Raw genomic sequence first — 87,009 nt, 5'->3', positions numbered from 1 at the left:
TTTGCTCGTTCCTCGCAAAACTTTTTGGCCCAACCCCGGGAAAGTGTGGTAGCCCTGCGGGCAGGCCATACGGAGATGACACAAGCAAGAAGCCCGGATTGGGGTGTGACCTCACCAGGCCCTGTGCTCCGCGCTGCGCGCGTCGAAGCGGCGCTGCGTGTCGAGCGGCGTTGCGTGTCGAGCGGCGCTGGTGTCGTGGAGGGGTCGTGTGGGGGTTAGGCGAGGCCCTCGAAGGTGGCGTTCGGCTCTTGGTTCGCGCCGTTTGGCTCGATTCGGAGTTGGAGGCGTACCGGGCCTTCCGGTACGGCGAAGGCCAAGGTCAGCTTCGTGTCCGCGCCGGGGGCCAGTTCGGTGATCGCTGCCGACAGGCCGTTGAGGCCCTGCACCGTGTCCAGCACCTCGGGAACCGGTTCGCCGCCGACCGTCGCCCGGACGGCCAACTGGCCCGTGCGGTAGGTGGTGGCGGTGCCGTTGACCAGGGTGACCACGAAGACCGCCGTGCGCGGACTCTTCGGGAACGACGTGTCGCTGGGCTTGAGCGACTTCGGCGGGGAGACCGTGATCGACAGGCCGTTGCCCCAGACCCGTTGTGCGCCGAAGGCGGTGAAGGTCGAGGCGGGGGGTGCCGGTGCTGTGCTCGCGGAGGTCGGCTTCGGGACGGCGTCGGCCAGACCGGAAGGGTCCGCGCATCCCGCCAAGGCCCCCGCCAGGCACAGGCCGGCGGCCAGTCTGGCGAATCTCACGAACCTCCCCTTCCCGCCCCGGCGGTGGGCTTCCAACGACTCCCACCACCATGACGGGGTGCGGCGGCGCTCGGGGGTGAAAAAGGGGCTTGAAGCGGACCTGGTGCCTGCCTGTGGCCAAGCCGTGATGACGCCCGGCCGCCCGCGTGGGCAGCGCCACAGTGGTGCGGCGCTGCCCACGCGGACCGCGGCGGCGGTCCTGCTCCGGGCGCGGGGCCCGGGAGTTGATGAGCGCGTCGGGGGGCGTGCGCGCTCACTGGAATGATCGCCGCCGTTCGCCCGTCCGCTACACCTCTACTTCAGTCTTCACTCGTTCGGATGAACGTGAGAGTCCTGCGAGTTCGGCCAACAGCTCGTAGGAGCGCACCCGGTCGGACTGCTCGGCGACCATCGTCGTGACCATCAGCTCGTCGGCCGCGGTGTCGGCGAGCAGCTGCCCCAACTGCGCCGCGACCTGCGTCGGATCGCCGATGACCTGCGTGGACAGCCGGTCCTCCACGATCAGCCGGTCCAGGTCGGTGTACGGGTAGGCGGCGGCCTCGGCGTTGGTGGCCAGCGGTTGCGGGCGGCCCGAGCGCAGGCGCAGGAACGCCAGCGCGCCGGGACCCGAGATGTACCGCGCGTGCTCCGCCGACTCGGCGACGACGACCGACGCGCACACCATCGCGTACGGCTCCGAGAGCACCTGCGACGGCCGGAACCGCTCCCGGTAGAGCGCCAGCGCGGGCAGCGTGTTCTCGGCGCTGAAGTGGTGGGCGAACGCGAACGGCAGCCCGAGCACGCCCGCGACCTGCGCGCTGTAGCCGCTGGACCCGAGCAGCCACACGTGCGGCTTGTTGCCCTCCGCGGGCACCGCCCTGAGGTCCTCGGTGCCGTCGAAGTAGCCGATCAGCTCGCTGAGCTGCTGCGGGAAGTCGTCCACCGACAGCGGCCCGCTGGTGCGCCGCAACGCCCGCGCGGTCTTCTGGTCGGTGCCCGGCGCGCGGCCGATGCCGAGGTCGATCCGGTCGGGGTGCAGCGCGCCCAGCGTGCCGAACTGCTCGGCCACCACCAGCGGCGGGTGGTTGGGCAGCATCACGCCGCCGGAGCCGACGCGCAGCGTGGTGGTGGCGTCGGCGACGTGGCCGATGAGGATCGTGGGCGAGGAGCTGGCGATGCCGGGCATGTTGTGGTGCTCGGCCAGCCAGAACCGGTGGTAGCCGAGGGCTTCGACGCGCTGGGCCAGCTCACGGGTGTGGCGCAGCGCCGTGCGCGCGTCCGTCGCCGTCGTGACCGGGGCGAGGTCGAGCACGGACAGCGGGATGTCGCGAAGTCGGCTCATACCGGCACCAACGCCGGTTCCGCCGGATGCCTTCCGGCTGTGACCCGACTGACTCGTCCGTCACACCGGGGAAGCGCGCCTCCCCCGCCGGGCGTTGCCCGGGACATGGACGTGGTCGTCATCGGGGCTGGTCAGGCCGGGTTGTCGGCGGCCTACTTCCTCAAGCGCGCCGGGCTGGAGCACGTCGTGCTGGACGCCGGCGAAGGACCCGGCGGCGCCTGGCGGCACCGGTGGGACTCCCTGCGGATGGCGACCGTGCACGGCATCCACGACCTGCCCGGCATGCCGTTCGCCGAACCGGACCCGACCGCGCCCGCCAACGAAGTCCTGCCCGCCTACTTCGCCGACTTCGAGCGCCGCAACGGCATCGACGTCCGCCGACCGGTGCACGTCCACGCCGTCCGCGACGACAACGGCCTCCTCAAGGTCGAGACCGATCAAGGTGCTTGGCTGACCAAAGCGCTGGTCAACGCCACCGGCACCTGGACGCGCCCGTTCTGGCCGCGCTACCCGGGCCAGGAGACCTTCCAGGGCCGCCAACTGCACTCCGCCCGGTACCGGGGGCCGGAGGAGTTCGCGGGCAAGCACGTCATCGTCGTCGGTGGCGGCACCAGCGCGGTCCAGCAACTCCTGGAGATCGCCACCACAGCCACCACCACGTGGGTCACCCGCCGCGAACCGGTCTTCCGCGACGAACCCTTCACCCCCGAGGTCGGTCGGGCCGCCGTCGCGCTGGTCGAGGAGCGGGTCCGGGCGGGGTTGCCGCCGCGCAGCGTGGTCAGCGTCACCGGGCTGAGCCTCACCCCGCGGGTCCGCGCCGCCCTCGCCGACGGCACCCTCGACCGGCGGCCGATGTTCGCCCGCGTCACCGAGCACGGCGTGGTCTGGCCCGACGGCACCGAACAGCGCGCGGACGTCATCCTCTGGGCCACCGGCTTCCGCGCCGCCCTCGACCACCTCGCCCCGCTCGGCCTGCGCGGACCCGGCGGCGGCATCCGGCTCGACGGCACCCGGGTCGTGGCCGACCCGCGCGTCCACCTCGTCGGTTACGGCCCGTCGGCCAGCACGGTCGGCGCCACGCGGGCCGGACGGGCCGCCGCGAAGGAGCTCAAGGACCTGCTCACGCGGGAGCTGGTCGCCTGAACACCTTGCGCGCCAGCACCTTGCGCGCCACCGCCGCCTTCAACCGCAGCACGTCCCACCGCCCGACCCCGCGCGTGCCCAGGTAGTCCCACGCGGCGGTGGCGTCGAAGAACCACGGGAACAGCGAGGCCGGGTCGTTGAACCCCTCCCACACCCGCTCGCCGATCACCGGGTCCCGGGACGCCGCCAGCAACACGGCCCGCTGGTACGACGTCAGCGGCGCGAGCATCCCGTCGCTGAACGCGTTGGTGTACCGCCCGGTCTCCCACCACTCGTCGAAGCGCGCCCGCAGCCACTGGGCCGTGCCGTCGTAGGCGTCCAGCCGTTCGGCGAAGAACCGGGCCATCCGGGTCGCGTTGTTCGCGCCCTGCCCGGCCAGCGGGTCGTTGAGCACCACGGCGTCGCCCATCCCGAGGACGTGCCGACCCGACGGCAGCACGGCGACCGGGTCCCGCACCACCGGCACCACGGCCCCCTTGAGCCACGCCGAAGTCGGCGCGACCCCGGCCAGGAACCCCGACCGCACCGGGAAGAACTCGCCCACCAGCGACCGGAGCAGCTCCAGCCCTTCGGCCGCCGACGCCACCTCGCGGAACCGGTCCGCGCGCCCGCCCGGCACCGCCTCCACGACGATCGACCGCGACTGGCCGGCGTCCTTGTCCCAGAACGGGACCCAGAACACCTCCACGGTCCCCGGCACGAACGAGAACACGATGTCCCGGTGCTCGGGGTACGCGTCCAGGTCGTAACCGTGCACGTTCACCATGAACAGCTGACGCTGCGCCGACGTGTGCGTGCTGCGCGCGTCGTCGCGCGCGAACAAGCCGTGGAAGGCCTTGTGCCCGACCGTCACCACGACCAGGTCGTGCGAGGCCGCCAACGAGTCCAGGTCGCCCACCGAGACCGCCCCGGTCACCACGCGCACCCCGCGCCGCGCCAGCTCGCGCAACCCGAAGGCGAACTTCAACCGCTGGTCCACGGCCAGCGCCGGCCCGCGCAGCGGCGCGTCGACCGAGAACAGCACCGACCCGCCGTCCTCGTGCAGGTCCAGGTGGATGCGGTGGGCGCGCGGCGCCTCCGGCCAGAAGTCGAGGCCCAGTTCGGCCTCGTAGGCCACCTGGTCGCCGAACAGGCACGCGGTGGGCCGTCCGGGCGTCTCCAGGTAGTCGTCGGCGGACAGGTCCGAGCACAGGGTCACCCGCCACCCGGCGCGCACCAGCGCCGCCGACAGCACGACCCCGGCTTGCCCGGCCCCGACGACCGCGATTGACCGCATCGGGTGATCCTTTCGAGGGCCGCCGCGCGCTGCCAATCCGACGAACGGGTCGTCTAACCTCGATGACGTGCTCCGGGGGTCGCGCGTCGTGGTCGGGCTGCTGCTCGGGTTCGCGACCGGCGTCGGCGGTCTGCTGGTGGCGGTGTTCGCGCGCCCGGTGGCGACCCGGTACGCCGACCTGGAGCGGTGGCGCGTCCGGCGGTTCCTCGACGTGGACAGCGCCGCGCCCACCCGGCCGCAGGCGGTGAGGTACCTGGCCGTGCGCGCCCCGGTCGGGCTGTTCGGCGGGTTCGTGCTGGCGTGGCTGTTCTACGGGATCTCCCTCGGGGTGATCGCCGTAGTGCGGATCGTCCGCAACGGGCTCGACGGCATCGCGTGGCAGGACGAGGCGGTCGCCACGCTGTGGACGGCGCTGATCGGCGGTGTCCTGCTCTACATCGAGGTGCAGGGCATCCGCGGGGTCGTGGCGCTGGAGCGCGGCGTGGCGCGGCGCTACCTGGGACCCAGCGAGGCCGAGCTGCTGCGCCGGCGCGTCGAGGAGCTGTCGCTGAGCCGGGCGGGCATCGTCGCGGCGGTGGACGCCGAACGGCGGCGGATCGAGCGCGACCTGCACGACGGCGTCCAGCAACGGCTCGTGGCGCTGGGCATGCTGCTGGGCCGCGCCCGCCGCAACCCCGACCACGCCGACGACCTGCTGCACCAGGCCCACGAGGAGTCCCAGCGCGTCCTGGAAGACCTGCGGGAGGTCGCGTGGCGGGTGTACCCGGCCGCGCTGGACGCGTTGGGGCTGGCCGAGGCGCTGGAGGCGGTGGCCGACCGGTCGTCCGTCCCGGTCCGGATCCACTGTGGACGGTTCCGGGTCGGGCCGGAGGTGGAGACGGCCGTGTACTTCGTGGTGTCCGAGGCGGTGACGAACGCGGTCAAGCACTCGGATGCGACGATGATCCGCGTGGACATCCACGTGGACGACACCGACGACGAGCGCGCCGTGCGGGTGCGGGTCGAGGACGACGGCGGCGGGGGAGCGGACCCGGCGGGCGGCGGCCTCGCGGGCCTGTCCCGGCGGGTGCTCGCGCTGGACGGGACGTTCGCCGTGCACAGCCCGGCCGGCGGCCCGACCGTGATCACCGCGGAGGTCCCGTGCGGGTGATCCTGGCCGAGGACTCGACGCTGCTGCGCGAGGGCCTGGCCCGGCTGCTGGCGGAGGAGGGCCACGAGGTCGTGGCCTCGGTGGGGGACGCGGAAGCGCTGCTCAAGGCCGTCGCCGCGTTCCGGCCGGACGTGGTGGTGACCGACGTGCGGATGCCGCCGACGCACACCGACGAGGGCCTGAAGGCCGCGCTGGAGATCCGGCGGTCGCTGCCGGACGTGGCCGTGCTGGTGCTCTCGCAGTACGTCGAGCAGCGCTACGCCGCCGACCTGCTCGGGGAGCACGCCGGCGGCGTCGGCTACCTGCTCAAGGACCGGGTCATGCAGGTGGAGGAGTTCCTCGACGCGCTGCGCCGGGTGGGCGCGGGCGGCGCCGCGTTCGACCCGGAGGTGGTGCGCCGCCTGCTCGCGCGCACCGAGCACCCGTTGGACGTGCTCACCGAGCGGGAGCGGGAGGTGCTGGCGCGGATGGCCGAGGGGCACACGAACAACGCGATCGCGGCGAAGCTGCACGTCTCGCGCAGCGCCGTGGAGAAGCACGCGAACTCGATCTTCGACAAGCTGGGGCTGTCCGATGTAGACGGCTACAGCCGGCGGGTCCTGGCGATCCTGCGCTACCTGCGGTCCTGAACCTTCTTGCGGTTGGTCAACCGCGACACCACGAACCACGCGATCGCCAGCACCACCAAGCCGATCACGACCTTGGACGCGATGCCCAGGTACCGCTCCACCAGGTGCCAGTTCTCGCCCAGCGCGTAACCGGCGAGGATCAGGGCGGTGTTCCAGATCGCGCTGCCCGCGGCGGTGAAGGCGAGGAAGCTGGGCAGCGGCATGCGTTCCACCCCGGCGGGGATGGAGATCAGGCTGCGGAAGATGGGGACCATCCGCCCGAAGAACACCGTGGCGCGGCCGTGCCGCTGGAACCAGTCCTCGGTCTTGTCCACGTCGGAGACCTTGACCAGCGGCATCTTCTCGGCGATCCGGCGGACCCGGTCCCGCCCGAGCAGCGCGCCGACGTAGTAGAGCACCAGCGCGCCCGCGACCGAGCCGGCCGTCGTCCACAGGATCGCGGCGATCAGGCTCATGCCGCCCTGCGCGGCGGTGAACCCGGCCAGCGGCAGGAACACCTCGCTGGGCAGCGGCGGGAACAGGTTCTCCAGCGCGATCGCGATCCCCGCGCCGGGCGCGCCGAAGGCTTCCATCAGGTCGATGACCCACTTGACGACATCCATGATCCTCACGCTAGGGACGCGCGGGGGCCCGGACCATGAAGCGGACCGCACACCGGGGTGTGGAAAACCTCAGTCCTCGGGGGCTCGGACCCGGTCCGCCGTGGTGACTCGGGTCCGGGTCGCCGTGGTGGACGCGGGCCCGGTTCGCCGTGGTGGACTGGAGCCCGGTCCGCCGTGGTGGACTTGGGCGGGGTCTGCTGTGGCGGACCTCAGTGCTCAGTGCTCCGCGTGCGCGGCCAACCCCTTGGCGTACTGGGAGATCACCAGTTGCAGCACCCGGCGGTAGAACCACCCGGTGCCGGGCACCTTGGGGTGGAACGACGAGTGCCAGCGGATGCGGGTGCCTTCCCCCTCGGACTCCAGGTCGATGAACGCCCGGTAGTCCCGGATGGCCAGGCCGGACAGCAAGACGTAGCTGACCCTGCGGTTCGGCGTGAGTTCGACCACCTCCTCCCGGGTGGGGTTCCTCCTGCCGCGGTTGTGAAACACCCGCACCTCGCCGACGCCGTGCGCGTCACCCGGCCGTTCGCGCTCGTAGCGCAGGACGGGGGACCAGTCCGGCCAGGTGGAGCTGTCCGCGGCGAACCGGTACACGCGGGCCGGCGGGGCGGCGCTGTGCACGGTGACGTCCACTCGTTGTACCATGTGGTACATGTACCATCTGGTACATGGGTGAACAAGAGGCCAAGACCCGGCTGCTCGACCAGGTCGTCGACCACCTGGCCCGACACGGCCTGGGCGACCTCAGTCTGCGCCAGATCGCCGCCGCTGTGAACACCAGCCACCGGATGCTCATCTACCACTTCGGGTCCAAGGAGGGGCTGCTGGTCGAGGTGGTGCGGGCGGTGGAGGCCAACCAGCGGGCCCTGTTGTCCACCCTGGAGGCGTCCGACCACGTGGACCTGGCCAGGCAGTTCTGGCGGGCGTTGACCGATCCGGCGTTGCGGGCGCACGAGCGGTTGTTCTTCGAGCTGTACGGGCAGGCGGCCCAGGGACGGCGCGGGACCACGGCGTTGATGGACGGGATCGTGGAGTCGTGGGTCGAGCCGATCGCCCGGATGGAGGAGGCAAGGGGTCACTCAGCGGCGCAGGCGCACGCTCGGGCGCGGCTCGGGTTGGCGGTGGTGCGTGGGTTGCTGCTGGATTTGGTGGCGACTGATGACGTGGAGGCGGTGACTGCCGCAATGGACATGTTCATCGACCTCATGGCTGATTGAGGTTTCGGGAGACGCCCTTCCTGTGGCTGATAGCCCGTTAAGCGCGCCTGCGGCGCGAGGTGGGGGCGTGGTTAGGATTGGTCGGGTGAAGCGGATCCCGGTGATTGTCGTGGCTGGGTTTCTCGGGGCCGGCAAGACCACGCTTCTCAACCACCTGCTCGCCGGTGCCCGTGGTACCCGGATCGGCGTCATCGTCAACGACTTCGGGGCCATCGGCATCGACGCCATGAGCGTCGCCGGGCAGGTCGACTCCACCGTCTCGCTCAGCAACGGCTGCCTGTGCTGCGCGATCGACGTCTCCGAGCTGGACTCGATGCTCGCCAAGCTCGACTCCCAGGTCGACGTGATCGTCATCGAGGCCAGCGGGCTGGCCGAGCCGCAAGCCATGGCGCGCATGGTGTTGGCCAGTGAGAACCCCAACCTCGCCTACGGCGGTCTGGTGCTCCTGGTCGACGCGGCCGAGTTTCCCGACGACCTCGAACGCCATCTGCGCGTCGCCGATCTGGTCGTGCTGAACAAGGTCGACCGCATCGGGGACCCCGCCGCGCTGCTCGACCGCATCGACCGGCTCAAGCCCGGCGTCCCGGTCACCGCCGTGTCGCACGGGCGCATCGATCCCGCCCTGCTGTTCGACCCGAAACCCCGCGAGACCTTCGGGCAGTTGTCGTTCGAGGACCTCCTGGACGAGGAGCACGTCCACGTCCACTACGACAGCGTCGAGTTCACCGCCGACGCCCTCGACCCGACCCGGCTGATGGCCTTCCTGGACGACCGCCCGCCCGGCCTCTACCGCATCAAGGGGTTCGTGCGCTTCGACGTCCCCGGCCACCGGCAGCGGTTCACCCTCCACACCGTCGGCGCGTTCCTGCGCTTCACCCGGGACCAGTGGGGCGACGTCCCCCGCCGCACCCAACTGGTCCTGATCGGCACCGGCCTCGACCGTGAGTCCGTCCTGAAGCGGCTGGCCGACTGCGTCGAGGACGACCCGGCCGCCGTGGACCCGCAGTCGATGCTGGAAGTGCTGCGCTACCTGGCCCAGTGAGGGTCGCGGCCGGTCAGGGCGAGCACCCGGTGCAGGGCCGGCGCGGTGTCGGGCACCTCGACCTCCGGGCCGTAGATGCCCATGTCACGGCCCTGCTGCGCGGACTTCGCCACCTCGACCACCAAGTAGTCCAGCAACTCCGCGTCCCACTCCGGGGTCTGGCCGGTCGCGCGGGCCAGGTCCCAGCCGTGGACCACGAACTCGCCGACCACCATGCCCCCGACCAGGTCCGCCGGCAGCTCCACCGGGCCGCCCATGTGCGTGACGCCGGTCCACGCGTCCGGCTCGCTCCACGCCTCGACCGTCCGCGCCACGTGCTCCTTCAGCGCCGTCGGCCAGTCCGCCACCGGTTCGACGTCCGACTCCGCCGCCGCGGGCGGTGGCACGGCCTCCTTCCGGCCCGCGCCGACCAGCGACGGCCCCCAGAACAGCAAGTGGTGCGCGAGCCCCTTCACGTCGTACTCCGAACACGGGGTCGCGGCACCCCACTGGTCCGGCCCCACCCCGTCCACGATCTCCAGCAACGTCCCCGCCGCGCGGGCCACCATCCGTGCGTCCGACATGGACGGCAGCCAACCCCAAGCGGCTCCGCGCTGTCTTGAAAGAACGCGACATAGACTCGGGCCCGTGCCCAGGGACGTGCGTGAGCTCAACGGCGCCTGGCAGACCCACCAGCGCCACGCCTTCCCCGTGCCGTCCCCGGACCTGGCCCGGCACGTGGCCCGCCACTGGCTCGTCTCCTGGGACTACGCCGAGCCCTACCGGCAGTTGATCGTCCCCTCCCCGAACGTCCACCTGACCTTCCAGGACGGCCGCGCGGCCGTGCACGGCGTCTCCACCGGCCACCAGGTGAGGGTCCTGGCCGGGCAGGGGCACGTGGTGGGCGTGGCGTTCCACCCGGGCGCGTTCCGGCCGTTCCTGCGGGCGTCGGTCTCGACCATCACCGACCGGTCGATCGACGCCGCCGAGGTGTTCGGCCCGGACCTCCCGACCGATCCGGGGGTCGAGGACGTCGAACGCCTCCTGCGCGCCCACCTGCCGCCGCCGGACCCCGGGGCGGAGGAGGCGGTGGCCGTGGTCGCCCGGATCGCCGCCGAACCCGGCGTCACGCGGGTGGACGCCCTGGCCGCCGACCTGGGCACCGGCGTCCGGCGGCTCCAGCGCCTGTTCGCCGAGCACGTCGGCGTGCCGCCGAAGTGGGTGATCCGCCGCTACCGCCTGCACGAGGTGACCGAGCGGCTGGCCGCCGGCGTCGCCGTCGACTGGGCCGCGCTCGCCGCCGAGCTGGGCTACGCCGACCAGGCGCACTTCGTCCGCGACTTCCGCGAGATGTTCGGCGAGCCCCCGACCCGCTACGCCGCCCGCTACTGACCCCCGGAGCGCGTCCGCACCCGCACCGCGCGCCGCCCGAACAGGCTGAGCACCTCGACGCTCCCGCGCCCGGCCGCGCCGAACCAGTGCGGGGTCCGGCAGTCGAACTCGGCGGCCTCGCCCGGCCCCAGTTCGACGTCCAGCGAGCCCAGCACGAGCCGGAGCCTGCCGTGCAGCACGTAGAGCCACTCGTGGCCGGGGTGGGTGCGCGGCCTCGGTTCGTCGTCCCGCGCCGGGATCGTCATCTTGTGGGCGCGCGACTCGCCCTGGTGGCGGGTGAGCGGGACGAGCACCCGGCCGTCCCCCGGCGGGGCCGGCGGCAGCGGGTCCGCGATCCGGGGCGCGGGCACGATGTCGTCCAGGCGCACGCCGAGGGCGGCGGTGATCGGCAGCAGCAGTTCGAGGCTCGGCCTGCGCTGCCCGGACTCCAGGCGGGACAGGGTGCTGGTGGAGATGCCGGTGGCGCGGGCGAGCCCGGCCAGCGTCACGCCCTTGCGGGTGCGGGCGCGGCGCAGCCGGGGCGCGATCCGGTCGAGGGCGGCGGCGACGGTCGGTTGGTCCTGCACGTCGTCCAGCCCACCACCGCTTTCCCGGTTTCGGCAAAGAAGTTTGCCGAAAGCGCATGAACCTCCCGATCGTGGGACCCGTGCAGACCCTCGAACCGACCCGGCTCCCGACCGGGGTGTACCTGCTTTCGGCCGGCCTGTTCGCGATGGGCAGCGCCGAGTTCCTGATGGCCGGCGTCCTGCCTCGGGTCGCCGCCGACCTCGACGTCCCGCTGGCCACCGCCGGCGGCCTGATCACCGCGTTCGCCCTCGGGGTGGTCCTCGGTGGACCGCCGTTCGCCGTGCTCTCCCTGCGCTGGCCGCGCCGCGCGACCCTGGTGGCCACCCAGGCCGTGTTCGCCGCCGCCGTGGCGGTCGGTCTCGTCGGCGACTACCGGGTCCTGCTGGTCACCCGGTTCGTCTCCGGCCTGGCCTACGCCGGGTACTTCGCGGTCGCCGCCGTGACCGCGATCAGCCTGGTCACCCCGGACCGCACCGCCCGCGCGTCCGGCGTGGTGGTCAGCGGGCTGAGCCTCGCGATGGTCGTCGGCGGGCCCGCCGGCACGCTGCTCGGCCACTTCACGTCGTGGACCGGCGGCTTCTGGGGTGTCGTCGCCCTGACCGCGGTCGGCGCGGTGGCGTGCGCGCTGGGCCTGCCCGAGACCGGTCCGGCGGAGCGGCCGAGCGTGGCGCGCGAACTGGTGACCATGCGCGAGCCCCGGCTGTGGAACGTCTACGCCGTCACGATCCTGAGCACCGCCGCGTACATGATCACGTTCAACTACCTGTCGGCGATCCTCGCCGACGTCACCCGCGTGCCCGGGGCCTGGGTGCCGGCGGTGCTCGCGTTGTTCGGCGTCGGCGCGTTCGCGGGCCTGTCCATCGGCGGGCGCGTCGCGGACCGGCGGCCCCACCGCGCGCTGGCCGCGGGAGGGGTCGGGATCGCGGCCCTGTCGGTGGTGCTGGCCGTGGTCCCGGACCGGGTGTGGGTCGTCGTGCCGGTCGTGTTCCTGCTGGGCGTCGCGGCCTTCGTGCTCAACCCGGCCCTCTACGGCCGCGTCTTCACCATCGCCGCCGACGCCCCGACCCTGGCGGGCGCCACCACGGTGTCGGCGTTCCAGCTGGGCATCAGCCTGACCCCGGTGTTCGCCGCCCCGGTCCTCGCCGGCGGCGCCCCGGCGCCGGCGGTGTCCTGGATCGGCGCGGCCCTGGCCCTGCTCACCCTGCCGCTGGTCGCCCTGGACCGGTGAAGCGGACAGCGGCAACCGGAGCACCGGTCGCCGCTGGTGGTGGGGCCGGAGAGACTCGAACTCTCACTGGCACGGACCTAAACCGTGTGCCTCTGCCAATTGGGCTACGACCCCGTGGGCGCAAGCCTATCCGCCGGGCGAAGCAGGCCGATGCCGAGGGACACCACGCCGGCCGCCAGGCTCAGCCCGCCGAGGTAGAGCAGCACGATGAGGCCGTTGGCCTTGGTCGCGCCCTCACCCATCGCGGAGAAGAAGAACCCCGCCGGCATGAGGATCGCCGCCGCCGGGACGCCCAGCCGGGTCACCCAGCCCAGCGCGCCGCGCAGGTTCGCCACGTCCGCGTAGAGCAGGCACACCAGGCCCAGCACGAGCAGGACGCCGGCGTGGGCGTGCCCGGCGCGGAAGAACGACTGCTGGAACCCGGTCAGCGCCACCTCGCCCTGCACGACGGTGGTCAGGAACCGGCCGCCGAACTCGACGCCGACCAGGCTCAGCAGCAGCACGCCCGCCAGGCGGCGGGACGCGGGGGACAGGCGGATGGTCGACACGGTGCTCCTCCAACTGAACGGAAACACCGTTATAAAACCACCCGCGACGACACCGGTCAACGGCGTTCCCGCGCCTGAACTACGGTTACGGGCGCAGACCGCTGCTAGGAGGAGATGTGGCTCGCGACCCCGACACCATCCAGCGCGAGATCGAGCAGGCTCGCGACGCGCTGGCCGCGACCCTGGACGAGCTGGGCACGAGGGCCCACCCGCAGCGCTTCGTCGAGGCGGGCAAGGACAGCGTGCGCGCGAAGCTCGACGAACCCAAGGTCCGGTACTCGCTGATCGCGGTGGCCGTGCTGCTCGGGTTCGCCTTGCTGCGCAAGCTGTTCCGCTGACGGGCTACTGCCCCTTGGCGACGAGGGGCAGTAGCACCTGCGCGGTCATCCGGTCGACGAACGCCGTGTCCAGCGGGTCGCCGGTCAGCATCAGGCGGTAGATCAGCGCCGCGCCGGCCAGCTCCACGGCCATCCCGCGCGGGGCGTCGGCGCGCAGTTCGCCGCGCTCGTCGGCGCGGTCGAGGATGCGGCGCAGCACGTCGCGCTGCGCGATCAGGAACGTCTCGCGGAACGCCGCCGCCAGCTCCGGCTCGTGCGGCAGCTCGCCCACCAGCGCCTGCGCCGCCTTGCCCACCGGCCCGGACAGGAACGCCGCGAACGAGGCCAGGAACTCCCGCAGGTCGCCCTGCAACGACCCGGTGTCCGGCTCGGCGAGGTTCTGCGCCGCCAGGTGCGTGCACGTGTCGATGACCAGGTCGAGCTTGGACTCCCACCGCCGGTAGATGGTCGCCTTGCCCGCCCGGGCGCGGGCGGCGACGGCGTCCATCGTCAGCGCCCGGTAGCCGACCTCCGCCATCACCTCCAGCGCGGCCTGCCGCAACGCGTCGTCGCGGCTCGCGTCCCGGGGTCTGCCCCGCTGCGGAGATCTTGGCGCCCCGCTGTACACCGGTGTGGCCATGTCTGCTCCCGTTCGCCTTTGGCCGGACATCCTAGGCGGGAGCGGCCCTCCTCAGGCCTCGATTGCCTGGTCGTGAGGGGTGCTCGCGTCGTGGTGCAGGGGCAGGCCGTGCCGTGTGTGCAGGTACACCACGGAGAACGCGTACGCGTCGCCGTCGAGCATGTGCACCACGGTCCGGTCCTCGTTGCCCCCGGAGATCTCGTCGACGAGTTGGTCGGCTTGGACGCGGGCGGCGATCAGGCCCGGCGCGACGGCGTCGAGCGCGCGTTCGGCGGTGCGCACGGTCACCGCCCAATCGTCGCCGTGGCGCCGGTAGTTGGCGGTGATGGGGAGCGTGGGCATGGGCTCGACCTCCGTCCTTCCCGCCCAGTTGACCCGCAATCCGGCGCGATCACGCGGTCTGTCCCTCCAACGAGTGACTTCCGGTGTCGTCCCGGTCCGGTCCGGTCCACCCCTTGCGCCGCACCCCGCTCACCTCCTACCTTTCGGGCTTACCGCCGCGCACACCGATCGCCGTTGTCGGCGTCCGCGGAGGGGTTCTGATGGGCCTGAACAGGCGCGTTTTTCTGGGTGCGACGGGTGCGGCGGTCACCGCCGGTCTACTGCCGGTCGCGGGGGCGCGGGCCGGGACATCCGATGTGTCGATGACCGACGAGCAGTGGGCCGACTTCCTCGCGGACCAGGACCTGGTGTGGCGGCGGATGCCCACGAGGTGGTCGCAGGGCCCGTTCCTGGGCGACGGCCGGCTGGGCAGCGTGGTCTACGCGGTCGGCGACCGGATCAAGTTCACCGTCCAGCACGCCGAGGTGCAGGACCACCGCACGACCGGCGGCAGCGCGTGGGGCGTGCCCCGCCTGCCCGTCGGGCACGTCCTGCTCACCCCGGTCGGCGCGGTCCGCGCGGTGGACTGGCGGCTCGACCTGTGGCACGCCGAGCTGGTCGGCACCGTCACCACCGACCGCGGGGCGCTGCGCCTGCACGCGATCGTCACCGAGGGCGTGCTGGGCCTGTCGGTCACCCCGTCCGGCGACGAGCGCGCCGACCTGGTGTTCGTGCCCGAGAGGGCGGTCCCGCCGCGCGCCGCCACCGAGACCCCGCCGGCGGGCTACGAGGTCAACCCCGATCCGGTGACCAGGACGTCCGGCGGCGAGCGGGTGGTGGTGCAGGCGCTGAACGCCGGCGGCCAGACCGCCACCGCGTACCGCGTGATCGGGACGACCGGCAAGCGCAGAATGCTGCTGTCGGTCGCGCACAGCTTCCCCGCCGCCACGGCCGAGGCGTCGGCGCTCGCCCGCGTCCGCGCCGCCGCCGCCCTGCCCGGCGCGGACTTCCAACAGCGCCACCGCGACTGGTGGCACGCCTTCTACCGGCGCAGCTTCCTGTCCATCCCGGACCAGCGGCTCCAGTCGTTCTACTGGATCCAGCTCTACAAGCTCGCCGCCGGCACCCGCGCGGGCGGACCGGTCATGGCGACCTGCGGGCCGTGGCTGGAGCCGACGCCGTGGGCCGCGGCGTGGTGGAACCTCAACGTGCAACTGGAGTACTGGCCCATCCACGGCTCGAACCACCTGGAGCTGGACGCCGTCGCGACCACGCTGAAGGACAACGCCGCCCAGCTCGTCCGCAACGTCAAGACCCAGTACCGCGACGACTGCGCGGGAGTCGGCCGCAGCACCGACCGGCACGCGTCCAACACCGGCACGCTCGGCGAACCCGGCGGCGCCGGCACCGTCGAGCTGGGCAACCTGACCTGGGCGCTGCACAACGTGTGGCTGAGCTACCGGCACTCGATGGACCGCGCACTGCTCGCCGACGTCGTCTTCCCGTTGCTGCGCCGGGCGGTCAACTACTACCTGCGCTTCCTGACCAAAGGCAACGACGGCCGCCTGCACCTGCCGCGACCACGTCACCCGAGTACGGCAACGCGCCCGACTGCAACTACGACCTCCAACTGCTGCGGTGGGCGTGCCGGACCCTGCTCGACTCGGCGCGCGTGCTGCGCATCGACGACCCGCTGGCCGAGCGGTGGCAGGAAATCCTGGACACGCTCGTGCCGTACCCGGTGGACGCCAACGGTTTCATGGTCGGCACGGGTGTCCCGTTCGCCAAGTCGCACCGGCACTACTCGCACATGCTCGCCGTGTTCCCGCTCGCCACCGTGAACTGGGAGCAGCCGGAGAACCGCGCGTTGATCGAGAAGTCCTTGCGGCACTGGATGTCCCTCGAAGGCGCGCACCGCGGCTACAGCTACTCGGGCTCCGGGTCGATCGCCGCGCGCATGTTCCGCGGTGACGAGGCGTTGGCGTACCTGGTGAAGATGTTCGACACCACCTCGCGCTACCCGGTGCTGGAGAACACGATGTACGGCGAGGCCGGGCCGGTCGTCGAGACGCCGCTGTCGGCCGCGCAGACCCTGCACGACCTGGTGTTGCAGAGCTGGGGCGGGATCGTGCGGGTGTTCCCGGCGGTGCCGAGCGCGTGGGCGGACGTCGTGCTGGACCGCCACCTCGCCGAGGGCGCGTTCGAGGTGACGGCGGCCCGGCGCGGCGGGCGGACCCGGTTCGTGCTGGTCCGGAGCCTCGCGGGGGAGCCGTTGGCGTTGCGGCACGGCATCGCGGGCGCGGTCACCGTGCGCACGCCGGCCGGCGCTCCCGTCCCGTACCGCGACCGGGGCGACGGCACGCTCGACGTGGACCTGCCGCGCGGCGGTGAGGTCCTGGTGCACCCCGCGGGCGGCACGCCCGACCTGACGATCGCGCCCGTCCCGATCTCGACTCCCGGACCTCGGTGGGGCCTGCCGGCGTGAACCGACCGTGTCCGCCCGGTGTCCCTCGGTGAGGTGAAGCATGCCCTCGCGGAGTGACGGGTAACACAGTCAGAGGCAAGGCGATACCCCGTATGGATTAACCATCCTGGTCCAGGAGGACGCTATGTCCCGAAGATTGCTGATAGCCGCCACGGCCGCCGTCGGGCTGTTCTTCGCTCCCGTCGCGGCCACCGCCGACCCGGGCAACGGCAACGGCACCGATCCCGGCTTCGTCCCACCCGGACAGTCGCAGGAGCACGGCCAGGGGCAGGGTCAGGGGCAGGGCCACGGCCAGGCCGCCGCGCAGGGCCAACCCCCGGCGGAGGACACCAACGCGCCGCAACCGCCCTCCAACGCGGACTTCACCGACCACGGCGCGAACACGCACGGCCCGTACGACTCGACCCGCGACGGCTCGCCGTCCCAGAACGGCAACGGCGACGGTCAGCAGGTCGGCCAGCCGTGCGCCGGCTGCGTGGGCAACGCCGACAACAAGAACCCGCCCGGACAGCTGCCCGGCGGTTCCGACGGCAACGCCGGCTACGAGTGCGACCGCAACGCGGGCGTGGGCCGCAGCAACCCCGCGCACACGGGCTGCACCGAGACCAACCCGCCGACCACCACCACGACGGCGCCGACGACGACGACCTCCACCTCGACCTCCACCTCGACGTCCACCTCAACCTCCACGTCGACATCGACCTCCACGGGCACCCACACCAGCACCTCGACGTCCACCCAGACGCCGGCCGCCGGTGCGCTGGGCAGCCCGAAGAACCCGGTGGCCGCGGTGCTCGACCAGGCCCTGGCCCACACGGGCGCGAACGCGTCCTGGATGGTCCTGCTCGGCCTGCTCAGCGTCGGCGCCGGCGCCCTGACCCTGCTCGTGACCCGCCGCCGTCGCGCCTGACGCGGCCCGACCAGCCACACCCCCACGACCCGGTGGGGCCGGTCCCACCCCCGGCCGGTCCCGCCGGGTCACCGCACGCGCTCGCGCGGGGGGTGAAACCCGTACTGACGAAACACCGCCCACCTTGCGAGGATGGCCGCACCCGACCCCTGCTACGCCGCGAGGAGGCCCCGTGCGGGCGACGACCATCCACGGACCCAAGGACATCCGCGTCGAGCAGGTGCCGGACGCCGCCGTGCGCGACCCGCACGACGCCGTGGTCAAGGTCGAACTGGCGTGCATCTGCGGCAGCGACCTGTGGGCCTACCGCGGGGTCGCCAAGCGCGCGCCGGGCCAGCGGATCGGGCACGAGTTCGTCGGCGAGGTCGTCGAGGTCGGCCCGGAGGTCACCTCCGTCAAGCCCGGCGACCGCGTCATCGCGCCTTTCGTGTGGAGCGACGGGACCTGCGCGTACTGCGTGCAGGGCCTGCCGACGTCGTGCCGCGACGGCGGCTTCTGGGGGTCCGGCACGTCCGACGGCGGGCAGGGCGAGGCGGTGCGCGTCCCGTTCGCCGACGGCACGTTGGTGCGGGTCCCCGAAGACGTCGACACCGCCCTGCTGCCCGCGTTGCTCGCGCTGTCCGACGTCATGGGCACCGGGCACCACGCGGCGGTCTCGGCCGGCGCCGCGCCCGGCGCGACGGTCGCGGTCGTCGGCGACGGCGCGGTGGGGCTGTGCGGCGTCCTCGCGGCCAAGCGGCTGGGCGCCGAGCGGATCATCTCGCTGGGCCGGCACGAGGACCGCGCCGAGGTGGCCCGGCTGTTCGGCGCGACCGACCAGGTGCCCGAGCGCGGCGAGGAGGCGGTGGCCCGGGTCCGCGAGCTGACCGGCGGGCTGGGCGCGCCCGTCGTCCTGGAGTGCGTGGGCACCGAGGAGTCCTGGACGACCGCCATCGGCCTGGTCCGCGACGGCGGCCGGATCGGCTACGTCGGCGTCCCGCACCAGGCCCCGAACCTGCCCACCGGCAAGCTGTTCCCGCGCAACATCGGCATCGCGGGCGGCCTCGCGCCGGTCCGCAACTACCTGCCCGAGCTGATGGCCGACGTGCTGGCCGGTCGGCTCGACCCGTCGCCGGTGTTCGACCGGACGCTCCCGCTGGACGAGGTCGCCGACGGCTACCGGTCGATGGACGACCGCAGCGCGTTGAAGGTCGTGCTCACCCCGTGATCCGGTTGGCCACGCCCCGCCAGACGACCTCCATGACGTAGGTGGTGGCGAGCGCGGGTCCCACCTCGGGCCGGCGCTCGCACCACAGCGCGAGGCGCTCGGTCGAGCCGACCACGATCTCCGCGAACGCCTCCGCCTCGACCACGTCGATGTCGGTGTCGAAGCTGCCGATCACGGCCGCGATGAGGTCCGTCTGCTGCCGCCGGATGCCCTCGATCTCCTCCACGGCCGACGGCACGGTCACCGCCGCCTCCTGCCGCAGCAACGCCCACGCCTGCTTGTGCTCGCCGATGAACTCGAAGAACGCGAGCAGGCCCAGCCGCAGGATCTCCTCCGGTGTCGTCGCCCCGGAGATCGCCTGCTGGGTGCGGTCGAGCAGCTCGGTGCGCGCCCGGTGGATGCACCCGATGAGCAGGCCCTCCTTGGAGCCGAAGTACTCGTAGAGCATCGGCTTGGACACGCCCACGCGTTCGGCGATCTCGTCCATGGACGCCGCGAGGTAGCCGCGTTCGGCGAAGACCTGCTCGGCGATGTCGAGCATCTGCGCCTTGCGCTGCGCCTTGGGCATCCGCTTGCGGCGCGGCTCCTCCGTGGTGGTCACGAACTGGAGACTACCGGAGGTAACTTACTTCGAGTAACCTACTGGGGAGTATGTAGCCGGACGAGGAGGTCGGGATGCACCGAGAGGTCAAGGTCCTGGTCGTGGGCACGGGCTTTTCCGGCCTGGGCATGGCGATCGAGCTGAAGCGGACCGGCGAGCACGATTTCGTCGTGCTCGAAAAGGCGAGCGACCTGGGCGGCACCTGGCGGGACAACTCCTACCCCGGCTGCGCGTGCGACGTCCCGTCGCACATGTACTCGTACTCGTTCGAGCTGAACCCGAAGTGGTCGCGGATGTTCGCGCGCCAGCCGGAGATCTGGGCGTACCTCAAGCAGGTGGCCGACAAGTACCGGCTGCGCGAGCACATCCGCTTCAACACCAAGGTCTCCGGCGCGCGGTGGGACGAGGACGCCAAGGTCTGGCACGTCGCGACCGAGCAGGGCGACACCTACACCGCCAAGGCGGTCGTCGCCGGCGTCGGCGCGCTGCACATCCCGAACGTCCCGGCGCTGCCGGGCATCGAGAACTTCCAGGGCAAGGCCTTCCACTCCGCCGAGTGGGACCACGACCACGACCTGCGCGGCAAGCGGGTCGCCGTGGTGGGCACGGGCGCGTCGGCCATCCAGTTCGTGCCCCGCATCGCCGACGACGTCGAGCACCTGACGATCTTCCAGCGCACGCCGCCGTGGATCATGCCCAAGATGGACCGCTCGATCCGGTCGTGGGAGCAGCGGGTCTTCCGGGCCGTGCCCGGCGCGCAGCGGCTGTACCGGAACTTCGTGTACTGGACGCGCGAGTCCAGCGCCCTGGGGTTCGCGGTGAACCCGAAGATCATGGAGTTCGCGCAGAACATCGCCAAGCGCCACATGCGCTCCCAGGTGCCCGACCGCGAGCTGCGGGCGAAGCTCACGCCGGACTACACGATGGGCTGCAAGCGGGTGCTGATCTCCAACGACTACTACCCGGCGCTGTCCAAGCCGAACGTGGACCTGACCACCGACGGCATCGCGGAGGTGCGGGCGCACAGCATCGTGGACCGGGCGGGCGTGGAGCACGAGGTCGACACGATCATCTACGGCACCGGGTTCCACGTGGTGGACAGCTTCGACTACCTGGACATCCAGGGCAAGGGCGGGGTGGACCTGGCCAAGCAGTGGCGGGAGAAGGGGATCGAGACCTACTACGGCATCACCGTCTCGGGCTTCCCGAACCTGTTCTTCCTGCTCGGCCCGAACACCGGCCTGGGCCACAACTCGGTCGTCTTCATGATCGAGTCCCAGATCCGCTACGTCCGCCAGTGCCTGGAGCTGCTGGACCGCCACCACGCGGACGAGCTGGACGTGCGGCCGGACGTGCAGGCGAGGTTCAACCGGCGGTTGCAGCGGAAGCTGACGAAGGGCGTGTGGACCGAGGGCGGCTGCAAGAGCTGGTACCTGGACGCGCAGGGCATCAACCGGACCGTGTGGCCGGGCTTCACGTGGCGCTACTGGATGCGCACGAAGACCGTGCGAGCCGAGGACTACACCCTGACCCGCGCCCGACGGGACCGAGTGCCCGCCTGAGCCCGCCCGGCTGCGGCTGCCGGGCGGCGGCTGCCGGCGCGCGGCTGTCGGCGCGCGGCTGTCGGACGATCGCGCTGTCCCGCAGCGCGATCGTCCCGGCCGGGTCAGTGGCTCAGACGCCGGCGGCCTTCGCGCGTTCCGCGCGGAGCTGGGTCACGGCCGGCAGGTCGAGCGGCGCGGGCTTGGCGCCGGTCGCCCACTCGATCAGCAAGTCGGCCAGCGCCGGGTTGCGCGGCAGGACCGGGCCGTGCAGGTAGGTGCACAGGATCCGCCCCTGCACCGCGCCCTCCACCGAGCCGTCGTTGCCCGTCCCCACCTTCACGTGCGCCAACGGCCGCGCCGACGGGCCCAGCACCGTGCGGCCCTGGTGGTTCTCGAAGCCGGTCAGCAGGCCCTCGAACAGGCCGTCCGCCGGGGTCGCGATGACCTCGCCGATCGCCCGGCTGCCCCCGGCGTGCGACGTCGAGTCGATCAGGCCCAGACCCGGGTGGGTCACCTGGTCGGCCCGCGTGAACGACTCGCCGAAGATCTGGATGCCCGCGCACACACCCAGGATCACGGCGCCGCGCGCCGCCGCCCGCTGCATGCCCGGGTGCTCGCGCAGGTGCCGCACGGCCAGGGTCTGCGCCGTGTCCTCGCCGCCGCCCACCACGTAGATGTCGCACGAGTCCGGCACCGGCTCGCCGAACCGGATCGTCACGATCTCCGCCGGGATGCCGCGCCACGCCATGCGCTTCTCCAGCACCACGGCGTTGCCGAAGTCGCCGTACGTGCCGAGCAGGTCCGGCAGCACCAGGGCGATGGAAACCTTGGACGCACTCACTGGGCGGCCCTCGCGTTCAGGTCGCGGAAAGCGGTGTAGTTGGCGATGACCTCCACCGCGCCCGGCGGCATCGCGTCGATCGCCTTCAGCGGGTCGGGCACGATCGTGTGCTCGACCTCCGCGTAGGTCAGGCGCACGGCCAGGTCGGTCGCCCGCTCGCCGGACGCGATGACCTGCCGGCCGCGCAACCGCTCGAACGGCACGTCCCACAGCCACGACAGGTCGCGCCCGTCGGCCTCCTGCGCGTTGATCACCAGCACGGCCGGGTGGTCGGCCTCGCGCACGACGTTGAGCGTCTCGCTCCAGCCCGCCGGGTTCTTCGACAGCAGCAGCCGCGCCCGGTGGCCGCTGCGCTGGATCGTCCGGTACCGGCCCGCGACGTTGGACACCGCGCGCAGCCGCTCGACGGCCTCGGCCACCGGCACGCCCAGCGCGAACGCCGCCGCCGTCGCCATCACCGCGTTGGCCGCGTTGAACTTGCCCGGCAGCCGCAGCGTCAGGTCGAGCTTCTCGCCGGTCGGCGTCACCAGGTGGCCGTCACCGGTCACCCAGTCCGGCTTGGGCCGGGCCAGGTCGCAGCCGGTGCAGTGCCAGTGCTCGCCCTCCCAGCGGATCGGGTCGCCGCAGCGCGGGCAGGACGCCGCGTCGTTGTGCCAGCCCGTGCCGGTCGCCACCCAGACGACCTCGCGCGCGTCGCGGGCCGCGGAGGTCACCATGATGTCGTCGCAGTTGGCCACGACCACGCCGGGCACGCCGGCCAGCGCCGTGCGCAGCGACTTCTCGATGGTGCGGACCTCGCCGACCCGGTCGAGCTGGTCGCGCGAGAGGTTCAGCAGCACGGCGACCGCGGGCGTGCTGGCGCGGCAGACCTCGGGGAAGTACCCCTCGTCCACCTCCAGCACGGCGAACGGCGCGTCCGGCTGCTTGGACAGCGCCGTGACGTGCCCGTCGGGCATGTTCGCGCCCCCGTGGTTGGTGGCGACCCGGCCCAGGGCGGAGACGGCGCGCGCGAGCATCATCGTGCTCGTCGTCTTGCCGTTGGTGCCGGTGACCAGCGCGACCCGGCGGCCGGCGGTCAGGTGCGCCAGCGCCTGCGGGTCGAGCTTGAGCGCCACGCGGCCACCGATCATGCCGCCCGCGCCCAGGCCCATCTTCTGCGACAGCTTCGAGCTCATGTTGCCCAGTCGCACGGCCGCCGCGGTGCGCAGCGGCAGGCGGGCTGGGTCTGCACCAGGAGTGTTCGGCAAGCGACTTCCCGCGTCGGTGGGGTGGGGAGGGTTGCCGCCGATGCTACCGGGGCCGCCCGCCGTCCAGCTCCCGCAGGGTCCTGATCAGGTCCACCGTGCTGAGCTGGCACAACTGGGCCATGTACTCCAGCGCCGGCAGGTCGAGGTGGACCTCCGGGGACTGGCCGGGGGTCAACTGGTGCAGCCGGCCCTGGGCCCAGCGGCGCAGCGGCAGCAGCTGGGGGCGGTGGTCGGTGACCACGGCGGCCAGGTTGACCGCCAGGTGCCCGGCGGGGGCGTCGCCGAACACGCGGTCGTGCACGCGGGCCAGGACGTGGTGCGCGGGCACGCCGAGCGCGACGCAGATCTCCACCAGCCGCACCACCGAGCACTGCCGGGTGCCCAGCTCGTAGGTGGCGAGGGTCTGCAGCGAGATGTCGCTCTGGAGCCTGCGGTTGAGCTCCTTGCGGGTCCAGCCGCGCTGCTTGCGAAGACTGCGGAGCTCATCACCGAGCACGCGCTGGTACGCCGCTGTGTCGATCTGCACCGTCAAGTCCTCCATGTCCGCGGGGGCCCCGACCGACCCCACGCGAATGGAAAGCACGACTGCGCGTCCGCTTACGCGACTTGCCCGGATTATCCCCCGATCGGGCGAACCGAGTAGTACTCTCAGTAGTCCTTCAGCGCTCAAGTGCGCTGGTCACGCCGGTTTCCAGGGGTCCGAGGAACCGCGGGTCAGGCTTGGCCACGAGCCCGTCCCACATCGCCTTGCCGCTCGCGAACGCCTCGCGGAAGTGCCCGTACGCCGTCGTGGACGCCCACTGGCGGGACGTGTCGTGGCCCACGCCGAACGCCTCCAGCCCGGCCGACCGGCACAGCGCGACCGCGCGCGGCAGGTGGAACTCCTGCGTCACCACGGTCAGCCTGGTGACGCCGAAGATGCGCTTGGCCCGCGTGCACGAGTCCCACGTGTCCAGGCCCGCGTAGTCCGCCACGACCAGGTCCGCCGGGACGCCCTTGGCCACCAGGTAGTCGCGCATCGCGGTGGGCTCGTCGTAGTCCGCGCGGCTGTTGTCGCCGCTGACCAGCAGCACCTTGACCTTGCCCGCCCGGTGCAGGTCCGCGGCGACGTCCAGCCGGCCGGCCAGGAACGGCGTCGGCCGCCCGCCGCGCAGCCCCGCGCCGAGCACGAGGGCGACGGGCGTCTCCGGCACGTCCGCCGCGGCGTGCCGGTAGGGCGCGCTGGACACCCGCACCCACACCAGCGGCACCGCCGCCAGCACCGCCGCCAACGCCGCCGCCACCAGCACCCGCCGCCAGCGGATCCGCCGGATGAACGCCCCCATGCCTACCCCCAGGTCGTGACTCAGTTGACGCAGCGCACCCCGTCGGCCGTGATCGGCGGCTCCTCGGTGGTGCTGGTGCCGGGCTGGGCCCGCCGCGCCCCGTCGAGGCCGACCAGCGGCGCGCCCGCGAGGTTCTGCGTGCCCGGACCGGAGTAGTCGCTGCCGACGAACACCCGCGCCCGGCCCGCCGGGATGTCGTCGTCCTGCTCGATGTCGAGCCCGCCCAGCGCGTCGGCGACGGCCTGCGCGCCCGCCTCGCCGCCCTGGCCGTAGCGCACCACGGACTTCGCCATCGGGGTGTCGGCGTTGGCCGCACCGCCGGAGACGAACTTCTTCGCCACCAGCGCGTCCAGCACCCGACCGGCCAGGCCGCCCGAGCCCGAGGCGTTGCGCACCTCGACGGTGACGGTCGACGGGTCCACGCTCGGCGCGGTGGACGTGCCGGTGGGCTCCTTGCCCAGGTTCTTGAAGAACCGCTTGACCTCGGACTCGTTGATCTCGATGGCCGTGCCGTCCTCGGGCGTGACCAGTTCCGGGTTGCCGGTCGGGATCGTCTCGAACTTGATGTTGCCGCCGGACAGGTCCTTCATCTGGGTGGCGAACTTCAGCACGTCCCAGCCCTTGTCCAGCACGATCGACTTGGTCAGCGCGTCGATGAGGGCGCGCAGCTTGGTCGGGTCGGACAGCGTGCCCGCCGACAGCATCTTCTTCGCCAGGCCCGCCATGAACACCTGCTGGCGGACGATCCGGTCGAGGTCGCCGCGCAGGAGGCCGTAGCGCTGGCGGACGAACGCGAGCGCGTCGCGGCCCTGGATGGTCTGCGGGCCCTTGGCGAAGTCCGCGCCGGAGTACTCGTCCTCGGTGGCCTGGTTGAGGCAGACGTCCACGCCGCCGACGGCCTTGGTGATGTCGTAGAAGCCGACCAGGTTGATCTCGGCGTAGTGGTCGATGGTGACGCCGGTGAGGTCCTGGACGGTCTGGATGAGGTTCTTCGCGCCCGCCTTCTTCGACTCCTGCTCCACCTGGGCCGGGTCGGTGACGCCCTTCTTCTGCAGGTCCGCGACGGCGTCGTTCTTGCCGTAGCCGTACGCGGAGTTGATCTTGTGCCGCCCGTAGCCGCCCGCGATCTTGACGTAGGAGTCGCGGGGGAACGACACGGCGACGGCCTTGCCGGTGTCGTTCGGGATGTGCATGAGGATGATCGTGTCGGTGTTCAGGCCGCCCGCGCTCTCGTCGCCGGCCTGGAGCTCGTCGAGGATGTGCTGGGGGAGCGGGTTGCCCTTGGCGTCGGTGCGGGCGTCCATGCCGACCATGAGGATGTCGATGGACCCGTCCGCGGGCCGCTCGCCGCCACCGTCCGCGCCGATGACGTCGGTGGTGGTGAGGTTGTTGGCGAGGGACTGGAAGTTCGCCCACGCGTAGCCGGTGCCGAGGAGCACGGCGACGGAGAAGAAGGCGACCACCGTGCGGCCGACCAGGTTCCCGCTCTTGACCGGCCCGCGGCGGGGGGCGGTGCGCCGGGCCGGCGGGCGCTGGGTGGGACGGGGGCGCGCTCCGGCCTGGGCGGTCTCGGCCCGCGCCGGGCCGCTGCCGGGCCGCCTGCCGACACCTTCGGCACCCGCGCGGGCGGTGGTGCGGGCAGCGTCACCGGCACGCGCGGGGCGGCTCTCGGCACCGGCCCGAGCAGACCGGCCTTCGCCACGGGCGGCGGCACCGCGCTGGTCGGCGCGGCGTTGGTCGGCGCGGCGTTGGTCGGCACTGCGTTGGTCGGCACTGCGGCCGGGGGTGCTGCGCGGGTCGCCGCTGCGGCCGGCCGCACTGCGCCCGCCTGCCTCACGTCCGGCTGCCTCGCGCCCGGTTGCGCCGCGCCCGCCTGCCTCACCGCCGGCTGCGCTGCGGCCGGCCACGCCACGCCCGCCTGCCTCACGTCCGGCCGCACTGCGCCCGCCGGCGTCGCGCCCGGTTGCGCCGCGCGGGTCCTCGCCGCGAGCGGCGCTGCGGGAGTCGTTGCCGCGTGTCGTGCCGCGGGCGTCGGCGCTGCGGGAAGTGCCGCCGCGCTGGTCGCTGCCGCGCGGGGTGCCGCCGCGCGGGTCGCCCGGCTGGGGGCGGCGTGGCGGGACGTCCTGGCCGGCGCGTGGGTCGCGGCGGGGTGCGTCACCCCGAGCGGCGTCGTGGTTCGCGCGCGGTGGCTCCGGGGTGCGGTTGTGGGGTTCGCCACGGTTCTCGGAGCGGGGCGGGCGGGGCGGGTCCGCGGGGGCGCGGCGCGGGTCGCCCGCCGCGCGCGGGGGGTGCGGTGCGCGAGGGGGCGCGGGTCGCCGGCGGAACCCTTCGGGTTCGCCCGGCCTCGGCGGCCGGTTGTCCACTCGCGCTCCTCCCTTTTCCCCGGACTTGCCCTGGTGGACGCGCCGGTGCCCTCTGGGGTTGCCCACAGGGTGGCACAGCCCCACATCCCGACGAGGTGATACCGGGTCTTGACAGTCGGTGACCAGTGAAGTAACCCGACCGTGAGGGTCCCGGTGCCCCGTTCGTAGACTTCACCCCGTGCTCACGATGCAGGACGCGCTGCTGGCGCTGACCAGGTACTGGACCGAACGGGGCTGCATCGTCGTGCAGCCGTACAACACCGAGGTCGGTGCGGGCACCCTCAACCCGGCGACCGTGCTGCGCGTCCTCGGCCCCGAGCCGTGGCGGGTGGCCTACGTCGAGCCCAGCGTGCGGCCCGACGACGCCCGGTACGGGGAGAACCCCAACCGCCTCCAGACCCACACCCAGTTCCAGGTCATCCTCAAGCCCGACCCGGGCGACCCGCAGGAGCTGTACCTGGGCAGCCTCGAAGCGCTCGGCATCGACGTGCGCGCCCACGACGTGCGGTTCGTCGAGGACAACTGGGCCTCGCCCGCGCTGGGCGCGTGGGGCCTGGGCTGGGAGGTGTGGCTGGACGGGCTGGAGATCACCCAGTTCACCTACTTCCAGCAGGCCGGCGGCATGTCGCTGGACCCGGTGTCGGTGGAGATCACCTACGGCATCGAGCGCATCATGATGGCGTTGCAGGGCGTGGACCACTTCAAGGACATCGCCTACGCGCCCGGCATCTCCTACGGCGAGGCGTTCGGCCAGGCCGAGTACGAGATGTCCCGCTACTACCTGGACGACGCCGACGTCGAGGCCAACAAGCGGCTGTTCGAGGAGTACGCGTCCGAGGCGCGGCGCATGCTCGACGCCCGCCTGCCCGTGCCGGCGCACAACTACGTGCTGAAGTGCTCGCACACCTTCAACGTCCTCGACGCGCGCGGCGCGATCAGCACCACCGAGCGGGCCCGCGCGTTCGCCCGCATGCGGGGGCTGGCGCGCGAGGTCGCGCAGCTGTGGGCCGCGCGCCGGGAGGAGCTGGGCCACCCGCTGGGCCTGGTGGAGCCGCCGGCCGCGCCCGAACTGCCCGCCGCCGGCGCCACCGACGGGCCCGAGACGCTGCTGTTCGAGATCGGCACCGAGGAACTGCCGCCCGCCGAGGTCACCCGGACCGTCGAGGCGGTGCGCGCGGCCGTGACCGAGAAGCTCGCCGCGACCCGCCTCACCCACGGCGAGGTGCAGGTGCACGGCACGCCGCGCCGGATCGTCGTGCTGGTGCCCGAGGTGTCGCCGCGCGAGCCCGACGCCGAGAAGACCATGCGCGGACCGCGCGTGTCCGCCGCGTTCGACGCCGACGGCGCGCCCACCAAGGCCGCGCAGGGCTTCGCGCGCGGGCAGGGCGTGGCCGTGGCCGACCTGTCCCGGGTGGTGGAGAACGGCGTCGAGCACGTCGCCGTGGTCAAGACCGTCCCGGGCGGCGGCGCGGTCGAGGTGCTCGGGACGCTGCTCGCGTCGGTCGTGGCGGAGCTGCGCGCCGAGAAGAACATGAAGTGGAACGACCCGAAGCTGTCGTTCACCCGCCCGATCCGCTGGCTGCTCGCGCTGCTGGGCGCCACGCCGGTGCCGGTGGGCGTGTCGGCGCTGGTCTCCGGCACCACGACCGGCGTGCACCGCACCGCCGAGTCGCCGGTGGTGGCAGTGTCCACCGCGGACGGTTACCTGGAGTTCCTGGCACAGCACGGGATCACGGCGTCCGCCGCGGTGCGCCGGGACGTGGTCGTGGAGCGCGCGGCCGAACTGGCCAAGTCCGTCGGCGGTGTCGTGGACTTCGAGGGCGTGCTGGACGAGGTGACCAACCTGGTCGAGCAGCCGACCCCGTTGCTGGGGTCGTTCGACGCCAAGTACCTCGAACTGCCGCAGCAGATCCTGACCACGGTCATGCGCAAGCACCAGCGCTACCTGCCGGTGCGCGCGGAGGACGGCTCGCTGCTGCCGCACTTCGTCGCGGTGGCCAACGGGTCCGTCGACGCGGACCTGGTGCGCCGCGGCAACGAGGCCGTGCTGCGCGCCCGGTACGAGGACGCGGCGTTCTTCTGGCGGGCCGACCTGCGCACGCCGTTGGCGGACCTGAAGGCGGGCCTGGAGAAGCTGACGTTCGCCGACAAGCTCGGGTCGATGGCCGACCGGGCCGGGCGGATCGCGGTGCTGGCGGGCCGGTTGGCCGACGTCGTCGGCGGCGCGGACGACACGCTGACCCGCGCGGGCGAGCTGGCCAAGTTCGACCTGGGCTCGCAGATGGTGATCGAGCTGTCCAGCCTGGCCGGCGTGATGGCCCGCGAGTACGCGGCGCGCGCGGGCGAGCCGGCCGAGGTCGCGCAGGCCCTGTACGAGATGGAGCTGCCCCGCTCGGCGGGCGACGCGCTGCCCGCGTCCCGGGCCGGCGCGCTGCTGTCGCTGGCGGACCGGTTCGACCTGCTCGCGGGCCTGTTCGGCATCGGGGCCAACCCGACCGGCAGCTCCGACCCGTTCGGGTTGCGGCGGGCGGCGCTGGGCGCGGTGAGCGTGCTGCGGGCGTTCCCGGAGCTGCGCGACATCACGCTGACCAAGGCGCTTTCCCTCGCCGCGCAGGACTTGGACGTCTCGGCGGAGGCGTTGGAGAACGCGCGCGAGTTCGCCGTGCGGCGGTACGAGCAGCAACTGCTGGACGCCGGCCACGACCACCGCTTCGTCAACGCGGTCCTGCCGCTGGCCGACGCCCCGGCCCAGGCCGACGAGACGTTGGCGGAGCTGACGTCGCTGGCCGGGTCGGAGGACTTCGCCGCGCTGGTCGCCGCTCTCCAGCGGGTGCGGCGGATCGTGCCCGCCGAGACCGCGCCGGACTACGACGCCGGTGTGCTGGGCGAGCCGGCCGAGGTGGCGCTGCACAAGGCGCTGGCGGAGGTGTCGTTCGAGGGTGCCGGGCTGGCGGCGTTCGTGGCGGCGGCGAGCGGGTTGACCGGGCCGGTGAACACCTTCTTCGACGAGGTGCTGGTGATGGCCGAGGACCCGGAGGTCCGCAAGGCCCGCCTGGGCCTGCTGGCGTCGATCCGCGACCTGGCCGCGCCGGTGCTGGACTGGCAGGCCCTGGGCACCGCACTGGGCTGAGCACGTGAAGAGAGCCCCCGCCCGACACCGGGCGGGGGCTCTCGCTCATCGGTCAGATGTGGCTGCCGCCCCGGGTCACCGCTCCGTACGCGTCCACGATGCCGTGGCCGTAGAAGCCGTTGAACCGGGCGTCACCCTCGCAGGTCGCCGTGAACTCCGCCGAGCGGCCTTCCCGCTCGTAGGAGACCGTGCGCGGGAACGGGCAGGCGCGCTGGGTCGCGGTCTTGAGGAGGACCTTCTCGACCTTGTCCGGGGACAGGGTCAGGGTGCCCGGGTGGGCGCGGTCCTTCTTGCCGTACTCGCTGACCACCAGGGCCGCGACGCCGGCCGCGTGCGGCGCGGCCATCGAGGTGCCCTGGAGGTACTGGTAGTAGCCGCAGGACGTGCCCGCGCAGTACTTCGCGACGCCGGCCGACTGGCCCTTCGCGGTCACGTTGCCGGCCTCGTCGATGTTGCCCTCGGCCAGCGCCACGTTGCGCGGGTAGGTCGACCGGATCAGGTTCTCGTTGGTCCGGTACCACGGGGTGCCGAAGCCGTCGCGGAACCAGCCGCCGGGGGCGGACAGGTCGGTCTGCTCCGTGCCCCAGTTCGAGTAGTCGGCCTTGGCCAGCGACGGGCCGAGCGAGGACACCGAGATGACGTGCTCGCCCTCGGTCGGCAGGTGCAGGCACTTGCTGTTGTCGATGGCGCGCGGGTAGTTCGTGCCCGCCGGGTAGTTCGGGCTGGCCGCGTCGGTGCGCGGGTTGCCCAGGTCCTCGTGGTTGTTGCCGCCGGCCGCGATCAGCGTCACGCCCTTGCGGTGGGCGTAGTTCAGCGCCCGCTGCACGGCCGTGATGGTGGCCCGTTGCTCCAGCCGCGCCTGCGGGCTGTCGGCCGGGTGGTCCAGGCAGTTCATGTACCAGGGGTCGATGTAGAACGACATGTTGATCACGTCGAGGCCGATGTCGGCGCCGTAGGTGATCGCGTCCACGACCGGCTGGAGGAAGAAGTAGCCGGAGTCCTGGGCGCCGCGGATGTTGACCAGGGACACGTTCGGCGCGACACCGGAGATGCCGAAGCCGTTGGCCGCCGCGCCGATCGTGCCCGCGACGTGGGTGCCGTGGCCGTTGTCGTCGTGGTCGTCGGGGTCGACGCAGCCGCGGAACTCGCAGGGGCCGTCGACCTCGTTGCCGTTGGGGTCGGAGGGGATGTCGATGGTGAAGTTGCGGGACAGCTCGCGGTTGAAGTTCGGCGCGATGTCCGGGTGGGTGCCGTCGACGCCGGTGTCGAGGATGCCGACGTAGACGCGCTTGTCGCCGGCCTGCCGGGCGCGGGCCTTGTCGGAGCGGACCAGCTTGAGGCCCCACAGGGCGTCGTCGAGCGGGTCCATGCCGGCCGTGGCGTCGGGGGACTTCGCGGGCGACGGGGACTGGGCCGCCGCGCCGAGGTGCTCGCGTTCCACGACGCGCCACTCCCGGTTGCCCGGGGTGTCGGTGGGGGCCGCGCCGAGCGGCTTGAGGCCGGTCGCGCCGAGCACCGCGTCGGAGGCGGAGACGCGCTGCACGAAACCGGCGGCGGGCGCCTTGACGGTCAGGGTGCCGACGGCGGCGTTCTCGGCGAGGACCCGACCACCGGCGGCGGCCACGGCGGCCTTGGCCGCGTCGGTGCTCGCGCCGTCCTCGACGACCACGGTGAAGTCGGCGGTGCCCGGCTGACCGGCCGCGGGCTGTGTCCCGGTCGTCAGCAGCGCGGCGGTGGTCGCCACCACCAACGCCGAGGGAACGATTCTGCGTGTTCTCACGCGTGTCTCCTCACAGACCCGGAGGGGGTATGGGTCGGGCGACACCCTGGCAAACAAATCCGAACGCCGGTAGCCGTCATTCGTAGTCAGTGAGCACCGTAATCGTTTGTGCGCGAGCAGTTACATCCTGTGTTTTGGTAACGATCCGACCTGCGCGTTCGATCTTCCCCGAAGGCCGACCAACGATTGGTGCGGACCATTTGGCACCAAGGCGTTGCTACGTCTTGACGAAGCGGCGTCGCGGGAGATGGAATCGGCCATTCTGTTTCGATCCACCGATCGGCGGTCGGTCCGCGCAAGGGGTTGGCGAATGCGAAGACTACGCGGAGTGGTGTGCTGCGCCGTGCTCGTCCTGACCGCGGCGGCGTGCGGGGTGGACCGCAAGCCCGCCGGCGGGCCGGAGCCGGTCGCGCCGCTCCAGCCGGGCGACAAGCCGGTGGTCGGCGTGATCCTGCCCGACCGCGACTCGTCGGACCGCTGGGAGGAGCAGGACCGCCCGCTGCTGGAGTCCGCGTTCAACTTCGCCGGCATCACGCCGCTGATCGAGAACGCCGAGGGCGACGAGAAGAAGTTCCAGAGCATCGCCGACGACATGATCCAGCGCGGCGTGAAGGTCCTGATGACCACGCCGTTGAGCACCGAGGGCGGCGCGACCGTCGAGCGCAAGGCCAAGCAGGCGAACATCCCGGTCATCAACTACGACCGGATCAGCCTGGGCGGCCAGGCCGACTACTACGTCTCCTTCGACAACCTCAACGTCGGCGAACTCCAGGCCGAGGGCCTGCTGAGGTGCCTGGGGAACAAGCCGGGCGCGCAGATCATCGAGATCCAGGGCGCGCCGACGGACAACAACGCGACCCTGTTCGCCGACGGCCAGCGCCGCAAGCTGGGGCCCAAGTACGACGCCGGCGCGCTCAGGCTGGTCAAGAGCCAGGCGATCGACCAGTGGGACCCGGTGCGGGGCAAGGCAGTCTTCGAGCAGATCCTGGACGACAACGGCGGCAAGGTGGACGGCGTGGTCGCCGCCAACGACGGCCTCGCGGGCGCGGTGATCGAGGTGCTCAAGGCGCGCGGGCTCGCGGGCAAGGTGCCGGTGACCGGTCAGGACGCCACGCTGGAGGGGCTGCGCGCGGTGCTGCGCGGCGACCAGTGCATGACCGTCTACAAGCCGATCCGGGACGAGGCGGAGGCGGCGGCGCGGCTGGCGATCGCGGTGGCGCGCGGGGACATCAGCGGCGCGGACGACCTGGCCACCGGCAACACCCGCGACCTGGTGTCGCGCCGGGACGTGAAGTCGGTGCTGCTCGGCGCGGACCTGATCACCAAGGCCGACGTGCGGCGGCTGGTGGCCGAGAGCGTGGTGAAGTCCGTGGACCTGTGCGCGGGCGACGTCCGGCCGGTGTGCGACGAGCTGGGCATCCTGGTCAACTAGACCCGGGACCGGCCAGCAGGTCGATGTCCTTCGCGGTCATCGGGCCGCCGCAGTGCGGGCAGGTCAGCTCGACGTGGCTGACCTGCCCGCACGCGTGGTGCCGGTAGAGCACGGGCGGGCCGTCGGGGGAGACCCACCGGTCGCCCCACCGCACCATCACCATCAGCACGTCGACCAGCTCGGTGCCGCGTTCGGTGAGCGCGTACTCGTAGCGGTTGGTCGCGTACTCGCGCCGTTCCAGCACTTCGCGCTCCACCAGCCACTTGAGGCGTTCGGTGAGCACCTTGCGGGAGATCCCGAGGTCCTCCTGGATCCGGTCGAACCGGTTGATGCCCGCGTAGACGTCCCGCAGGATCAGCGGCGACCAGGGCTCGCCGATCACGTCGAGCGTGCGCGCGATGGAGCACGCCATGGTCCCGAAGTCAGTCCGCTGCACCCACCCGAGTCTACGCGTACGGGTTCCCTCAGGGAACCGACTCCTGATACGGTTCCCTCAAGGAACTCGAATCGGAGGAACCATGAACCGCCCGGACGTCGTGTCGAGGGACCAGTGGCAGGCGGCGTTGGACGACCTGCTGGTGCGCGAGAAGGAGTTGACCCGGGAGCTGGACGCCCTGGCCGCCACCCGCCGCCGGCTGCCGGCGGTCCGCGTGTCCGCCGACCACCGCTTCACCGCGCCGGACAGCTCGCCGGTCGGCCTCGCCGACGTGTTCGCCGGCCGCCGCCAGCTGGTCGTCTACCACCACATGCTCGAACCCGGCCAGGACTGGGTGTGCGGCGGCTGCACGTCGTTCACCGACAACATCGCCGACCAATCGCACCTCAACGCCCGCGACACCACGCTGGTGCTGATGTCCCGCGCGCCCCGCGCCGAGATCGACGCCGTGCGCGACCGGTTCGGCTGGACCGTGCCGTGGTACTCCGCCGACCCCGCCTTCTACACCGAGATCGGCCTGACGGGCGGGTTCCGGCTGAGCGTGTTCCTGCGCGACGGCGACGAGGTCTTCTACACCTACTACACGACCGCGCGCGGCGTGGACCGCCTGCGGCTGGACTTCAACCTCCTCGACCTCACCCCGTACGGGCGCCAGGAGACCTGGGAGGACTCGCCCGAGGGGTGGCCGCAGACCCCGACCATGGCGTGGCTGCGCCCGCGCGACGAGTACGGGAGCTGACCCGTGGAACTCACCGCCGCCGAGCGCGACGCGTTCCTCGCCGAACCCCACGTGGCCGTGCTGACCATCGCCGCGCCGGACCGCCCGCCGCTGACCGTCCCCGTCTTCTACGCCCACCGCGACGGGCTGATCAGCTTCTTCACCGGCACCCAGGGCCGCAGGGCGCGCAAGACCCGCCTGTTGGCCGAGACGGGCGCGTTCAGCCTGTGCGTGCAACGCCCCGAGCCGCCGTACACGTACGTCACGGCGGAGTGCACGGTCGTCCGCACCGAGCGCAAGCCGGAGGTGGAGGACGTGGTCGCCGTCGCCGCCCGGTACATGCCCGAGGACGCGGCGCGCGAGTTCGCCGAGGCCGAGATCGCGCACCCGGCGGGCACGTTCGTCCTGTTCACCGGCCGCCCGGACCGCTGGATCAGCAGGCGGTTCGGCTAGGCCGTGTCCCGTGGGCGCCGTGGCCGTCCGGCGCCGGTCAGCTCACCGCTGGGGGTTGGCGGCGTTCCCAGCGCTCGATGATCCGCTCGGCCGTGGCGCGGTCGATCGGCTCGAACGTGCCGTCGTAGCGCCCGCGCTGCCAGTCCTCGCGGATGTAGCTGTCCCGCCAGCCCGTGCCCGGGTGGTACCGCTCCTCCCGTTCGCCTCCGTGCTCGGTCGTCCACGTGCGGAGCACGCCACTGGGATCGTCCACGGTGGATCCGTCCAGCCAGGCGAGGTAGGAGTACGGCCTGCCGTCGAAGGTCACACCCCTGCTGACCTGGTCGCGCACCGCGTTCTCGAACCGCACCGCTGCCTGCTCGTCCACCCGGTGCACGTCGGAGCTGCTGACCGCCGAGCTGGTCAACACCGAGCTGGGCACCCAGGCCAGCTGGGTCATGAACGACTCCTCGCGCACCTGCCCGTTCTCGTCCACCCACCGGCGGAGCATCACCCCGGGGTCCTCCGGCCGTGGACGGGCCGGCGTGACGACGGCGAAGTACTCGTACTGCGGCACCAACTGGAATCCGTTCCATCCGGGCAGTGGACTCGGCCGCTGCCGCCCGAAGCGTTTCTCGCGCGTTCGTACGTCGTGGACTGCGGTGTGAGCAGGTCGGGGGCGGTGCTGGTGTCGAGTGTAGTGGCGTTGGGGCGCCGGCCGGCGGGATCATCGACCTGGGTCCAGCCGCCCCCGCGACCGCCCGGCGGCTCAGTCGCCGTCGTGCCGGCCCGAGATGAACTCCTGGAACCGGATCTTCGCCCGGATCAGCGGCTGCCGCACGCGCGCCTCGCGCCGGTAAGCGCGGCGCAGCTTGCGCGAGCCTTCGGTGTACCGCCAGCGCGCCCACGGTGACCCGGGTCGTGCCAGCCGCAGCGCGCCGATCTCGGGCAGGACCGGCACCAGGAGGCCCAGCAGCCCGGTCCACACCTTGCCCTTGAGCAGCGCGACGATGGCGAAGCCCAGGTTGACCAGGATGATCACGACCCGGACCCACACGCCCTCGCCGTAGAACTCGTCGTACCCCAGCGGCCGGGCGCCCAGCAGCAGCAGGCCCGTCATGCCGATGGCGAGGAACACCGCGTCCACCGACAGCCGGCCGTCCTTCTCCCAGTACACGTCCCGCAGGTGCAGGATCAGCGCGAACTCGTCCAGCACCAGCGCCGCGCCCACGCCCAGCAACGCCGACGCGGCCACCCGCCAGCCGTGCTCCTCGTCCGGCACGGCGAGCCCCGTCACGCCGCCGACCAGCATGAAGACCGTGCCGGGGACGACGTGGTGGATGTGCGTGCCGCCCGGGGTGATGTTGCCCGGCCACCACCGGACCTTGGCCCGGATCATCCGCACGCTGATCCTGATCAGGACGAACGTGACGACCAGGCCGAGGAAGAAGAACAGCAACCGGGTCTGCGGGAGGTGGAGGGTCGAGAACACCCCTCCATCTTCACTCGACCGGCCTACTTGAAGGTGATGCCCCCGTTGATCTCGCCCGCTTGCACCACCGGTCCGGTGGGGTTCCCGGTCACGTGGTTGTTGACCCGACCGGTCTGGCGGACGGTCACCCGTTCGTGTTCCCGGCGGAGCCGGTCACCGAACGCGGCGTCCTCGGCTTCGGCCCTCCGCAGCACCTCGCTCAGCGCCGCGACCTGCGGCGAGTCGGGGGCGGCGCCCTCGGCGGCGGTGAGCGCGGCGGTGGCCTCGGGGTCGTCGGCGAACTTGGCCCGGACCAGCGCGTACAGGCCGGCGAAGGCGCGGGAGGCGAGCGAAGCGGCGATGGTCACCAGAACGGGTTCGGACATGGCGGAAACCCCCTGTGATCGCGTCTTCGCCCACGGTAGCAGTCCGACTCGCCGCACTCTGCTGCTCGACTGCCGCGGGGTTGGCGTGGTTGACTGTGTTCGGTCGTACCTATCTGTGTTCGTGTTCCACCACGCTCGCGGATCGGAGTTGCGGGCGTAGATCTTCCTCGACGGGAGGGGCTCCACGCCCCAACGGACCCGGTGGTCGCAAGCGCGATCCGGCACCTGTTAGAGGAGAAGTAGCAAGATGGCAGTTCAAGGCACCGTAAAGTGGTTCAACGCGGAGAAGGGCTTCGGCTTCATCTCCCCGGACAACGGTGGCGCCGACGTGTTCGTGCACTACTCGGAGATCCAGTCCACGGGCTACCGCACGCTGGAGGAGAACCAGCGGGTGGAGTTCGAGATCGGCCAGGGCCAGAAGGGCCCGCAGGCGCAGGCGGTTCGACCGGTCTGACCTAGGTCCGATTTCCATCGGATAGCAGCGGAGCCGCCATCCCGGCAACGGGGTGGCGGCTCTTCTCTTCCCACCCGCCGTACACCCGCTTGCCGACCAGTCGGGCCCCGTCGAACAGGAAGAACACCCCGCTGCGCCCGCCGACGCCGTCCCCGTCGAGCCGCAGTTCGACGATCACGGCCCCTTCGGCGTGGTGCAACGAGACGACCCGACTCGACAGCCGAGGCCCCGCGGCGACGACCCGCTCGTAGTACCCCACCACCGCGGCCCGCCCCTCGATCACCTCGCCGGTGGCCATCACCTCCCACCGAGCGTGGTCGAACACCCCGACGGCGCCCTCGAACTCCCCCTCGTTCTCGGCCTCCAGGTGCTCCAACACGATCGCCTCGCGCAAGGCGCGCAGCGACTTGGACGCGGTCACCGCATCCCTCCCCTCACCCAGGTGCCCGACCAAACACCCCCGCGCCACCACCAGTCAAGACGGCACCCGACTGACGCCAGAGCCACCGAACCGCCTTCCGCGCCGCAGGCGCGCTCCGAAGGGCTCTATAGCCCGAGGAAGGGCCTCGGTCTGTCCCCGTACGGCCTGGGCGCAGCCCAACCGCGCTTTGGTCTTGTCCGCAACCAGCTTTTCCGGTTGCGGACAAGACCAAAGGGTGGTTGCCTCCGGCAGGCCGTACGGGGACAGACCGACGCCCTTCCACCCCCGGGGGCCTGCCCGCCGGCGAGGCGCTTTTGATCTTGAGAGCGCTTCGCGCGTTCTCTTGGGAGCGCTGCGCGCGTTGTTCAAAGAGCTTGAAGATCGTGAACGCGCTGACGCGCTCAAAAGCGAAAAGCGGCGCTCGCCGCGCGGCAGGCCCCCGGGGGGGGGTGGAAGGGCGTCGGTTCGTCCCCCGCACGGCCTGCCGGAGGCAACCACAGATCGCCGGGGTCGTCCAAAAAACTCTCGCTCGTTCCTCGCGAAACTTTTTCAGGCCGACCCCGGCGATCTGTGGTTGGGCTGCGCCCAGGCCGTACGGGGGACGAACCGAGGCCCTTCCTGTGGCTTGGCAGCCAAGAGGAGCGCCTGCGGCGCATAAGCGCGCCGCAGGCGCAACAACGGCTGTGGCGGGCGGGGAGGCCCGGCACGCAGGAGTCCTAAGGGCGCATCTCGTAAGCGCCGGACAAGCCGGCAACTTGTTCCCACACCCGCTCGAACCGCGCCCGATCCACCACGGGCTTCCGCACCGCCCCCAACGCCCACTCCTGCTGCGCCCCGGTCGAAGAAGCCTTCCCGTGCAGCGCCACGGCCCACGCGGAGAAGTCCCGCACGAGCACGTCGAACACCTGGTCCACCACGTCCGCGTCCACCGCGGCCGGCCCGGCCTGCTCCAGCACCAACTGCCCGTAGACCACCAGCGTGAACAGTTGCCCCAGCGTCAGCAAGAAGTCCAGGTCCTTCTGCTGCTCCGCGTCCGGCGCGGCCGTCGTCAACAGTGTCCGCAAGCCCTGTGCCTGTTGGTGGAACCGCGCCACGTTCGGCACGTGCGCGAACGCCCGGTAGGCGGCTTCCCAGTCGTGGAACCGGATCGAGCCCAGGCCGCGTGCCGGGCCCTGGTGCCAGAAGAAGTCGTCGTCCTTCGGCTCGTGCACCGTGGGCACGTCGGCGTACTCGACCGGCTGGAACAGGTACGCGGGCATGAACTTCAGCACCAGGGCCAGGTTCACGTGCACCGTGCCCTCCAGCTTGGGCAGCGCGCCGATGTCCCGGCCGGCCATCGAGAAGTACGTGTCCTTCTCGAAACCCTTGGCCGCGATGACGTCCCAGAGCAGGTCGATCACCTGCTCGCCCTCGCTGGTCACCTTCATCTTGGTGACCGGGTTGAACAACAGGTACCGACGATCTTCCGGTGACGCCGTGCGGAAGTAGTCCACTGAACGGTCCGCGAACAACTTCATGGCGATCAAGCGCGCGTACGCGTCCACGAAGTTCTGCCGCACGTGCGGGAACTCGGTCACCTTCTTGCCGTACAGAACCCGGTTGTGGGCGTGCGTGATCGCTTCGTAGAACGCGTGCTCCGAGATGCCGATGGACGCCGTGCACAGGTTGAACTTGCCGACGTTCACGGTGTTCAACGCGGCGCTGAACGCGTCCGCCCCGGTGTGCAGCACGTCCTCCGCCGCGACCGGGTAGTCCTCCAACCGGAACTCGCTGACGAACATCTGCGAGTCCACGACGTTCTTGACCAGCTTGTAGTTCGGGTGCGCGCTGTCCACGGCGAAGAACACATACCCGTCCGGCCCGTCGACGTCCGCCCGCCGCCCGAACACCGACACCATGCCGGCGACGTTGCCGTTGCCGATGTAGTACTTGCCGCCGTTGGCGACGAACCCGCCGTCACCGGTCGGCGTCAGGACCATGTCGGTGGAGTAGACGTCCGCGCCGTGCTCCCGCTCCGACAGCCCGAACGCGAACACCGCGCCGCGGTCCAGCAGTTCGGCGGCCCGCTTCTTGGCGGCGGCGTTGTCGCTCATCCAGATCGGGCCGAGGCCCAGGACGGTGACCTGCCACGTGTACCAGTACTGCAGGCCGTAGAAGCCGAGGATCTCGCTGAGCGCCGCGTTGCGCGTCGCGTCCCAGCGCTTGTCCGGGTGCCCGTCCGCTTCGGCGGCCGGCGTGAGGAAGGTGGCGAACAGCTTCTCCCGGGCGGCGAACTCCAGGAACTCGGCGTACCAGACCCGGGACTGGTCGTCGGCGATGAGGCGCCGCTTGCCGCGCTCCTCGAACCAGTCGATGGTGGCCCGCAGCAACCGCCTGCTCTCGGGGTCGAGGTGCGCGCCCTCGAAGCTGTTGGGATCGAACAACACCGGCCTGCTCCCTTCGTCTGCGCACGCACGTTACCAGCGAGTAACTTGTTTCGCCCGACCCCCTCTCGGCGCGAAATTGTCAGACGCCGCGCGTACCGTGCTCCACGTCACACCCGCCCGTCGGAGGACGCCATGCACCTGCTCGCGATCGGCACGCGAAAAGGCCTGTGGCTCGCGACCAGCCCCGACCGCGCGTCGTGGGAGGTCCGGGGGCCGCTGCTGCCCATGACCGAGGTCTACGCGGTCGCCATCGACCCGCGCGGTCCCCGCCTGCTCGCCGGGACCACCAGCCCGCACTTCGGCCCCACCGTCATGACCAGCGTCGACCTGGGCGAGACGTGGCGGGAGCCGGACCACGCGCCCATCGCGTTCCCCGAGGACGGCGCGCTGGAACGGGTGTGGCAACTGGCCCTCACCCCGGACCCGGACGTCGTCTACGCGGGCACCCAACCCTCCGCCCTGTTCCGCTCCGAGGACGGCGGGCGCACCTACTCCCTCGTCCAGGGCCTCTGGGACCACCCGCACCGCAAGGAGTGGGGAGCCGGGTTCGGCGGGCAGGCCATCCACACCGTCCTGCCGCACCCCACTGACCCCGATCAGCTCACCGTGGCCATGTCCACCGGCGGCGTCTACCGCACGTCCGACGGCGGCAGCACGTGGACGGCGAGCAACAAGGGCGTGCAGGCCTACTTCCTGCCCGACCCGTACCCGGAGTTCGGCCAGTGCGTCCACAAGATCGCCCGCCACCCGTCCACACCGGACCGCCTGTACCTCCAGAACCACCACGGCGTCTACCGCTCGACGGACGGCGGCGCGACGTGGGACTCCATCGCCGACGGCCTGCCCTCGGACTTCGGCTTCCCCATCGTCGTCCACCCGCACCGGCCCGAGGTGGTCTACAACTTCCCGCTCGTCGCCGACGCCGAGCGCTTCCCGCCCAACGGGGAGTGCGCGGTCCACCGCTCCGAGGACGGCGGCGACACGTGGACACCCCTGCGCACCGGCCTGCCCGACGGCTTCTGGACAGCCGTGATGCGCGACGCGATGTGCACGGACACCGCGACCCCGGCCGGCGTCTACTTCGGTTCCCGCTCGGGCTCGGTGTACGCCAGCGCCGACGAGGGCGAGTCCTGGCGCCGGGTCGCCGAACACCTGCCCGACGTCGTCTGCGTGCGCGCGGCGGAGGTGTAGGTGAAGGTCACCGTCCTCCTGCCCGGCGTCCTGCGCCCGGCCGCCGCGAACCGGTCCAGCCTCGAACTGGACCTCCCGGAACCGGCCACCCTGGGCGCGGTCCTGGACGAGCTGTCCACCCGCTACCCGCTCCTGGACCGCCGCCTGCGCGACGAGCGCTCAACCCTGCGCCGCTACGTGAACTTCTACGTGGACGGCGAGGAATGCCGCCGCCTCGACGGCCCGGGCACGGTCCTGCGCCCGAACGCGGAGATCCGCATCCTCCCGTCCGTGGCGGGCGGCTGACCTCACCCGCCCAGCCTCCGGTACAGCGGCCGGAGTCCGTCGGTGATCGACCGCCCCCGGACCGCCAGCGGTCCCAAGCGGTCCAGGATCGCGTCGGGGTGGTGGGCGACCGGCTCGTCCGGGTCCGGCACCGGCTCCGCCGCGGGCCGCTGCCAGAACACGTCCAGCGAGTCCTCCAACGCCGGCAACCCGTCGTCCGCGGCCACCGTGGCGGGCATCGGCGCGCGCAGTTCGCGCAACCGCTCCAGCAGGTCCTCCCGCCCCCGGCCCCGCCACGCCAGGATCTCGAACGGGTCCGCGTCGAACGACTCCGCCAGCAGGTAGCAGGCCGCCGCCAGGTGCTTGCACGGCACCTCCCAGTCCGGGCAGGTGCAGTCCATCGACATCTCGCGCATCGACGCCGGGAACAGCGTCAACCCCAGCCCCGCGAACAGCTCCTCGATCTCGGCGGGCATCTCCCCGGCCAGCAGCTTCGCCGCGAACACCGCCCGGTCGGCCAACGCCCGCTCGATGCGAACCCAGTCCTCGTCGGAGAACTTCCGCACCCCGATCCGCGCCCGGTACGGCTCGGGCCGCGACCCCATCACCAGCGCCACCACCACGCTGGTCGACAGCGACAGCGACATCACCTGCCCGGTCCGCGCGTAGGTCCGCCCGCGCGCGAGCCGCCCGCCCATCCCGAACGACTCCAGCACCTCGACGAACCGCCGCGACCACCAGGTCCGCGCGATGTCGCCGCGCTTGCTGCGCAGCGTCAACCCGCCCTCGACCCGGATCGGGCGCGCGGCGGGTGGCCGTTCCCCGTGCCAGTCACTCACCGACGGCCTCCCCGGACAACGCGAACAGCTCCCGCAGGTCCGCCGTGGACAGCTCGGTCAACCAGTCCTCCCCGGCGCCCACGACCAGCTGCGCCAGCCCGCGCTTCTCCTCGATCATCCGGTCGATCCGGTCCTCGACGGTCCCCACGCACACGAACTTGCGCACCTGCACGTGCGACCGCTGCCCGATCCGGAACGCCCGGTCGGTCGCCTGGTCCTCCACGGCCGGGTTCCACCACCGGTCCAGGTGGATCACGTGGTTGGCCGCGGTCAGGTTCAGGCCCGTCCCGCCGGCCTTGAGCGACAGCACGAAGATCGACGGCCCGTCGGCCTCCTGGAACCGCCGCACCATCTCGTCGCGCGCCTTCGCGGGCGTCCCGCCGTGCAGGAACAGCACCTCGGTGTCGAACCGCGCCGCCAGGTGCGGCACGACCAACGCGCCGAACCGCGTGAACTGGGTGAAGCACAACGCCTTGTCGCCGTCGGCCAGCGCTTCCTCCAGCACCTCCTCCAGCCGCGCGAGCTTCCCCGACCGCCCCGCCACCCGCGACCCGTCGCCGAGCAGCTGCGCCGGGTGGTTGCAGACCTGCTTGAGCCGCGACATCGTCGCCAGCACCAGGCCCTTGCGCTTGATGCCCTCCGCCTCGGCGATGCGGGCGAACATGTCGTCCAGCACCGCCTGGTAGAGCGTCGCCTGCTCGGCGGTCAGCGTGCACAGCTGCTTGACCTCGATCTTGTCCGGCAGGTCGCTGATGATCCGCGGGTCGGTCTTGAGCCGGCGCAGCACGAACGGCCTGGTCACGCGCCTGAGCCGGACGGCCGCGCCCTCGTCGTGGTGCCGCTCGACGGGCACGGCGTAGCGGGCGCGGAAGGTGTTGACCGTCCCCAGGACGCCGGGGTTGACGAAGTCCATGATCGACCACAGCTCGGCGAGCCGGTTCTCCACCGGCGTGCCGGTCAACGCCACCCGGTGCCGCGCGGGCAGCGCCCGGACCGCCCGGGACTGCCGGGTGGCGCTGTTCTTGACGTTCTGCGCCTCGTCGAGCACCACGCGGTCCCACTGCACGCCGGCCAACGCCTCGGCGTCGCGCGTGGCCACCGCGTACGTCGTGATCACCAGGTCGTGGCCCGCGGTCAGCGCCGCCGCGACCCGGTCGCCGCCGTGGTGGACGTGGACCTTCAGGCCGGGCGTGAACCGCTCGGCCTCGCGCTGCCAGTTGCCGACCACGGACATCGGGCAGATCAGCAGCGTCGGCGGGCGGCGGCCGTGCTGTCGGGAGTGAGCCTCCAGCGCCAGCAACTGCACGGTCTTGCCCAACCCCATGTCGTCGGCCAGGCAGGCCCCGAGCCCCAACCGGTCCAGGAAGACCAGCCACGACAGCCCGCGCAGCTGGTACGGCCGCAGCACCGCGGTCAGCCCTTCCGGCGGGTCCACCGGGTCCAGGTGCTGTTCCGCCTCGCCGGACAGCAGGTCGCCCAGCCACCCGTCCGCGTGCACGGCCGTGACCGGCAGCGGCAGGTCGGGGTCGTCCTGCGCCGAGATCCGCAGCACCTGCCCGGCGGTCATCCGCCCGCTGCCCAGCACCGCCAATCCTTCGGCCAGCCGCTTGCGGTCCAGGTGCACCCACTGGCCGCGCACCCGCACCAGCGGCGCTTTCGCCTTGGCCAGCGCGGACAGCTCGGCCTCGGTGAGCTTCTCGTCGCCCAGCGCGAGGTCCCAGCGGTAGTCCAGCACCGCCTTCATGCCCAGCTCGCTCTCCTTGGCCACGACCCCGGCCGCGCCGCGCGTGGTGGCGGTCAGCGAGAGGCCGATCTGGCGCGGGTGCCGCCACCACGACGGCAGCATGACCCCGAACCCGGCCTCGGCCAGCAGCGACGCGCGGGTCAGGAAGTCGTAAGCGCCCTCCAGGTCCAGGTCCAGCGCGACCGGGTCGCGTTCGGCCAACGCGCGGTCCAGCGGCGAGAACACCTTGGACGCCCGCCCCAGGTCGCCCAGCAGCACTTCCTCGGGCCGCGCCACCCAGCGCCGCAGCACGGCGTCGTGGCGCCACACGTCCTTCGCGGGCACCAGGACGCTCGGCTCGTCCACGACCTGGAGCAGGAACTCCAGCCGCCAGCCCTCCTGGTCCGGGCCGCCCTGGTCGGGGGAGGCGAGCCGGAAGCACGTCCGCACCACCTGCGACTGCTCCGCCCGCCACGCCTCGACGGCGTTGACCAGCGCGGCGTCGTGGGGCCGGACACCGCGGCCGGTCAGCGCGGCAAACCACCGCCCGACGACACCGGTCCCGTCCACCTCGACGCCCCGCAAGCGCTCGCGGACTTCCTTGTCCACCAACGAGTCCAGCACGGCGTCCAGGGGGTCTCCGACATCCCGCACCGCCCGGAACGCGGGCGGCATGGCGTCCCGCAGCCGCGCCAGCCGCAGCCGTTCGGGGGCGGCCCGCCAGCGCGCGTCGCCGCCGGGCAGCACGCGCCCCCGCGCGACCAGGTCCCGGGCGAACTCCACGACCTCGGCCAGGTAGCGGGCGGACGCGCCCAGCCGGCACCCGGGCGGCGCGTCGGGCACCTCGTCCAGCCACACCACGGGCACCCGCCAGGCGCGCAGCCGCACCGCGCCGCGCCGGACCGGGGGCTTGGCCAGCGGGTCGCGCACCAGCTCCGGCGACTCGGCCGGCCCCGAGGCGTAGGAGGGCAGGCGGACCACCAGTTCGCCGTGCTTGCCGTCGAGCAGCGTCGCGAGGTCCGCTCCGGCCACCGCGAACGGGTGCGGCACGGGCGACTTCGGCAGCCGCGAGCCCACCTTCACCGGGAGCCGGGCGTCCTCGGCCCACACGGCCGTCCGCCCGTCGGGCGCGCACAGCCCGTGGAGCACCAACATTGGCTCGACTCTAGGCGGTCCGCGACCTGCGCGTTCCCCGGGACTGTCGGTGGTCGTCCGTACCCTCGCTGTCATGACGATCACCGCGATGGACGTGCGCAGGACCTTCAACGTCACCCAGGAGACCCGGTTCCGGTTCAACGGCTGGTTCCGCGACCGGACACCGCTGGTGGAGCGGGTGATGTCGCACGACACCTCGGCCGTCCTGCGGGTCACCCCCGAGGACGTGCTGGCCGTGTGCCCCGGCGTGCCCAGAACCGGTCCGCCGCCCGACGTCGCCGGGATCCGGGCGTGGCGGCCGGAGTTCCCGTTCACCCACGTGGCGCACCACGTGGTCGAGCGGCTGGGCCGATTACCCGGCTGGGACGAGTTCCGCGAGTTCTGCGAGACCGACGAGGCGACCCGGGCGATGCTGTGGACGCCCGCCAGCGAGGCCATCGCCTCGACCACCGACCGCGCGGGGGCGCGCGGGGCCATGCGGCACAAGGTGGTCACGGAGTTCGCGGGGTTCCTGCGGTACCTGTCCGTGATCGCGCACCTGCGCCACGCGGGGTTGGACGTGCGCGTGCACCCGTTGGCGGACCTGGTGTTCGAGGTGGACGCCTGGGTGGAGCGGCTGATCCTCAACCCGCGCGGGGGCGGGCAGCGCTCGTCCCGCCTGCTGGTGCACGCGATGCCGCCGTTCTTCTTCCACGACCTGGGGCTCAAGCAGTTCGAGCAGGTGGGCGCGGTGCCGCTGCCCGCGCGCCGCGACCTCGACCGCGCGGTGCGGAGCCTGCGCGGGGTGCTCTACCCCGATGCACCATGATGGCCGCGTGCCGAACCTCCCGACCACGTCGGACGTCAGCGCGCGGATGAGCAGGCAGCGGTCCCGCGACACCGGGATCGAGGTGGCGCTGCGCCGGGAACTGCACCGCCTGGGCCTGCGCTACCGCGTCCACCGCCGCCCGGTGCGGGCCGTGCGGCGGGAGGCGGACGTGGTGTTCGGCCCGGCGAAGGTCGCGGTGTTCGTGGACGGCTGCTTCTGGCACGGCTGCCCGGACCACGGCACGTGGCCCAAGCGCAACAGCGACTTCTGGCGCACGAAGATCGAGTCCAACCAGGCCCGCGACCTGAACACGGACAAGGTGCTGGCGGAAGCCGGCTGGCTCGCCATCCGCGTCTGGGAACACGAAGACCCGGCGACCGCGGCAGCGAAGATCCACGCCACCGTCCAGTCCCGCCGCTCGCCCCGCACTTGATCCACGCCGCCGCGCCCCACGTCCGATCTCGCGCCGGAGCGAACCCCCGTCGTCCCGCCGGCGTGGTCCGCCCGGTCTCCGGCGGCGCGAGCCGCCCGCTTCCCCCGGCGGCGTGAGTGGCCCCCGCTTCCCCGCCGGCGTGAGTCGCCCGCTTCCCCCCGCCGGCGTGTCGATGTCGGGCGCGCGCAACAGGCCGGCTAGCCTGGCCCCCGTGCTCACCATGATCGACCTGTTCGCCGGCTGCGGTGGCATGACCTCCGGCTTCACCGCCGCGGGCGGCTACCGCCCGGTGATGGCGGTCGAGTGGGACCTGCACGCCGCCGCCACCTACGCCGCGAACTTCGGCGAGGACCACATGACCTGGTCCGACATCGCCGCCATCCCCAACCGCGCGATCCCCCGCGTCGACGTGATCGTGGGCGGTCCGCCGTGCCAGGGCTTCTCCAACCTGGGCAGCCGCGACGTCAACGACCCCCGCAACTCGCTGTGGCGCGAGTACCTGCGGTTCGTGCGCAAGGCCAAGCCCAAGGTCTTCGTCATCGAGAACGTCGACCGCTTCCTCACCTCCACCGAGTTCGCCCTGCTGCAAGCCGAGACCCGGGGCTACGAACTCAGCGCCGGCCTGCTGCTCGCCGCCGACTTCGGCGTGCCCCAACGCAGACGCCGCGCCATCGTCATCGGGTCCCGCGTCGGCCGCATCCCGCTGCCGACCCCGACCCACCCGAAGACCCGCTGGCACACCGTCCGCGACGTCCTCACCGGCCTCCCGGACCGCCCCCGCACCACCGCGCTGCCCGGCTCCCGGGTCGAGTTCTTCGGCGTCGAACTCCCCGGCCGGCACAAGAGCCCGGACCTGCACATCGGCCGCAACCCCACCCCGCTGTCGGTGGAGCGCTACCGCAACATCCCGCCCGGCGGCGGTCGCTTCGACCTCCCGGACCACCTCCTGCCCCGGTGCTGGCGGGAGAAGAAGACCGGCACCACCGACGTGATGGGCCGGATGCGCTGGGACGAACCGTCCCTGACCATCCGCACCGAGTTCTACAAGCCCGAGAAGGGCCGCTACCTGCACCCCGAGCACGACCGGCCGATCACCCACCTGGAAGCCGCGCGGCTGCAGTCCTTCCCCGACGACTTCGAGTGGTGCGGCACCAAGATCGAGGTGGCCCGCCAGATCGGCAACGCGGTCCCACCCACCCTCGCGCGCGCCATCGCCAACCACCTCAAAACCCATCTGACCAGCGACTACACCCCGACTTCGAACTGCCCGCTCTGCTGACACGCGTGGACTGTCGTACTCCCGTCCTAGCGTGATCAGCATGACGACGACCACGTACGAAACCCAGACCCGCATCGGCACCACGAGCTACCGCCTGCGCGCGGCGGCCGACCCGGACCTGGTCATGGAACTGACCGGCACGGACACCTCGGGCGCCATGGTGGCCCAAGGCACGCTGAGACTGCCGTTGGACGCCGGCGCCACGGTGGGCAAGCTCCTGGCCCAGGTCCTCGACGCCCTGGGCAGGCTGGGCGCACCCCCACCCCGCCCACCCCGCTCCCGCCCAGTCAACGCCAACCAGCCCTGGACCGACGCCCTGGACGCAGACCTGCGCGCCACCTGGCTGAACGCCACCCCGGCCACCCCGACCACCGACCTGATCCGCACCCTGGCCCGAGACCACCAACGCTCGGCCACGTCCATCCGGGCGCGCCTGGCCAGGATCGGCTGCGACCCGGACGTCCCCGGCCGGCCGCTGTCCCCGGAGGCGGCGGCGGTCCTGGGAGTTCAGGGTCGGGGTCAGGGCGGTCTCAGGGGAGAACCCGATTCGCCGGGGGGAGGTGTCGAGTGATGCTGGAGGTGACGGCGCACCATCGAGGAGGGGACCTCACGTGGAGATCACCGGCATCATCTCGGCCCTGTTCATCGGCATCGCGATCGGCGGCCTGGGCCGCCTGGTCGTCCCGGGCAGGCAACACATCTCCCTGCTGATGACGATGCTGGTCGGCATGGCGGCAGCCCTGGTCGGCACCTTCGCGGCGTCGCTCATCGGCGTGGCCGACACGGCCGGCATCGACTGGATCGAACTGGCGCTCCAGGTAGGCCTGGCCGGCGCAGGCGTAACAGCCCTGTCCCGCCGCCCGAAGGTCCGCCACTGACCCGCTGACCACCGAGACCCCGAACCGCGCTGGGCCGGCCACCCCGGCCCAGCGCCCTCCTCGCCGGCCGCCACCCGGCCGGCGCACGGCTCGCCGGCCACCCCCGGCCCAGCGCACGGCTCGCCGACCGCCACCCGGCCGGCGCACGGTTCGGCGACCTCGGCGACCTCGGCGACCTTGGTGACCCCACCGGCCTCAGGGGCCTCAGGGGCGGTTGATGTCCAGGTCGGCTCGGTTGGCCGCCGCACGGCCCGCGTTCCAGCCCGCTTCGCTGCGGATCGGGGTGGACTTCGCGACCGTCCTCGTGAACAAGGTGGTGAAGAGCTGGTCCACCGCCCGCTTGCGTTCCGCCAGCACGGGCAGCAGCCGGTCGTCGTCGGCCGGGGGTTCGTTCGCCGCCTTCAAGCGCTCGCCCACCCGGTGCGCGTACGACAGCAGGAACGACTTCCGGTAAGCCAACGACCTCGCCTCGTCGCCCTTGCGCGCCCCGTCCCCGGCGGCGACCATCGCGCGGGTCGCCTGGACGAGCAGGGAGGCCGACAGCAGTTCCACGATCTCCAGGTCCAGCTCCTCGCCCACCAGCGCCACGAAACCCAGGTCGTACACGACGGCGCGGCACCGGTTCGCCTCCGCCACCACGTGCACGATCTGCGCCTTGCCGTCGAAGTACCGCTTGTCCAACCACACCCGGCGGGACGCGGTGGTCGCCGACTCGGTCGGCATCCGCTCCAACGCGTGCCGCGTCACCAGTTCCTGCGCCTTCGCGGACAGCGCCTCCGCCTCCTCGGGGAACGCCGTCGACTCCGCCTTCGCCAGCAACCCCCGCACCCGCTTGAGCACCTTGGGGTCCACGTGGTGGTGGGTGACGTCGGACAGCGGCGTTCCCGGCGCGGGCACGATCTGCGGCAGCACGGGCAGCGACGTCAACGCCGAGAGCGCCGCCACGACCACCGCCACGGCCTCGTCCAGCAGTTCGATGTGCCGGGTAGCCCACTGCGACAGGTACGGCTCCGCCGGGTCCCACCACACGGCGGCACCGATCGACGCCGCCTGCTCCACCCACTCCGGGTGCAGGGACCGGTACCCGGCCAGCGTCCGCGCCACCGCGTCGACCACCACCGACTCGGCCCGCGGCTCCGCACCGCGCCGCACGACCTCGACCACGTCGACCGGCAGCCACCCGTGCTCCCACAACCCGGTCAGCACGCGGTCCAGGACGTCGCGCGCCGCGGCGTCCACATCGGCCGCCGGCCGCCCGCCGGTGCGCGGCAGCGGGGCACGCCGGTTCGTCGCCGCCCGGAGGATCGCGTCGCGCAGGTCGTCCACGATCGGTGATTCTCCTCCCGCCGCGCGGTGTCGCTGCGCCCGGTGCGGCGGTGGACGTGCCAGCCTCGCTCGGTGAGCCGGAAGATGCGCACCCGGCGGCCCCTGGTGGTCGTCCACCGTCCACAGGGGACGCCGCTGACCCCGGCCCAACGCCGCTTCCTGGACCGCTGCCGCGCCCTGCCGCAACTCGCCGACCCGCTCGACGCCGAGCTGACGGTCAGCACGGCCGTGTCCGACCTCACCGCCGACGAGCACTTCTGGGCCGGCGTCATCGACCACGCCACGACCCGCCCGACCCGCCGCAACGACCGCCTGCTCCGCATCCTGGCCGCCATGCTCACCGGCCGCCCCCGGGAGTGGGCCGCCAACGCCGTCCCCGCCGCGGGCCCACCCCTGTCGGCAGGCGACTCCTGGATCTGCGACCGCTCACTGGACGCGGGCTACCTGGCCCTGCTGTGCACGTACCGGTTCACCGACGAACACGCGATGGTCTTCCTGATCGACGAACTGTCCGGCGGCGTGGTCCGCAAGGCCTTCGTCACCCGCAACGTCACCACGGCCCGCGACCGGCTCGCCGAACAAGGCCACCTCCACGCCATCGGCCCGGAAGCCGCGCACTGGCTGCTGGCCAAGTCCTTCCACCGCCTGGACCGCAACCCGACCCTGGCGGTGGACGAGGAAGTCCGCCGAACCCGCCTGCTCTCCGGCCGCCGCATAGCCCTGGCCTTCGGCTGAGCCCGGGGCCGAGGCGCCGGAATCGACCTCCGGCGACGGCGCGAATGACCCCCGGAAAAGTGACGACACTCACGAAGAAAGCGGCCCGCGCGGGTTGGGGAGTCAGACCCGATAACCGTGGGAAAAGCATGGGACTGACCCGGAAACGCAAAAGCCCCAAGTCTGTGACTTGGGGCTTTGGTGCGCCGCCAGGGACTCGAACCCCGAACCCGCTGATTAAGAGTCAGCTGCTCTGCCAGTTGAGCTAGCGGCGCTGGAGGGGCTTGGCCCTTCCGACGGGAGAAACATTAGCACAGCGTCCTACGCGGTTCCCAATCGCCTGGTCAGGGGCGGTGTGCGGGTCCTCAACCAAGGGGAACTTCGCGGGCGTAACGATCCGGCATCTCGGGCAACGACGTCAACCCTCCAGGCGTCACCTTGTACGGGGACACCCGATGGGGTGTCGTGAGGGGAAGAGAGGCAACGGGGATGTCGGTGCGCCGGGGGACGCTGAGAGCGTTGGCGGTGGGGTTGGTCGCTGTGGTCGCGGCCGGGTGTACGGCCAGTGGCGCTACCGAGAGCGGTTCGACCGTGGCCGGCACGAGCACGTCCTCGACACCTCCGCCCAAGCCCGTGACGTTGAGCACCGGGCCCGCCGACCAGGCCGTCGACGTGGCGCCGGGGCTGCCGGTCGTCGCCACCGCCACCGACGGCAAGATCACCCAGGTCACCCTGACCAACCCCGAGGGCAAGGCCGTCGCCGGACAGGTCTCGCCGGACGGTCTCCAGTGGACCAACTCCGAGCCCCTGGGCTACGGCAAGAGCTACACGCTCTCCGTGACCGGCCAGGGCGCGGACGGCCAGACCGCCACCAAGACCTCGACCTTCACCACCGTCAAGCCGCGCACGCTGACCTTCCTGTCGATCTACCCGCTCGACGGCTGGACCGTCGGCGTCGGCCAGCCGCTGTCGTTCTCCTTCGACGAACCCGTCGCGGACAAGGCCGCCGCCGAGGCGATGATCTCCATCACCACCGAGCCCAAGGTGGACGGCGCGTTCTACTGGTTCGACGAGAAGGTCGTCCACTGGCGCCCGCAGGCCTACTGGGCCCCCGGCACCAAGATCACCGTCAACGCCAAGGTCTACGGCAAGCACCTCGGCAACGGCGTCTACGGCGAAGAGGACCGCACGGCCGCCGTCACCGTCGGCGACGCCGTCATCCACGAGGCCGACGGCGGCACGCACCAGGTCGTCACCAAGATCAACGGCCAGGTCGCGCGCACCATGCCCACCTCCATGGGCAACGCCGAGAACGCCACCCCCACGGGCACCTACGTGCTCATGGAGAAGCACGCCGACATCGTCATGGACTCCCGCACCTACGGCCTCTCGCTGGAGGCCGGCGGCTACGTCACGCCGGTGAAGTGGGCGACCCGCATGTCCCACAGCGGCATCTTCTTCCACAGCGCGCCGTGGTCCATCGGCGACCAGGGGCAGCGCAACGTCAGCCACGGCTGCCTGAACCTGTCGCCGGAGAACGCCAAGTGGGTCTACGACATCTCCAAGCCCGGTGACGTCGTGGTCGTCACCAACTCGGGCGGCCCCGCGCTGGAGCCCTCCGACGGCTACGGCGACTGGCAGATCCCGTGGGAAGAGTGGGTCAAGGGCGGGAACCGCTAGTCACAGGTCCTTCACGCGACCCGCCGCCACCTCCAGGCGGCGGGTCGTGCGCACCGCCTCCAGCATCCGCCGGTCGTGCGTGACCAGCAGCAACGTGCCCTGGTAGGACTCCAGCGCCTGTTCCAGCTGCTCGATCGCGGGCAGGTCGAGGTGGTTGGTCGGCTCGTCGAGCACCAGCAGGTTCACGCCCCGGCCCTGGAGCAGCGCCAGCGCCGCGCGGGTGCGCTCGCCGGGTGACAGCGACGCGGCCGGGCGCAGCACGTGCGCCGCCTTGAGCCCGAACTTGGCCAGCAGCGTGCGGACGTCCGCCGGGGTCAGGTCGGGCACGGCCGCGCCGAACGCGTCCACCAGCGCCTCGTCGCCCAGGAACAGGCCGCGGGCCTGGTCGATCTCGCCCACCACCACACCCGGCCCGAGCGCGGACGAGCCCGTGTCCAGCGGGATCCGGCCGAGCAGGGCCGAGAGCAGCGTCGACTTGCCCGCGCCGTTCGCGCCGGTGATGGCCACCCGGTCCGCCCAGTCGACCTGGAGGTCCACCGGCCCGAGGGTGAACGGGCCGCGGGTCACCGAGGCGCCGCGCAGCACGGCGACGACCGCGCCCGCCCGCGGGGCCGCGGCGATCTCCATCCGCAGCTCCCACTCCTTGCGCGGCTCCTCGACCACGTCCAGGCGTTCGATGAGCCGTTCGGTCTGGCGGGCCTTGGACGCCTGCTTCTCGGTGGCCTCGGTGCGGAACTTGCGGCCGATCTTGTCGTTGTCGCCGGCCTTGCGCCGGGCGTTCTTGACGCCCTTCTCCATCCACGCCCGCTGCGCCCGCGCGCGTTCCTCCAGCGACTGGCGGGTGGCGGCGTACTCCTCGTAGTCCTCGCGGGCGTGCCGGCGGGCGATCTCGCGTTCTTCCAGGTAGGACTCGTACCCGCCGCCGTAGGAGCGGACCTGCTGCTGCGCCAGGTCCAGCTCGACCACCCGGGTCACCGTGCGGGCGAGGAACTCGCGGTCGTGCGACACCAGCACGGTGCCCGCGCGCAGGCCCGTGACGAACGCCTCCAGCCGGGCCAGGCCGTCGAGGTCCAGGTCGTTGGTGGGTTCGTCGAGCAGGAAGACGTCGTAGCGGCTGAGCAGCAGCGACGCCATGCCGGCGCGGGCCGCCTGGCCGCCGGACAGCGACGTCATGGGCTGGTCGAGGCTCATCGTGAACCCGAGGTCCGCGGCGACCTCCTCGGCCCGTTCGGGCAGGTCCGCGCCGCCCAGCGCGAGCCACCGCTCCAACGCCTCGGAGTACCCGTCGTCCACACCCTTGGCCAGCGCCTCGGTCGCCCGGTCCAGCTCGGCCTGGGCGGCGGCCACGCCGGTGCGGCGGGCCAGGAAGTCGCCGACGGTCTCGCCGGGGCGGCGCTCCGGCTCCTGCGGCAGGTGGCCGACGGTCGCGGTCGTGGGGGAGAGGCGGATCACACCCTCCTCGGCGGGGATGAGGCCCGCGAGCGTGCGCAGGAGGGTGGACTTGCCCGCGCCGTTGGCGCCGACCAGGCCGATGACGTCGCCGGGCGCGACGACCAGGTCCAGGCCGGAGAACAGCACGCGGTCACCGTGTCCCGCGGCGAGGCCTTTCGCGACGAGTGTGGCGCTCACTGCGACTGAACTCCTCGAATGAGAAAAACGCCCCCGGGCCGGGTGGCCGAGGGGCGTTTCGCTTGGGGTGAGTGACGGGACTTGAACCCGCGACACCTGGGATCACAACCCAGTGCTCTGCCAGCTGAGCTACACCCACCAAGACCGGTTGACCCGGCGGCATGAGCATACAGTGCCCTACCGCCGGGACAGAAATCGACCCCTTTTCCGCCGCCGGCCGGGCCGGCGGGAGGCGGGTCAGCTCTGGTCGGTCGCCCGGTCGGCGGCCAGCAGTTCCGCGGCCACCGCCTGGGCCTGTTCGGTCGACGGGCCCGGCTGCGGCACGAACGCCGTGCGCCGGTAGTAGGCCAGCTCCCGGATGGACTCGCGGATGTCGGCCAGCGCCCGGTGCGCCAGGCCCTTCTCCGGCTGCGCGTAGTAGATCCGCGGGTACCAGCGCCGGGCCAGCTCCTTGATCGACGACACGTCGACCATCCGGTAGTGCAGGTGGGCGTCCAGCTCGGGCATGTCCCGGGCGATGAAGCCGCGGTCGGTGGCGATCGAGTTGCCCGCCAGCGGCGCGGTGCGCGGGTCCGGGACCCACTGCTTGATGTAGGCCAGCACCTGGGCCTCGGCGTCGGCCAGGGTCACCGTGGAGCGGCGGACCTCCTCGGTGAGGCCCGACTTGGCGTGCATCGCCATCACGACTTCCGGCATCGAGTCCAGCGCCGTGTCGTCGGCGTGGATCACCACGTCGACCCCCTCGCCGAGCACGTTCAGCTCCGCGTCGGTCACCAGCGCCGCGATCTCGATGAGGGCGTCCTTGCCCAGGTCGAGCCCGGTCATCTCGCAGTCGATCCACACCAAGCGATCCATCACCCGCGCGAGCCTAGTCGTCGGATCGTCGGACACCGCGGTCGCTTCGAGTGGCGGGACCTACCAATCTCATTACGCTCGCTGCAATGACGGCTCAGACCGACATCGCCGCGGGCTACGCGTCGGAGGGCGCGGCCCTCGAACTGGGGGCCGTGCTGGTCGACGGCACGGTCGATCCCGCCGCCCGCGTCCGCGTCCCGCTGGCCACGCTGAACCGGCACGGCCTCGTCGCGGGCGCCACCGGCACCGGCAAGACCAAGACGCTGCAACTGGTCGCGGAGCAGCTGTCGGCGGCGGGCGTGCCGGTGGTCATGGCGGACGTGAAGGGCGACCTGTCGGGGCTGTCGCAGCCGGGCGCGGCGAACGACCGGGTCACCGCACGGGCCGCCGACACCGGGGACGACTGGCGGCCGGCCGCGTTCCCCGTGCAGTTCCTGTCGCTGGGCACGGGCGGGTCGGGCGTGCCGGTGCGGGCGACGATCACGAGCTTCGGGCCGATCCTGCTGGCCAAGGTGCTGGGCCTGAACGACACCCAGGAGTCCACGCTGGGCCTGATCTTCCACTGGGCCGACCAGCGCGGCCTGCCCCTGCTGGACACCAAGGACCTCCGGTCGGTCATCACGCACCTGACCTCCGAGGAGGGCAAGGCGGACCTCAAGGGCCTGGGCGGGGTGTCGTCGGCGACGGCGGGCGTGATCCTGCGGTCGCTGGTGAACCTGGAGGCGCAGGGCGGGGACACGTTCTTCGGCGAGCCGGAGCTGGACCCGCGCGACCTGATGCGGGTGTCCGACGGCCGCGGCGTGGTGTCGTTGCTGGAGCTGGCGGAGTTGCAGTCGAAACCCGCGCTGTTCTCCACGTTCCTGATGTGGTTGCTGGCGGAGCTGTTCCAGGAGCTGCCCGAGGAGGGCGACCTGGACCAGCCGAAGCTCGTGTTCTTCTTCGACGAGGCGCACTTGCTGTTCGCGGACGCGTCGAAGGCGTTCCTGGAGCAGATCACGCAGACGGTGAAGCTGATCCGGTCCAAGGGCGTCGGCGTGTTCTTCTGCACGCAGCTGCCCACGGACGTGCCGAACTCCGTGCTGTCCCAACTGGGTGCGCGGGTGCAGCACGCCTTGCGCGCGTTCACGCCGGAGGACCAGGCGGCGCTGGCGAAGACGGTCAAGACGTACCCGACGTCGCCGCACTACGACCTGGAGAAGGCGTTGACGTCGCTGGGGATCGGCGAGGCGGTGGTGACCGTGCTCAGCGAGAAGGGCGCGCCGACCCCGGTCGCGTGGACCCGCCTGCGCGCGCCCCGGTCCTTGATGGACACCATCGGCGCGGACGCGATCAAGCAGGCGGCGGACGCGTCGGAGCTGAACGGGAAGTACGCCGAGACGATCGACCGCGAGTCGGCCTACGAGAAGCTCGCGGCCAAGGTCGCGCCGCCCGCCGAAGCCCCACCACCACAGCAGGGGTCGGAACGCGCCGAGGAGCCCGGCGTGGTGGAGAAGGTGCTGGGCAACTCGGCGGTCAAGTCGTTCCTGCGGTCCGCGGCGAGCGCGTTGGGCCGCGAGATCACGCGGGGCATCTTCGGCACGGCCCGCAAGCGCCGCTGACGCTCAGACCGGCTGCGGCGTGAGGGCCACCGGGGCCTTGCGGCGGACCTTCATGGACAGCAGCGCCGCGCCGACGCTCAGCGCGCCGGCGGCGTACCAGGCGAGGTTGTAGTCGCCGAAGTGGTCCCGGGTGAGGCCCGCCGCCGTGGCCGCGATGGCCGCGCCCAGTTGGTGCGAAGCGAAGATCCAGCCGAACACCACGGGGGCGGACTGGCCGAACACCTCCCGGCACAGCGCCACCGTGGGCGGCACGGTCGCCACCCAGTCCAGGCCGTAGAAGATGATGAACACCAGCATGCTCGGGTGCACGGAGTCGTGGAACAGTTGCGGCAGCACGAGCAGCGACAGGCCGCGCAGCACGTAGTACGCCGCCAGCAGGATGCGGGAGTCGACGCGGTCGGTGAGCCAGCCGGACAGGATGGTGCCGACGATGTCGAAGATGCCGACCAGCGCGAGCAGCCCGGCCGCCGTGGTGGTGGGCATGCCGTGGTCGTGCGCGGCGGGGATGAAGTGGGTGCCGACCAGGCCGTTGGTGGTCGCGCCGCAGATCGCGAAACCGCCCGCCAGGAACCAGAACGGGCCGGTGCGGGCCGCCGAGGTCAACGCGCCGATGGCCCGGCGCGCCGCGCCGGGGGTCTGCTCCGGCCGGGGCACGACCTCGGTGCCGCCGTACAGCGGAACGCCCAGGTCGGCCGGGTACTCGCGGAGCAGGAACCACACCAGCGGCACCACGGCCAGCGCCGCCACCGACACCATGATCGACGCCGACCGCCAGCCCGACGACGCCGACAGGTGCGCCACCGCGGGCAGGAACACCAGTTGACCGGTCGCGCCGCCGGCGGTGAGCACGCCGGTCACCAGGCCGCGGTGCTTGATGAACCACCGGCCGGTGATGGTCGCGACGAACGCCAGCGCCATCGAGCCCGTGCCCAGGCCGACCAGGACGCCCCAGAACAGCACCAACTGCCACGCGCTGGTCATGAACACGGTCAGCCCGCTGCCGATGGCCACCATGACCAGCGCGAACGCCACCACGCGCCGCACGCCGAAGCGCTCCATCAACGCGGCGGCGAACGGCGCGGTCACGCCGAACAGCACGAGGTTCACCGACACGGCGAACCCGATCAGCCCCGTGGACCAGCCGAACTCCCGCTGGAGCGGTTCGATCAGCGCGCCCGGGGTCGCGCGGAACGCAGCCGCCCCCACGAGTGCCACGAACGACACCCCGGCGACCACCCAAGCCCAGTTTTGCTTCCTCCCAGTCACGCCGACAGCTTCCATGATCGGCGAGGTCGGCGGAAGTGGCCGGACAGCCATTGTGTGAAAGAATCCGGCCATGGACCGCCACGAGGTCGCCGTGCTCGCGCTGGACGAGGTCGTGGGCTTCGACCTCGGCACACCACCGCAGGTCTTCAACGCGGCCAGAGACGACGAAGACCGGCACTTCTACCGCGTGCGCGTCTGCACGCCGGGCGGTCGGCCCGTGCACAGCTCGGCCGGGTTCACCGTGACCCCGGACCACGGTCTGGAGCTGTTGGCCGAAGCGGACACGGTGGTCGTCTCGGGCGTCCACTCCGGTTCGGAGGTCCTGGACGGCGTGGTGGACCCGGAGGTCCGCGAGGCGCTCCGGGCCGCCGCGGCCCGCGGGACCAGGGTGATGTCGACGTGCACCGGCGCGTTCGTGCTCGCCGCCGCCGGCCTGCTGGACGGCCGCCGGGCGACCACCCACTGGATGCACGCCGAGCGCTTCCGGTCCCTGTTCCCGCGGGTGGACCTGGACCCGGAAGTGCTGTTCGTGGACGAGGGCGACGTGCTGACCTCCGCCGGCGTCGGCTCGGCGGTGGACCTGTGCCTGCACGTGGTGCGCAACGACCACGGCAGCGAGATCGCCAACCTGGCCGCGCGGCGGTGCGTGGTGCCGCCGTGGCGGCCGGGCGGTCAGTCGCAGTTCATCGTGCGGCCGGTGCCGGACGTGGCCGACACGTCCACCGCCCCGGCGCGGGCGTGGGCGCTGGAGCACCTGGCGGACCCGCTGGAGCTGCGGGTGCTGGCCGAGCGCGCGCGGATGAGCGTGCGCACGTTCACCCGCCGGTTCCGCGAGGAGACCGGGGTGTCGCCGGGGAAGTGGATCACCGAGCGGCGGGTGGAACTGGCCCGCCACCTCCTGGAGACCACGGACCTGAGCGTCGACCAGGTGGCCCGGCACTCGGGGTTCGGCACCGGCGCGGCCCTGCGCCAGCAGATGAGCGCCCAGCTCGGGGTGTCCCCGAGCGCCTACCGCACGACCTTCCGCTCCGCCTGAGCGGTCCCGTCGAGGAACGGGCGCAGGAGTTCGGGCACCGCTTCGTCCGCGAGCGCCAGGCCGTCCGCCTCCGCCACGTCCACCACGTGGTACGCGCCGTCGCCGGCCGCCGTGGTCGCGGAGATCGTCACCAGGCCCGAGCGGCGCTGGAAGAACGAGCGGGAGACGCGCCAGCCGATGATGCCGGTGCGTTGCAGGGCCACGGTCTCCCGGATCAGCGAGCCCTGCCGGGCCACCAGGTGGCGGTCGGTGAGGGTGTGGCCCAGGGAGCGGTAGCGGTCCCAGCCCAGGAGGGCGGCGACCGGCAGCAGGGCCACGGGCAGCCACGCCCACGGCGGCGCGAAGTACGCCAGCACCGCGGCGATGACGAGCAGCGGCGCCAACGCCCGGACCAGGCGGCGGCGCAGGGCGGCTTTCGGGTGGCGGCGCAGGGCGGCCCGGGTCGGCGAGGTCGGTTGGTCGAGCACCAGCGCCGAGACGCGGTGGGCTTCGGCGACGGGGGCCGGCGGGAGGAGGAGGTTGCTCTCGCCCTTGCGGCCAAGGCCGGTGGTCACGGTCTTCGCGTGCGCGCCCTTGCCGGCGCGCAGCAGCAGCGGTTCCTCGATCTCGACGCCGCGAAGTCGTTGCTCGGCAACGGAGACCGACCTCGTGGTGAGCAGACCCCGTTGCACGCGAACGGTGTCGTCGGGTTCGCGGGTCAGCCGGTAGCCCCAGAACTGGACCACGTAGACCAGCACCGAACCCAGGCCGGCGATCACCAGGACCGCGCCGGTGAACACGGACACCGTCAGCCAGACCGGCTGTTCGACCACCCGGTGCGCCAGGTCGGTCATCGGGCCGAGCACCTCGACGTCCAGTTCGCGGGCGTAGTTCATGACCAGGCCGAACAACGCGCCCACCGCGACCAGGCCGGAGAGCGTGAGCGGGGCGTAGCGCAGCCAGCGGGTGTCCCAAGTGGACAGGACCGTGCCTTCGGCGGTTCCGGCGGTCTCTGCGGGTTCCGGGGTCCGCGGGGTGGCGGTGCGGGTGAGCAGGAGGACGCGCAGGCGTTCGGCCTCGGCAGAGGACACGGCGTCCAGGGTCAGGCCGTCCTCGCCGGGCTGGTCCCGCTGGCCGGTGCCGACGCGGATCGCGGACAGGCCGAACAGGCGGTGGCCCAGCTTCGCGGTCAGGTCGACGGTGCGGATGCGGTCGCGGGGGACGGCCAGGCGCTTGCGCACGAACAGACCGGTGTGCAGCTCGACCTGGTCGGTGGTGATGCGGTAGCGGGTGGTGACCCACCGGAGCAGGCCGAACAGCACGATGGCGACGATCACGCCGACGCTGGCCAGCACGCGCCACGTCTCGCCGCGGCCGAGCAGGAGCAGGCCGAGGAAGACGGGGACCAGGTTGACGATCTCGTTGAGCGGGCGGACGACGAGCATCCGCACGTCCAGCCGGTGCCAGTCCACGACGGGGGCGGTGTGCTCGGGCGCGGCGGGGAGGTCGGCGAACGCGGGTGCGGCTGCGGCCGGCGGGGTGGTCGCGGGTGGGGTGGTGGATGAGCTGTCGGCTGGGGTGGTGGCGGGTGGGCTGTCGGCCGGGGTGGGGTCGTCGGGGGTCATGTCGCGTCGCCCGGGGTGGCCTGGGTGGTGGTGGTCAGCTCGTCGGCCAGGCGGACCGCCTCGGCGTGGTCCAGGCCCTCGATGTGCACCGGGCCGGCGGCCGACGCCGTGGTCACCGTCACCGTCGACAGGCCCAGGAGCTGCTGCAACGGCCCGCGCTTGGTGTCCACGGTCTGGATGCGCGACACCGGCGCGATGCGCCACTCCTGGTTGAGCCAGCCCGCCAGCGTGTAGACCGCGTCCGGCGTGGCCTCCCAGCGGTGCACCCGGTACCGCCAGCGCGGCATGACCAGGGTGTGCGCGGTGCCCACGACCAGCGTGGCGACCAGCGCCGCGACCTGCCACGGCGTGCCGCCGAAGAACAGCGCCACGACCTGGGGCACCAGCAGCACGGTCCAGCCGATCACGGCGTGCAACGTCCAGAGGGTGATCGACTTGCGGCTCACCCGGTGCCGCGGCGCGCGCAGGCGCAGCTGATCGGTGCTCACAGGAGTCCACTGTGCCCGAAGGCCGGGCCCGCGTGGTCGCGGACCCGGCCCTCGGGAGTCGTGCGTCGCGCCTTACGGCTGGACGTACGGCGGCGTGAAGATCTCCGTGGCCGTGCTCTCGCCCTGCACTTCCGCGCTCGCGGGAGCGGCCAGGACCGCTCCGAGGCCCGCGCACAGGGCGGCCACGGCGAGGATTCTGCGGATCGTGTTCACAACCATCGTCTAGCTCCGTTCGATCGGTAGCGGCCTGGACTGGAGGGGGTTGGCCGTACGGCCGGCGCGGCGGGGCCGGTTCCGCCTGATCGACCGGCCGCACCCGCACGGCCGGTGGGCACCCGGTGTCGCGGCGCGCGGGTGCGGTCCGCGGGGCCCCACTGCCCACCGACCACCCGCATCGCACTACCGCCGCTTCGCCAGGGGACGCAGGGAGAAGCGTCCAAGCGGAGCATGGCACACAGGTGTCGTGCGGCTCATCACCCAGTTCTGTCGCAGCGGCATAGGCAAATCCCCCAAGCGCGGTGGTGCTCTCGTCGTGAACATCCCACCATTGGCCGCACGGATCGGCCATCCCGGTCACGGCGGACCCGGGATGTGTTCTCAGCCACGGGACCCGTCGCCGAGGTCCACCCACCACACCGCGGCCCCGGCGCGGTCCCGCACGCCGATCGTCCGGTAGATCCGTTGCAGGTGGTTCTGCACGGTCTTGGGGGAGAGCCCCAGGTCGGCGGCGATGGCGGCGGTGCTCTCCCCGGACGCGACCCGGCGGAGCACCTCGATGCCCCGTTTGGTCAGGCCGGCGGCCAACGCCCGGGCGATGCGCCGGCTGACCTGTTCGGCGGTGGACGTGGCGCGCAGCGGCTCCCGCCGGTCCGGCGGGCGGGCGACGGTGGCCTCGCGGCGCGGTTCGAACCGCTGGTGCGCCAACTGCTCCACCAGCCGCGCGGACAGGTCGTGCTCGCGCATCCGCAACAGGTCGCGGCCCTCCTGGAGTTCCCACAGCCGGTACTGCTCCAGCTGGGCGCGGGCGTGCCGCAGGGCCGCGTCGAGGCGTCCGGTGCGCTCGTGGGCGGCGCTGAGCGCCCCGTGCGCCCGCACCGCCACCTCCCGGGCCAGGCACCCCATCGCCAGCTCGGCGGCGTGGGCGAGCAGCCGCACCTCGTCGGCGGGCCGGCCCCGCGCCCCGTTGACCCGGGCGCGGGCCATGAGCAGCTCGGCCTTGAGGACGGGCCGGTCGTGGCCCGCGAGGAGCTGGTCGGCGCGGCGGCACGAGCGCAGCGCCCGGTCGACGTCGCCGAGGTCGAGGCGGACGTGGGCGAGCAGCAGGTTGACCCGGGCCATCCGGATCGGGTCGTCCAGCTGCTTCCACTTCTCGCGGACCTGCGCGCACAGGGCTTCGGCGCGGCGCAGCTTGCGCAGGCACGGTTCCCCGTCCGAGCTGCACCGGGCGGCGGCGGAGCGGGTCATGCAGTGCTCGTGGTACTGCGTGCGCATCAGGTTGGCCTGCTCGAACAGGATCGAGCCGACCAGCTCGTGGTCGCCGGTCATCTCGGCCAGGCCCAGGGCGCGCGACAGCGAGTGCAGCGACCGCTCGCGGGAGTCCAGCCGCAGCTCGACCACGGCCTGGGCGTAGCTGCACCAGGCCTGGAGCTGGGTGTGGCGGTTGGCGGAGGCGATCTGGCGGACGCGGTCGATGGTGTCCAGCGCGCCGGGCAGCAGGCCGCGCTTGCCCAGCGCGACGGACTGGGTGAGCACGGCGAACGCGACGCCTTCCGCGTCGTCGAGCCAGGAGAAGGCGGCGACGGCCTTCTCGGCGGCTTCGAGGGCGTCGCCCGGACGGCCTTCGTCCAGCGCCCGGCGCGCTTCCCGCAGGTTGGCCAGCGCACCGGCGCGCGGGTCCGCCGGACGTGGCCGCTTGGGCGCCACCGCGTGGCCGGGTGCGGGTTCGGGGCCGGGTGGGGCCTCGCGTTCGGGTGTGGCCTCGTGGTCGGGTGATGTGACCGCGTGGTCGGGTGTGGCCTCGTGCGTCGGGTCGGTGCGTGGCACGGGAATCATCGGGTTCGCCCCCCGACGCGGAAGGATACTCACCGCAGTTCGCGCTTGAGCACCTTCCCGGTGGCGTTGCGCGGCAAGGCGTCGAGGAAGACCACCTCGCGCGGCACGGAGAACTTCGCGAGGTTCTCGCGCACGTGCTCGCGCACGGCCTCCGCGTCCAGCGCGCCGGGCTCGTCGCACACCACGTACGCGGCCAGCCGCTGGCCGAACTGGTCGTCCGGCACGCCCACCACGGCCACCTCGCGCACGCCCTTGAGGTCGGCGAGCAGGTCTTCCACCTCGCGCGGGTACACGTTCTCGCCGCCGGAGACGATCATCTCGTCGTCCCGGCCCGCCACGAACAGCAGGCCTTCGGCGTTGCGGTAGCCGACGTCACCGGTGGACATCAGGCCGTCGCGGACCTCCTTGTTGCCGCCGTTGGTGTAGCCGTCGAACAGCATGTCGTTGGTGACGAAGATCCGGCCGGTCGCGCCGGGCGGCACGGGCCGGCCGGCGTCGTCGAGGACCTCGACGCGGGTGCCGTGCGGCGGCAGGCCGGCGGTGTCGGGGTGGCGGATCAGCTCGTCCGGCTTGGCGATGCTGACCCACGACACCTCGGTCGAGCCGTACAGGTTGTAGAGGACGGGCCCGAGTTCTTCCAGGCACCGCTTGGCGACCGGCGGCGGCAGCGCCGAGCCGCTGGACGCGACCACGCGCAGGTGCGGCAGGTGCGCGCGGTGGTCGAGTTCGAGGATGCGTTGCAGCATCACGGGGACCACGAACAGCGCGTCGGCGCGGTGGGTGCGGGCGTCGTCCAGGGCGGTGGCCGGGTCGAACTTGCGGCGCAGCACGAAGGTCACGCCCAGGACCAGGCCGATCTGGAACGCGGCCAGGCCCCAGGTGTGGAACAGCGGCGCGGGCACGGCGAACCGGTCGCCCGCCTTGAGCGGGATGCGGGAGAGCAGGGCGGCGGCGGGCGTGAGGCTCGCCGGTTCGGGTCGCCTGGCGCCCTTCGGCGCGCCGGTGGTGCCCGAGGTCAGCACGATCATCCGGCCGCGCGGTGGCCGCTTGGGCAGCGTGGTGGCGGGGGAGCCGGCGATGAGTTCTTCCAGCGTGCGGCTCTTGGTGGGGCTGTCCACCCACGCGATGACGCGGCGGACCTTGCGCGGCGCGTTGGCCAGCAGGTCGCGGAACTCGGTGTCGGCCACGACCACGGACACGTCCTGCTCGCGCAGCACGGTCGCGATCTGGCCGGCGCTGAGCCCGGTGTTGAGCAGCACGGTGTCCGCGCCGAGCTTCACGCACGCGGTGGTCGTCTCGACGAACCCCCGGTGGTTGCGGCACAGCACGGCGACCTTGCTGCCGGCGGTGACGCCGAGGTCGCGCAGGCCGTGCGCCAGGCGGGTGGTCCGCTCGTCGACTTCCTTGTAGGACAGCGAACCGAGGTCGTCGATGATGGCGGGCCGGTCGGGGTGGCGGGCCGCGCCGATGGCGAACCCGGACGCGATGGTGATGTCCCACTGGAGGTAGGCGTCGAGGACCTTCAGCAGTTTCAGCGGGTTCATCGGGCGCACGACCCCGGCCTTGACCAGGACGAGCAGCGCGCGCGCCGCGGACGCGACCCGGTTCACCGCAGGGCCCGCAGGGTCAGGCGCGTCACGCCGGCGGCCACGGCGGCCAGCGGTGACGTGCGTTCGCTTCGTTCCGGCATCGCGCGGTATCCCAGGTGCACCAAGGACCTCATCGTCTTCGGGGCGAACTTCCGGGCCAGCTCGACCAGGACGCCCAGGGGCAGGTTCACTTCTTCAGGGCGGCGTTCGAGCGCGTGCACCACCCACTGCGCGGCGCGTTCCGGGCTGGCGGCGGGGAACGCGTCGTAGACCTTGGAGGGGCCGATCATCGGCGTGCGGACCAGCGGCATGCGCACCGACGTGAAGGTGACGCCGTCCGCGACGGTCTCGCTCGCCGCGACCCGGCTGAACGCGTCGAGCGCGGACTTCGAGGCGAGGTAGGCGGAGAAGCGCGGGGTGCCGATCTGCACGCCCATGCTGGAGATGTTCACGACGTGCCCGAACCGGCGTTCCCGCATGTGCGGGAGCAGGCCGAGGATCAGGCGCAGCGGGGCGAAGTAGTTCAACGCCATCGTGCGCTCGTAGTCGTGCAGGCGGTCCACGCTGAGGTGCACCGACCGGCGGATCGAGCGGCCCGCGTTGTTGACCAGCATGTCGATGCCGTCGTGGTCGGCGAGCACTTGTTTGAGCAGGGCTTCGACGGCTTCGGCGTCGGTGAGGTCGCACGGGTGGGGGTGCGCCCGGCCGCCGTCGCGGCGGATCTCGTCGGCGACCTGGTCGAGTTCTTCGGCCCGCCGGGCGACGAGCAGGACGGTCGCGCCCTTCTTGGCGACGGCCAGCGCCGTGGCCCGGCCGATGCCCGAGGACGCGCCGGTGATCAGGACGGTGCGGCCGGCGAGACCGTGCCGGCGGGCCGCGCGCAGCGGGTCCAGGTGCTCGCGCCAGTAGCGCCAGAGGGTGTCGGCGTAGGTGTGCAACGGCGGCGGTTCGAGGCCCGTGGTGGTGCGGGTGATCGTGGAGTCGAAGGTGGCGTTGAGGGCCAGGTTCGGCAGGACCTGCGGCGGGATGCCCAATTCGGTGAGGGTGCCGGTGAGGATCGCGCTGGTCGGGGTGGCCGGGAGGGGGAGCGTCGGCCAGGCGGCGCGGACGACGGGGGCGCCGGCGGGTTTCGCGAGGGCGTTGTAGACGTCGGTGAGGGCGGTGTTGTCGGCGGTGAGGTGGAACGTGCTGCGGTCGGGGACGTCGGCGTGGATGAGGCGGTCGAGCGCCTCGACGACGTAGTCGACCGGGACGATGTTCGTCGCGCCGAGGTGCGGGGCCAGGAGGGGCAGCCGGGCCGGGAGGTGGGCCAGGGCGGCGATCAGCGGGAAGAAGTAGTAGGGCCCGTCGACCTTGTCGATCTCGCCGGTGGACGAGTCGCCGACGACGGCGGCGGGCCGGTAGACGCGCCAGCGGGTGTCGGTGGCGGCGCGGACGAGCTTCTCGGCCTCGAACTTGGTCCGGTGGTAGGGGGAGGGGTGCTGCTGGCCGAGGTCGAAGTCGTCCTCGTGGAACGTGCCCCGGTAGTCGCCGGCGACGGCGATGGAGGAGACGTGGTGCAGGACGCTCCCGTGGGCGCGGGCGTGGTCGAGGACGTTGCGCGTGCCGACGACGTTGGTGAGGTGCTGCTCGTCGTCGGGGGCGGTGAGGTCGTAGATCGCGCCGAGGTGGACCACGTGGTCGGCGGCGGGCGTGTCGGGGCCGAGCGGGTCGCGCAGGTCGCCCGGGACGACGGTGAGCTTGTCGTGCTTCGCGACCCGGTCCGCCGAGCGCGGCCGGACCAGCACGAACACGTGCTCGCAGTCGGGCCGAGCCAGAAGCCTCCCGACCAGGCGGCGGCCGATGAAGCCCGTCGCGCCGGTGACGAAGTAGGTGCTCACGGCTCGATAGTGGCACTACCTACCCGCGAGTAGGAAGAGTGTTCGCCGAAATTGTCGGTGGCGGGTGGGACACTGGTCAACGGGGGGCGCGGGCCGGCCCTGGGGTCGACTCGGGCGCGCTGACCTGGGGTTTCGCGGGTTGCGGGTGGGATGGTCGGCTCGGTGGGGAGCGGTGCCGGATGCCGTGTGGTGAGCACGCCGGGACAACTCCGCGCGCGGGCTGCCGGCCGGTGGGTGCCGGTCGGTGGGTGCCGGTCGGTGGGTGCCGGTCGGTGGTGCCAGCCGGTGGGTGCTGGCCGGTGGCTGCCGGTCGGTGGTGCTGCCGGTGGGTGCCAGCCGGTGGGTGCCGGTCGGTGGTGCCGGCCGGTGGGTGCCGGCTGGGACCCGAGTGCTCGTGATCGACCGAGTGCCGGTCGAGGTCAGTCCGCCGGGCCGGACGCGTTGACCACCGCGTCGCGCAGTGCCGCGCGCAAGCGGCCGACCTCCAGCGGGGTCAGCACGGCGGCCTCGCCCGGCGGCACGGTCACCACCACGTGCCCCTGGCTGACGAAGACGGTCATGTCACGGCGACGGGATGCGATGTCGCGACAAGAGATCTGCCACTCCTTGCCTGTACCCACGGCCCCCATACCTCCCACTTCTCGACACGGGTGCTCGGACCAATCCGGGTGCGCCCGGGGAAGGGACGCACGGGGGTTGGTGCCATGACGGGAAAAATCCCGACGGGCGACCGTGCCGAGCTGTCGATAGCGTCGCATGTGGTCATCGCTCCAGTCACCTGGGAGGGTGAATAATGGCTGAACCGCAACGGATCGTGATAATCGGGTCGGGCCTGGCCGGCGCCTCGACGGCCGGTGCGTTGCGGGAACGGGGGTACGACGGCGCGGTCGTGGTGTTCGGCCGGGAGCGGCACCAGCCCTACGAGCTGCCGGCCCTGTCCAAAGATGTGCTGGTCGGGAACGCCGAGTGGCCCAATCGGGTGCACGAGCCCGGCTTCTACGAGACGCACGGCGTGGAACTCCGGTTGGGGGTCGAGGTCACCGAGGTCCGCGTTGGCGAACGGGTGATCGTGGACTCCGGAGGAGCAACCCATTCGTACGATCGGCTGGTGCTGGCCACCGGCTCGGTGCCGCGCCGGCTGCCCGTCCCGGGCGGAGACCTCCCAGGTTTGCGGGTGCTGAGGACGGTCGAGGACTCGCTGGCGCTGCGGGAGCGGTTGGCGCCTGGGGTGCGGGTCGTGGTGGTGGGCGCCGGCTGGATCGGGTGCGAGGTCGCGGCGGCTGCCCGCGTGCGCGGGGCCGAGGTGACGGTCGTGGACCCCGTCGACCTGCCCCTGCGGCGGGTGTTGGGGCCGGTGGTGGGAGAGGTGTTCCGGAACCTGCACGCCGAGCGCGGGGTCGCGTGGCGGCTGGGCGTCGGGGTGGACGGGTTCCTGCCGAACGGCGTGCGCCTCGCGGACGGGTCCGTGGTCGAGGGTGACGTGGTGGTCGTGGGCGTCGGCGCGCGGCCGTCGCTGGAGTTGGCGGAGAAGGCCGGACTGGCGCTGGCCGAGGGCGGCGTGGCGGTGGACCCGGCCCTGCGGACCTCGGTGCCGGAGGTGTGCGCGGTGGGCGACATCGCGGCGCACGACCACCCCCGGTACGGCCGGCGCGTGCGGGTCGAGCACTGGGCGAACGCGAAGGACCAGGGCGCGCACGTCGCGGGGACGCTGCTCGGGCGCGGCGACCCGTACGTCGCGGCGCCGTACTTCTTCTCCGACCAGTACGACCTGGGGATGGAGTACCGGGGGTTGGCGGATGCCGAGAAGGACCAGTTGGTGGTGCGGGGGTCGTTGGCGGCGCGGGACTTCACCGCGTTCTGGGTGCGGGACGGGCGGTTGCGGGCGGCCATGAACGTCAACCAGTGGGACGACGGGGTCGCTTTGCAGGCGCTGGTGGATTCTCAGGCTGCCGTTTCTCCTGATCAGCTCCGGTCTTCCAGTCTTTCGGACTTGGTTTGAGCCTTGGGTGCTTCGCGCTCTCAAGATCAAAAGCTTAAAAGATCAAAAGCGGCTGGGGAGGCCAGTGGGGGGAAGGGCCTGCGTGTTCCCCACCGCATGACCTGGCGGAGCCGACCACAGATTTCCCCGGGTGCCGCTAAAACTTTTGCTCGTTCCTCGCAAAACTTTCGGCGTCACCCGGGGAAATCTGTGGTAGCCCTTCGGGCAGGTCATACGGTGGGGAACACGAAGGCCCCTTGTGGCTGGTAGCTCAGCCGCCGCTGCGCGGCGGGGAGTGCCGTTTGGGTGTTTTTAGAGGCAGGAGCCGGTGTTGGGGCTGGTGTTTGCGGCGATCACGCGGTTGAGGAGGGTGCGCAGGGTTTGGCGTTCTTGTGGGGTCAGGGCGGCGGTGAAGGTGTTTTCCGCTTTGCTGTGTAGGGCTTGTACTTCGGACTGGACTTCGCGGCCCTTTTCGGTGATCGCCGGGAAGCGGACTCGGCGGTCGGCTGGGTCTGGTTCGCGGATGACCAGGCCCGCGCGTTCCAGGCGGTCCAGTTCGGCGGTGAGGGTGGTTTTGTCCAGGCCCAGGGCCGCGCCCAGGGCTAGTTGGGTCCGGCGTGGGGCTTCGGCGGTCAGGGCCGTCAGGACCAGTTGGCCGCGGGTGGTGATGCCGTGGACCGAGGAGGCCTCCTGGGCTGCCGCTCCCAGCTTCTGCGCCGCTCGGTGCAGGAGGAAGTTCAGGTCTGCCTGGCTGACGCAGCCCGGGTCCAGGGGCTCCATGCAACCGATGATACGTCTACGGTGGTTACTTTCCAAGAAAGACGTCTCGTCCCGGACGGTCGCGGTCGCCCGATGGTGTACCGGCGGCTCGCTGTCACACTGTCCGCGGAGTGCGGGAGGTGGGGATGGGCGAGTCGATCGCCGCGGTGGTGGTGCGGGCCGCAGAGCTCACCGCACGTGGGTTGCCGCGCAAGGCCATCGACCTGTTGCGGCCCGCGCTGGTCGCTCATCCGCTGCACGCCGAGGCCTGGTGCCGGTTGGCCGCGGCGCACCTCGACGTGGGTGAGCCCGACCCGGCGCTGGACGCGGCGAAGCGCGCACTCGTGCTGGACGGCGACCACGCCTGGGCCCAGCGGTTGGCGGCCCTGGCGTTGAGCGAGTTGGGGCGGCACGCCGAGGCGGCGGTGGCGGCTCGGGAGTGCGTTCGGCGCAAACCCGGGGACTGGCGGTGTCGGGTCGTGCTCGCCGAGGTGTTGGCGGCGGCCCCGGAGACGCGGGTCGAAGCGGTCGAGGTGGCTCGGGAGGCCGCTCACCTCGCGCCCACCGAGGCGCGGGCGTTCCAGGTGCTCGGGGACGCGGCGTTGCGGGTGCGGGACTGGGGGACGGCCGAGTGGGCTTACCGGTCCGCCCTGGCGTTGGACCCGGCGGACGAGGACGTGCACGCGAACCTGGCCACCGTGCGGCGCAAGCGGGGTGCGTCGGGGCGGCCGTCGGGGGACGCGTTGAGCCGGGCACACGAACTGGTGTGGCCGCTCTTCTCGCGGGTGGCCGCGATGCTGGTGGCGGGTGGGTTGTTGTTGCTGCTCGCCGGGATGCCGAAGCCGACGCCGTGGATCGGGTGGTTCTCCGGGGCGCTGGTGCTGGCGGTGTGCGTGGTGGTGGGGCGGGTGGCGCTGCGGCGGGCGGTGTGGGCGTTGCCGCGGTACCGGCCGAAGGTCGCCGTGGTGGCGGTGCTGTTCGGGCTGTCGACGCTGGTGCTCGTGGGGTGGACGGTCGCGTTGTTCCTGGGTGCCACGACGATGCAGCCGCTGGTCATCGCGTGGCTGTGCGCGCTGGCCGGCGGATCCGTCGTCGTGCTCGGCGGCGGTCGGTAGCCTGGGGGTCGTGACGAGGTTGCTGACGGTCCTGGCGTTGATCGCCGGGTTCGTCGTCGCCGCGCCCGTCGCGCTCGACCGCGGTGATGGCGCGGCCTTCGCCGCCGCGGTGGACGCTGTGCACCTTCCGGGCACGGCCACCACGCGGGCGACGATCCACCCCGTCCAGCAAGGGCACCACGGCCAGCCGCTCGACGGCGTCCAGCCGCCCGTTCACGTCGCACCCCAGCCCCGGCGGTTCGCCGATGTCGTCGAGCCGACCCGTGGTGATCCCGAAAGGGCGGGCAGCGGTCCGCTCGGTGATCGTGCGCCGCCGTTGACCTCCGGTTCCTGAGTCTTCGTAGTCCTTCCTGACCGCCGGAGGTCATCCCGTCATGCCGCGCTCCAGCGCGCGGCGAGAGCTGCTCGTCCGAGGGTTGTTGTCCCTCGGCGTCCTCGCCGCGTCCACGTTCGTCCTGCTCACCAGCCAGCCGCGCCTTGGTCTCGACCTGCGCGGTGGCACACAGATCGTTCTGGAAACACCGTCCGAGGCCACGTCCGACAACACCGACCGCGCGATGGAGGTGTTGCGCCGGCGCGTGGACGAGTTGGGGGTGGCCGAGCCCGTGTTGGCGCGGTCGGGTGATCACCGCATCGTCGTGGAACTGCCCGGGGTGCAGGACCCGGCGGAAGCCATCGAGGTGCTTGGTCGCACCGCGCAACTGGCTGTGCAGCCGGTCACTGGACCGGGTGAAGTTGTGACGCCCGATGGTGATTCGGTGGGGCTGGGTCCGGTCGTGCTGACCGGCGAGGGGATCAAGGGTGCCCAAGCCGCGCCGAACCCGGCTGGGGCCGGGTACGTGGTGTCGGTCGACTTCCAAGGAGACGCGCCTTCCCGGTGGCAGAAGGTGACCGCCGAGGCTGCCTGTCACCCGCCGGGTGACACCCGGCGGCGGGTCGCGTTCGTGCTGGACGGCAAGGTGGTGTCCGCGCCGCAGGTCGATCCGTCGGTCGCGTGCGGCACCGGCATGATCGGCGGCAGCACGCAGATCACCGGGAAGTTCGGCCGGGACGAGGCGCGGGAGTTGGCGCTGGTGATCCGGTCCGGCGCGTTGCCGGTGCCGGTGGAGGTCGTGGAGCAGCGGACCGTGGGGCCCACGTTGGGGGCCGAGGCGATCGACGCCAGTGCGCGGGCGGCGGTCATCGGGATCGTGCTGACCGGGTTGTTCCTGGTGTTCGTCTACCGGCTCGCGGGGCTGGTCGCAGTGCTGGCGCTGGGCGGGTACGCGGCGGTGGCGTACGCGGCCTTGTTGGCTGTCGGGGCGACGTTGACCCTGCCCGGGTTGGCCGGGTTCGTGCTGGCCATCGGCATGGCGGTGGACGCGAACGTGCTGGTCTTCGAGCGGTCGCGGGAGGAGTTCGCTCGGCGCAAGCGTTTGCCGCGGTCGGTGGACCAGGGGTTCAAGGGTGCGCTGAGCGCGGTCGCCGACTCCAACGTGACGACGTTGCTGGCCGCCGGGTTGCTGTTCTGGCTGGCCACCGGGCCGGTCAAGGGGTTCGGGGTCACGCTGTCGATCGGTGTGCTGGCGTCGCTGTTCAGCGCGTTGGTGCTGACGCGGGTGTTGTTGCACCTGGTCATGCCGGTGCTGGAGCGGCGGCCCCGGTGGAGCGGCCTGCACGACCCGGGGCGCGTGCGGACGTGGCTGGCCGGCAAGGGGTTCGAGCTGTTCCGGCCGCCCCGGCGGTGGCTGCCGGCCGCCGGTGTGGTCGCGGCGGTGGCGGTCGCGGGGTTGTTCGCGCGCGGGCTGGAGCTGGGGGTGGAGTTCACCGGCGGGCGGATGATCGAGTACACCGCGTCCGGTGTGGACGCCGGGCGGGTGCGGGCCGAGCTGGCAGCGGCCGGGTTCGGCGACGCCGTCGTGGCGACCTCGGGGGACAACGGGATCTCCGTGCGGACCGGGCCGATCGACGAGGCGCAGGCGGCGCGGGTCGGCGACGCCGTGGACCGGGCCGTCGGCGGCGCTTCGCAGGTCCGCGACGAGTTGATCGGACCGTCGTTGGGGGCGGAGCTGCGGCGCAACGCGCTGGTGGCGCTGGCCATCGCGGTGGCCGCGCAGCTGGCGTACCTGGCGGTGCGGTTCGACTGGCGGTTGGGGCTGGCGACCGTGGTCGCGCTGGTGGCCGACGTGGTGGTGCTGGTGGGCGCGTTCGCGTGGCTGGGCAAGACGGTGGACGGGGTGTTCCTGGCCGCGTTGCTGACCGTGATCGGGTACTCGGTGAACGACTCGGTGGTGGTGTTCGACCGGGTGCGCGAGCTGCGCCGGGCGCGGCGGTCCTCGCCGTACGCGGAGGTGGTGTCCGCGGCGGTGCTGCAAACCGTGCCGCGGACGGTGAACACCGGCATCGGTGTGTTGTTCGTGCTGGCCGCGCTGCTGGTGCTGGGTGACGGGTCGCTCGCCGACTTCGCCACCGCGCTGCTGATCGGGCTCGTCGCCGGTACCGTCTCGACCGTCCTGACGGCGGCGCCGGTCGCGATCGCGCTGGAGGCTCGACGATGAACACAGGCCACGCCCTGCTCGCGGTCGGCGGCGCGTTCCTGGCGGCGGGCCTGATCGCCCGCGCCGGTGTCCGCATCGGACTGCCGACCATCCCGCTGTTCATGGTGGCGGGCATCCTGTTCGGACCCAACACACCTGGTCTGTCCCTTGTGGACGACCCGGCGGAGATGGGTGTGCTGGCCGGCCTCGGCCTGGTGTTCCTGCTGTTCTACCTCGGGCTTGAGTTCTCCGTGGACGACCTGGTATCCGGCGGGCGCCGGCTCGCGTTCGCCGGCGTCGGGTACCTGGCGCTCAACATCGGCGGCGGGCTGGCGTTCGGGTTCGCGCTCGGGTGGGGGTCGCGGGAGGCGCTGGTGGTGGCCGGGGCGATCGGGATCTCGTCGTCGGCGATCGTGACCAAGCTGCTGGTCGAGGCGCAGCGGTTGCGGCGGCCGGAGTCCCGGCTGGTCATGGGCATCATCGTGATCGAGGACGTGTTCCTGGCCCTGTACCTGGCGGTGCTGCAACCGGTGCTCGGCGGCACGTCGGGCGTGCGGGCGCTGCTGGACTTCGGCAAGGCGTTCCTGTTCCTGCTGGTGCTCGCGGCCATCGCCCGGTGGGGTGGCCGGGTCGTGACCAGGCTGTTCGGGCGGATGGACGACGAACTGCTGGTGGTGTGCTTCGTCGGCGTGGCGGTGACCGGCGCGGCGGTGGCGCACGAACTGGGCGTGTCCGACGCGATCGGGGCGTTCATGGTCGGCGCGGTGCTCGGCGGTTCCGGGGTGGCGTCCCGGGTGCACAAGCTGGTGCTGCCGCTGCGCGACGCGTTCGGGGCGCTGTTCTTCTTCATCTTCGGGCTGAGCATCGACCCGGGGGCCGTGGGCGGCGTGGTGCTGCCGGTGCTGGTGGCGGTGGCGGTGACGATCGTGCTCAACCTGGGCGCGGGGCTGTTCGCGGCGAAGCTGCACTCGTTCGACCGGCAGCAAGCCGTGGACATCGGGCTGACGGTGCTGACGCGCGGCGAGTTCTCGCTGGTCCTGGCGGCGATGGCGGTGGCGGCGGGCCTGGACTCGCGGGTCGCGCCGTTCGTGGCCGGGTACGTGCTGCTGCTGGCCGTCATCGGGCCGTTGGCGGTGCTGCGGTCGGAGCGGCTGACGTGGCTGCTGCCCCGGCGGTGGTTCGGCGAGGACCTTGCGGTGGCCGGGGATCGGGTCGAGCATGATCGGCGGACGTGATGTGGAGGAGGGACGCATGACGGGATTCGCCGGGTACCAGAACGAGATCTACCTCCAAGGCCTGGCCGGGCAGGTGCCGCCGTTCACCACCGACCCGGAGGCGCTGGAGGCCTCCGCGCGGGAGCGGCTCGGGCCGGGGCCGTTCTGGTACGTCGCCGGGGCCGCCGGGTCCGGGGCCACCGCGCGGGCCAACCGGGAGGCGTTCGACGAGTGGCGGATCGTGCCGCGGATGCTCACCAACGCCACCGAGCGGCACCTCGGCGTGTCCGTGCTGGGCACGAAGCTGCCCGCGCCGGTGCTGCTCGCGCCGGTCGGGGTGCAGTCGATCCTGCACCCGGACGGCGAGCTGGCCACCGCGCGGGCCGCCGCCGAACTCGGTGTGCCGTTCGTGCTGTCCACCGCTTCCTCGCACACGATCGAGGAGGTGGCGGAGGCCGCCGGGGACGGGGCGCGGTGGTTCCAGCTGTACTGGCCGAACGACCCGGACGTGTGCGTGAGCATCCTCGACCGGGCGCGCAAGGCCGGGTTCTCCGTCCTGGTGGTCACGCTGGACACGTGGACGCTGGCGTGGCGCCCCCACGACCTCGACCGGTCCTACCTGCCGTTCCTGCGCGGCGTCGGCACGGCCATCCCGTTCTCCGACCCCGCGTTCCGGGCGGGCCTCGCCGCGCCGCCGGAGGAGGACCGGCCGATGGCGATCCTGCGGTGGGTGCAGCTGTTCACCGGCACCGACAAGTCGTGGGACCAGGTCGCGTTCCTGCGCGAGCACTGGGACGGGCCGATCGTGCTCAAGGGCATCCAGCACCCCGACGACGCGCGCAAGGCCGTGGACGCGGGCGTGCAGGGCATCGTGGTGTCCAACCACGGCGGGCGGCAGGTCGACGGTGCGGTGGCGTCGCTGGAGGTGTTGCCGGAGATCGCCGCGGCGGTGGGCGAGCAGGTCGAGGTGCTGTTCGACTCGGGCGTCCGGACCGGCGCGGACGTCGTGAAGGCGTTGGCGCTGGGCGCTTCCGCGGTCATGGTCGGGCGGCCGTTCGCCTACGGCCTGGCCCACGGCGGGCAGGTCGGCGTGCGGCACGTGCTGCGCGGGCTGCTCGCCGACTTCGACCTCACCCTGGGCCTGTCCGGGCACCGCAGCCCGGCCGAGCTCAGCCCCGAGGTGTTGCGGCGTCGCTGAGCCGGCGCAACCGGTCCTGGAGGGTGGCGAAGTCGGCGGGCTGCACGGTGATCCACGGGGTCCCGTCGCCGCCCTTCGACTTCGCCGACAGGTACCGGCCGGTGATCGTGTCGAAGAACGTCAGCGGCGCCTCGCAGCGCTGCTTGCGGCCGAACCGGTCGCGGCGGGCGGCGAACAGCTGCCCGCCGCCGGTCCGCTTCTCCGCCAACAGGTTCTTGAGCTGCCGGGCCTCCGCGACGTGCGCGCCGGTCGGCCGGCTGGCCTGGAGGAAGCTGCGCTCGTACTCCTCGTTGTACGACGGTGGTTTCGGCTTGTCGTTCAACGCGTCCGCGGGCAGCGAGAGCACCCCGCCCCGGCCCGGCTTGGCCTCGGGCAGGGCGGCGACCAGCGACCCGACGGCGTCCTCCGGGCGCACCGGTTCGAGCACGAAGTGCTTGTCCGGCCGCAGGACCACGCGCACCGCGTCGTCGCCCGACTGGGCCACCAGCGCGGTGCGCGTGTCGCCGTCACCCTCGTTGAAGAACGCGTAGTACTCCGTGCCGGCCTCGGCGATGAGCCGCAGCGCGCGGCCCAGGTCGGGGTGCACCTGCCGGCCGCGCGCCAGGCCGAGCCGCTCCAACTCCGCCCAGCCGCCCCGCGCGAGGTCCGCCAGACCGCCCAGGTCGCCCTCGGCGAGGCGGTCGGCGTCGAAGTCGACCTCGGTCAGCAGCGCGTTGTGCAGCGTCGGCAGCCCCTCGGCCTGCCAGGCGTTGTAGAGCGCGACGACCGGGATCGCCACCTTGGTGCGCAGCACTGCTCTCCCCCTACTCGCCGATGACCGGCGGGGCGACCATCGTGCCGTCGCCGAAGATGTCCTCGGTCTCCTGCAGGTACGAGGCGGACTTGTGCTCCTTGTCCTCGTCCCCCTGCCCCCGGCCGGCACCGGCGCCCATGCCGCCCATGCCGGCGCCCGGAGCGCCACCACGCCCGGCCGCGCCACCGCCACCGGGGCCGAACCCGCCCGCGCCCCCACCGGGCCCGAACCCGCGCTCACCGCCTGGCATGACCCCGGCCGCGCCACCACCCGGCCCGAACCCGCCACCGGGTCCGCCCAGGCCACCGGGCATGCCGGGCATGCGGCCGAGCCCGCCGCCACCGCCGCCTCTGCCGCCGCCGGGACCACCGCCCGGCCCGCCCGGCCCACCGGGTCCGCCCGGGAGCCGTCCGCCGCCGGGTCCGGGCGTGGGCACGCGTGGCCGGTTGTTGGGGTTGCGCGGGTCGTTCGGGTTTCGCGGGTCGTAGGGGAGCCTGGGGTCGTACGGCAGCCGGGGGTCGTAGGGCAGTCGCGGGTCACCCGGCCGCGGCGGGTCCACGGTGACCGGCGGCGGCACCGGCCGGTCGATCGGCGGGACCACCTCGGACTTCTTCAGGTCGCCGCCACCGTCGCCGGGGTTCGGCGGCGGCGGGGTGACCGGGGGCAGCGGCGGGTTGGTCCGGTCCTTGCCGTCACCGTCACCGTCGCCACCGCCGTCGTCGGGCGGCAGGGGCTGCCACTCCCTGGGTGGCGTGATCGGCGGCGGAGTGGGTTGCTCGATGCCGCCGCCCATCTCGTCGGGCGACTGGAACGTGGGCATCGAGGCGCTGGCCGAGTTGGCGGCGTTGCCGTACGCGGAGAGGACCTGGACGTTGCGGGAGTTGACCTCTTGGCTCTTCTCGACCGCGTCGTCGTAGTCGGTGTCCCACGGGACCACGCCGTTGTACCAGGGCTTGTCCGGGACGTCGACGGGCTTCTCGACGGAGTCGCGGGCGTGCCGGAAGGAGTCGCTGATGTCGCTGGTGCCCCGCGAGGCGATCATCGCGCTGTCGCCGGCGGCGGCGGACCACGTGGCCAGCGGGGTGGTGGCGGCCCGGGCCTGGTCACCGGCGGCGCCCTCCCACGACGCGCCGGAGTTGCGAACGGCCGTCTCGATCAGGGAGGTGACCTCGTCCTGGTGCTCCCGGACCTTGGCCCAGTTCTGCGTGGTCGAGTCGGTCGTCTGCTCGGGCCCCTTGCCGTCCTTGAACCAGCCGTAGATCTTGTCCGCGCCGATGCCCATCTGGAGGAGCATGAGACCGGGCAGGTCCATGTCCACCGCGGGTGCTGAGGGAGGAGTCATGGGCTACCCCTTCAGGATTCCTACGACCGTCGCCCCGAGCTTCTCCGAGGCGTCGCAGGGCTTGCCGGCGTTGGCTTTGTCTTCGGGCGCGATGTTGGCCTGCACGACCACCGCGTCTTTGTCCGAGGAGCCGATCACCGTCGTGCAGTCCTTGGTGCCGCTCGCCGTGTCGTAGCTGATCGCCGGGTAACCGGCCACGGTGGCGTCGCGGAACACCTTCAGGGACTTGCTGTTCTCCCGGTACGACTCAAGCGTGGGGCCCTTGGTCACGAGCACGATGCGGTAGGTCGAGTCCTTGAGCACATCCGTGCCGATCCAGGCGCAGCCCGGCCCGTTGGGGCTGTCCTCCCGCTCCGCGGGGTCGAAAGTGCCCAGGGGAGAGAGTTGGGCGGGGGTCAGGATGGTGCACGGGTCGCTCGCGAACTTCCCGAGGTCCAGTGCACCGGGGCCGCTCGGCTTCGCGCTGGTCTTGGTCGTGGTGGTGGACCCACCGCCCGTGGTGGACGCCGGCGTGGGCGTGCCGGTGTTCGGCGAGGTGCAGGCGGCGAGCGCGATCGCGGTGGCGCCGACGGCGAGGACAGACCGGAGAATGCGGTTCAAGGAGTTTCAGTCCCTCGGCTTGAGTGCGTCCTGGGCGGCCGAGTCCGTGTTCTTGTAGGCCGCCAGCGCGTCTTTGATGTTCTGGATCGTGTTCATGAGGGCTTTCTGCGCCTCTTCGTTGGCCCAGCCGTAGCCGCCCTGTTGGGTGCCGGCCGTCTCGCGGATCTTCAGCGTGGCGAACCCGCTGTAGGCGTCCTTGCCCGGCGAGCCGGACTGCGAGATCTCGTCGGCGGCCCGCTTGGCCTTCTGCAACTCCTTGACCGCCGCGTCCAGGCCCTTGATCAGGTTCTCCGCCTCGTCCGGGTCCACGAAGAACCGGGTTTGCGACACCACGTAACCGCCGGCGCCGCCGGGTGCCTTGGACACCGTGTCGCCCACGAAGCTGAGCTTGCCGCCCCCGCCCTCGGCGTCGTACATCGTTCGCGCTCCCCTCACGCCAACCGCCGATCAATGATGGCACAGCAGGTCAGCGCGGTCCGGGAGTTCGACGCGGTTACTCCTGGTGGGGGATGTCGCGCCCGTACCGGTGAACGCCGGTGTGCCTTCCGCTTGTCCATGACGGACGGCTGGGATGTCCGATCTGTTCAAGACGGCGGTCGGGTGGGCGGAATAGCGTCTTGGGCATGGTGGATTTGGCCAGGCGTTTTTTGTGGCTCAACGCTCGGGTGTTGGAGCAGCGGCGGTTTGCGTTCCTGTTCGACGGTGGGGCCGCTGGGGCTGTTGTAGCGGCTGTGGTGGCTTATCGGAATGACGATGGCGGGTTCGGGCACGCCCTGGAGCCCGATGGGCGTGGGCCTACCAGTCAGCCGTTGCACACCTACACCGCGTTGACGCTGTTGCGGGAGGTCGGGGACGAGTCGTGTGTGGCTGGTGCGGTGGAGTTCTTCGCCTCTGTTGCCAATGACGACGGCGGGCTGCCGAACTGCTTGGAGACGGCTCGGGAGCACCCGCGTGCTCCCTGGTGGCAGGTCGGCGCCGGGACCGATCTGTTGATGACCGGGTTGGCCGCCGGCGTGTTGCACTCGTTCGGGGTTGAGCACCCCTGGCTGGACAAGGCGACCGCGTTGGTGTGGGACGCGATTCACTCGTTGGAGGACAGTCACCCGTACGAGGTCAACGCCTGCGCTCGGTTCCTCGACCACGTGCCGGACCGCGCGCGGGCCGAGGTCGCGGCCAAGCGGTTGGGCGAGTTGGTGCGGGACAAGGGGTTGGTCGACCTCGGGGACGGGGAGGCGCCCGAGGGGTACGCGGTCGGGGAGACGCACAAGCCGCACCACTACGCGCCCACGCCGGACAGCCTCGCGCGGCGGTGGTTCGGCGACGACGAGATGGCGCGCGACCTCGACCGGTTGGTGGCGGAGCAGCAGGAGGACGGGGGCTGGACGTTCCCGTGGAACGCGTGGACGCCCGTGACCACCTACGAGTGGCGGTCGATCGTGACGATCGAGGCGTTGAAGACCTTGAAGGCCTACGGCCGGATCAGCTGACCCAGCGGGACGCCCGCCAGCTCCTTCACCTCGCGGGACAGGTGCGCCTGGTCGGCGTACCCGGTGCGGTGGGCGACGTCGGCGAACGGCACCCCGCGCCACGCCAGCTTCACCGCCCGGTCGAAGCGCAGCACGCGGTGCAGGACCTTGGGGCCGTAGCCGAACGCGTCGAGGGACCGGCGGTGGAGTTGGCGGGTGCTCAGGCCCAGGTCGTCGGCCATCGCCGCGACGGTCGTGGGGAGCGCTCGGGTGACGGCCCGCGCCAGCGGGTCCGGTGGGTTGGCGCGGAGCCGGTGCGCGGCGGCTTCGGCCAGGACGGCGCACGGGTCGGTGGCGGTGGCCAGGGCGTCTTCCAAGCGGGCCGGGTGGTTCCACAGGTCGGCCAGCGGGACGCGCAGGTCGCGCAGGGCGTGCGCCGGGACGCCCAGGACGGACGGGCCGACGCCGGGGGCGAAGCGGACGCCGTAGAGGGTGCCGGGGCGCATGTCGGTGAGGTGGCCCGTGGTGTCCGGGCCGGCGACGAAGAGGGCGCCGGTGTCGGACCACATGAGGTCGGTGCAGCCGTCCGGGACGACGCGGCCGGTCGTCGGGGTGTCGGCGGAGCGTTCCCAGAGGCAAACCAGGCCCGGGTGGGTCGTGGCTCGTTCCCGGTAGTGGCTCATGGCGGTGGGGCGGGGAGGGGCCCGGTCCGGATCGGGGTGACCTGCACCTGACCAGCCTAATCGCGGTCGGTGGGGTGGGGGAGGGGTGCGGGTGGGCGGGGTGGAGGAGGAGTGCGTGGCGGGCCGCGGGTGGGGGAGGAGGAGGGCGTGGCGGGCCGCGGGTGGGGGAGGAGGAGGGCGTGGCGGGCCGCGGGTGAGGGGAGGAGGGGTGCGTGGCGGGCCGCGGAGGAGGTTGCGGCCCGCCACTGGTCGTGGGTCAGGTGGTGAACTTCAGCCAGTTCACGCTGACGTAGGCCGCGGGTTGGCCGCTGGTGAAGGTGATGTAGACGTCGTGCGTGCCGGTCACGCCGGCGATGTTGGCCGGGATGGTGCGCCAGCTCTGCCAGCCACCGGTGTTGGCGATGGCGAAGCTGCCGATCGGGGCCGCCGTCGGGCTGTCCAGTCGGACCTCCACCAAGCCGCTCACGCCGCCTGCCGCGCCCGACGCCGCTCTGGCCACGAACTGGCGGGCCGTGCCCGAGCCGAAGCGGACGCCGGAGAAGCGCAGGTGGTCGCCGTTCTTCAGCCCGCCCACGTCCTGGCCGCCTTCCGAGCACGCCTCGACGGTGCCGCCGGAGCGGGCGGTCGCCTGTTCGGCCTGGATCTCGGTGTACGCGTCCCAGCCGCTGCCGCCGGGCGGGTTGGTGGTGGTCGTGGTGGGCGGTGTGCCGGTGCCGGCGGTCCACACGGCCACGTAGTCCACGACCATCGAGTGGCCGGGAACGGTGGCGGCGGTCGGGGTCGCGTGGCCTGCCACGCCGTTGGGGAACGCGCCGCCCATCGCCAGGTTGAGCAGGATGAAGTATCCCGCGTGGCCGGTCATGTTGTTCCACGTCGTCGCGTCGAACTGGTTCTGGTTGACGCTGTGGAACTGCTGCCCGTCCACGTACCAGCGGAACTGCTTCGGGCTGACGCTCTCGTCCCACTCGAACCGGTAGGTGTGGAACGCCGACTGGCACGTCGAACCGGGGCACGCCCGGCTGGCGCCCAGGCCGTTGGTCTCGTTGCACGGCCCGCCGGGGTTCACGCCGCAGTGCAGCACGCCCCACACGGAGTTGATGCCGTTGACGTTCTCCATGATGTCGAACTCGCCGATGGCGGGCCAGTTCCAGTAGTTGCCCCGGTAGGGCGACCCCAGCGCCCAGAACGCGGGCCAGTAGCCGAGCGCCGCGCCGCCGGTGACGTTCGGCATCTGGATGCGGCCCTCGATCGCGAGCTTGCCGCCGGCCGGTGGGCGGAAGTTCGAGCGCTGGGTCTCGATGCGGGCCGACGTCCAGTTGCCGGCGCCGTCGCGCAACGCGGTGATGCGCAGGTTGCCGTTGCCGTCCAAGCGGATGTTGGACGTGGAGTTGGTGTAGTTCTGGATCTCGCCGGTGCCCCAGTTGCCGGGGCCGCCGGGGTAGCCGTGGCCGAGGTCGAAGATCCAGTTGGCGCCGGAGGGCAGGGTGTTGGCGGCGCCGGTGAAGTCGTCGCTCCACTGGAGCGTCCAGCCCGGTGGCGTGGGCGGCACCGAGGCGTCGGCCGAGATCGTGGCGAAGACCGCGGCGGGAACGGCGGCGAGCAGGGCGGCGGCGGTGGCGAGCACGCGTCGCCTTCGACTGGGTCCCATGCGCGGGTGACCTCCTTGTCACTCGTTCTGCACGGCAACAAATTCGGTTGTGCGTTCATGAGAGCGCTCTCACGACCGAGACTCAATCGACCGAACGGCGCAATGGGCTACTTGGCGTCGGCGTAGCACTCCACCGCGACGGCGTTGATGGGGAACCGCACCGGTGTTCGCCCGAACACCAGCCGGGACGCTTCCTCGCCCGCCGCCGTGATCTCCGCGCACACCACGTCCGCCGACTCGGCCGGGGTGTGGACCAGGACTTCGTCGTGCTGGAAGAACACCAGGTGCGCGCCCGGCGCCGTCTGGTGCAGCCGTCTGCGCAACGCGCCCAGCAGCGCGGCCGTCCAGTCGGCCGCGCTCGCCTGCACCACGAAGTTGCGGGTGAACCGGCCCCAGTCGCGCGCCGCCCGCCGACCCTGCCGGACCGCCTCCTCGCCCTCGTCGGCGCTGCCGGTCACCTCGTGCCACGCCGCCGACGGCGGCGGGCTGGTGCGACCCAGCCGCGAGCGGACCATCCGGCCCTGCTCACCGGCCACCGCCGCCGCCTCCACGTACCCCACCGCCTCGGGGAACCGGCGTCTGAGCACGGCCAGCAGCGCACCGGCCTCCCCGGCCGTGCCCCCGTACATCGCCGACAGCATGGCGACCTTCGCCCGCCCCCGATCGCCGTCGAACGCGTCGGCCGCCAGTGTCGTGTAGAGGTCGTCGTCGGCGGACACCTCCGCCAGCCGCCGGTCGCCGGACAGCGCCGCCAGCACCCGCGGCTCCAGCTGGGACGCGTCCGCCGCCACCAGCGCCCACCCCGGGTCGGCCACCACGGCCCGGCGCAGCGTGCGCGGGATCTGCAACGCCGCGCCGCCCCGGGTGGCCCACCGGCCGGACACGACCCCGCCCACCACGTAGTCGGCCCGGAACCGGCCCCCCGACACCCACTGGTCCAACCAGGACCACCCGTGCGCCACCCACAGCCGCGCCAGCTCCTTGTACTCCAGCAGCGGCGCGACCGCCGGGTGGTCCACCTTCTTCAGCACCCACGCCCGCGCGGACGGCACGTCGACGCCCTCCCGCCCGAACGCCCGCACGATGCTCGCCGGCGCGTCCGGGTTGACCGCCCGACCGCCGAACGCCGCCGTGATCCGGTCGGCCAGCTCGGCGAGCCTCGCCGGCCGGACCCCGTTGGCCGGGCGCGGCCCCAGCAGCTCGGTCAACAGCTCGTCGTGCACGTCCTCGCGCCACGGCAGCCCGTGGTGGGTCATCTCGGCCGCCGCCAGGGCGCTCGCGGACTCGGCGGCGACCAGCAGCCGCAGGCCGTCGGCGTGCGGCAGCGCGGCCAAGGCGCGTTGCCGCTCCGCGTGCACCGCGACCACGGCCTCCAGCGGGTCCTCATCACCGGGCAGCGGCTCCCGCTCGGGCTCGAACAGCGTGGGCTGGGACTCGCGCTTGCGCGGCCCGTGGTCCTCGGGCACCGGGAGGCCCCGCAGCCGCGCGACGGCCGCCCCCAGGCCGCGCGGCTCCCGGTGCCTGCCCTGGTGGGCGAGCAGCAACGACTCGACGTGCCACAGGTCGAGGCACCGCTCCACCCGCACGCCCCGGGCGAGCAGCTCCGGGTAGACCTCCGCGGTGGACGACCACAGCCAGCGCGGCCCCCGCCGCTCCCACTCCGCGACGGTGGCCGCGAGGTCGGCGGTCTCGATCACCGGACCGGTGGGCACGCCGGCGGCGGAGAGCGGCCGGAGGCGACCGGCGTTCTCCCCGTGCGGCACCAGTGCGATGAACATGCCTGGGATTGTGCCAACGACCACCGACAATTCCGGCGCGAGCGGGACCGACCCGATCGTGGTCGGGGCCCGGGGTGCAGGATGTCGGTCCGTGATCAGTTCGCCTGGCGCGCTGCTGGACCCGCGGCACGAGGTGGTGCCCTTCCACGGCCGGACCGCCGAGCTCGCCGGGCTGGCGCGCTGGCGGGACGCGGCCGTGCTGCGGTCGGTGCTGCTCCTGCACGGCCGGTCCGGGGTGGGCAAGACGCGGCTGGCCCGGCGGTTCGCCGGGGACGACCTGGTCGTCGTGGACGACGCGGACCTGGCGCCGTGGCACGACGTCCTCGCCCTCCTGCGCGACGGGCCGACCCGCGTGCTGCTGGTCGCGCGCGCCGCGGGCTGGTGGTGGTCGGCCACCCGGCAACGCGCCGCCGACCTGCACTACGCGTCCGAGGACCTCGAACTCGGCCCGTGCCCCGAGGAGCACGACCGGGTGTTCGCGATCGCCTGCGAACGGTTCGCCGACGCCCTCGACCTGCCCCGGCCGGACGTCGCGCCACCGCGGTGCGACACGTTCCACGACGTCCACCTCGCCGCGCTCGCCGCCGTCCACGGCGACCGCTCGGACAACGCCGTCGAGCACGTCCGCCGCGTGGTCAGCGTCGACCCGGACCCGCCGACCACCGGCCGCCTCGCCGAGGACGCCCTCGCCGTGACCCTCCTGGACGACCGCATCGCGCCCGCGCCGGACGCCCTGGACACCCTCCTGCGCGCCGCCGAGCGCTGGCCGCACGTCCGCGACCGGGCCGTGGAGCTGTTCACCGCCGACCCGGGATTGGTCGCGAAGGCGGGCGCCGGACAGTTGCGCGTCCTCAAGGACCACCCGGAAGTCGTTGCGCGCCAGGTGTTCGACGACCCGCGCTGCCACGGTGACGTCCTGCCCGCCCTGCTCACCCACGCACTCCTGCGCGACGCCGAAGACCTCCGGGAACGCGCCGAGCTGAACGGACTCCTCAGTGCCCGCGCCGCACTGGCCGCGCTGCGCGAGGAGGCCGTGCGGGCGTCCCGGGAGGAGGTTTCGCTGCGCCGGCGACTGGTCGACCACGACCCGGTCGAGCACCGACCCGCGCTGGCGGACGCGTTGGGCGACCTCAGCCTGCGCCTGGTGGCGGCGAAGCGGGCCGAGGAAGCCCTGTTCGTGGCGGAGGAAGCGGTCGCCTGGTGCCGGCTGGTCACGGCCGACGACCGGGACGGCGCGGCGCAGCTCGCCGCCGCGCTGGACCGGCTGGGCCTGCGGTACGCGGCCGTGGGGCGCAAGGAGGACGCGGCGACCGCCGTCGCCGAGTCCGCGGAGCTGTTCGACGAGCTGGCCCGGCAGCACCCCGCGTCGTTCCGGCTCGACGCGGCGAAGACCGCGCACCACCTGGCGGCCCGGCTGTTCGAGGTGGGGCGGCGCGCGGAGGCCGGGCACGCGACGCGGCGCGCGGTGCTCCAGTGGCGGGCGGTCGCGGCCGACGACCCGCGCTACGAGGCCGAGTTCGCCGGCACGCTGCGGTCGGTCGCGGCGCTGCTGGCGGCCTTCGGCAGGCCCACGGAGGCGGCGGCGGTGGTGCGCGAGTCGATCGGCGTGCTGCGCCGGCTCGCGGAGGTGAACCCGCGCGACTTCGAACCCGTCCTGGCGTCCGTGCTGGGCGACCTCGGCGTGCTGTTCCGCCGGTTGGACCGCCGGTCCGAGGCGGCGCAGGCGTTCGAGGACGCCGTGGCGGTGTGGCGGCGGGTGCCGCGGGCCGCGGACCGGCTGGCGCGGGCGTGGCACCTGCTGGCCGACAGCGCGGTCACCAACGAGGTCGCCCGCGCCGGGGCGCGGATGGCGCTGCTGCTGTGGCAGTTGACCGGCTGCCACGACGGTGTTCGTTACGCCGAAACGCTTTCGCTGTACGCGCGGCGGTGCGCCGAGGTCGGCACGGACCTCGACCACGCCCTGGCGGCGGCGCACCGGGCGGTCGAGCTGCTGCGGTCCGCGCGGGCCGAGCCGGAACGGCTGGCCCGCGCGGAGCACGCGGTGCAGGAGGTGGTCCGGGCGCACCCCGCGCGCACCCGCGACCTCCCCAGTTCCCCCTAGCTCTTCGTGACCAGCGAACGCAGCAAGAACGCCACGTTCGCCGGGCGCTCGGCCAGCCGCCGCATGAAGTAGCCGTACCACTCGTCGCCGTACGGCACGTACACGCGCATGCGGTTGCCCTCGGCGGCCAGCCGCTTCTGCTCCTCGGGCCGGATGCCGTACAGCATCTGGAACTCGTAGGAGTCCTTGCCCCGGCCCGCCGCCAGGTCCGCCGCGATGGCGATCAGGCGCGGGTCGTGCGAGGCGACCATCGGGTAGCCCTCGCCCTTCATCAGGACCTTCAGGCACCGCACGTAGGACAGGTCCACTTCGGACTTGTCCTGGTACGCCACGGAAGCGGGCTCCTGGTAGGCGCCCTTGCACAGCCGGACGCGCGACCCGGCGTGCGCCAGGTCCCGGCAGTCCTGCTCGGTGCGCTTGAGGTAGGCCTGGAGCACCGCGCCCACCCACGGGAAGTCCACGCGCAGCTCCCACAGGATGCTCAGCGTCGAGTCCGTGGTGGTGTGGTCCTCCATGTCGAGGGTGACGGTGGTGCCGGCGGCCTCGGCGGCGGAACAGATCCTCCGCGCGTTCTCCAGGGCGACCTTCTCGCCGTCCAGCGGCAGGAACTGGCCCACCGCGGACAGCTTCACCGACACCTCGGCGCGGTCGGCGTACCCGGCGTCGCGCAGCCGGCCGAGCAGCTCCAGGTACGCGTCCACGGTGGCGGTGGCCTGGGCCGCGTCGCGGGTGTCCTCGCCGAGGTGGTCCAGCGTGACGAGCCGGCCGTCGGCCAGCACCTCGCCGGTGGTGGCGACGGCCCCGTCGACGTCGTCGCCGGCGATGAACCGCTTGACCACGGGCCTGGTCAGCGGGGTGCTCTCCACGAGCTTGCGGATGGCGCCGGACCGCGAGGCGGCCAGCAGGGTCGAGCGCAGCATGGTCACCCCTGGTGCGGGTAGCGGTAGGACGTCGGCGGCACGAACGTCTCCTTGATGGAGCGCGGGCTGACCCAGCGCAGGAGGTTGTGCACCGAGCCCGCCTTGTCGTTGGTGCCCGACGCCCGGCCGCCGCCGAACGGCTGCTGCCCGACGACCGCACCGGTGGGCTTGTCGTTGACGTAGAAGTTGCCCGCCGCGAACCGCAGGTGCTCCTGCGCGTGGGCGATGGCCGCCCGGTCCCGCGCGATGACCGCGCCGGTGAGGCCGTACGGCGCGGCGCTCTCCATCTGCTTGAGCACGGTGTCGTAGTCGGCGTCGTCGAACACGTGCACGGCCAGGACCGGCCCGAAGTACTCGGTGGTGAACACCTCGTGGTCGGGGTTGCTGCCCAGCAGCACGGTCGGGCGCACGAAGAAGCCGTCGGTGTCGTCGGCGGTGCCGCCGGCGGCGACCTCCAGCGAGGAGTCGGACTTCGCGGCGTCCAGGACGCCCGAGAGCTTGTCGAACGAGCGGCGGTCGATGACCGCGCCGAGGAAGTTCGAGAAGTCGGTGACGTCGCCCATCGTGAGGGACTCGACCTCGGCCAGGAAGTCGTCCTTCACGCGGTTCCACACCGACCGCGGCACGTAGGCGCGGGAGGCGGCGGAGCACTTCTGGCCCTGGTACTCGAACGCGCCGCGGACCAGCGCGGTGCGCAGCACGTCGACGTCGGCGGACGGGTGCGCGAGCACGAAGTCCTTGCCGCCGGTCTCGCCGACGATGCGCGGGTACGAGCGGTAACCGGCGATGTTCGCGCCGACCTGGCCCCACAGGTGCTGGAAGGTCTTGGTCGAGCCGGTGAAGTGGATGCCCGCGAGGTCGGGGTCGGCCAGGGCGACCTCGGACAC

General features: G+C 72.4%; 82 protein-coding genes, 3 tRNA genes and 1 pseudogene (1 of these 86 running past the window's edge). 37 read left to right on the top strand and 49 right to left on the bottom strand.

The genetic code is table 11. From position 1 onward, the window contains the following. Positions 1-215 precede the first annotated feature (215 nt). Positions 216-743: a hypothetical protein gene (locus tag ABD126_RS31340; protein WP_343937798.1), complete on the bottom strand. Its 528-nt coding sequence runs from the start codon at positions 741-743 to the stop codon at positions 216-218. A 286-nt stretch (positions 744-1,029) separates the two neighbouring features. Next, positions 1,030-2,064: an LLM class flavin-dependent oxidoreductase gene (locus tag ABD126_RS31335; RefSeq protein WP_343937796.1), complete on the bottom strand. Its 1,035-nt coding sequence runs from the start codon at positions 2,062-2,064 to the stop codon at positions 1,030-1,032. 105 nt (positions 2,065-2,169) lie between these two features. On the opposite strand from ABD126_RS31335, the gene ABD126_RS31330 reads away from it, so the two are divergent. Further along, on the top strand, positions 2,170-3,207 hold the full coding sequence (locus tag ABD126_RS31330; protein WP_343937794.1) for an FAD-dependent oxidoreductase: 1,038 nt from the start codon (positions 2,170-2,172) through the stop codon (positions 3,205-3,207). Here the strand turns inward: ABD126_RS31330 and ABD126_RS31325 are convergent. Continuing rightward, positions 3,185-4,483: a styrene monooxygenase/indole monooxygenase family protein gene (locus ABD126_RS31325; protein ID WP_343937792.1), complete on the bottom strand. Its 1,299-nt coding sequence runs from the start codon at positions 4,481-4,483 to the stop codon at positions 3,185-3,187. The two genes, ABD126_RS31330 and ABD126_RS31325, sit on opposite strands and share 23 nt — an antisense overlap. Positions 4,484-4,550: 67 nt before the next feature. Between ABD126_RS31325 and ABD126_RS31320 the strand changes: the two genes are divergently transcribed. Together ABD126_RS31320 and ABD126_RS31315 are read left to right on the top strand one after the other, a co-directional pair. Next, positions 4,551-5,633, top strand: coding sequence for a sensor histidine kinase (locus ABD126_RS31320; RefSeq protein WP_343937790.1), 1,083 nt, complete (start codon positions 4,551-4,553; stop codon positions 5,631-5,633). Beyond that, positions 5,624-6,262, top strand: coding sequence for a response regulator transcription factor (locus tag ABD126_RS31315; RefSeq protein WP_343937788.1), 639 nt, complete (start codon positions 5,624-5,626; stop codon positions 6,260-6,262). The genes ABD126_RS31320 and ABD126_RS31315 overlap by 10 nt, the downstream gene beginning before the upstream one ends. Here ABD126_RS31315 and ABD126_RS31310 read toward each other — a convergent pair. Further along, the gene (locus ABD126_RS31310) at positions 6,247-6,864 is read right to left on the bottom strand and encodes a DedA family protein (protein ID WP_343937786.1); all 618 of its coding nucleotides are present in this window, start codon (positions 6,862-6,864) and stop codon (positions 6,247-6,249) included. The genes ABD126_RS31315 and ABD126_RS31310 overlap by 16 nt on opposite strands. Positions 6,865-7,080: 216 nt before the next feature. Beyond that, positions 7,081-7,518, bottom strand: coding sequence for an SRPBCC family protein (locus ABD126_RS31305; RefSeq protein ID WP_343937784.1), 438 nt, complete (start codon positions 7,516-7,518; stop codon positions 7,081-7,083). Between the two features lie 14 nt (positions 7,519-7,532). On the opposite strand from ABD126_RS31305, the gene ABD126_RS31300 reads away from it, so the two are divergent. Together ABD126_RS31300 and ABD126_RS31295 are read left to right on the top strand one after the other, a co-directional pair. Then, the gene (locus tag ABD126_RS31300) at positions 7,533-8,081 is read left to right on the top strand and encodes a TetR/AcrR family transcriptional regulator (protein ID WP_343937782.1); all 549 of its coding nucleotides are present in this window, start codon (positions 7,533-7,535) and stop codon (positions 8,079-8,081) included. An 85-nt stretch (positions 8,082-8,166) separates the two neighbouring features. Next, a complete protein-coding gene (locus tag ABD126_RS31295) occupies positions 8,167-9,123 on the top strand; it encodes a CobW family GTP-binding protein (protein WP_343937780.1) in 957 nt (318 codons plus the stop codon). Here ABD126_RS31295 and ABD126_RS31290 read toward each other — a convergent pair. Further along, positions 9,108-9,686, bottom strand: coding sequence for a TIGR03086 family metal-binding protein (locus ABD126_RS31290; RefSeq protein WP_343937778.1), 579 nt, complete (start codon positions 9,684-9,686; stop codon positions 9,108-9,110). The genes ABD126_RS31295 and ABD126_RS31290 overlap by 16 nt on opposite strands. Before the next feature lie 64 nt (positions 9,687-9,750). Between ABD126_RS31290 and ABD126_RS31285 the strand changes: the two genes are divergently transcribed. Continuing rightward, positions 9,751-10,494 (top strand): AraC family transcriptional regulator, encoded by a 744-nt coding sequence (locus ABD126_RS31285; RefSeq protein WP_343937776.1) that lies wholly within the window; start codon positions 9,751-9,753, stop codon positions 10,492-10,494. Here ABD126_RS31285 and ABD126_RS31280 read toward each other — a convergent pair. Beyond that, the gene (locus tag ABD126_RS31280; RefSeq protein ID WP_343937774.1) at positions 10,488-11,060 is read right to left on the bottom strand and encodes a helix-turn-helix domain-containing protein; all 573 of its coding nucleotides are present in this window, start codon (positions 11,058-11,060) and stop codon (positions 10,488-10,490) included. The genes ABD126_RS31285 and ABD126_RS31280 overlap by 7 nt on opposite strands. A gap of 56 nt (positions 11,061-11,116) precedes the next feature. Between ABD126_RS31280 and ABD126_RS31275 the strand changes: the two genes are divergently transcribed. Continuing rightward, on the top strand, positions 11,117-12,289 hold the full coding sequence (locus ABD126_RS31275; RefSeq protein ID WP_343937772.1) for an MFS transporter: 1,173 nt from the start codon (positions 11,117-11,119) through the stop codon (positions 12,287-12,289). A gap of 37 nt (positions 12,290-12,326) precedes the next feature. On the opposite strand, the gene ABD126_RS31270 is transcribed toward ABD126_RS31275, so the two are convergent. Together ABD126_RS31270 and ABD126_RS31265 are read right to left on the bottom strand one after the other, a co-directional pair. Next, positions 12,327-12,403 (bottom strand) — tRNA-Leu (locus ABD126_RS31270). Further along, positions 12,394-12,837 carry a hypothetical protein gene (locus tag ABD126_RS31265; protein ID WP_343937770.1) on the bottom strand — a complete coding sequence of 148 codons (444 nt, stop codon included), beginning with the start codon at positions 12,835-12,837 and terminating at the stop codon, positions 12,394-12,396. Before ABD126_RS31265 ends, ABD126_RS31270 begins: the two co-directional genes overlap by 10 nt. 116 nt (positions 12,838-12,953) lie before the next feature. Here ABD126_RS31265 and ABD126_RS31260 point away from each other — a divergent pair, with 116 nt between their 5' ends. After that, the gene (locus tag ABD126_RS31260; RefSeq protein WP_343937768.1) at positions 12,954-13,175 is read left to right on the top strand and encodes a DUF3618 domain-containing protein; all 222 of its coding nucleotides are present in this window, start codon (positions 12,954-12,956) and stop codon (positions 13,173-13,175) included. Between the two features lie 4 nt (positions 13,176-13,179). Here the strand turns inward: ABD126_RS31260 and ABD126_RS31255 are convergent, their stop codons facing one another. Both ABD126_RS31255 and ABD126_RS31250 read right to left on the bottom strand, forming a co-directional pair. Next, positions 13,180-13,794 (bottom strand): TetR/AcrR family transcriptional regulator, encoded by a 615-nt coding sequence (locus tag ABD126_RS31255; protein WP_343937766.1) that lies wholly within the window; start codon positions 13,792-13,794, stop codon positions 13,180-13,182. A 51-nt stretch (positions 13,795-13,845) separates the two neighbouring features. Continuing rightward, positions 13,846-14,136: a hypothetical protein gene (locus ABD126_RS31250; RefSeq protein WP_343937764.1), complete on the bottom strand. Its 291-nt coding sequence runs from the start codon at positions 14,134-14,136 to the stop codon at positions 13,846-13,848. A 200-nt stretch (positions 14,137-14,336) separates the two neighbouring features. On the opposite strand from ABD126_RS31250, the pseudogene ABD126_RS31245 reads away from it, so the two are divergent. The 4 genes and pseudogenes from ABD126_RS31245 to ABD126_RS31230 all read left to right on the top strand — a co-directional run. Beyond that, a pseudogene (locus ABD126_RS31245) lies at positions 14,337-15,629 on the top strand (glycosyl hydrolase family 95 catalytic domain-containing protein); the annotation flags it as partial. Beyond that, entirely contained in the window at positions 15,563-16,600 is a 1,038-nt protein-coding gene (locus ABD126_RS31240; protein ID WP_425542907.1) for a glycosyl hydrolase family 95 catalytic domain-containing protein, read from the top strand. The pseudogene ABD126_RS31245 and the gene ABD126_RS31240, both read left to right, overlap by 67 nt. Positions 16,601-16,724: 124 nt before the next feature. Further along, entirely contained in the window at positions 16,725-17,510 is a 786-nt protein-coding gene (locus ABD126_RS31235) for an LPXTG cell wall anchor domain-containing protein (RefSeq protein WP_343937758.1), read from the top strand. Positions 17,511-17,682: 172 nt separating this feature from the next. Then, entirely contained in the window at positions 17,683-18,717 is a 1,035-nt protein-coding gene (locus tag ABD126_RS31230; RefSeq protein ID WP_343937756.1) for a zinc-dependent alcohol dehydrogenase family protein, read from the top strand. Here ABD126_RS31230 and ABD126_RS31225 read toward each other — a convergent pair. Further along, positions 18,707-19,318, bottom strand: a complete 612-nt coding sequence (locus ABD126_RS31225; RefSeq protein WP_343937754.1) for a TetR/AcrR family transcriptional regulator — start codon at positions 19,316-19,318, stop codon at positions 18,707-18,709. The genes ABD126_RS31230 and ABD126_RS31225 overlap by 11 nt on opposite strands. Positions 19,319-19,392: 74 nt before the next feature. On the opposite strand from ABD126_RS31225, the gene ABD126_RS31220 reads away from it, so the two are divergent. Beyond that, on the top strand, positions 19,393-20,880 hold the full coding sequence (locus tag ABD126_RS31220) for a flavin-containing monooxygenase (protein ID WP_343937752.1): 1,488 nt from the start codon (positions 19,393-19,395) through the stop codon (positions 20,878-20,880). Positions 20,881-20,992: 112 nt separating this feature from the next. Here ABD126_RS31220 and ABD126_RS31215 read toward each other — a convergent pair whose 3' ends face one another. The 5 genes from ABD126_RS31215 to ABD126_RS31195 form a co-directional block, all read right to left on the bottom strand. Further along, complete coding sequence (locus ABD126_RS31215) at positions 20,993-21,703, bottom strand: type 1 glutamine amidotransferase (protein WP_343937750.1); 711 nt, start codon at positions 21,701-21,703, stop codon at positions 20,993-20,995. Next, positions 21,700-22,878 carry a Mur ligase family protein gene (locus ABD126_RS31210; RefSeq protein WP_343937748.1) on the bottom strand — a complete coding sequence of 393 codons (1,179 nt, stop codon included), beginning with the start codon at positions 22,876-22,878 and terminating at the stop codon, positions 21,700-21,702. The genes ABD126_RS31215 and ABD126_RS31210 overlap by 4 nt, the downstream gene beginning before the upstream one ends. 115 nt (positions 22,879-22,993) lie before the next feature. Next, positions 22,994-23,476 (bottom strand): helix-turn-helix domain-containing protein, encoded by a 483-nt coding sequence (locus ABD126_RS31205; RefSeq protein WP_343937746.1) that lies wholly within the window; start codon positions 23,474-23,476, stop codon positions 22,994-22,996. Between the two features lie 133 nt (positions 23,477-23,609). Continuing rightward, positions 23,610-24,275 carry a SanA/YdcF family protein gene (locus ABD126_RS31200; protein ID WP_343937744.1) on the bottom strand — a complete coding sequence of 222 codons (666 nt, stop codon included), beginning with the start codon at positions 24,273-24,275 and terminating at the stop codon, positions 23,610-23,612. Between the two features lie 20 nt (positions 24,276-24,295). After that, a complete protein-coding gene (locus ABD126_RS31195; RefSeq protein WP_343937742.1) occupies positions 24,296-25,738 on the bottom strand; it encodes an LCP family protein in 1,443 nt (480 codons plus the stop codon). Positions 25,739-26,825: 1,087 nt separating this feature from the next. Here ABD126_RS31195 and ABD126_RS31190 point away from each other — a divergent pair. Further along, positions 26,826-29,768 carry a glycine--tRNA ligase gene (locus ABD126_RS31190; protein ID WP_343937806.1) on the top strand — a complete coding sequence of 981 codons (2,943 nt, stop codon included), beginning with the start codon at positions 26,826-26,828 and terminating at the stop codon, positions 29,766-29,768. Positions 29,769-29,820: 52 nt separating this feature from the next. Here the strand turns inward: ABD126_RS31190 and ABD126_RS31185 are convergent, their stop codons facing one another. Beyond that, positions 29,821-31,548 carry a S8 family serine peptidase gene (locus tag ABD126_RS31185; RefSeq protein WP_343937740.1) on the bottom strand — a complete coding sequence of 576 codons (1,728 nt, stop codon included), beginning with the start codon at positions 31,546-31,548 and terminating at the stop codon, positions 29,821-29,823. A 310-nt stretch (positions 31,549-31,858) separates the two neighbouring features. Here ABD126_RS31185 and ABD126_RS31180 point away from each other — a divergent pair, with 310 nt between their 5' ends. Beyond that, positions 31,859-32,980, top strand: coding sequence for a sugar ABC transporter substrate-binding protein (locus ABD126_RS31180; RefSeq protein WP_343937738.1), 1,122 nt, complete (start codon positions 31,859-31,861; stop codon positions 32,978-32,980). Here ABD126_RS31180 and ABD126_RS31175 read toward each other — a convergent pair. After that, positions 32,973-33,416, bottom strand: a complete 444-nt coding sequence (locus tag ABD126_RS31175) for a winged helix-turn-helix transcriptional regulator (protein ID WP_343937736.1) — start codon at positions 33,414-33,416, stop codon at positions 32,973-32,975. The genes ABD126_RS31180 and ABD126_RS31175 overlap by 8 nt on opposite strands. 82 nt (positions 33,417-33,498) lie before the next feature. Here ABD126_RS31175 and ABD126_RS31170 point away from each other — a divergent pair, with 82 nt between their 5' ends. Together ABD126_RS31170 and ABD126_RS31165 are read left to right on the top strand one after the other, a co-directional pair. Continuing rightward, on the top strand, positions 33,499-34,155 hold the full coding sequence (locus ABD126_RS31170) for a DUF899 domain-containing protein (protein ID WP_343937734.1): 657 nt from the start codon (positions 33,499-33,501) through the stop codon (positions 34,153-34,155). 3 nt (positions 34,156-34,158) lie between these two features. Continuing rightward, positions 34,159-34,587: a pyridoxamine 5'-phosphate oxidase family protein gene (locus ABD126_RS31165; RefSeq protein ID WP_343937732.1), complete on the top strand. Its 429-nt coding sequence runs from the start codon at positions 34,159-34,161 to the stop codon at positions 34,585-34,587. A 37-nt stretch (positions 34,588-34,624) separates the two neighbouring features. Here ABD126_RS31165 and ABD126_RS31160 read toward each other — a convergent pair whose 3' ends face one another. From ABD126_RS31160 to ABD126_RS31150, 3 genes are all read right to left on the bottom strand, one after another. Further along, complete coding sequence (locus tag ABD126_RS31160; RefSeq protein ID WP_343937730.1) at positions 34,625-35,143, bottom strand: hypothetical protein; 519 nt, start codon at positions 35,141-35,143, stop codon at positions 34,625-34,627. Between the two features lie 192 nt (positions 35,144-35,335). After that, the gene (locus ABD126_RS31155; RefSeq protein WP_343937728.1) at positions 35,336-36,058 is read right to left on the bottom strand and encodes a hypothetical protein; all 723 of its coding nucleotides are present in this window, start codon (positions 36,056-36,058) and stop codon (positions 35,336-35,338) included. Between the two features lie 23 nt (positions 36,059-36,081). Further along, positions 36,082-36,423: a hypothetical protein gene (locus ABD126_RS31150; RefSeq protein WP_343937726.1), complete on the bottom strand. Its 342-nt coding sequence runs from the start codon at positions 36,421-36,423 to the stop codon at positions 36,082-36,084. A gap of 247 nt (positions 36,424-36,670) precedes the next feature. Between ABD126_RS31150 and ABD126_RS31145 the strand changes: the two genes are divergently transcribed. Beyond that, positions 36,671-36,877 carry a cold-shock protein gene (locus tag ABD126_RS31145; protein WP_343937724.1) on the top strand — a complete coding sequence of 69 codons (207 nt, stop codon included), beginning with the start codon at positions 36,671-36,673 and terminating at the stop codon, positions 36,875-36,877. Position 36,878: 1 nt separating this feature from the next. On the opposite strand, the gene ABD126_RS31140 is transcribed toward ABD126_RS31145, so the two are convergent. Together ABD126_RS31140 and ABD126_RS31135 are read right to left on the bottom strand one after the other, a co-directional pair. Then, complete coding sequence (locus ABD126_RS31140; RefSeq protein WP_343937722.1) at positions 36,879-37,298, bottom strand: nuclear transport factor 2 family protein; 420 nt, start codon at positions 37,296-37,298, stop codon at positions 36,879-36,881. Positions 37,299-38,014: 716 nt separating this feature from the next. Next, positions 38,015-39,724 carry an acyl-CoA dehydrogenase family protein gene (locus tag ABD126_RS31135; protein WP_343937720.1) on the bottom strand — a complete coding sequence of 570 codons (1,710 nt, stop codon included), beginning with the start codon at positions 39,722-39,724 and terminating at the stop codon, positions 38,015-38,017. A gap of 132 nt (positions 39,725-39,856) precedes the next feature. Here ABD126_RS31135 and ABD126_RS31130 point away from each other — a divergent pair, with 132 nt between their 5' ends. Both ABD126_RS31130 and ABD126_RS31125 read left to right on the top strand, forming a co-directional pair. Then, entirely contained in the window at positions 39,857-40,915 is a 1,059-nt protein-coding gene (locus tag ABD126_RS31130; protein ID WP_343937718.1) for a WD40/YVTN/BNR-like repeat-containing protein, read from the top strand. Continuing rightward, complete coding sequence (locus tag ABD126_RS31125; protein ID WP_343937716.1) at positions 40,916-41,200, top strand: MoaD/ThiS family protein; 285 nt, start codon at positions 40,916-40,918, stop codon at positions 41,198-41,200. Between the two features lie 2 nt (positions 41,201-41,202). Here ABD126_RS31125 and ABD126_RS31120 read toward each other — a convergent pair whose 3' ends face one another. Further along, positions 41,203-42,018, bottom strand: a complete 816-nt coding sequence (locus tag ABD126_RS31120; RefSeq protein WP_343937714.1) for an SWIM zinc finger family protein — start codon at positions 42,016-42,018, stop codon at positions 41,203-41,205. Beyond that, the gene (locus ABD126_RS31115) at positions 42,011-44,896 is read right to left on the bottom strand and encodes a DEAD/DEAH box helicase (RefSeq protein WP_343937712.1); all 2,886 of its coding nucleotides are present in this window, start codon (positions 44,894-44,896) and stop codon (positions 42,011-42,013) included. Before ABD126_RS31115 ends, ABD126_RS31120 begins: the two co-directional genes overlap by 8 nt. Positions 44,897-44,969: 73 nt before the next feature. Between ABD126_RS31115 and ABD126_RS31110 the strand changes: the two genes are divergently transcribed. The 5 genes from ABD126_RS31110 (at position 44,970) to ABD126_RS31090 (ending at position 48,294) form a co-directional block, all read left to right on the top strand. Further along, positions 44,970-45,704: a hypothetical protein gene (locus tag ABD126_RS31110; RefSeq protein ID WP_343937710.1), complete on the top strand. Its 735-nt coding sequence runs from the start codon at positions 44,970-44,972 to the stop codon at positions 45,702-45,704. Continuing rightward, positions 45,694-46,137, top strand: a complete 444-nt coding sequence (locus ABD126_RS31105) for a very short patch repair endonuclease (RefSeq protein WP_343937708.1) — start codon at positions 45,694-45,696, stop codon at positions 46,135-46,137. Before ABD126_RS31110 ends, ABD126_RS31105 begins: the two co-directional genes overlap by 11 nt. Positions 46,138-46,357: 220 nt before the next feature. Then, a complete protein-coding gene (locus ABD126_RS31100; RefSeq protein ID WP_343937804.1) occupies positions 46,358-47,416 on the top strand; it encodes a DNA cytosine methyltransferase in 1,059 nt (352 codons plus the stop codon). A gap of 40 nt (positions 47,417-47,456) precedes the next feature. Continuing rightward, positions 47,457-47,987 carry a hypothetical protein gene (locus ABD126_RS31095; protein WP_343937706.1) on the top strand — a complete coding sequence of 177 codons (531 nt, stop codon included), beginning with the start codon at positions 47,457-47,459 and terminating at the stop codon, positions 47,985-47,987. A gap of 40 nt (positions 47,988-48,027) precedes the next feature. Beyond that, entirely contained in the window at positions 48,028-48,294 is a 267-nt protein-coding gene (locus tag ABD126_RS31090; protein ID WP_343937704.1) for a GlsB/YeaQ/YmgE family stress response membrane protein, read from the top strand. A 204-nt stretch (positions 48,295-48,498) separates the two neighbouring features. On the opposite strand, the gene ABD126_RS31085 is transcribed toward ABD126_RS31090, so the two are convergent. Continuing rightward, a complete protein-coding gene (locus ABD126_RS31085; RefSeq protein ID WP_343937702.1) occupies positions 48,499-49,620 on the bottom strand; it encodes a DUF2786 domain-containing protein in 1,122 nt (373 codons plus the stop codon). Between the two features lie 72 nt (positions 49,621-49,692). Between ABD126_RS31085 and ABD126_RS31080 the strand changes: the two genes are divergently transcribed. Continuing rightward, entirely contained in the window at positions 49,693-50,355 is a 663-nt protein-coding gene (locus tag ABD126_RS31080) for a hypothetical protein (RefSeq protein WP_343937700.1), read from the top strand. A 178-nt stretch (positions 50,356-50,533) separates the two neighbouring features. On the opposite strand, the gene ABD126_RS31075 is transcribed toward ABD126_RS31080, so the two are convergent. After that, positions 50,534-50,609 (bottom strand) — tRNA-Lys (locus ABD126_RS31075). Positions 50,610-50,925: 316 nt separating this feature from the next. Between ABD126_RS31075 and ABD126_RS31070 the strand changes: the two genes are divergently transcribed. Continuing rightward, positions 50,926-52,014, top strand: a complete 1,089-nt coding sequence (locus ABD126_RS31070; RefSeq protein ID WP_343937698.1) for a L,D-transpeptidase — start codon at positions 50,926-50,928, stop codon at positions 52,012-52,014. Here the strand turns inward: ABD126_RS31070 and ABD126_RS31065 are convergent, their stop codons facing one another. From ABD126_RS31065 to orn, 3 genes are all read right to left on the bottom strand, one after another. Next, the gene (locus tag ABD126_RS31065) at positions 52,015-53,643 is read right to left on the bottom strand and encodes an ABC-F family ATP-binding cassette domain-containing protein (RefSeq protein ID WP_343937696.1); all 1,629 of its coding nucleotides are present in this window, start codon (positions 53,641-53,643) and stop codon (positions 52,015-52,017) included. Positions 53,644-53,706: 63 nt separating this feature from the next. Then, a tRNA-His gene (locus tag ABD126_RS31060) sits at positions 53,707-53,782 on the bottom strand. A 98-nt stretch (positions 53,783-53,880) separates the two neighbouring features. Then, positions 53,881-54,501, bottom strand: a complete 621-nt coding sequence (gene orn, locus ABD126_RS31055; protein WP_343937694.1) for an oligoribonuclease — start codon at positions 54,499-54,501, stop codon at positions 53,881-53,883. Positions 54,502-54,584: 83 nt separating this feature from the next. Here orn and ABD126_RS31050 point away from each other — a divergent pair, with 83 nt between their 5' ends. Then, entirely contained in the window at positions 54,585-56,096 is a 1,512-nt protein-coding gene (locus ABD126_RS31050; protein WP_343937692.1) for a helicase HerA-like domain-containing protein, read from the top strand. Positions 56,097-56,099: 3 nt separating this feature from the next. Here ABD126_RS31050 and ABD126_RS31045 read toward each other — a convergent pair whose 3' ends face one another. Beyond that, positions 56,100-57,377 carry an MFS transporter gene (locus tag ABD126_RS31045; RefSeq protein WP_343937690.1) on the bottom strand — a complete coding sequence of 426 codons (1,278 nt, stop codon included), beginning with the start codon at positions 57,375-57,377 and terminating at the stop codon, positions 56,100-56,102. Between the two features lie 55 nt (positions 57,378-57,432). Between ABD126_RS31045 and ABD126_RS31040 the strand changes: the two genes are divergently transcribed. Next, positions 57,433-58,398: a GlxA family transcriptional regulator gene (locus tag ABD126_RS31040; RefSeq protein WP_343937688.1), complete on the top strand. Its 966-nt coding sequence runs from the start codon at positions 57,433-57,435 to the stop codon at positions 58,396-58,398. On the opposite strand, the gene ABD126_RS31035 is transcribed toward ABD126_RS31040, so the two are convergent. The 7 genes from ABD126_RS31035 to ABD126_RS31005 all read right to left on the bottom strand — a co-directional run bounded on the left by ABD126_RS31035 (position 58,371) and on the right by ABD126_RS31005 (position 66,640). Beyond that, entirely contained in the window at positions 58,371-60,002 is a 1,632-nt protein-coding gene (locus ABD126_RS31035) for a PH domain-containing protein (RefSeq protein ID WP_343937686.1), read from the bottom strand. The two genes, ABD126_RS31040 and ABD126_RS31035, sit on opposite strands and share 28 nt — an antisense overlap. Beyond that, positions 59,999-60,490 carry a PH domain-containing protein gene (locus ABD126_RS31030; protein WP_343937684.1) on the bottom strand — a complete coding sequence of 164 codons (492 nt, stop codon included), beginning with the start codon at positions 60,488-60,490 and terminating at the stop codon, positions 59,999-60,001. The genes ABD126_RS31035 and ABD126_RS31030 overlap by 4 nt, the downstream gene beginning before the upstream one ends. Before the next feature lie 72 nt (positions 60,491-60,562). Continuing rightward, complete coding sequence (locus tag ABD126_RS31025) at positions 60,563-60,709, bottom strand: hypothetical protein (RefSeq protein ID WP_343937682.1); 147 nt, start codon at positions 60,707-60,709, stop codon at positions 60,563-60,565. 378 nt (positions 60,710-61,087) lie between these two features. Beyond that, positions 61,088-62,533 (bottom strand): LuxR C-terminal-related transcriptional regulator, encoded by a 1,446-nt coding sequence (locus tag ABD126_RS31020; RefSeq protein ID WP_343937680.1) that lies wholly within the window; start codon positions 62,531-62,533, stop codon positions 61,088-61,090. Positions 62,534-62,571: 38 nt separating this feature from the next. Then, complete coding sequence (locus tag ABD126_RS31015; protein ID WP_343937678.1) at positions 62,572-64,152, bottom strand: AMP-binding protein; 1,581 nt, start codon at positions 64,150-64,152, stop codon at positions 62,572-62,574. Beyond that, entirely contained in the window at positions 64,149-66,011 is a 1,863-nt protein-coding gene (locus tag ABD126_RS31010) for an SDR family oxidoreductase (RefSeq protein WP_343937676.1), read from the bottom strand. The genes ABD126_RS31015 and ABD126_RS31010 overlap by 4 nt, the downstream gene beginning before the upstream one ends. A gap of 419 nt (positions 66,012-66,430) precedes the next feature. Beyond that, on the bottom strand, positions 66,431-66,640 hold the full coding sequence (locus ABD126_RS31005; RefSeq protein WP_343937674.1) for a hypothetical protein: 210 nt from the start codon (positions 66,638-66,640) through the stop codon (positions 66,431-66,433). Between the two features lie 164 nt (positions 66,641-66,804). On the opposite strand from ABD126_RS31005, the gene ABD126_RS31000 reads away from it, so the two are divergent. Beyond that, complete coding sequence (locus ABD126_RS31000; RefSeq protein WP_343937672.1) at positions 66,805-68,010, top strand: NAD(P)/FAD-dependent oxidoreductase; 1,206 nt, start codon at positions 66,805-66,807, stop codon at positions 68,008-68,010. Between the two features lie 291 nt (positions 68,011-68,301). Here the strand turns inward: ABD126_RS31000 and ABD126_RS30995 are convergent, their stop codons facing one another. Then, entirely contained in the window at positions 68,302-68,769 is a 468-nt protein-coding gene (locus ABD126_RS30995) for a MarR family winged helix-turn-helix transcriptional regulator (protein ID WP_343937670.1), read from the bottom strand. 110 nt (positions 68,770-68,879) lie between these two features. On the opposite strand from ABD126_RS30995, the gene ABD126_RS30990 reads away from it, so the two are divergent. Genes ABD126_RS30990 through ABD126_RS30970 form a run of 5 tightly spaced genes read left to right on the top strand, consistent with a single transcriptional unit; the run spans position 68,880 to position 74,791 of the window. Beyond that, positions 68,880-69,863 (top strand): tetratricopeptide repeat protein, encoded by a 984-nt coding sequence (locus tag ABD126_RS30990; protein WP_343937668.1) that lies wholly within the window; start codon positions 68,880-68,882, stop codon positions 69,861-69,863. Positions 69,864-69,873: 10 nt separating this feature from the next. Further along, positions 69,874-70,197: a hypothetical protein gene (locus ABD126_RS30985; RefSeq protein ID WP_343937666.1), complete on the top strand. Its 324-nt coding sequence runs from the start codon at positions 69,874-69,876 to the stop codon at positions 70,195-70,197. Positions 70,198-70,237: 40 nt separating this feature from the next. Next, positions 70,238-72,400: a protein translocase subunit SecD gene (secD, locus tag ABD126_RS30980; protein WP_343937664.1), complete on the top strand. Its 2,163-nt coding sequence runs from the start codon at positions 70,238-70,240 to the stop codon at positions 72,398-72,400. Beyond that, positions 72,397-73,614: a cation:proton antiporter gene (locus ABD126_RS30975; RefSeq protein WP_343937662.1), complete on the top strand. Its 1,218-nt coding sequence runs from the start codon at positions 72,397-72,399 to the stop codon at positions 73,612-73,614. The genes secD and ABD126_RS30975 overlap by 4 nt, the downstream gene beginning before the upstream one ends. A 16-nt stretch (positions 73,615-73,630) precedes the next feature. Continuing rightward, positions 73,631-74,791, top strand: a complete 1,161-nt coding sequence (locus ABD126_RS30970; protein WP_343937660.1) for a lactate 2-monooxygenase — start codon at positions 73,631-73,633, stop codon at positions 74,789-74,791. On the opposite strand, the gene ABD126_RS30965 is transcribed toward ABD126_RS30970, so the two are convergent. The 4 genes from ABD126_RS30965 to ABD126_RS30950 are packed head-to-tail and all read right to left on the bottom strand — an operon-like array spanning position 74,763 to position 77,943. Beyond that, entirely contained in the window at positions 74,763-75,584 is an 822-nt protein-coding gene (locus tag ABD126_RS30965) for an ESX secretion-associated protein EspG (RefSeq protein WP_343937658.1), read from the bottom strand. The genes ABD126_RS30970 and ABD126_RS30965 overlap by 29 nt on opposite strands. 10 nt (positions 75,585-75,594) lie before the next feature. Beyond that, positions 75,595-76,926 (bottom strand): hypothetical protein, encoded by a 1,332-nt coding sequence (locus tag ABD126_RS30960; RefSeq protein ID WP_343937656.1) that lies wholly within the window; start codon positions 76,924-76,926, stop codon positions 75,595-75,597. A 3-nt stretch (positions 76,927-76,929) separates the two neighbouring features. Then, a complete protein-coding gene (locus ABD126_RS30955; RefSeq protein WP_343937654.1) occupies positions 76,930-77,526 on the bottom strand; it encodes a DUF3558 domain-containing protein in 597 nt (198 codons plus the stop codon). A 6-nt stretch (positions 77,527-77,532) separates the two neighbouring features. Continuing rightward, the gene (locus ABD126_RS30950; RefSeq protein WP_343937652.1) at positions 77,533-77,943 is read right to left on the bottom strand and encodes a hypothetical protein; all 411 of its coding nucleotides are present in this window, start codon (positions 77,941-77,943) and stop codon (positions 77,533-77,535) included. Between the two features lie 392 nt (positions 77,944-78,335). Between ABD126_RS30950 and ABD126_RS30945 the strand changes: the two genes are divergently transcribed. Then, on the top strand, positions 78,336-79,013 hold the full coding sequence (locus ABD126_RS30945; RefSeq protein ID WP_343937650.1) for a hypothetical protein: 678 nt from the start codon (positions 78,336-78,338) through the stop codon (positions 79,011-79,013). On the opposite strand, the gene ABD126_RS30940 is transcribed toward ABD126_RS30945, so the two are convergent. The 3 genes from ABD126_RS30940 to ABD126_RS30930 form a co-directional block, all read right to left on the bottom strand. Beyond that, positions 78,995-79,675, bottom strand: coding sequence for a helix-turn-helix domain-containing protein (locus ABD126_RS30940; RefSeq protein WP_343937648.1), 681 nt, complete (start codon positions 79,673-79,675; stop codon positions 78,995-78,997). The two genes, ABD126_RS30945 and ABD126_RS30940, sit on opposite strands and share 19 nt — an antisense overlap. A gap of 256 nt (positions 79,676-79,931) precedes the next feature. After that, positions 79,932-81,323, bottom strand: a complete 1,392-nt coding sequence (locus ABD126_RS30935; RefSeq protein ID WP_343937646.1) for a carbohydrate-binding protein — start codon at positions 81,321-81,323, stop codon at positions 79,932-79,934. Between the two features lie 107 nt (positions 81,324-81,430). Continuing rightward, on the bottom strand, positions 81,431-83,101 hold the full coding sequence (locus tag ABD126_RS30930) for a bifunctional 3'-5' exonuclease/DNA polymerase (protein WP_343937644.1): 1,671 nt from the start codon (positions 83,099-83,101) through the stop codon (positions 81,431-81,433). Positions 83,102-83,192: 91 nt separating this feature from the next. Between ABD126_RS30930 and ABD126_RS30925 the strand changes: the two genes are divergently transcribed. Then, on the top strand, positions 83,193-85,202 hold the full coding sequence (locus ABD126_RS30925) for a tetratricopeptide repeat protein (protein WP_343937642.1): 2,010 nt from the start codon (positions 83,193-83,195) through the stop codon (positions 85,200-85,202). Here the strand turns inward: ABD126_RS30925 and ABD126_RS30920 are convergent. Beyond that, complete coding sequence (locus ABD126_RS30920) at positions 85,199-86,122, bottom strand: proline dehydrogenase family protein (RefSeq protein ID WP_343937640.1); 924 nt, start codon at positions 86,120-86,122, stop codon at positions 85,199-85,201. The genes ABD126_RS30925 and ABD126_RS30920 overlap by 4 nt on opposite strands. 2 nt (positions 86,123-86,124) lie before the next feature. After that, positions 86,125-87,009, bottom strand: partial view of an L-glutamate gamma-semialdehyde dehydrogenase gene (gene pruA / locus ABD126_RS30915; RefSeq protein ID WP_343937638.1) — the 3' portion only. Its footprint extends 741 nt past the window's final position; the window shows 885 of its 1,626 coding nt (coding positions 742-1,626); its start codon lies beyond the right edge, outside the window; the stop codon is at positions 86,125-86,127.

Source organism: Saccharothrix mutabilis subsp. mutabilis (assembly GCF_039521145.1).
Lineage (GTDB): Bacteria > Actinomycetota > Actinomycetes > Mycobacteriales > Pseudonocardiaceae > Actinosynnema > Actinosynnema mutabilis.
This window is presented reverse-complemented; position numbering and strand designations above follow the sequence as displayed.

Coding starts and splice junctions, on each gene's coding strand:
- ABD126_RS31040 (WP_343937688.1), top strand. CDS start 57,433: ATGGACCGCCACGAGGTCGCCGTGCTCGCGCTGGACGAGGTCGTGGGC.
- ABD126_RS30920 (WP_343937640.1), bottom strand. CDS start 86,122: ATGCTGCGCTCGACCCTGCTGGCCGCCTCGCGGTCCGGCGCCATCCGC.
- ABD126_RS31235 (WP_343937758.1), top strand. CDS start 16,725: ATGTCCCGAAGATTGCTGATAGCCGCCACGGCCGCCGTCGGGCTGTTC.
- ABD126_RS31150 (WP_343937726.1), bottom strand. CDS start 36,423: ATGTCCGAACCCGTTCTGGTGACCATCGCCGCTTCGCTCGCCTCCCGC.
- ABD126_RS30930 (WP_343937644.1), bottom strand. CDS start 83,101: ATGTTCATCGCACTGGTGCCGCACGGGGAGAACGCCGGTCGCCTCCGG.
- ABD126_RS31180 (WP_343937738.1), top strand. CDS start 31,859: ATGCGAAGACTACGCGGAGTGGTGTGCTGCGCCGTGCTCGTCCTGACC.
- ABD126_RS31210 (WP_343937748.1), bottom strand. CDS start 22,878: ATGAGCTCGAAGCTGTCGCAGAAGATGGGCCTGGGCGCGGGCGGCATG.
- ABD126_RS31000 (WP_343937672.1), top strand. CDS start 66,805: ATGGCTGAACCGCAACGGATCGTGATAATCGGGTCGGGCCTGGCCGGC.
- ABD126_RS30960 (WP_343937656.1), bottom strand. CDS start 76,926: ATGACTCCTCCCTCAGCACCCGCGGTGGACATGGACCTGCCCGGTCTC.
- ABD126_RS31170 (WP_343937734.1), top strand. CDS start 33,499: ATGAACCGCCCGGACGTCGTGTCGAGGGACCAGTGGCAGGCGGCGTTG.
- ABD126_RS30995 (WP_343937670.1), bottom strand. CDS start 68,769: ATGGAGCCCCTGGACCCGGGCTGCGTCAGCCAGGCAGACCTGAACTTC.
- ABD126_RS31130 (WP_343937718.1), top strand. CDS start 39,857: ATGCACCTGCTCGCGATCGGCACGCGAAAAGGCCTGTGGCTCGCGACC.
- ABD126_RS31005 (WP_343937674.1), bottom strand. CDS start 66,640: ATGGGGGCCGTGGGTACAGGCAAGGAGTGGCAGATCTCTTGTCGCGAC.
- ABD126_RS31310 (WP_343937786.1), bottom strand. CDS start 6,864: ATGGATGTCGTCAAGTGGGTCATCGACCTGATGGAAGCCTTCGGCGCG.
- ABD126_RS31335 (WP_343937796.1), bottom strand. CDS start 2,064: ATGAGCCGACTTCGCGACATCCCGCTGTCCGTGCTCGACCTCGCCCCG.
- ABD126_RS31115 (WP_343937712.1), bottom strand. CDS start 44,896: ATGTTGGTGCTCCACGGGCTGTGCGCGCCCGACGGGCGGACGGCCGTG.
- ABD126_RS31145 (WP_343937724.1), top strand. CDS start 36,671: ATGGCAGTTCAAGGCACCGTAAAGTGGTTCAACGCGGAGAAGGGCTTC.
- ABD126_RS31325 (WP_343937792.1), bottom strand. CDS start 4,483: ATGCGGTCAATCGCGGTCGTCGGGGCCGGGCAAGCCGGGGTCGTGCTG.
- ABD126_RS31200 (WP_343937744.1), bottom strand. CDS start 24,275: ATGGGGGCGTTCATCCGGCGGATCCGCTGGCGGCGGGTGCTGGTGGCG.
- ABD126_RS31035 (WP_343937686.1), bottom strand. CDS start 60,002: ATGACCCCCGACGACCCCACCCCGGCCGACAGCCCACCCGCCACCACC.
- ABD126_RS30975 (WP_343937662.1), top strand. CDS start 72,397: ATGAACACAGGCCACGCCCTGCTCGCGGTCGGCGGCGCGTTCCTGGCG.
- ABD126_RS30940 (WP_343937648.1), bottom strand. CDS start 79,675: ATGAGCCACTACCGGGAACGAGCCACGACCCACCCGGGCCTGGTTTGC.
- ABD126_RS31045 (WP_343937690.1), bottom strand. CDS start 57,377: ATGGAAGCTGTCGGCGTGACTGGGAGGAAGCAAAACTGGGCTTGGGTG.
- secD (WP_343937664.1), top strand. CDS start 70,238: ATGCCGCGCTCCAGCGCGCGGCGAGAGCTGCTCGTCCGAGGGTTGTTG.
- ABD126_RS31275 (WP_343937772.1), top strand. CDS start 11,117: ATGAACCTCCCGATCGTGGGACCCGTGCAGACCCTCGAACCGACCCGG.
- ABD126_RS31255 (WP_343937766.1), bottom strand. CDS start 13,794: ATGGCCACACCGGTGTACAGCGGGGCGCCAAGATCTCCGCAGCGGGGC.
- ABD126_RS31290 (WP_343937778.1), bottom strand. CDS start 9,686: ATGTCGGACGCACGGATGGTGGCCCGCGCGGCGGGGACGTTGCTGGAG.
- ABD126_RS31330 (WP_343937794.1), top strand. CDS start 2,170: ATGGACGTGGTCGTCATCGGGGCTGGTCAGGCCGGGTTGTCGGCGGCC.
- ABD126_RS31110 (WP_343937710.1), top strand. CDS start 44,970: ATGACGATCACCGCGATGGACGTGCGCAGGACCTTCAACGTCACCCAG.
- ABD126_RS31105 (WP_343937708.1), top strand. CDS start 45,694: ATGCACCATGATGGCCGCGTGCCGAACCTCCCGACCACGTCGGACGTC.
- ABD126_RS31305 (WP_343937784.1), bottom strand. CDS start 7,518: ATGTACCACATGGTACAACGAGTGGACGTCACCGTGCACAGCGCCGCC.
- ABD126_RS31300 (WP_343937782.1), top strand. CDS start 7,533: ATGGGTGAACAAGAGGCCAAGACCCGGCTGCTCGACCAGGTCGTCGAC.
- ABD126_RS31095 (WP_343937706.1), top strand. CDS start 47,457: ATGACGACGACCACGTACGAAACCCAGACCCGCATCGGCACCACGAGC.
- ABD126_RS31050 (WP_343937692.1), top strand. CDS start 54,585: ATGACGGCTCAGACCGACATCGCCGCGGGCTACGCGTCGGAGGGCGCG.
- ABD126_RS30970 (WP_343937660.1), top strand. CDS start 73,631: ATGACGGGATTCGCCGGGTACCAGAACGAGATCTACCTCCAAGGCCTG.
- ABD126_RS30950 (WP_343937652.1), bottom strand. CDS start 77,943: ATGTACGACGCCGAGGGCGGGGGCGGCAAGCTCAGCTTCGTGGGCGAC.
- ABD126_RS31250 (WP_343937764.1), bottom strand. CDS start 14,136: ATGCCCACGCTCCCCATCACCGCCAACTACCGGCGCCACGGCGACGAT.
- ABD126_RS30935 (WP_343937646.1), bottom strand. CDS start 81,323: ATGGGACCCAGTCGAAGGCGACGCGTGCTCGCCACCGCCGCCGCCCTG.
- ABD126_RS31220 (WP_343937752.1), top strand. CDS start 19,393: ATGCACCGAGAGGTCAAGGTCCTGGTCGTGGGCACGGGCTTTTCCGGC.
- ABD126_RS31190 (WP_343937806.1), top strand. CDS start 26,826: ATGCAGGACGCGCTGCTGGCGCTGACCAGGTACTGGACCGAACGGGGC.
- ABD126_RS31025 (WP_343937682.1), bottom strand. CDS start 60,709: ATGGTTGTGAACACGATCCGCAGAATCCTCGCCGTGGCCGCCCTGTGC.
- ABD126_RS31100 (WP_343937804.1), top strand. CDS start 46,358: ATGATCGACCTGTTCGCCGGCTGCGGTGGCATGACCTCCGGCTTCACC.